Origin of the sequence: Streptomyces sp. NPDC051018, assembly GCF_044456085.1 — a bacterium.
In the GTDB taxonomy this organism is placed as follows: Bacteria; Actinomycetota; Actinomycetes; order Streptomycetales; family Streptomycetaceae; genus Streptomyces.
On sequence record NZ_JBITFN010000001.1, the window covers coordinates 823,193 to 936,751 of the forward strand.

Annotated in this window: 100 protein-coding genes, 2 pseudogenes and 1 riboswitch (1 of these 103 running past the window's edge); of the genes and pseudogenes, 55 read left to right on the top strand and 47 right to left on the bottom strand. The window is 72.0% G+C overall.

Translation table 11 applies throughout. From position 1 onward, the window contains the following. The 9 genes from ACIBCM_RS03330 to ACIBCM_RS03370 all read left to right on the top strand — a co-directional run. On the top strand, window positions 1–1,097 hold the final stretch of the coding sequence (locus ACIBCM_RS03330; protein ID WP_399239580.1) for a M14 family zinc carboxypeptidase. 1,852 nt of this gene lie to the left of the window's left edge; 1,097 of the gene's 2,949 nt are visible here — the last part of the coding sequence; the start codon falls outside the window, past its left edge; it ends in the stop codon at window positions 1,095–1,097. A gap of 208 nt (window positions 1,098–1,305) precedes the next feature. Further along, window positions 1,306–2,316 (top strand): type I glyceraldehyde-3-phosphate dehydrogenase, encoded by a 1,011-nt coding sequence (gene gap, locus ACIBCM_RS03335; protein WP_399239582.1) that lies wholly within the window; start codon window positions 1,306–1,308, stop codon window positions 2,314–2,316. A gap of 154 nt (window positions 2,317–2,470) precedes the next feature. Further along, window positions 2,471–3,682, top strand: coding sequence for a phosphoglycerate kinase (locus tag ACIBCM_RS03340; RefSeq protein ID WP_399239584.1), 1,212 nt, complete (start codon window positions 2,471–2,473; stop codon window positions 3,680–3,682). A 7-nt stretch (window positions 3,683–3,689) separates the two neighbouring features. Then, entirely contained in the window at window positions 3,690–4,466 is a 777-nt protein-coding gene (gene tpiA / locus ACIBCM_RS03345) for a triose-phosphate isomerase (RefSeq protein ID WP_399239586.1), read from the top strand. A gap of 117 nt (window positions 4,467–4,583) precedes the next feature. Continuing rightward, a complete protein-coding gene (secG, locus tag ACIBCM_RS03350; RefSeq protein WP_177148920.1) occupies window positions 4,584–4,814 on the top strand; it encodes a preprotein translocase subunit SecG in 231 nt (76 codons plus the stop codon). A 135-nt stretch (window positions 4,815–4,949) separates the two neighbouring features. Then, window positions 4,950–5,285 carry an RNA polymerase-binding protein RbpA gene (locus tag ACIBCM_RS03355; protein WP_003957010.1) on the top strand — a complete coding sequence of 112 codons (336 nt, stop codon included), beginning with the start codon at window positions 4,950–4,952 and terminating at the stop codon, window positions 5,283–5,285. A 218-nt stretch (window positions 5,286–5,503) separates the two neighbouring features. After that, window positions 5,504–7,156 carry a glucose-6-phosphate isomerase gene (pgi, locus tag ACIBCM_RS03360; protein WP_399239587.1) on the top strand — a complete coding sequence of 551 codons (1,653 nt, stop codon included), beginning with the start codon at window positions 5,504–5,506 and terminating at the stop codon, window positions 7,154–7,156. Between the two features lie 4 nt (window positions 7,157–7,160). Beyond that, on the top strand, window positions 7,161–7,664 hold the full coding sequence (locus tag ACIBCM_RS03365; RefSeq protein WP_399239589.1) for a PH domain-containing protein: 504 nt from the start codon (window positions 7,161–7,163) through the stop codon (window positions 7,662–7,664). A 167-nt stretch (window positions 7,665–7,831) separates the two neighbouring features. Further along, window positions 7,832–9,538: a PH domain-containing protein gene (locus ACIBCM_RS03370; protein ID WP_399239845.1), complete on the top strand. Its 1,707-nt coding sequence runs from the start codon at window positions 7,832–7,834 to the stop codon at window positions 9,536–9,538. 776 nt (window positions 9,539–10,314) lie between these two features. On the opposite strand, the gene ACIBCM_RS03375 is transcribed toward ACIBCM_RS03370, so the two are convergent. The 7 genes from ACIBCM_RS03375 to tkt form a co-directional block, all read right to left on the bottom strand. Further along, on the bottom strand, window positions 10,315–10,932 hold the full coding sequence (locus tag ACIBCM_RS03375) for a class I SAM-dependent methyltransferase (RefSeq protein WP_399239592.1): 618 nt from the start codon (window positions 10,930–10,932) through the stop codon (window positions 10,315–10,317). A gap of 108 nt (window positions 10,933–11,040) precedes the next feature. Continuing rightward, on the bottom strand, window positions 11,041–11,220 hold the full coding sequence (locus ACIBCM_RS03380) for a hypothetical protein (RefSeq protein WP_399239594.1): 180 nt from the start codon (window positions 11,218–11,220) through the stop codon (window positions 11,041–11,043). 309 nt (window positions 11,221–11,529) lie between these two features. Beyond that, complete coding sequence (gene pgl, locus ACIBCM_RS03385) at window positions 11,530–12,312, bottom strand: 6-phosphogluconolactonase (protein ID WP_399239596.1); 783 nt, start codon at window positions 12,310–12,312, stop codon at window positions 11,530–11,532. Then, window positions 12,309–13,469, bottom strand: coding sequence for a glucose-6-phosphate dehydrogenase assembly protein OpcA (opcA, locus tag ACIBCM_RS03390; protein ID WP_399239598.1), 1,161 nt, complete (start codon window positions 13,467–13,469; stop codon window positions 12,309–12,311). The genes pgl and opcA overlap by 4 nt, the downstream gene beginning before the upstream one ends. Continuing rightward, window positions 13,466–14,998, bottom strand: a complete 1,533-nt coding sequence (gene zwf, locus ACIBCM_RS03395) for a glucose-6-phosphate dehydrogenase (RefSeq protein WP_399239600.1) — start codon at window positions 14,996–14,998, stop codon at window positions 13,466–13,468. Before zwf ends, opcA begins: the two co-directional genes overlap by 4 nt. A gap of 6 nt (window positions 14,999–15,004) precedes the next feature. Next, window positions 15,005–16,123 (bottom strand): transaldolase, encoded by a 1,119-nt coding sequence (tal, locus tag ACIBCM_RS03400; RefSeq protein ID WP_399239602.1) that lies wholly within the window; start codon window positions 16,121–16,123, stop codon window positions 15,005–15,007. 34 nt (window positions 16,124–16,157) lie between these two features. Beyond that, entirely contained in the window at window positions 16,158–18,260 is a 2,103-nt protein-coding gene (gene tkt / locus ACIBCM_RS03405; RefSeq protein ID WP_399239604.1) for a transketolase, read from the bottom strand. A gap of 537 nt (window positions 18,261–18,797) precedes the next feature. Here tkt and ACIBCM_RS03410 point away from each other — a divergent pair. From ACIBCM_RS03410 to ACIBCM_RS03420, 3 genes are all read left to right on the top strand, one after another. Continuing rightward, the gene (locus tag ACIBCM_RS03410; RefSeq protein WP_399239606.1) at window positions 18,798–19,772 is read left to right on the top strand and encodes a heme o synthase; all 975 of its coding nucleotides are present in this window, start codon (window positions 18,798–18,800) and stop codon (window positions 19,770–19,772) included. 95 nt (window positions 19,773–19,867) lie between these two features. Continuing rightward, window positions 19,868–20,188 carry a hypothetical protein gene (locus tag ACIBCM_RS03415; protein WP_399239608.1) on the top strand — a complete coding sequence of 107 codons (321 nt, stop codon included), beginning with the start codon at window positions 19,868–19,870 and terminating at the stop codon, window positions 20,186–20,188. Window positions 20,189–20,263: 75 nt separating this feature from the next. Beyond that, on the top strand, window positions 20,264–21,454 hold the full coding sequence (locus ACIBCM_RS03420; protein WP_399239610.1) for an amidohydrolase family protein: 1,191 nt from the start codon (window positions 20,264–20,266) through the stop codon (window positions 21,452–21,454). 82 nt (window positions 21,455–21,536) lie between these two features. Here ACIBCM_RS03420 and ACIBCM_RS03425 read toward each other — a convergent pair whose 3' ends face one another. From ACIBCM_RS03425 to ACIBCM_RS03435, 3 genes are all read right to left on the bottom strand, one after another. After that, entirely contained in the window at window positions 21,537–22,526 is a 990-nt protein-coding gene (locus ACIBCM_RS03425; RefSeq protein WP_399239847.1) for a heme A synthase, read from the bottom strand. Window positions 22,527–22,647: 121 nt separating this feature from the next. Beyond that, complete coding sequence (locus tag ACIBCM_RS03430; protein WP_399239612.1) at window positions 22,648–23,415, bottom strand: ABC transporter permease; 768 nt, start codon at window positions 23,413–23,415, stop codon at window positions 22,648–22,650. Further along, complete coding sequence (locus tag ACIBCM_RS03435; protein ID WP_399239615.1) at window positions 23,412–24,338, bottom strand: ABC transporter ATP-binding protein; 927 nt, start codon at window positions 24,336–24,338, stop codon at window positions 23,412–23,414. Before ACIBCM_RS03435 ends, ACIBCM_RS03430 begins: the two co-directional genes overlap by 4 nt. 781 nt (window positions 24,339–25,119) lie before the next feature. Between ACIBCM_RS03435 and ACIBCM_RS03440 the strand changes: the two genes are divergently transcribed. From ACIBCM_RS03440 to ACIBCM_RS03475, 8 genes are all read left to right on the top strand, one after another. Then, window positions 25,120–25,965, top strand: coding sequence for a helix-turn-helix transcriptional regulator (locus ACIBCM_RS03440; RefSeq protein ID WP_399239617.1), 846 nt, complete (start codon window positions 25,120–25,122; stop codon window positions 25,963–25,965). Then, window positions 25,962–27,383 carry a Fe-S cluster assembly protein SufB gene (gene sufB, locus ACIBCM_RS03445; protein ID WP_399239619.1) on the top strand — a complete coding sequence of 474 codons (1,422 nt, stop codon included), beginning with the start codon at window positions 25,962–25,964 and terminating at the stop codon, window positions 27,381–27,383. Before ACIBCM_RS03440 ends, sufB begins: the two co-directional genes overlap by 4 nt. A gap of 96 nt (window positions 27,384–27,479) precedes the next feature. After that, window positions 27,480–28,661, top strand: coding sequence for a Fe-S cluster assembly protein SufD (sufD, locus tag ACIBCM_RS03450; protein WP_399239621.1), 1,182 nt, complete (start codon window positions 27,480–27,482; stop codon window positions 28,659–28,661). Beyond that, window positions 28,658–28,975 (top strand): non-heme iron oxygenase ferredoxin subunit, encoded by a 318-nt coding sequence (locus ACIBCM_RS03455; protein ID WP_389268501.1) that lies wholly within the window; start codon window positions 28,658–28,660, stop codon window positions 28,973–28,975. The genes sufD and ACIBCM_RS03455 overlap by 4 nt, the downstream gene beginning before the upstream one ends. A gap of 7 nt (window positions 28,976–28,982) precedes the next feature. Then, complete coding sequence (sufC, locus tag ACIBCM_RS03460; protein WP_399239623.1) at window positions 28,983–29,747, top strand: Fe-S cluster assembly ATPase SufC; 765 nt, start codon at window positions 28,983–28,985, stop codon at window positions 29,745–29,747. Beyond that, window positions 29,744–31,000: a cysteine desulfurase gene (locus ACIBCM_RS03465; protein WP_399239625.1), complete on the top strand. Its 1,257-nt coding sequence runs from the start codon at window positions 29,744–29,746 to the stop codon at window positions 30,998–31,000. The genes sufC and ACIBCM_RS03465 overlap by 4 nt, the downstream gene beginning before the upstream one ends. 13 nt (window positions 31,001–31,013) lie before the next feature. After that, entirely contained in the window at window positions 31,014–31,478 is a 465-nt protein-coding gene (sufU, locus tag ACIBCM_RS03470; RefSeq protein ID WP_399239627.1) for a Fe-S cluster assembly sulfur transfer protein SufU, read from the top strand. Further along, entirely contained in the window at window positions 31,475–31,813 is a 339-nt protein-coding gene (locus ACIBCM_RS03475) for a metal-sulfur cluster assembly factor (RefSeq protein ID WP_399239629.1), read from the top strand. Before sufU ends, ACIBCM_RS03475 begins: the two co-directional genes overlap by 4 nt. Window positions 31,814–32,062: 249 nt before the next feature. Here ACIBCM_RS03475 and ACIBCM_RS03480 read toward each other — a convergent pair whose 3' ends face one another. After that, entirely contained in the window at window positions 32,063–33,136 is a 1,074-nt protein-coding gene (locus ACIBCM_RS03480) for a hypothetical protein (protein WP_399239631.1), read from the bottom strand. Window positions 33,137–33,318: 182 nt separating this feature from the next. On the opposite strand from ACIBCM_RS03480, the gene ACIBCM_RS03485 reads away from it, so the two are divergent. From ACIBCM_RS03485 to dapD, 3 genes are all read left to right on the top strand, one after another. Beyond that, on the top strand, window positions 33,319–33,639 hold the full coding sequence (locus ACIBCM_RS03485; RefSeq protein ID WP_399239633.1) for a DMT family transporter: 321 nt from the start codon (window positions 33,319–33,321) through the stop codon (window positions 33,637–33,639). Further along, on the top strand, window positions 33,640–34,179 hold the full coding sequence (locus ACIBCM_RS03490; protein WP_399239635.1) for a TetR/AcrR family transcriptional regulator: 540 nt from the start codon (window positions 33,640–33,642) through the stop codon (window positions 34,177–34,179). Window positions 34,180–34,476: 297 nt separating this feature from the next. Beyond that, window positions 34,477–35,466, top strand: a complete 990-nt coding sequence (dapD, locus tag ACIBCM_RS03495) for a 2,3,4,5-tetrahydropyridine-2,6-dicarboxylate N-succinyltransferase (protein WP_399239637.1) — start codon at window positions 34,477–34,479, stop codon at window positions 35,464–35,466. A 492-nt stretch (window positions 35,467–35,958) separates the two neighbouring features. Here the strand turns inward: dapD and dapA are convergent, their stop codons facing one another. After that, window positions 35,959–36,858, bottom strand: coding sequence for a 4-hydroxy-tetrahydrodipicolinate synthase (dapA, locus tag ACIBCM_RS03500; RefSeq protein WP_399239639.1), 900 nt, complete (start codon window positions 36,856–36,858; stop codon window positions 35,959–35,961). 169 nt (window positions 36,859–37,027) lie between these two features. On the opposite strand from dapA, the pseudogene ACIBCM_RS03505 reads away from it, so the two are divergent. Next, window positions 37,028–37,743, top strand: a pseudogene (locus ACIBCM_RS03505) (antibiotic biosynthesis monooxygenase). A 231-nt stretch (window positions 37,744–37,974) separates the two neighbouring features. Here ACIBCM_RS03505 and ACIBCM_RS03510 read toward each other — a convergent pair. Continuing rightward, a complete protein-coding gene (locus tag ACIBCM_RS03510) occupies window positions 37,975–39,843 on the bottom strand; it encodes an endonuclease/exonuclease/phosphatase family protein (protein WP_399239641.1) in 1,869 nt (622 codons plus the stop codon). Between the two features lie 533 nt (window positions 39,844–40,376). Here ACIBCM_RS03510 and ACIBCM_RS03515 point away from each other — a divergent pair. Together ACIBCM_RS03515 and ACIBCM_RS03520 are read left to right on the top strand one after the other, a co-directional pair. Continuing rightward, a complete protein-coding gene (locus ACIBCM_RS03515) occupies window positions 40,377–41,816 on the top strand; it encodes a hypothetical protein (RefSeq protein ID WP_399239643.1) in 1,440 nt (479 codons plus the stop codon). Window positions 41,817–42,344: 528 nt separating this feature from the next. Next, complete coding sequence (locus ACIBCM_RS03520) at window positions 42,345–42,575, top strand: hypothetical protein (RefSeq protein WP_399239645.1); 231 nt, start codon at window positions 42,345–42,347, stop codon at window positions 42,573–42,575. Window positions 42,576–42,724: 149 nt separating this feature from the next. Here ACIBCM_RS03520 and ACIBCM_RS03525 read toward each other — a convergent pair whose 3' ends face one another. The 3 genes from ACIBCM_RS03525 to ACIBCM_RS03535 all read right to left on the bottom strand — a co-directional run bounded on the left by ACIBCM_RS03525 (window position 42,725) and on the right by ACIBCM_RS03535 (window position 46,441). Next, window positions 42,725–43,987 (bottom strand): TerD family protein, encoded by a 1,263-nt coding sequence (locus ACIBCM_RS03525; RefSeq protein WP_399239647.1) that lies wholly within the window; start codon window positions 43,985–43,987, stop codon window positions 42,725–42,727. A 187-nt stretch (window positions 43,988–44,174) separates the two neighbouring features. Further along, the gene (locus ACIBCM_RS03530; protein WP_399239649.1) at window positions 44,175–44,933 is read right to left on the bottom strand and encodes a TetR/AcrR family transcriptional regulator; all 759 of its coding nucleotides are present in this window, start codon (window positions 44,931–44,933) and stop codon (window positions 44,175–44,177) included. Window positions 44,934–44,992: 59 nt separating this feature from the next. Next, window positions 44,993–46,441: a peptidoglycan D,D-transpeptidase FtsI family protein gene (locus tag ACIBCM_RS03535; protein ID WP_399239651.1), complete on the bottom strand. Its 1,449-nt coding sequence runs from the start codon at window positions 46,439–46,441 to the stop codon at window positions 44,993–44,995. Between the two features lie 204 nt (window positions 46,442–46,645). Between ACIBCM_RS03535 and ACIBCM_RS03540 the strand changes: the two genes are divergently transcribed. From ACIBCM_RS03540 to ACIBCM_RS03550, 3 genes are all read left to right on the top strand, one after another. Continuing rightward, window positions 46,646–47,260, top strand: coding sequence for a DUF1349 domain-containing protein (locus ACIBCM_RS03540; protein WP_399239653.1), 615 nt, complete (start codon window positions 46,646–46,648; stop codon window positions 47,258–47,260). 161 nt (window positions 47,261–47,421) lie between these two features. Further along, on the top strand, window positions 47,422–48,168 hold the full coding sequence (locus tag ACIBCM_RS03545; protein WP_399239655.1) for a DsbA family oxidoreductase: 747 nt from the start codon (window positions 47,422–47,424) through the stop codon (window positions 48,166–48,168). A 71-nt stretch (window positions 48,169–48,239) separates the two neighbouring features. Further along, complete coding sequence (locus tag ACIBCM_RS03550; protein WP_399239657.1) at window positions 48,240–49,280, top strand: aminotransferase class V-fold PLP-dependent enzyme; 1,041 nt, start codon at window positions 48,240–48,242, stop codon at window positions 49,278–49,280. An 88-nt stretch (window positions 49,281–49,368) separates the two neighbouring features. Here the strand turns inward: ACIBCM_RS03550 and ACIBCM_RS03555 are convergent, their stop codons facing one another. Further along, window positions 49,369–49,959 carry a MarR family winged helix-turn-helix transcriptional regulator gene (locus tag ACIBCM_RS03555; RefSeq protein WP_399239659.1) on the bottom strand — a complete coding sequence of 197 codons (591 nt, stop codon included), beginning with the start codon at window positions 49,957–49,959 and terminating at the stop codon, window positions 49,369–49,371. A gap of 194 nt (window positions 49,960–50,153) precedes the next feature. Here ACIBCM_RS03555 and ACIBCM_RS03560 point away from each other — a divergent pair, with 194 nt between their 5' ends. After that, the gene (locus ACIBCM_RS03560; RefSeq protein WP_399239661.1) at window positions 50,154–51,248 is read left to right on the top strand and encodes an alkene reductase; all 1,095 of its coding nucleotides are present in this window, start codon (window positions 50,154–50,156) and stop codon (window positions 51,246–51,248) included. A 220-nt stretch (window positions 51,249–51,468) separates the two neighbouring features. Here ACIBCM_RS03560 and thpD read toward each other — a convergent pair whose 3' ends face one another. The 5 genes and pseudogenes from thpD to ACIBCM_RS03585 all read right to left on the bottom strand — a co-directional run bounded on the left by thpD (window position 51,469) and on the right by ACIBCM_RS03585 (window position 56,529). Continuing rightward, complete coding sequence (gene thpD, locus ACIBCM_RS03565; RefSeq protein ID WP_399239663.1) at window positions 51,469–52,368, bottom strand: ectoine hydroxylase; 900 nt, start codon at window positions 52,366–52,368, stop codon at window positions 51,469–51,471. A 3-nt stretch (window positions 52,369–52,371) separates the two neighbouring features. After that, window positions 52,372–52,770, bottom strand: coding sequence for an ectoine synthase (locus tag ACIBCM_RS03570; protein ID WP_389268452.1), 399 nt, complete (start codon window positions 52,768–52,770; stop codon window positions 52,372–52,374). Window positions 52,771–52,918: 148 nt separating this feature from the next. Next, the gene (gene ectB / locus ACIBCM_RS03575; protein WP_399239666.1) at window positions 52,919–54,196 is read right to left on the bottom strand and encodes a diaminobutyrate--2-oxoglutarate transaminase; all 1,278 of its coding nucleotides are present in this window, start codon (window positions 54,194–54,196) and stop codon (window positions 52,919–52,921) included. Window positions 54,197–54,522: 326 nt separating this feature from the next. Beyond that, window positions 54,523–55,014 (bottom strand): annotated as a pseudogene (gene ectA / locus ACIBCM_RS03580) (diaminobutyrate acetyltransferase); the annotation flags it as partial. A 414-nt stretch (window positions 55,015–55,428) separates the two neighbouring features. Next, window positions 55,429–56,529 carry a pyridoxal-phosphate-dependent aminotransferase family protein gene (locus tag ACIBCM_RS03585; protein ID WP_399239668.1) on the bottom strand — a complete coding sequence of 367 codons (1,101 nt, stop codon included), beginning with the start codon at window positions 56,527–56,529 and terminating at the stop codon, window positions 55,429–55,431. Window positions 56,530–56,728: 199 nt separating this feature from the next. Between ACIBCM_RS03585 and ACIBCM_RS03590 the strand changes: the two genes are divergently transcribed. Together ACIBCM_RS03590 and ACIBCM_RS03595 are read left to right on the top strand one after the other, a co-directional pair. Continuing rightward, complete coding sequence (locus ACIBCM_RS03590; RefSeq protein ID WP_399239670.1) at window positions 56,729–57,820, top strand: amidohydrolase family protein; 1,092 nt, start codon at window positions 56,729–56,731, stop codon at window positions 57,818–57,820. A 325-nt stretch (window positions 57,821–58,145) separates the two neighbouring features. Further along, window positions 58,146–59,105, top strand: a complete 960-nt coding sequence (locus ACIBCM_RS03595) for an SCO1860 family LAETG-anchored protein (RefSeq protein ID WP_399239673.1) — start codon at window positions 58,146–58,148, stop codon at window positions 59,103–59,105. Between the two features lie 769 nt (window positions 59,106–59,874). On the opposite strand, the gene cobC is transcribed toward ACIBCM_RS03595, so the two are convergent. The 6 genes from cobC to cobM all read right to left on the bottom strand — a co-directional run bounded on the left by cobC (window position 59,875) and on the right by cobM (window position 66,944). Beyond that, a complete protein-coding gene (gene cobC / locus ACIBCM_RS03600; RefSeq protein ID WP_399239675.1) occupies window positions 59,875–60,936 on the bottom strand; it encodes an Rv2231c family pyridoxal phosphate-dependent protein CobC in 1,062 nt (353 codons plus the stop codon). Further along, window positions 60,920–61,888, bottom strand: a complete 969-nt coding sequence (locus ACIBCM_RS03605) for a sirohydrochlorin chelatase (RefSeq protein ID WP_399239677.1) — start codon at window positions 61,886–61,888, stop codon at window positions 60,920–60,922. Before ACIBCM_RS03605 ends, cobC begins: the two co-directional genes overlap by 17 nt. Next, window positions 61,885–62,469 carry a precorrin-8X methylmutase gene (locus ACIBCM_RS03610; RefSeq protein WP_399239679.1) on the bottom strand — a complete coding sequence of 195 codons (585 nt, stop codon included), beginning with the start codon at window positions 62,467–62,469 and terminating at the stop codon, window positions 61,885–61,887. The genes ACIBCM_RS03605 and ACIBCM_RS03610 overlap by 4 nt, the downstream gene beginning before the upstream one ends. A gap of 550 nt (window positions 62,470–63,019) precedes the next feature. Then, window positions 63,020–64,708 (bottom strand): precorrin-3B C(17)-methyltransferase, encoded by a 1,689-nt coding sequence (gene cobJ / locus ACIBCM_RS03615; protein WP_399239681.1) that lies wholly within the window; start codon window positions 64,706–64,708, stop codon window positions 63,020–63,022. Then, entirely contained in the window at window positions 64,705–66,120 is a 1,416-nt protein-coding gene (gene cbiE / locus ACIBCM_RS03620) for a precorrin-6y C5,15-methyltransferase (decarboxylating) subunit CbiE (RefSeq protein WP_399239684.1), read from the bottom strand. Before cbiE ends, cobJ begins: the two co-directional genes overlap by 4 nt. Further along, window positions 66,117–66,944 (bottom strand): precorrin-4 C(11)-methyltransferase, encoded by an 828-nt coding sequence (gene cobM, locus ACIBCM_RS03625; protein WP_399239686.1) that lies wholly within the window; start codon window positions 66,942–66,944, stop codon window positions 66,117–66,119. The genes cbiE and cobM overlap by 4 nt, the downstream gene beginning before the upstream one ends. A gap of 303 nt (window positions 66,945–67,247) precedes the next feature. Here cobM and ACIBCM_RS03630 point away from each other — a divergent pair, with 303 nt between their 5' ends. After that, entirely contained in the window at window positions 67,248–67,973 is a 726-nt protein-coding gene (locus ACIBCM_RS03630) for a ZIP family metal transporter (protein WP_399239688.1), read from the top strand. Window positions 67,974–68,077: 104 nt separating this feature from the next. Here ACIBCM_RS03630 and cobI read toward each other — a convergent pair whose 3' ends face one another. From cobI to ACIBCM_RS03675, 9 genes are all read right to left on the bottom strand, one after another. Further along, on the bottom strand, window positions 68,078–68,812 hold the full coding sequence (gene cobI / locus ACIBCM_RS03635; RefSeq protein WP_399239690.1) for a precorrin-2 C(20)-methyltransferase: 735 nt from the start codon (window positions 68,810–68,812) through the stop codon (window positions 68,078–68,080). Further along, a complete protein-coding gene (locus ACIBCM_RS03640) occupies window positions 68,809–70,389 on the bottom strand; it encodes a cobyrinate a,c-diamide synthase (RefSeq protein ID WP_399239692.1) in 1,581 nt (526 codons plus the stop codon). Before ACIBCM_RS03640 ends, cobI begins: the two co-directional genes overlap by 4 nt. Continuing rightward, a complete protein-coding gene (cobO, locus tag ACIBCM_RS03645) occupies window positions 70,383–70,982 on the bottom strand; it encodes a cob(I)yrinic acid a,c-diamide adenosyltransferase (RefSeq protein ID WP_399239694.1) in 600 nt (199 codons plus the stop codon). The genes ACIBCM_RS03640 and cobO overlap by 7 nt, the downstream gene beginning before the upstream one ends. Continuing rightward, the gene (locus ACIBCM_RS03650; protein WP_399239696.1) at window positions 70,982–73,264 is read right to left on the bottom strand and encodes a putative cobaltochelatase; all 2,283 of its coding nucleotides are present in this window, start codon (window positions 73,262–73,264) and stop codon (window positions 70,982–70,984) included. Before ACIBCM_RS03650 ends, cobO begins: the two co-directional genes overlap by 1 nt. After that, window positions 73,261–76,941 (bottom strand): cobaltochelatase subunit CobN, encoded by a 3,681-nt coding sequence (gene cobN / locus ACIBCM_RS03655; protein WP_399239698.1) that lies wholly within the window; start codon window positions 76,939–76,941, stop codon window positions 73,261–73,263. The genes ACIBCM_RS03650 and cobN overlap by 4 nt, the downstream gene beginning before the upstream one ends. Next, a complete protein-coding gene (locus tag ACIBCM_RS03660) occupies window positions 76,938–78,512 on the bottom strand; it encodes a cobyric acid synthase (protein WP_399239700.1) in 1,575 nt (524 codons plus the stop codon). Before ACIBCM_RS03660 ends, cobN begins: the two co-directional genes overlap by 4 nt. Continuing rightward, on the bottom strand, window positions 78,509–79,495 hold the full coding sequence (locus tag ACIBCM_RS03665) for a cobalamin biosynthesis protein (protein WP_399239702.1): 987 nt from the start codon (window positions 79,493–79,495) through the stop codon (window positions 78,509–78,511). Before ACIBCM_RS03665 ends, ACIBCM_RS03660 begins: the two co-directional genes overlap by 4 nt. A 179-nt stretch (window positions 79,496–79,674) precedes the next feature. Beyond that, window positions 79,675–79,814, bottom strand: a riboswitch (cobalamin riboswitch). Window positions 79,815–79,957: 143 nt separating this feature from the next. Next, window positions 79,958–80,182 carry a hypothetical protein gene (locus tag ACIBCM_RS03670; protein ID WP_399239704.1) on the bottom strand — a complete coding sequence of 75 codons (225 nt, stop codon included), beginning with the start codon at window positions 80,180–80,182 and terminating at the stop codon, window positions 79,958–79,960. Window positions 80,183–80,194: 12 nt separating this feature from the next. Then, a complete protein-coding gene (locus ACIBCM_RS03675) occupies window positions 80,195–81,415 on the bottom strand; it encodes an anion permease (RefSeq protein WP_399239706.1) in 1,221 nt (406 codons plus the stop codon). A 498-nt stretch (window positions 81,416–81,913) separates the two neighbouring features. Between ACIBCM_RS03675 and ACIBCM_RS03680 the strand changes: the two genes are divergently transcribed. From ACIBCM_RS03680 to ACIBCM_RS03705, 6 genes are all read left to right on the top strand, one after another. Beyond that, window positions 81,914–83,041 (top strand): alpha/beta hydrolase, encoded by a 1,128-nt coding sequence (locus tag ACIBCM_RS03680; RefSeq protein ID WP_399239708.1) that lies wholly within the window; start codon window positions 81,914–81,916, stop codon window positions 83,039–83,041. A gap of 230 nt (window positions 83,042–83,271) precedes the next feature. After that, window positions 83,272–83,883 carry a dihydrofolate reductase family protein gene (locus ACIBCM_RS03685; protein ID WP_399239711.1) on the top strand — a complete coding sequence of 204 codons (612 nt, stop codon included), beginning with the start codon at window positions 83,272–83,274 and terminating at the stop codon, window positions 83,881–83,883. Between the two features lie 453 nt (window positions 83,884–84,336). After that, window positions 84,337–85,905: a hypothetical protein gene (locus ACIBCM_RS03690; protein WP_399239713.1), complete on the top strand. Its 1,569-nt coding sequence runs from the start codon at window positions 84,337–84,339 to the stop codon at window positions 85,903–85,905. 740 nt (window positions 85,906–86,645) lie between these two features. After that, complete coding sequence (locus ACIBCM_RS03695) at window positions 86,646–88,244, top strand: ABC-F family ATP-binding cassette domain-containing protein (protein ID WP_399239715.1); 1,599 nt, start codon at window positions 86,646–86,648, stop codon at window positions 88,242–88,244. Between the two features lie 492 nt (window positions 88,245–88,736). Further along, on the top strand, window positions 88,737–88,958 hold the full coding sequence (locus ACIBCM_RS03700) for a helix-turn-helix domain-containing protein (protein ID WP_006123601.1): 222 nt from the start codon (window positions 88,737–88,739) through the stop codon (window positions 88,956–88,958). A gap of 167 nt (window positions 88,959–89,125) precedes the next feature. After that, window positions 89,126–89,965: an enoyl-CoA hydratase/isomerase family protein gene (locus tag ACIBCM_RS03705; RefSeq protein WP_399239717.1), complete on the top strand. Its 840-nt coding sequence runs from the start codon at window positions 89,126–89,128 to the stop codon at window positions 89,963–89,965. Between the two features lie 53 nt (window positions 89,966–90,018). Here the strand turns inward: ACIBCM_RS03705 and ACIBCM_RS03710 are convergent, their stop codons facing one another. After that, on the bottom strand, window positions 90,019–90,741 hold the full coding sequence (locus tag ACIBCM_RS03710) for a hypothetical protein (protein ID WP_399239719.1): 723 nt from the start codon (window positions 90,739–90,741) through the stop codon (window positions 90,019–90,021). Between the two features lie 164 nt (window positions 90,742–90,905). On the opposite strand from ACIBCM_RS03710, the gene ACIBCM_RS03715 reads away from it, so the two are divergent. The 5 genes from ACIBCM_RS03715 to amaP all read left to right on the top strand — a co-directional run bounded on the left by ACIBCM_RS03715 (window position 90,906) and on the right by amaP (window position 93,321). Then, window positions 90,906–91,412: an Asp23/Gls24 family envelope stress response protein gene (locus ACIBCM_RS03715; protein ID WP_399239721.1), complete on the top strand. Its 507-nt coding sequence runs from the start codon at window positions 90,906–90,908 to the stop codon at window positions 91,410–91,412. Window positions 91,413–91,533: 121 nt separating this feature from the next. Beyond that, on the top strand, window positions 91,534–91,725 hold the full coding sequence (locus tag ACIBCM_RS03720) for a hypothetical protein (RefSeq protein ID WP_399239849.1): 192 nt from the start codon (window positions 91,534–91,536) through the stop codon (window positions 91,723–91,725). A gap of 6 nt (window positions 91,726–91,731) precedes the next feature. Continuing rightward, on the top strand, window positions 91,732–92,094 hold the full coding sequence (locus ACIBCM_RS03725) for a hypothetical protein (RefSeq protein WP_399239723.1): 363 nt from the start codon (window positions 91,732–91,734) through the stop codon (window positions 92,092–92,094). After that, on the top strand, window positions 92,091–92,735 hold the full coding sequence (locus ACIBCM_RS03730) for a DUF6286 domain-containing protein (protein ID WP_399239725.1): 645 nt from the start codon (window positions 92,091–92,093) through the stop codon (window positions 92,733–92,735). The genes ACIBCM_RS03725 and ACIBCM_RS03730 overlap by 4 nt, the downstream gene beginning before the upstream one ends. A gap of 7 nt (window positions 92,736–92,742) precedes the next feature. Continuing rightward, a complete protein-coding gene (gene amaP / locus ACIBCM_RS03735; protein ID WP_399239727.1) occupies window positions 92,743–93,321 on the top strand; it encodes an alkaline shock response membrane anchor protein AmaP in 579 nt (192 codons plus the stop codon). 188 nt (window positions 93,322–93,509) lie between these two features. Here amaP and ACIBCM_RS03740 read toward each other — a convergent pair whose 3' ends face one another. The 6 genes from ACIBCM_RS03740 to ACIBCM_RS03765 form a co-directional block, all read right to left on the bottom strand. After that, window positions 93,510–94,265 (bottom strand): SDR family oxidoreductase, encoded by a 756-nt coding sequence (locus tag ACIBCM_RS03740; protein WP_399239729.1) that lies wholly within the window; start codon window positions 94,263–94,265, stop codon window positions 93,510–93,512. A gap of 4 nt (window positions 94,266–94,269) precedes the next feature. Beyond that, entirely contained in the window at window positions 94,270–96,057 is a 1,788-nt protein-coding gene (locus tag ACIBCM_RS03745; protein WP_399239731.1) for a glycoside hydrolase family 15 protein, read from the bottom strand. 128 nt (window positions 96,058–96,185) lie between these two features. Further along, window positions 96,186–96,974, bottom strand: a complete 789-nt coding sequence (locus ACIBCM_RS03750) for an SURF1 family protein (RefSeq protein ID WP_399239733.1) — start codon at window positions 96,972–96,974, stop codon at window positions 96,186–96,188. 223 nt (window positions 96,975–97,197) lie between these two features. Beyond that, window positions 97,198–97,431: a hypothetical protein gene (locus ACIBCM_RS03755; protein ID WP_399239851.1), complete on the bottom strand. Its 234-nt coding sequence runs from the start codon at window positions 97,429–97,431 to the stop codon at window positions 97,198–97,200. Between the two features lie 204 nt (window positions 97,432–97,635). Next, a complete protein-coding gene (locus ACIBCM_RS03760) occupies window positions 97,636–98,679 on the bottom strand; it encodes a DEDDh family exonuclease (protein ID WP_399239735.1) in 1,044 nt (347 codons plus the stop codon). 205 nt (window positions 98,680–98,884) lie between these two features. Next, window positions 98,885–99,502, bottom strand: a complete 618-nt coding sequence (locus tag ACIBCM_RS03765; protein ID WP_399239737.1) for a TetR/AcrR family transcriptional regulator — start codon at window positions 99,500–99,502, stop codon at window positions 98,885–98,887. 156 nt (window positions 99,503–99,658) lie between these two features. Here ACIBCM_RS03765 and ACIBCM_RS03770 point away from each other — a divergent pair, with 156 nt between their 5' ends. From ACIBCM_RS03770 to ACIBCM_RS03800, 7 genes are all read left to right on the top strand, one after another. Beyond that, a complete protein-coding gene (locus ACIBCM_RS03770; RefSeq protein ID WP_399239739.1) occupies window positions 99,659–100,456 on the top strand; it encodes an acetoacetate decarboxylase family protein in 798 nt (265 codons plus the stop codon). Then, complete coding sequence (locus ACIBCM_RS03775; protein WP_399239741.1) at window positions 100,456–101,340, top strand: SDR family NAD(P)-dependent oxidoreductase; 885 nt, start codon at window positions 100,456–100,458, stop codon at window positions 101,338–101,340. Before ACIBCM_RS03770 ends, ACIBCM_RS03775 begins: the two co-directional genes overlap by 1 nt. A 46-nt stretch (window positions 101,341–101,386) precedes the next feature. Beyond that, window positions 101,387–102,664 (top strand): amidohydrolase family protein, encoded by a 1,278-nt coding sequence (locus ACIBCM_RS03780; protein ID WP_399239743.1) that lies wholly within the window; start codon window positions 101,387–101,389, stop codon window positions 102,662–102,664. Between the two features lie 86 nt (window positions 102,665–102,750). Next, on the top strand, window positions 102,751–104,016 hold the full coding sequence (locus tag ACIBCM_RS03785) for an amidohydrolase family protein (RefSeq protein ID WP_399239853.1): 1,266 nt from the start codon (window positions 102,751–102,753) through the stop codon (window positions 104,014–104,016). A 267-nt stretch (window positions 104,017–104,283) separates the two neighbouring features. Beyond that, on the top strand, window positions 104,284–104,943 hold the full coding sequence (locus ACIBCM_RS03790; protein WP_399239855.1) for a VIT family protein: 660 nt from the start codon (window positions 104,284–104,286) through the stop codon (window positions 104,941–104,943). Window positions 104,944–105,209: 266 nt separating this feature from the next. Then, entirely contained in the window at window positions 105,210–106,151 is a 942-nt protein-coding gene (locus ACIBCM_RS03795) for a sterol desaturase family protein (protein ID WP_399239745.1), read from the top strand. Then, window positions 106,148–106,804, top strand: a complete 657-nt coding sequence (locus tag ACIBCM_RS03800) for a lysoplasmalogenase (protein WP_399239747.1) — start codon at window positions 106,148–106,150, stop codon at window positions 106,802–106,804. The genes ACIBCM_RS03795 and ACIBCM_RS03800 overlap by 4 nt, the downstream gene beginning before the upstream one ends. Window positions 106,805–106,951: 147 nt before the next feature. Here ACIBCM_RS03800 and ACIBCM_RS03805 read toward each other — a convergent pair whose 3' ends face one another. Then, complete coding sequence (locus tag ACIBCM_RS03805; RefSeq protein ID WP_399239749.1) at window positions 106,952–108,487, bottom strand: S8 family serine peptidase; 1,536 nt, start codon at window positions 108,485–108,487, stop codon at window positions 106,952–106,954. A gap of 272 nt (window positions 108,488–108,759) precedes the next feature. On the opposite strand from ACIBCM_RS03805, the gene ACIBCM_RS03810 reads away from it, so the two are divergent. The 3 genes from ACIBCM_RS03810 (at window position 108,760) to moaA (ending at window position 112,000) form a co-directional block, all read left to right on the top strand. Next, entirely contained in the window at window positions 108,760–109,125 is a 366-nt protein-coding gene (locus tag ACIBCM_RS03810; RefSeq protein WP_399239751.1) for a DUF485 domain-containing protein, read from the top strand. After that, window positions 109,122–110,744 (top strand): cation acetate symporter, encoded by a 1,623-nt coding sequence (locus tag ACIBCM_RS03815; protein WP_399239753.1) that lies wholly within the window; start codon window positions 109,122–109,124, stop codon window positions 110,742–110,744. Before ACIBCM_RS03810 ends, ACIBCM_RS03815 begins: the two co-directional genes overlap by 4 nt. A gap of 266 nt (window positions 110,745–111,010) precedes the next feature. Next, window positions 111,011–112,000 (top strand): GTP 3',8-cyclase MoaA, encoded by a 990-nt coding sequence (moaA, locus tag ACIBCM_RS03820; protein WP_399239755.1) that lies wholly within the window; start codon window positions 111,011–111,013, stop codon window positions 111,998–112,000. Window positions 112,001–112,143: 143 nt separating this feature from the next. Here the strand turns inward: moaA and ACIBCM_RS03825 are convergent, their stop codons facing one another. Beyond that, window positions 112,144–112,380 (bottom strand): hypothetical protein, encoded by a 237-nt coding sequence (locus ACIBCM_RS03825; protein ID WP_399239757.1) that lies wholly within the window; start codon window positions 112,378–112,380, stop codon window positions 112,144–112,146. A 179-nt stretch (window positions 112,381–112,559) separates the two neighbouring features. Next, a complete protein-coding gene (locus tag ACIBCM_RS03830) occupies window positions 112,560–112,964 on the bottom strand; it encodes a DUF3099 domain-containing protein (RefSeq protein ID WP_399239759.1) in 405 nt (134 codons plus the stop codon). A 216-nt stretch (window positions 112,965–113,180) separates the two neighbouring features. On the opposite strand from ACIBCM_RS03830, the gene ACIBCM_RS03835 reads away from it, so the two are divergent. After that, window positions 113,181–113,456 (top strand): GlsB/YeaQ/YmgE family stress response membrane protein, encoded by a 276-nt coding sequence (locus ACIBCM_RS03835; RefSeq protein ID WP_399239761.1) that lies wholly within the window; start codon window positions 113,181–113,183, stop codon window positions 113,454–113,456. Window positions 113,457–113,559: the final 103 nt, after the last annotated feature.

Sequence of the window (113,559 nt, forward strand, 5' to 3'; positions counted from 1 at the left end):
CGGCGGCACCCTCCTGGGCCACCACCCGGTCCGTACGCGCCTATCTCAACGAGGGCGGAAAGCTGATCACCACCGGTGAGCGGGCCGGGGGCAACGCCAACCTCGGCGGCGCGGTGAGCGACGACTTCGCCCAGTACTACCTCGGCGCGTCAGGCCGGGCCTCGCTCACCGGGACCTCGGCCTTCGCGGGTACCGGACGCCTCGCGGGCGCCTCCGCGGCGCTCGGGGACGCACCCGGCAACCCGCTGAACGCCGCGGGCGCCTACACGATCACCTCGGACACCCTTCCGGCGGACGAGTTCCCGCAGTTCCGCAGCGCGGCGGCGGGCGACTACCCGGGCGTGCGGATGCCGTTCTCGCCGTACGAGGGCCAGTGGTACGCGGTGGCCGCCCACCGCAACGCCTCCTGGATGCGGCTCGGCCGCACCCTGGATCTGACCGGCATCACGGCGGCCGACGCCCCGAAGCTGAACCTCCGCCTCAGCTTCAACACCGAGCCCGGCTACGACAACGCGGTCGTCGAGGTCCACACCGTGGGCCAGGACGACTGGACGACGCTCCCCGACGCCAACGGCGGCACCAGGACGACCGTGCCCACCGAGTGCGACGCAGGGTTCTACGTCAACCAGCACCCGTTCCTTCGGCACTACCTCACCGTCGGCGACGACGGCTGCACCGCGACCGGCACCACCGGCACCTGGAACTCCTTCACCGGGGCCTCCGACGGCTGGCGGGCCGCCTCCTTCGATCTGAGCGCCTACGCGGGCAAGCAGATCGAGGTCTCCGTCTCGTACATCACCGACCCCAGCGACGGCGGACGCGGTGTCTTCGTCGACGACACCAAACTGGTGACCGGCGGTGGCGAACAGGGCGCGGAGGGCTTCGAGACCTCCCTCGGTCCCTGGGCGGCGGCGGGTCCCCCCGCGGGCAGCCCCGCGCTGCGCGGAAACTGGCAGCGCAGCCAGGACCTGTACCCGTCGGCGTCGGCGGTCACCACCCGCGACACCGTGCTCATCGGCTTCGGCCTGGAGCACGTGCCCGCGGCCGCCGACCGCAGGCAACTCCTCGGCAAGGCGCTGAGCGCACTCCGGCGCTGACACGCCGTAACGGGGGCTCGGGGGAGCCTCCGGCGCAGGTGGCGGCGGTCCGTACCCCCTACCGGGGGGTATGGATCGCCGCCGTCGTGTACAGGCCGTCCGATGTCACCTCGGGCGGCCCCGCGAGGTAGGGTCGTAAGCGGTCGGGGACATCCCATACAACTCGCCGGGCGTCGAAACCCGGCGTACCTAACGAGGAGATCGGTTCGTGACGATCCGCGTAGGCATCAACGGCTTTGGCCGCATCGGTCGTAACTACTTCCGCGCGCTGCTGGACCAGGGTGCAGACATCGAGATCGTGGCTGTCAACGACCTGGGTGACACCGCGACCACGGCCCACCTGCTGAAGTACGACACCATCCTCGGCCGTCTCAAGGCTGAGGTGTCCCACACCGCCGACACGATCACGGTCGACGGCCACACCATCAAGGTGCTCTCCGAGCGCGACCCCGCCGACATCCCGTGGGGCGAGCTCGGCGTCGACATCGTCATCGAGTCGACCGGCATCTTCACCAAGAAGGCCGACGCAGAGAAGCACCTCGCCGGCGGCGCGAAGAAGGTCCTGATCTCGGCCCCGGCCAAGGACGAGGACGTCACCCTGGTGATGGGTGTCAACCACGACCAGTACGACCCGGCCAACCACCACGTCATCTCGAACGCGTCCTGCACCACGAACTGCGTGGCGCCGATGGCCAAGGTCCTCGACGACAACTTCGGCATCGTCCGGGGTCTGATGACCACCACCCACGCCTACACCAACGACCAGCGCATCCTGGACTTCCCGCACAAGGACCTGCGCCGCGCCCGCGCCGCCGCGGAGAACATCATCCCCACCACGACGGGCGCCGCCAAGGCCACCGCCCTGGTCCTCCCGCAGCTCAAGGGCAAGCTGGACGGCATCTCCATGCGCGTCCCGGTCCCCACCGGCTCGGCCACCGACCTGGTGGTGCAGCTGGCCCGGGAGGTCACCAGGGACGAGGTCAACGCCGCGTTCAAGAAGGCGTCCGAGGACGGCGACCTGAAGGGCGTGCTGGACTACACCGAGGACCCGATCGTCTCCTCGGACATCGTCAGCGACCCGGCCTCCTGCATCTTCGACTCCTCCCTGACCATGGTCCAGGACGGGACCTCGGTGAAGATCCTCGGCTGGTACGACAACGAGTGGGGCTACTCCAACCGCCTTGTGGACCTCACGGTCTTCGTTGGCGGACAGCTCTGAACAGCTCACCACCGATCGGCTTCCGGTCACTATCGATCGGACCGGCCCCGACCGGCGATGAGAGCACCACGATGTGAGCGAAGGGCCCGGGCGGCGCAAGGTGGCGCGGTCCGGGCCCTGTCGCACGTCCGGCCCTCCTGAGGAGTCCTTTTCCATGAAGACGATCGACCAGCTTCTGAAAGAAGGGGTCGCGGGCAAGCGCGTATTCGTCCGTGCCGACCTCAATGTGCCGCTCGACGGCACGACCATCACCGACGACGGCCGGATCCGGGCCGTGGAGCCGACCGTCGCCCGGCTCGCCGAGGCGGGCGCCCGCGTGGTCGTCGCCTCCCATCTGGGCCGTCCCAAGGGCGCCCCGGACCCCGCCTTCTCGCTCGCCCCCGCGGCGGGCCGGCTCGGTGAACTGCTGGGCGCCGGTGTGGCGTTCGCGACCGACACCGTCGGCGACTCGGCGAAGTCGGTCGTCGCGGGTCTCGCGGACGGGCGGGTCGCGGTGATCGAGAACCTCCGCTTCAACCCCGGTGAGACCAGCAAGGACGACGCCGAGCGGGCCGCCTTCGCCGATCAGCTGGCCGCCCTCGCCGATGTGTACGTCGGCGACGGCTTCGGGGCGGTCCACCGCAAGCACGCCTCGGTGTTCGACCTCCCCGCCCGCCTGCCGCACGCGGCCGGCCAGCTCATCGCCACCGAGGTCGGCGTCCTGGAGAAGCTCACCGTGGACGTCAAGCGGCCGTACGCCGTGGTCCTCGGCGGCGCCAAGGTCTCCGACAAACTCGGCGTCATCGACCATCTCCTGGAGAAGGCCGACCGCATCCTGATCGGCGGCGGCATGGCGTACACCTTCCTCAAGGCCCAGGGCCACGAGGTCGGCAGCTCGCTGCTCCAGGAGGACCAGGTCCCGGTCGTGAAGGAGTACCTGGAGCGCGCCGAGGCCAAGGGCGTGGAGTTCGTGCTCCCCGTCGACGTGCTGGTCGCCTCCGGCTTCCCGGACCTGAAGACCAAGGCCCCGGCCCACCCCACCACCGTCGCCGTGGACGCCATCCCGGCGGACCAGCAGGGTCTGGACATCGGTCCCGACACCCGCAAGCTCTACGCATCGAAGCTCGCCGACGCGGCCACCGTCTTCTGGAACGGCCCCATGGGCGTCTTCGAGCACCCCGACTACGCCGAGGGCACCAGGGCCGTCGCCCAGGCGCTCGTCGACTCCCCGGCCTTCACCGTGGTCGGCGGCGGAGACTCCGCCGCCGCGGTGCGGATCCTGGGCTTCGACGAGAACGCATTCGGCCATATTTCGACCGGCGGCGGCGCCAGCCTCGAATATCTCGAGGGCAAGACGCTTCCCGGCCTCGCCGCACTGGAGGACTGACACTCTGATGAGTACGCGCACCCCGCTCATGGCGGGCAACTGGAAGATGAACCTCAACCACCTCGAGGCCATCGCCCATGTCCAGAAACTCGCCTTCGCCCTGGCGGACAAGGACTACGACGCCGTCGATGTGGCGGTTCTGCCGCCCTTCACCGATCTGAGGTCGGTCCAGACCCTGGTCGACGGCGACAAACTCAAGATCAGGTATGGCGCCCAGGACATCTCGGCGCACGATTCCGGGGCCTATACGGGTGAGATCTCGGGCGCCATGCTGTCCAAGCTGAAGTGCTCCTACGTGGCGGTCGGCCACTCCGAGCGACGGCAGTATCACGCCGAGACCGACGAGATCTGCAACGCCAAGGTGAAGGCCGCCTTCCGGCACGGCATCACCCCGATCCTCTGCGTCGGCGAGGGCCTCGACGTGCGGAAGGCCGGCCGGCAGGTCGAGCACACGCTCGCCCAGCTCGACGGCGGCCTCGCGGACGTCCCGGCGGAGCAGGCCGAGACCCTGGTGATCGCGTACGAGCCGGTGTGGGCCATCGGCACCGGCGAGGTCGCCACCCCCGAGGACGCCCAGGAGGTCTGCGGGGCGATCCGCGGGCGGCTCGCCGAGCTGTACTCCCAGGAGGTGGCCGGCAAGGTCCGCATCCAGTACGGAGGCTCGGTCAAGGCCGGAAACGTCGCCGCGATCATGGCCCAGCCCGATGTCGACGGGGCCCTGGTGGGCGGTGCGGCGCTCGACGCCGACGAGTTCGTCAAGATCGTCCGGTTCCGCGACCAGTGAGTATGCGCTAGCGCCGATCCGTCGTACCCTTGCGGGGACCTGTGGCCGTCGGCCGAGGTCCCCGCAGTCCGTAGAAAATCCGAGAGAATTGCCAGGAAGTAGGGTCCAGCCGTGGTTATGGGGTTCTCGATCGCCCTGATCGTCTTCAGCCTGCTGCTGATGCTGCTGGTGCTGATGCACAAGGGGAAGGGCGGCGGCCTCTCCGACATGTTCGGTGGCGGTATGCAGTCGTCCGTCGGCGGCTCCTCCGTCGCCGAGCGCAACCTCGACCGGATCACCGTCGTGGTCGGTCTTCTGTGGTTCGCGTGCATTGTCGTACTCGGCCTGCTGGTGAAGCTGGACAGCTGACCCACAGGTGTTCCCGTCTTGGGGTGGGGTGTAACTCCAATCACTGGACGAGCGTTGGGCCTTACGTAGACTGGGGCACCGCGGCGCAGCCGCTGTGAGACGCTGTACGGCACCATCACGCAGGGAGTTACGACCGTGGCAAGTGGCAACGCGATCCGGGGAAGCCGGGTCGGCGCGGGGCCGATGGGCGAGGCCGAGCGTGGCGAGTCCGCGCCACGCCTGCGCATCTCCTTCTGGTGCTCGAACGGGCACGAGACGCAGCCGAGCTTCGCCAGCGACGCTCAGGTCCCCGACACCTGGGACTGCCCGCGCTGCGGGTTCCCGGCCGGCCAGGACCGGGACAACCCGCCGGACCCGCCGCGTACGGAGCCGTACAAGACGCATCTGGCGTATGTGCGGGAGCGGCGCAGTGACGCGGACGGCGAAGCGATTCTCGCCGAGGCGCTCGCCAAACTGCGGGGCGAGATCTAGGACTTGGGACACGGCCGGGACACCCGATGGGTGCCCGGCCGTCCTTCTGCCCGGCCTCGTTCCGTGGATTGTCAGTGCCGTCCTCTACGGTTTTTGTACGGGTGGACACGGAGCGTGGTCAGAGCGCGTCCGTACCCGCCGCGTGGCCCTCTCTGATCAATTAGGTTGGGGACGGTGGGACAGCAGGCAGGCACGAGACGAAGTGAGCTGATGTCCGAGTGACGACACAAGGCCGTACCAGGCTCAACCAGACACCCGAGTGGACCGCTCTGGGCAAGCACCGCGAGGAGTTGGGGCAGACGCATCTGCGGGAGCTGTTCGCCGCGGACGAGTCCCGCGGCACCTCCTACACCCTGCGCGTCGGCGATCTCCATCTCGACTACGCCAAGAACCTGGTGACCGACGAGACCCTGCGGCTGCTGCGGGACCTGGCCGCGGCGACCGGCGTGGCCGGGCTGCGGGACGCGATGTTCCGTGGAGAGAAGATCAACACCACGGAGGACCGCGCCGTCCTCCACACCGCCCTGCGGGCCCCCCGGGACGCCGTCGTCGAGGTCGACGGGGAGAACGTGGTGCCCGCGGTGCACGCGGTCCTCGACAGGATGGCCGCCTTCTCCCGGGGGATCCGCTCCGGGGAGTGGACCGGCCACACCGGCCGCCCGATCAGGAACATCGTCAACGTCGGCATCGGCGGCTCCGATCTCGGCCCCGCCATGGCGTACGAGGCGCTGCGCTCCTACACCGCGCGCGATCTGACCTTCCGCTTCGTGTCGAACGTCGACGGGGCCGATCTGCACGAGGCCGTCCGGGACCTGGACCCGGCCGAGACCCTGTTCATCATCGCCTCCAAGACCTTCACCACGATCGAGACGATCACCAACGCCACCTCCGCGCGCGAGTGGCTGCTCACCGAGCTGAAAGCCGGTCAGGAGGCCGTCGCCCGGCACTTCGTGGCGCTGTCCACCAACGCGGACAAGGTCGCCGACTTCGGTATCGACACGGCCAATATGTTCGAGTTCTGGGACTGGGTCGGCGGACGCTATTCGTACGACTCGGCCATCGGGCTCTCCCTGATGATCGCGATCGGCCCGGACCGCTTCCGCGAGATGCTCGACGGATTCCATCTGGTCGACGAGCACTTCCGTACGGCCCCGCCCGAGGCCAACGCACCGCTGCTGCTCGGTCTGCTGGGCGTCTGGTACGGCGGGTTCTTCGACGCCCAGTCCCATGCCGTGCTGCCGTACTCCCACTATCTGAGCAAGTTCACCGCCTATCTCCAGCAGTTGGACATGGAGTCCAACGGCAAGTCGGTGGACCGCGAGGGCAACCGTGTTGACTGGAGCACCGGACCGGTCGTCTGGGGCACGCCCGGCACCAACGGGCAGCACGCCTACTACCAGCTGATCCACCAGGGCACCAAGATCATCCCGGCCGACTTCATCGGCTTCGCCGCACCGGTCGCCGCTCTGCCGCCGGGCCCCGCCGCCCAGCACGATCTGCTGATGGCCAACTTCTTCGCCCAGACCCAGGCCCTGGCCTTCGGCAGGACCGCCGAGGAGGTGCGGGCCGAGGGGGTGCCCGAGGCGCTGGTGGCGCACAAGACCTTCCCGGGCAACCACCCCACGACGACGGTCCTCGCCGACGAGCTCACCCCGTCCGTGCTCGGTCAGCTGATCGCCCTGTACGAGCACAAGGTGTTCGTCCAGGGAGCGATCTGGAACATCGACTCCTTCGACCAGTGGGGTGTCGAGCTGGGGAAGGTCCTCGCCAAGAAGATCGAGCCCGTGCTGGTGGAGGGGACCGGGGGAGAGCGGCTCGACAGCTCGACCGCCGCCCTGGTCGCGAAGTACCGCGAGCTGCGGGGGCGTTGAGGCGATGACCAGGGGGGAGGGCGCGGTGCGGCTCAGGCCGCCGAACCAGGCCCTGAACGAGCGGGTCGTGGGCTGGTGGCGGACCCAGTGGCTGATCGGCACGGTCGTGGTCGGGGGGCTCCCGGCCCTGCTGGGCCTGCTCATCACCCCCGCGCGGTCATGGCTGCTGATCAGCGCGGCCGTGCTGGCGGCGCTGATGGTGGTCTGCACCGCGATCTACCCCCTCTGGTGGTTCCGGGTCCACCGCTGGGAGGTCACCGACGACGCGGTGTACGTACGCACCGGCGCGTTCTGGCAGGAGTGGCGGATCGCGCCGATGTCCCGGATCCAGACCGTGGACACGATGCGGGGACCGCTGGAGCGGTCGTTCCGGCTGGCGACGGTCACGGTCACCACCGCCTCCTCCAGGGGCGCCATCAAGATCGCGGGCCTCGACCACGAGGTGGCGGCGGAGCTGGCGGAGCGACTGACGCACATCACCCAGGCGACTCCGGGAGACGCGACATGAGCGCCACGCCCGGCCCGCCCGGGGCATCCGGCCCGGAGCGTGCCGAGGGCGCCCCTTTCACCGGCCGGGGCGGGGCCACCGGTCCGGGTGAGGCGGGCGCGCCCTCCTCCGGGGCCGCCGAGGGCGTTCTCCCCGGGTCGGCCCCCTCTCCGGTGTCTTTGCCGGGGATGCCGGACGGAGCCCCCGGCCAGGAGCCCCCGGCCCGTGTTCCGGGCGGACCGGCTCAGGGCGCTGCCGGAGCCCTGCCGGGGACCGCTCCGACGGCCTCCGGGAGAGGACCGGCCGTGGTCCCGGCGGATGTGCTTCCCGGCACTCCCACGGCCGCTCCGGGGGACGAGTGGCGGCGGCTCGACAAGCGGGCGCTGCTGGCCACCGCGGCCGTCATGACGGGAGTCGCCGGGGGTATCTGCCTCCCGGTCCTGCTGGGCCTCTCCTCCGGAGCCTGGTTCGGCAACGGCCCCCGGCGCGGTGTGGGCCTGGTGCTGCTGCTGACCGGCGCGGTCCTGCTGGTGCTGGCCGGGGTGGCCGCCGAGTACGTCAACCTGCGCAAGACCCGCTACCGCACAGGTCCCGAGCGCGTCGATCTCCACACCGGGCTGCTGCTGGTCAAAAGGCGCTCCCTGGCCCGTGAGCGCATCCGCAGCGTCGATCTGACCGCCAACCCGCTGCTGCGGATCCTGGGCCTCGTGAAGGTGCGTATCGGCACCGGCGAGCACAGCGGGAGCGGCGAGTCCACGCTGGAGCTGAACCCCGTCTCCAGGGCCGAGGGCGAGCGCCTCCGCGGCGAACTGCTGAACCGCCCGGCCACTGCCCCCGGCGTCCACCGGGAGGGCCTGCTCGCCACCGTCGACCCCGCCTGGATCCGCTACGCTCCGGCGTCCTTCGTCGCCCCCCTGCTGGGCGGAGCGGCGGCGGGGGCGGTCATGCAGGGCAGCGACTGGCTCGGAGTGCAGAGCGAGGTCGTCGACTGGATCGGCGATCGCTTCCAGGACACCTCCATCCTTCTGATGGTCGTCGTACTCGTGCTGGCGGCGCTCGTCGCGGGCATCGTCGGCTCGCTCGGCCTGTGGATCGAGATGTGGTGGAACTACCGGCTGGAGCGGGAGCCCGGGGGCACTCTCCGGGTCCGGCGGGGTCTGTTCACCACCCGCTCGATATCGATGGAGGAACGCAGGCTGCGCGGGGTGGAGCTGGTCGAGCCGCTCGGTGTGCGGCTGCTCGGTGCGGCGAGGGTGGACGCGGTCGCCACCGGTATCGCCCAGGACAGCAAGGACAAGCACGCCGACCTCCAGATACTGCTGCCGCCCGCGCCCCGCGCGTTCGCCGACACCGTCGCCGGACAGGTGCTCCGTGAGCCGCACACCCCCACGGGCGCGCCGCTGACACCGCACCCGAAGGCAGCCCGCAACCGCCGGCTGCGGGTGGCGGCGGCTCTGGTGACGGTCCCGCTGCTGGTCCTGAGCGTTCTGGGGTTCTGGCTCACGGACGTGCTGCTGTACATCGCGGCGGGCTGCGCGGTCGTGGGGCTCCCGGTCGCGGTGTTCTTCGCCCTCGACGCCTACCGCAGCCTGGGCCACGGAATCAGCGGCAACTATCTGCTGGCGCGCTCGGGATCGGCCCGCCGCGCCACCGTGGCCCTCCAGCGCAGCGGGGTCGTCGGCTGGACCCTGACGCAGTCCGTCTTCCAGCGCCGGGCGGGGCTGCTGGACCTGACGGCGACGACGGCCGCCGGGTCGGGGGGCTACACCGTGCACGACGCCGGGGAGAGCGAGGGCCTCGCCTTCGCCGCCGAGGCGGTGCCGGGACTGCTGGAGCCGTTCCTCGTACGGGAGGAGGGGCCGACGGGTACGGGCGGCGTGACGGCACCCGGGTGACGGCTTCCGGCCCCTCTGCCACTCCGACGGCCCGGAAGCCGCAGGTCCGATCCGGCCGCTGGTCGTCCCCCCGCCCCGGGCACCGGTTCGTCCCGCACCCGGCGGACCTGCTGCCGGTTCGCTCCGAGCCCCCGGCGGCCCGGCTGGTGTGTGCCCCGGCCCGGCTGGTGGGTGCCCGGCCCCCCGAGATCGTCACCCTCCGCGATCAGTGATCTGATGGGCCGTCTTTTGCGGCTCGTCGTAAAGCCGTTGGGCAATCACGGCCCTGCACCCGGTGAGTTTCGGCCGACGCCCTCCGAGGCGCCCGCAGGCTCACGCTGAGTGCGAGCCGTCGTTCGTCTTCGCCACGATCAGCTCCCGCTGGAGTGCTGCCGGTACGGACAGCGCCCCGAACAGCGCAAACCCCTCCCTAGTGCTGTGGCCGGAAGGGTTTGCCGTGGGCCCGCGGTGTCCGGTGCGGTGCAGCGCAAGGCGGAGGTCCGCAGCTCGTACCCGCCGTACTCGCGCGGTCCGACAACGCAGCTGGGGGTACCTCCGGGCCGCCGGGCCCAGGGGGAGCCGTGCAGGGCGCCGCGGGCCGGTGAACGTTTCCGGTCACAGCACTACCGGCGGTGTCGATGCCCTGCTCGATGACGTACGGGCCGATTCCGCGTTCGCGCGGCTCGGCGCCGAGGGGGACCGGGTGCGGGACCGAGCGGAAATGCCGGTTGAGCCGCGGCACCTTCAACGTGCCGCCCTCGCGCATCAGCCGCATGCCGAACTCCAGGCCCAAGGAATCAGCGCTGAGCCCAGAACAGGGCGTGCCCGCCCTCTCCTTCCGGCACGAACTCCTCCCGCTCGACCGTCAGCCCGGCTCGAGCGATCCATGCCCGGTTCGTGGCCGCGTCCGCGTGGCTCCACCACATGGCGGTACCGCCGCCCAGCCAGTCCTCATCGACACCGGTCCAGGCCCGATGGCCGGTGGTGCCCAGGAACCAGCCGCCGGGCCGCAGCCAGCCGGCGACTTTCCGCAGCAGCGGAAGCTGTTCGTCGAGCGGGATATGGATCAGCGTGTAGAGGGAGACGACCGCGTCGAAGGACGCCGGTGCGAAGTCCACGGCCGTGGCGTCGGCGCGGATGAACTCGGCCCCCGGCACGAGTTCCCGGGCCCTGCGGATCTGCACCTCGCTGATGTCGACGCCGGTGACTCGCCGACCCGCGGTGGCCAAGGCCCGGGCCACGGGAACCCCGCTTCCGCACCCGAGATCCAGCACCGTAGCGCCGGCCGGGAGACGGCCGGACAGTTCGCTGATCCAAGGCCGGTACTTAGTCTCGGTGCCGTACGCCTGGTCGTAGCGGAGGGAGAGCGCGTCGTACCCTCGCCGGACCAGGTCTTTGGGATCTTCGATGTCCACGCCGGTGCACGCTAGCCGCCCGCGATGAGGGCCGCGAACGGTTTTCCCGGGCCCTCAGCACGACGACGAGGCCGTCGTCTCCTGCGCAGTCACCTGCCGGGCGGTAGATCAGCGGACCCTCGTCGGCTCGGCCACCAGCGCCGACAGCAGCCCCCGGCCCCCGGCGGTCCGTGCGCAGAACGCCCTCTCCGCCCGGGCCCGGGCGGCGGTGACGATGCGGCCGAGCCGAGCCGTCCCGGCGGCTCGATCCGGTCCGGCGCGGCACCGCACCGCCAGGGTCTGCGCCACCCGTTCCTCCGCGCCGGCTCGACCGCACACACGTCGGCGGCCGGCCACGAGATCAGCCGTCCGCCCGCGTGGGCGCCGGAATCCCGGGGCTTCGCGGATCCGCCCGCGGCGGTACCCGGCGCCCCGGCCGGTGAACCCGTCCGACGGTCGGTTTGCGGCTGGGGGCCGGAGACGGGAGTCCGGGGCCTGCCTGCCGCATATCCGCCCCGCGCATGTCCTTCCCGCGCACACCCGGCCCGGGGTTCGGGGCAACGCAGCGGGCCCGGTCCGCCGGGTGGGGCGGAACCGGGCCCGGAAACGGGGGCTGGGTCAGGGGGAGGCGGGGGGATACAGATCCCGGGGGAGCTGGGACGCCGCCGGGGCGTCCAGGAGCCACAGCGTCCGGCTGCGGCCCGACGCGCCCGCCGCCGGTGCCTGGATCTCACCCGCGCCCGAGAGGGCGATCGCCACGGCGTTCGCCTTGTCCTCGCCCGCCGCCAGCAGCCACACCTCACGCGCCGCCCGAATCGCCGGAAGCGTCAGGGTGATACGGGTGGGCGGGGGTTTGGGCGCGCCGTGGACCCCGACCACCGTGCGCTCCGCCTCCCGTACCGCCGGCAGCTCGGGAAAGAGCGAGGCGACATGGGTGTCGGGTCCGACGCCCAGCATAAGGACGTCGAAGCCGGGCACCGGGCCGTGGTCCTCGGGTCCGGCCGCCGCCGCGAGGGCGGCCGCGTACGCCGCCGCCGCGGCCTCCACATCACTGCCGTACGGTCCGTCGGAGGCGGGCATGGGGTGCACCCGGGCCGGGTCGACCGGGACGCGGTCGAGCAGGGCCTCACGCGCCTGGGTGGCATTGCGCTCCGGGTCGCCCTCGGGGAGAAACCGCTCGTCACCCCACCACAGGTCGAGACGGCGCCAGTCGACCGCGTCACGCGCGGGGGAGGACCCCAGCGCGGCCAGCAGGGCGTTGCCGTTGCGACCGCCCGTGAGGACGACGGACGCCCGGCCGCGTGCGGCCTGGGCGTCCACGACCTTCGTGATCAGCCGGGCCGCCGCGGCCTGGGCCATCAGCTCCTTGTCGCGGTGGACGACGAGCTGGGGAGCACTCACGTCGAAGCCGCCCTCTTGGTGGGCGTCTTCTTCGCCGCGGCCCGCTTGGCCGGAGCCTTCGCGGTCGTACGGGAGGAGCCGCCTCCGGCGGACTCGGAGCCCGGCGTTTCGGAGCCGGCCGGCCCGGAACTCGACGAACCCGGCGCCCCCGTCGCACCCACCACCTTGGCCGCGTCGGCCGCCCGTGCGGCGGCGGCGATCTCCGAGACGTCCGCCGAGCCGCCCGGCCCGCCGTCGCCCAGTCGGTCGATCCCGTACCGCAGCGCCGAGGCGTAGGTGTCGTCCGGGTCCAGCCGCCGCAGCTCCTCCGCGATCAGTTCCGCGGTGTCCCGGCGCTTCAGCGCGACGGCCCGGTCCGGCTGCCCCTCGATGGACAGCGTGGCCAGCGAGCCGTCCGCCCGGTCCAGGACGATCCGGCCGCAGGTGGACTCCAGCCGCACGGCGGTCAGCCCGGGGCCCGGCGACGAGGTCCGCCGCACGGGGACCTTCAGCCGGTCCGCGAGCCACATGGCGAGCAGTTCGACGCTCGGGTTGAACTCCTCGCCCTCCACCTCGACCGCCGTGACCTCGCAGCTCACCTGGTCCAGCGCGGCGGCCAGCATGGAGCGCCAGGGGGTGATCCGCGTCCAGGACAGATCCGTGTCCCCGGGGGTGTACGACTCGGCACGGGCCGCGAGCTCACGGGTCGGCTGCTCGGCGGCGTACGCGTCCGTCACCCGCCGCTGGGCGAGCGCGCCCAGTGGGTCGGCGGCCGGGTCGAGCGGTGCGTTCACCGGCCACCAGACGACCACGGGGGCGTCCGGCAGCAGCAGCGGCAGCACGACCGACTGGGCGTGGTTGGTGACCTCGCCGTACAGCCGCAGTACGACGGTTTCCCCGGTGCCCGCGTCCGCGCCGACCCGTACCTCGGCGTCCAGGCGCGCCTGCGCCCGGTCGCGCGGGCTGCGCGAGACCCGCTTGATGACCACGAGGGTGCGTGAGGGGTGCTCGCGCGACGCCTCGCTGGCGGCCTTCAGCGCGTCGTAGGCGTTCTCCTCGTCGGTGACGATGACCAGCGTGAGGACCATGCCGACGGCCGGGGTGCCGACCGCCCGGCGCCCCTGCACCAGCGCCTTGTTGATCTTGCTGGACGTGGTGTCCGTAAGGTCGATCTTCATGGCCGGCGCCAGCTCCGTCCGTCTCGTGCGAGCATTTCGTCCGCCTCGACCGGGCCCCAGGACCCGGAGGGGTACTGGGCGGGCTTGCCGTGGCTGTCCCAGTACTCCTCGATCGGGTCGAGGATCTTCCAGGACAGCTCGACCTCCTCGACCCTCGGGAAGAGGTTGGAGTCGCCTAGCAGGACGTCGAGGATGAGCCGTTCGTACGCCTCGGGGCTGGACTCGGTGAAGGACTCGCCGTACGCGAAGTCCATCGACACGTCCCGTACCTCCATGGAGGTCCCCGGCACCTTGGAGCCGAACCGCATGGTCACGCCCTCGTCCGGCTGGACCCGGATCACCAGGGCGTTCTGCCCCAGCTCCTCGGTGGCCGTGTGGTCGAAGGGGGAGTGCGGGGCGCGCTGGAAGACGACCGCGATCTCGGTGACCCGCCTGCCGAGCCGCTTGCCCGTACGGAGGTAGAAGGGCACCCCCGCCCAGCGGCGGTTGTCGATCTCCAGCTTTATGGCCGCGTAGGTGTCGGTCTTCGACCCGGGGTCGATGCCCTCCTCCTCCAGATAGCCGACGGCCTTCTCGCCGCCCTGCCATCCGGCGGCGTACTGCCCGCGCACGGTGTCGGCTCCCAGGTCCTTCGGCAGTTTCACCGCGCCGAGGACCTTCGTCTTCTCCGCCGCGAGCGCGTCCGCGCCGAAGGAGGAGGGCTCCTCCATCGCGGTCAGGGCGAGCAGTTGGAGAAGGTGGTTCTGGATGACGTCACGGGCGGCCCCGATGCCGTCGTAGTACCCGGCACGGCCGCCGATGCCGATGTCCTCGGCCATGGTGATCTGGACATGGTCGACGTACGACCGGTTCCAGATCGGCTCGAAGAGGGTGTTGGCGAACCGCAGCGCCAGAATGTTCTGGACGGTCTCCTTGCCCAGGTAGTGGTCGATCCGGAAGACCTCGTTCGAGGGGAAGACCTCGTGGACCACCTGGTTCAGCTCCATGGCGGAGGCCAGGTCGTGCCCGAACGGCTTCTCGATGACCGCGCGCCGCCAGGAACCTTCCCTCTGCTCCGCCAGACCGTGCTTCTTGAGCTGCTGCACGACCTTGGGGAAGAACTTGGGCGGTACGGACAGATAGAAGGCGAAGTTGCCTCCGGTGCCCTGTGCCTGGTCCAGCTCGGCGATCGTCTTCTTCAGCGTCTCGAAGGCGTTGTCGTCGTCGAAGTCGCCCTGGACGAACCGCATGCCCTGGTTGAGCTGCTGCCAGACCTCCTCGCGGAAGGGCGTGCGGGCATGCGCCTTGACGGCGTCGTGGACCTCCTGCGCGAAGTCCTCGTCCTGCCACTCACGGCGGGCGAAACCGATGAGGGAGAAACCCGGCGGAAGGAGCCCGCGGTTGGCCAGGTCGTACACGGCGGGCATCAGCTTTTTACGTGACAGATCGCCTGTAACGCCAAAGATGACCAGGCCCGACGGCCCCGCGATACGCGGGAGCCGTCGGTCGGCGGCGTCACGAAGCGGATTGGCTTCGCTTGTACCGGACAAGGGCGGTCAGCCTTCCGAAGGGGCGAGGCGCTTCAGCTCGGCCTCGGTCGAGTGGAGCAGGTCGTTCCAGGACGTCGCGAACTTCTCGACGCCCTCGTCCTCAAGGAGCTGCACGACGTCGTCGTAGGCGATGCCGAGCTTCTCCACGGCCGCCAGTTCGGCCCGCGAGCGTTCATAGGTGCCGCGCACCGTGTCACCGGTGATCCGCCCGTGGTCGGCCGTGGCGTCCAGCGTGGCCTCCGGCATGGTGTTCACCGTGCCGGGGGCGACCAGGTCGTCCACGTACAGGGTGTCCTTGTACGCCTTGTCCTTGACGCCGGTCGACGCCCACAGCGGACGCTGGCGGTTGGCGCGCGCCCGGTCCAGGACGTTCCAGCGCTCGGACGAGAACACCTCCTCGTAGGCCTCGTACGCGAGCCGCGCGTTGGCCAGGGCGGCCTTGCCGCGCGCCTCCTTGGCCTCCGGGGTGCCGAGCGCGTCCAGGCGCTTGTCGATCTCCGTGTCCACCCGGGAGACGAAGAACGACGCCACCGAGTGGATCTTCGAGAGGTCGAGGCCCCGCTCATGGGCCTTCTCCAGCCCGGCGAGATACGCGTCCATCACCTCGCGATAGCGCTCCAGCGAGAAGATCAGCGTCACATTGACGCTGATGCCGAGGCCGATGGTCTCGGTGATCGCCGGCAGGCCCGCCTTGGTGGCGGGGATCTTGATCAGCGTATTGGGCCGGTCCACCAGCCAGGCGAGCTGCTTGGCCTCGGCGACCGTCGCCGCCGTGTTGTGGGCCAGACGCGGGTCCACCTCGATGGAGACCCGGCCGTCCTGGCCGTCCGTGGCCTCGAAGACCGGCCGCAGGATGTCGGCGGCGTCACGTACGTCCGCCGTCGTGATCATACGGATGGCTTCCTCGACGGTCACCTTGCGGACGGCCAGCTCCGCGAGCTGCTTCTCATAGCCGTCACCGGAGCTGATCGCCTTCTGGAAGATCGACGGGTTGGTGGTCACGCCCACCACGTGCTGCTGGTCGATCAGCTCGGCCAGATTCCCTGACGTGATCCGCTGCCGGGACAGGTCGTCGAGCCAGATCGCGACGCCTTCGTCGGAGAGGCGCTTGAGTGCGTCTGTCATAAGAGTTGCATCTCCTACTGGTCGTATACCGGGGTCAGCGTGCGGCGGCTTCCAGAGATTCCCGCGCGGCGGCGGCGACGGCTTCCGCGGTGAAGCCGAACTCGCGGAAGAGCACCTTGCCGTCGGCCGAGGCACCGAAGTGCTCCAGCGACACGATCCGGCCCGCGTCACCGACGTAGCGGTGCCAGGTGAGCCCGATCCCGGCCTCGACCGCCACCCGGGCCTTCACGGCCGGCGGCAGCACCGAGTCGCGGTACTCCCGGTCCTGCTCCTCGAACCACTCCACCGACGGCATGGAGACCACCCGCGCCGGCACACCGGCGGCCTGGAGCTGCTCCCGCGCGCCGACGGCGAGCTGCACCTCGGAACCGGTTCCGATCAGCACGACCTGGGGCTCGGCGGGCTGCCCGTCGGCTCCCTCGGCCTCGAAGAGGACATAGCCGCCACGGGCCGCGTCCTCGTTGCGCTCGTAGGTCGGCACACCCTGGCGGGTCAGCGCCAGACCGTGCGGAGCGCCCACACCGAACTTCTTGGTGTAGCGCCTGAAGATCTCGCGCCAGGCGATCACGGTCTCGTTGGCGTCCGCCGGGCGCACGATGTTCAGACCCGGGATGGCCCGCAGCGACGCCAGGTGCTCCACCGGCTGGTGGGTCGGACCGTCCTCGCCGAGACCGATCGAGTCGTGCGTCCAGACGTACGTCACCGGGAGGTGCATCAGCGCCGAGAGCCGCACCGCGTTGCGCATGTAGTCGGAGAACACCAGGAACGTGCCGCCGTAGACACGGGTGTTGCCGTGCAGGGCGATGCCGTTCATCTCCGCCGCCATCGCGTGCTCGCGGATGCCGTAGTGGATCGTGCGGCCGTACGGGTCGGCCTCCGGCAGCGGGTTGTCCGCCGGCAGGAAGGAGGACGTCTTGTCGATCGTGGTGTTGTTCGAGCCCGCGAGGTCGGCGGAGCCGCCCCACAGCTCGGGGACGACCGCGCCCAGGGCCTGGAGGATCTTGCCCGAGGCCGCACGGGTGGCGACGCCCTTGCCGGTCTCGAAGTCCGGCAGCGCGTCCTCCCAGCCCGCCGGCAGCTCACCCGCGCGGATCCGGTCGAACTCCGCGGCGCGCCGGGGGTCGGCCGTACGCCAGGCGGCGAACGCCTTCTCCCACTCGCCGCGCGCCTCACGGCCGCGGTCCAGGGCCTCACGGGTGTGGGCGATGACCTCGCCGGAGACCTCGAAGTGCTTCTCCGGGTCGAAGCCCATGACCCGCTTGGTGGCCGCGACCTCCTCCTCGCCGAGCGCCGAGCCGTGGGCGGCCTCGGTGTTCTGCGCGTGGGGGGCGGGCCAGGCGATGATCGAGCGGGCCGCGATGAAGGACGGGCGCCCGGTCTCGGCCTGTGCCGCCTTCAGCGCCGCGTACAGCGCGGCCGGGTCGAGGTCGCCGTTCTCCTTGGGCTCGACCCGCTGGACGTGCCAGCCGTACGCCTCGTACCGCTTGACGGTGTCCTCGGAGACGGCCGTCTCCGTGTCGCCCTCGATGGAGATGTGGTTGTCGTCCCACAGCAGGACCAGATTGCCCAGCTTCTGGTGCCCGGCGAGCGAGGACGCCTCGGCGGCGATGCCCTCCTGGAGGCAGCCGTCACCGGCGATGGCCCAGATGGTGTGGTCGAACGGGGAGGTGCCCGGGGCGGCGTCCGGGTCGAACAGCCCCCGCTCGTAGCGGGCGGCCATCGCCATGCCGACCGCGTTGGCGACGCCCTGGCCCAGCGGCCCGGTCGTGGTCTCGACCCCGGGGGTGTGCCCGTACTCCGGGTGACCGGGGGTCTTGGAGCCCCAGGTGCGGAACGCCTTGAGATCGTCCAGCTCCAGGCCGTACCCGGCCAGGTACAGCTGGATGTACAGCGTCAGCGAAGAGTGCCCCGCGGACAGGACGAACCGGTCGCGGCCGGTCCAGTCCGGGTCGGCGGGATCGTGCCGCATGAGCTTCTGGAACAGCACATACGCGGCGGGCGCGAGGCTCATGGCCGTACCGGGGTGGCCGTTGCCGACCTTCTGTACGGAATCCATGGCCAGGACGCGGACGGTATCGACGGCCCGCTGGTCCAGATCGGTCCACTCGAGGTCTGTTGTGGTCGGCTTGGTGCTCACCCTGGGTCAGGGCTCCTCTCCACATATCGCCATATGTCATATCCCGGTGACGACGGAAGCACCGGGTGTTGTCGAGCCTACCCTTGGCACAACGCACGGAATTTTCGAGCGCTGTCCCTTTGGCTCCCTTGATTTGGATACGTGTGGGTTCGCTCCATGCGGGCATCCGGTGCGCGGATGCCCGCACGGCGGCCGTCGCATGGCGCCGTACGCACGCCCCTGTGCGTCCCCTTGTGCGACGGTGTACGGCCTTCCCGCGCCGGCGTCATACCGACGCCCGACGCCGGTGTGCCGTACGCGCCGCCACACTCCGGACACAGCCAGGGTCCCGCCAACGGCGGCGATCCGCCTCCCGGGGAGCCCCCCCACCTGGGCCTCGCCGCGCGGTCGCGCCCGTGCCCCAACACGACGCCACCCCCGTGCGGAGCGAGAGATGGGCAGCCTCTACAGTGGCGTGGTACGCGCAAGTCTTTACCGGGCCTTCATCTGTGCTGTCATGCGCCCGGGGCTTGCTGGGAGTCTCTGTCAGGGGTGTGCGTGACGGCCGTCGAATCCCGTCCGGTGGGTGGGGGTACCTCCCAGGCTCCTCGGGCCGTGGGGGAACTCGGGACGAGCCCCGGCAACCGGTCGTTCGGTGCCCGCGTCAAGGCGTTCGTGGCCCTGACCAAGCCCCGGATCATCGAGCTGCTGCTCATCACCACAGTGCCGGTGATGTTCCTCGCCGCGCAAGGGGTGCCCGATCTGACGCTGGTGCTCGTCACCTGTATCGGCGGCTATCTCTCCGCGGGCGGGGCCAACGCGCTCAACATGTACATCGACCGGGACATCGACGCGCTGATGGACCGGACGTCCCAGCGCCCGCTGGTCACCGGCATGGTCTCGCCGCGTGAGGGCCTGGTCTTCGGACTGGCCCTCACGGTCGTCTCCACGCTCTGGTTCGGGCTGCTCGTCAACTGGCTCTCCGCCTGGCTCTCGCTCGGCGCGCTCCTCTTCTACGTCGTCGTCTACACGATGATCCTGAAGCGGCGCACCGCGCAGAACATCGTCTGGGGCGGTATCGCGGGCTGTATGCCCGTACTGATCGGCTGGTCCGCCGTCACCGACTCGATGTCGTGGGCCGCGGTCGTGCTCTTCCTCGTCATCTTCTTCTGGACGCCGCCGCACTACTGGCCGCTGTCGATGAAGGTGAAGGAGGACTACGCGCGCGTCGGCGTCCCGATGCTCCCGGTCATCGCCTCCAACAAGGTGGTGGCCCGGCAGATCGTCGTCTACAGCTGGGTGATGGTCGGCGTCTCACTGCTGCTCACCCCGCTCGGCTACACCGGCTGGTTCTACACGGCGGTCGCCCTGGCGACGGGCGGCTGGTGGCTCTGGGAGGCGCACGCCCTCCAGAACCGCGCCAAGGCGGGGCTCAAGGGCGGCAAGCTCAAGGAGATGCGGCTCTTCCACTGGTCCATCACCTATGTCTCCCTGCTGTTCGTCGCCGTCGCGGTGGATCCCTTCCTCCGTTAGCGCCTCCGCCGGTGGCCGCAGCGCCTCCGCCAGTGGCCGACGCCACGATCGTCCGCCATGGCCGGCGCCGAGTACCCGTACGTACCATCGTGACCATGGCAGACACCAAGCGCACCGCCCGTACGACCGCCCGGCTCACCCGGGAGATCACCGCCTTCTCCAAGGCCCACGGAGGGGCCGAGGGGCAGCTCGCGTACCTCGGGCAGATGGGCACCCGGATCGTGCTCGTAGGCGACGACGGCGCCTGGGGCGATCTCGTCGCCCCCACCCACGAGATCGCCGCCGCCGCGGCCGAGAAGGCCGGACTCGCCCTCCACGAGTCCTTCGACGGCGACCTCGCCGCCAAGGTGCGCACCGGGCCGTACGAGTGGAGCCGTATGGCGGGCATCCAGCTCGGGGGCCCGTCCAACGGCTGAGCGGGCGGGGCAACCTCACCGGGGTGTCACCCGTTAGGACTGTGGAAGCACACGAGTCCACGACCGGGAGCCCGGATGATCGACACCCCGTCCCCCCTCGTGGACCAGTACTGCCACGGAGTGCTCCGTACGGAGCTGGGGCTCGGCACCTTCGAGGCCCGGCTCGGGCGCGCGGACGGGCCGCCCGCGCCCGGTACGACGTTCTTCGACACCCAGACCGGTTTCGCCGTACGCCGCTGGTGTCCGCCGCTGCTCGGTCTGGAACCGCACTGCCCGCCCGCCCGCTATCTGGCCCGGCGGCGTGAGCTGGGGGTGCTGGAGGCGGGCAGACGGCTGCTGCGGGGCAGCGGGATCTCCACCTATCTCATGGACACCGGGCTGCCCGGGGATCTCACCGGACCGTCCGAACTCGCCGCCTCGGCCGACGCGGAGGCGTATGAGATCGTCCGTCTCGAACTCCTCGCCGAACAGGTCGCCGACACCTCCGGGACCGTGGAGGGCTTTCTGGCCAATCTGGCCGAGTCCGTCCACGGAGCCGCCGCCTCCGCCGTGGCCTTCACCTCCGTCGCCGCGGTACGCCGGGGTGTCGCCCTCGCTCCCGGGCCGCCGGGCCCCGGGGAGGTCAGGCGGGCCGCCGGACGCTGGCTCGCCGGGCGGCCGGTCGGCGGTGCGCTCGCCGACCCGGTCCTCGTCCGCCATCTGCTGTGGGTCGCGGTGGCCTCCGGACGGCCCCTCCAGCTCCATACCGGTGGCGGCGATCCGATGCTGCTCGCGGACTTCGCCGGGGCCACCGCGGGGCTCGGCACCGATCTGGTGCTGCTGCACGGGTATCCGTACCACCGGCAGGCCGCCCATCTGGCGAGCGTCTTCCCGCATGTGTACGCCGATTCCGGCCCCGCCCTCGCGCATACGGGTGCCCGGGCCGCGGCCGTGCTCGCCGAGATCCTGGAACTCGTGCCCTTCGGCAAGCTGCTGTTCTCCAGCGGCGCCCACGGGCTGCCCGAGCTGCATGTGGTGGGTGCCCAGGTTTTCCGTGAGGCTCTGGCGCGGGTGCTGGGCGGCTGGGTCCGCGACGGCGCCTGGTCCCGTACGGACGCGGAGCGGGTCGCGAGGATGATCGCGGCGGGCAACGCCTGCCGGGTCTACGGCCTCCCGGTGTCCGGGACGGCGGGGAACGGACGGCGGGGGCCCGCCTGGCCGGCAGGTACACCGTTCCGGCCGGGAGGTACTCCGTTCGCGGTCTCCGGGAGCCCGGGCCACGGCTGAGAGAGGGGCCGCCGGGTGCGGTACCCGGCACCTCGGGTATCCGGAACCTCGTCCCCTCCGGGCCCGGAGGGAGATCGCTCTTTCAGACCCGGGTCAGCGCGGGGTCGGCGCGATCCGGGAGTTCCGGTGCGGCCGCCGGGCGCTCGCGCATGCTCAGGGCCAGCCGGACCACGGCGATCCACATCAGCGCGGAACCGAGCATATGGGCGCCGACCAGGATCTCCGGGACCCCGGTGAAGTACTGGAGATACCCGATGCCGCCCTGGAGCAGCAGGACGACCAGCAGATCCCGGGCGCGGGCCCGGGTGTCGTCCGGGGCGTCCACCACCCGCAGGACGAACCACATCGCGACCCCCAGCGCACAGACCACCCACGCGGAGATCGCGTGGATCTGGGCCGCGGCGACCCAGTCCCACGGCATCCGCGGAACATCGCTGCTGTCGCCCGCGTGCTTGCCGGATCCGGTCACCGCCGTGCCCAGCGTGATGACCAGACCGGCGACGATCACGATCGCCCAGGAGAGCCTGCGGACCGGACGCGGTACCCGGGGGCGCGGGGCGCCGTCGCCCTCGCCCGCCCGGTGCCAGGTGAGCACGGCGACGGTGAGCAGCGCGTTGGCGGCGAGGAAGTGCCCCGCCACGGTCCACGGGTTGAGCCCCGCCCATACGGTGATCCCGCCGAGGACCGCGTTGCTCGCCACGATCCAGAACTGGGCCCAGCCGAGCCGGGTCAGCGAGCGCCGCAGCGGCTTGGTGGAGCGCGCGGCGATGATGGTCCAGCCGACGGCCGCCGACAGGACGTACGTCAGCATCCGGTTGCCGAACTCGATCGCCCCGTGGAGCCCTTGCTCGGGGGTGGCGAAGAGGCTGTCGTCCGTGCACTTGGGCCAGGTGTCGCAGCCGAGGCCGGAGCCGGTCAGCCGGACCGCGCCTCCCGTGACGATGATGATCACGGTCATCACGACGGCCGAGAGGGCGGCGCGCCGGAGAGTTCCCGGGGCGGGCGTCCAGCGCTGGGCGATAAGGGCGAGCGGAGTTTGCACGGGCACAATCGTAGGCCGGGCCTTGTGCATGATTTCACGAGGGGGGTGTGACATCGGGCGCTCCTTCGGGATCGCGGTCCCGTACGAGCGCGGGTCCGGCGCTGAGGTGCCGAGCCGCACCGCCCGGCGCACTCCCGGCGGAAGACCCCGCTCACTCCCAGCGGAAGAAGCGGGCCGCCGCGCCCAGCCCCAGGACCGCCCAGACGGCGAGGATGCCCAGCTCGCCCCACGGCAGCGAGGACCCGTGCTGGAGCACGTCGCGCAGCCCCTCCGAGAGCGCGGAGATCGGCAGCAGGGCGAGCGCTTGCCCGACGCCGTCGGGGAAGCGGTCCAGGGGCACGATCACCCCGCCGCCGACCAGCAGCAGCAGAAACACCAGATTGGCGGCGGCGAGCGTCGCCTCGGCGCGAAGCGTTCCGGCCATCAGCAGTCCGAGCCCGCTGAAGGCCGCGGTCCCGAGGACGAGCAGCAGCAGGACGGAGAACGGGTCACCCTGCGGCGACCAGCCCAGCGCGAACGCGATGGCGGTCAGCAAGGCCACCTGGAGGATCTCGGTGACCAGGACGGAGAGCGACTTGGCGGACATCAGAGCCCAGCGGGGGAGCGGTGAGGCGCCGAGCCGCTTGAGCACCCCGTACCGCCGCTCGAAGCCCGTGGCGATCGCCTGCCCGGTGAACGCGGTGGACATCACGGCCAGCGCGAGCACCCCCGGGGCCAGGAAGTCGACGGCCTCGCCCGGACCGGTGTCGATGATGTCGACGGCCGAGAACAGGACGAGGAGGAGCGAGGGGATGACGACGGTCAGCAGCAGCTGTTCGCCGTTGCGCAGCAGCATCCTCGTCTCGAACGCGGTCTGCGCGGCGATCATGCGGCCCAGGGGGGCGGCGCCCGGCCGGGGCGCGTAGGTTCCGGCACTCATCCGCGCAGCTCCTTGCCGGTCAGCTCCAGGAAGACGTCCTCAAGGGTGTGGCGTTCGACCGAGATACCGTCCGGCATCACTCCGTGCTGTGCGCACCAGGAGGTCACCGTCGCCAGCAGCTGGGGGCCGACCTCGCCCGATATCCGGTACGTCCCCGGGGTCAGCTCGGCCGCCTCCGTACCGTCGGGCAGCGCCTTGAGGAGCGAGCCGACGTCGAGTCCGGGCCGTCCGAGGAAGCGGAGGGTGTTCTCCGCGCCGCCGCGGCAGAGCTGCTCGGGGCTGCCCTGGGCGATGATCCGGCCGGCGTCGAGGATCGCGACATCGTCCGCGAGTTCCTCGGCCTCGTCCATGAAGTGGGTGGTCAGGACGGTCGAGACTCCGTCCGCGCGCAGTTCGCGGACCAGCTCCCAGGTGGAGCGGCGGGCCTGGGGGTCGAGGCCCGCGGTGGGCTCGTCCAGGAAGACCAGTTCGGGGCGGCCCACGACCGCCAGCGCGAGCGCGAGCCGCTGCTGCTGGCCGCCGGAGAGCCGCCGGTAGGGCGTACGGCCGCAGCCGCCCAGGCCCAGGCGCTCGATCAGCGCGTCCACGTCCAGCGGATGGGCGTGCAGCCTGGCGGTATGGCGCAGCATCTCGTCGGCGCGGGCGCCGGAGTGGATTCCGCCGGACTGGAGCATCACCCCGACGCGGGGGCGCAGCCGGGAGGCGTCGGCGACGGGATCGAGCCCGAGAACGCGTACGGTGCCCGCGTCGGCACGGCGGTACCCCTCGCAGATCTCGATGGTGGTGGTCTTGCCCGCTCCATTGGGGCCGAGCACGGCGGTGACCAGGCCCTGGGGTACCCGGAGGTCGAGGCCGTCCACGGCCGTCCTGGATCCGTACCGCTTGACCAGGCCCTGGATCCGGACGGCGGACTCGCTAAGCATGCCGGGAAGTCTAGGCGGGCCCCGCCGGGCCCCGGGGCGCGGGCCCTGTGACCCCCGTGACACCGGGTGCGAGAACGGCCGGAACTGACGCCTGAGGCGTTCTTCCCCGGCCCGTGTCGTCTCGTTCACGGTGCCGGAGTCCCTCCGACACCCCCCAAGCCTGGAGAGTCCGTGGCCGGACGTCCGTCCGGACGGCGGCCCGCACGCGCCGCCCTCACCACCGCGGTCCTGGCGTTCTCACCCGTCGTCGGAGCCGCCCCGGCCCACGGGTTACCGGCCCCGCCGGGCCCTGAGGCCGCCCCGGCGTCCGGGCCCGCCTCCCTGCCGGTGATGCCGGCCGGTGCCTTCGCGCTCACACGGTTCACACGGGGGCGACACGCCGGCGGACTGCCGGCCGGGGTTCGCCGAGCCGGACTCCAAGGGGCCCGGTGACCGGGTCTTCGGTGTGACGGCCCCGGGGCGTCAGGCCGTGCCCGATCCGGATCTCACCCTGGAGGCGGGCACCCGGGCGGCCCACGACCGCGCCTTCACACCGAGGCCACCGGTGAGGGCCGGCCCGACCTGCGGTTTCCGGCGAGATACGGCAAACCTCCGGTCAATTCGGCCAGGGTCGCCGAGCGCCCCGGTCTCCGCGGCTGAACCCGGCGGAAAGCCAGGTCAGGGCCTGTGCGGTCACCCTCGGACGGACCCCGTTCTTAGGTAACCCTAAGTGATGAAGCGCACCGGATGGCGCATCGGACGGCAGTTGTCACGCCCGGAGGAATTACGCAACAATGGCGTTGTGAAAAACGTCGGCGAGGCTCCCCAGGAGGAACTCGCGGCCGGGACGCGGTTCGAGCAGAAGTGGGACCACTCGACGCGCGACCGGGTCGCGCGCTCCATCCTGGACCACGGCCCGTCCACCGTGGCCGACCTCGCGGCCCGTCTCGGCCTCACCCAGGCGGCGGTCCGCCGCCATCTGGACACGCTCGTCTCCGACCGGGTCGTCGAGGCCCGTGAGAAGCGGGTCTACGGGGCACGCACCCGCGGCAGGCCCGCCAAGGTGTTCGCCCTGACCGACTGCGGCCGGGACGCTTTCGACCAGTCGTACGACACGCTCGCCGCCGACGCGCTCCGCTGGATCGAGCGCACCGCGGGCGGCGGTGCGGCGGGGGACGCGGCCGTGGCCGCCTTCGCCCGCGACCGTATGGAGACCCAGGCCGAGCCCTACCGCAGGGCCGTCGACGCGGCCGCTCCCGAGGAGCGCACGGAGGCGCTGGCCAAGGCCCTCAGCGCCGACGGGTACGCTGCTACCGCGCGGAGCGCCCCCGCCCCCCAGCGGGGTGAGCAGCTCTGTCAGCACCACTGCCCGGTCGCTCATGTCGCCGAGCAGTATCCCCAGCTGTGCGAGGCGGAGACCGAGGTCTTCTCCCGTCTGCTCGGGACCCATGTACAGCGTCTGGCCACCATCGCCCACGGCGACGGGGTGTGCACGACGTTCATCCCCCGAAACGACAGCACTCCGGGCGCCACGGCCCGGCACGACGGGCCCGCGCGCGGCCCGGCGCCGGCACCGCCGGCGCACGGCACCACACAGACCACCACACCGACAGCATCAGCGAGCACGGCCGGGAGGAACCCCGCATGACTCTCCCCACGGAGACCGCCCACCCCGAACTGGAGGGGCTGGGTACGTACGAATTCGGCTGGGCCGACTCCGACGCGGCAGGCGCCGCGGCCAAGCGCGGACTCTCCGAGGATGTCGTCCGCGACATCTCGGCGAAGAAGAACGAGCCGGACTGGATGCTGAAGCTGCGGCTGAAGGGCCTGCGGCTGTTCGACAGGAAGCCCATGCCGAGCTGGGGCTCCGACCTCTCCGGCATCGACTTCGACAACATCAAGTACTTCGTGCGCTCCACGGAGAAGCAGGCGGCCTCCTGGGAGGACCTGCCCGAGGACATCAAGAACACCTACGACAAGCTCGGCATCCCGGAGGCGGAGAAGCAGCGCCTCGTCGCCGGTGTCGCCGCGCAGTACGAGTCCGAGGTCGTCTACCACCAGATCCGTGAGGACCTGGAGGAGCAGGGCGTCATCTTCCTGGACACCGACACCGCGCTCAAGGAGCACCCGGAGCTGTTCCAGGAGTACTTCGGCACGGTCATCCCGGTCGGCGACAACAAGTTCGCCTCGCTGAACACCGCGGTGTGGTCCGGCGGATCGTTCATCTATGTGCCCAAGGGCGTCCATGTCGACATCCCGCTCCAGGCGTACTTCCGTATCAACACGGAGAACATGGGCCAGTTCGAGCGGACGCTGATCATCGTCGACGAGGACGCCTACGTCCACTACGTCGAGGGCTGCACCGCCCCGATCTACTCCTCGGACTCCCTGCACAGCGCCGTCGTCGAGATCATCGTCAAGAAGGGCGGCCGCTGCCGCTACACGACGATCCAGAACTGGTCGAACAACGTCTACAACCTGGTCACCAAGCGCGCGGTGGCCTATGAGGGCGCGACCATGGAGTGGGTCGACGGCAACATCGGCTCCAAGGTCACCATGAAGTACCCGGCCGTCTACCTGATGGGCGAGCACGCCAAGGGCGAGACCCTGTCGATCGCCTTCGCGGGCGAGGGCCAGCACCAGGACGCGGGCGCCAAGATGGTCCACATGGCCCCCAACACCTCCTCGAACATCGTCTCCAAGTCGGTGGCGCGGGGCGGCGGCCGGACCTCCTACCGCGGTCTGATCGAGATCGGCGAGGGCGCGCCGGGCGCGAAGTCCAATGTGCTCTGCGACGCGCTGCTGGTCGACACGGTCTCCCGCTCGGACACCTACCCCTATGTCGACGTCCGCGAGGACGATGTCTCCATGGGCCATGAGGCGACCGTCTCCAAGGTCTCCGAGGACCAGCTGTTCTACCTGATGAGCCGCGGTATGACCGAGTTCGAGGCCATGGCGATGATCGTGCGCGGCTTCGTCGAGCCGATCGCCAAGGAACTGCCGATGGAGTACGCCCTGGAGCTCAACCGGCTGATCGAGCTGCAGATGGAGGGCTCGGTCGGCTGACGGCCGGCCTTCCACCGGGGCGGGCACGACGGGTGCCCGCCCCGGCAGCGACCGACTTTTGTGAACCAGAGGCAGAGAGAGAGCACGACGACAGCCATGGCTGAGGCTCAGAACATTCCGGCGGGCTCCACCACCGCCGGCGCGATCGCGGTGGCCGCCGAGTCGACCGTCGCCACTCGTATGAGTGCGCCCCCGTCGTACGACGTGGCGGACTTCCCGGTGCCCCACGGCCGCGAGGAGGAGTGGCGCTTCACCCCGCTCCAGCGGCTCGCCGGTCTCCACGACGGCACCGCGGTCGCGAGCGGCGGCGTCAAGGTCGCCGTCGACGCCCCCGAGGGCGTCACCGTCGAGACCGTCGGCCGTGACGACACCCGGCTCGGCCGGGCAGGCGTCCCCGTGGACCGCGTCGCCGCGCAGGCGTACTCCTCCTTCGAGCAGGCGTCGGTCGTCACCGTGCCCAAGGAGGCCGTCCTCACCGAGCCGATCCGTATCGCCGTGCACGGCGAGGGCGGGGTCGCCTACGGCCACCAGCTCGTCGAGCTGGGCGCGTTCGCAGAGGCCGTCGTGGTCATCGACCACACCGGTGACGCCGTGCTCGCCGCCAATGTCGAATTCGTCCTCGGCGACGGCGCCAGGCTGACCGTGGTCTCCGTCCAGGACTGGGACGACAAGGCCGTCCACGTCGCCCAGCACAACGCGCTGGTCGGCCGGGACGCCTCCTTCAAGTCCGTCGTCGTCACCTTCGGCGGCGATCTCGTACGGCTGCACCCCCGTGTCTCCTACGCGGCGACCGGCGGCGAGGCCGAGCTGTTCGGCCTCTACTTCACGGACCGGGGCCAGCACCAGGAGCACCGTCTGCTCGTCGACCACAACGCGCCCCACAACAAGTCCAACGCCGTCTACAAGGGCGCGCTCCAGGGCGAGGACGCGCACGCGGTCTGGATCGGCGATGTGCTGATCCGCGCCGCCGCCGAGGGCACCGACACCTATGAGATGAACCGGAACCTCGTCCTCACCGACGGCGCCCGGGTCGACTCCGTGCCGAACCTGGAGATCGAGACCGGTGAGATCGTCGGCGCCGGCCACGCCTCCGCCACCGGCCGCTTCGACGACGAACAGCTCTTCTATCTGATGGCCCGGGGTATCCCGGAGCAGGAGGCCCGCCGGCTCGTCGTGCGCGGCTTCTTCGCCGAGCTGGTCCAGCAGATCGGTCTCCCGGACGTCGAGGAGCGCCTGATCGCCAAGATCGAGGAAGAGCTGGAGGCGGCGGTCGCATGAGTTTCGTCCGCGCCTGTGCGCTGAGCGAGCTGGAGGACGACACCCCCCGGCGGGTGGAGCTCGACGGCACGCCGGTCTCGGTCGTCCGTACCGAGGGCGAGGTCTTCGCGATCCACGACATCTGCTCGCACGCGAACGTCTCGCTCTCCGAGGGCGAGGTGGAGGACTGCCAGATCGAGTGCTGGCTGCACGGCTCCAGCTTCGACCTCCGCACCGGCAAGCCGTCCGGACTGCCCGCGACGCGCCCCGTCCCCGTATACCCCGTAAAGATCGAAGGGGACGATGTGCTCGTCTCCCTCACCCAGGAGTCCTGAGCTACCCATGGCAACGCTTGAAATCCGCGACCTGCACGTCTCCGTCGAAGCCGACAACGGCTCCCGGGAGATCCTCAAGGGTGTCGACCTGACCGTGAAGCAGGGCGAGACCCACGCCATCATGGGCCCCAACGGCTCCGGCAAGTCCACCCTCGCCTACTCGCTGGCCGGGCACCCCAAGTACACGATCACCAGCGGCACCGTCACCCTCGACGGCGAGGACGTCCTGGAGATGTCCGTCGACGAGCGCGCCCGCGCCGGTGTCTTCCTCGCCATGCAGTACCCGGTCGAGGTCCCCGGTGTCTCCGTCTCCAACTTCCTGCGCACCTCCGCCACCGCGATCCGCGGCGAGGCGCCCAAGCTGCGCACCTGGGTGAAGGAGGTCAAGGAGACCATGGAGCGCCTCAGCATGGACCCCGCCTTCGCCGAGCGCAATGTCAACGAGGGGTTCTCCGGCGGTGAGAAGAAGCGCCACGAGATCCTTCAGCTGGAGCTCCTCAAGCCGAGGATCGCCATCCTCGACGAGACCGACTCCGGCCTCGACGTCGACGCGCTGCGGGTCGTCTCCGAGGGCGTCAACCGCGTCCGTGAGACCGGTGAGGTCGGCACCCTGCTGATCACGCACTACACGCGCATTCTCCGTTACATCAAGCCCGACTACGTCCATGTCTTCGTGGGCGGCCGGGTCGCCGAGTCCGGCGGTCCCGAGCTGGCCGACAAGCTGGAGGCCGAGGGCTATGAGGCCTATGTGAAGGGTGGCGTATCAGCATGACCCAACTGCCCGGCCTCCTCGACACCGAGGCGATCCGCAAGGACTTCCCGATCCTCGACCGGGTGATCCACGGGGACAAGAAGCTCGTCTATCTGGACAGTGCCGCCAGCTCCCAGAAGCCGCGCCAGGTGCTCGACGCGGTCAACGACTACTACGAGCGGCACCACGCCAACGTCCACCGGGGCATCCACGTCCTCGCCGACGAGGCCACGGCACTGTACGAGGGCGCCCGTGACAAGGTCGCCGCGTTCATCAACGCGCCCAGCCGCGACGAGGTGATCTTCACCAAGAACGCCTCCGAGTCGCTGAACCTGGTCGCCAATATGCTCGGCTGGGCCGATGAGCCCTACCGGGTCGACCGTGACACCGAGATCGTCATCACGGAGATGGAGCACCACTCCAACATCGTGCCGTGGCAGCTGCTGGCGCAGCGCACGGGCGCGCGTCTGAAGTGGTTCGGACTGACCGACGACGGTCATCTCGACCTCTCCAACATCGAGGAGATCATCACCGAGAAGACGAAGATCGTCTCCTTTGTGCTGGTCTCCAACATCCTGGGCACGATCAACCCGGTCGAGGCCATCGTGCGCCGCGCCCAGGAGGTCGGGGCGCTGGTTCTGATCGACGCCTCCCAGGCCGCCCCGCACGCCCCGCTGGACGTGCAGGCGCTCCAGGCGGACTTCGTGGCCTTCACCGGCCACAAGATGTGCGGTCCGACCGGGATCGGGGTGCTGTGGGGCCGGCAGGAGCTGCTGGAGGACCTGCCTCCGTTCCTCGGCGGCGGCGAGATGATCGAAACCGTCTCGATGCACTCCTCGACCTACGCGCCCGCGCCGCACAAGTTCGAGGCGGGTACGCCCCCGATCGCCCAGGCGGTCGGCCTCGGCGCGGCGGTGGACTATCTGAGCTCCATCGGCATGGAGAAGATCGCCGCCCATGAGCACGCGATCACCGAGTACGCGGTCAAGCGTCTGCTGGAGGTTCCCGATCTGCGGATCATCGGCCCGGTCACGGCCGAGGACCGGGGTGCCGCGATCTCCTTCACGCTGGGGGACATCCACCCCCACGATGTCGGTCAGGTGCTGGACGAACAGGGCATCGCGGTCCGGGTCGGCCACCACTGCGCCCGGCCGGTCTGTCTGCGGTACGGAATTCCTGCGACCACGCGGGCGTCGTTCTATCTGTACTCCACGCCCGGAGAGGTCGACGCGCTGATCGACGGGCTGGAGCACGTCCGTAACTTCTTCGGGTAGAAGCGGAGCCCTTGTGAAGCTTGATTCGATGTACCAGGACGTCATCCTCGACCATTACAAGCACCCGCACGGCCGGGGGCTTCGGGACGGCGACGCCGAGGTGCACCACGTCAACCCGACGTGCGGTGACGAGATCACACTGCGGGTGAAGTACGACGGTTCGCGCATCGAGGACGTGTCGTACGAGGGCCAGGGCTGCTCCATCAGCCAGGCCAGCGCCTCCGTGATGAACGAGCTGCTGGTCGGCAGGGAACTGGCCGAGGCGCAGAAGATCCAGGCCACGTTCCTGGAGCTGATGCAGTCCAAGGGCAGGATCGAGCCGGACGACGCGATGGAGGAGGTGCTGGAGGACGCGATCGCGTTCGCCGGTGTCTCCAAGTACCCGGCCCGGGTGAAGTGCGCACTCCTGAGCTGGATGGCGTGGAAGGACGCGACCGCCCAGGCGCTGGGCGAAGGCCCCGAGAGGAAGACGGTATGACGGAGAACGCAGGGGCCGCGCTGAAGCCGGCCTCCGAGGAAGAGGTCCGCGAGGCGCTGTACGACGTGGTCGACCCCGAGCTGGGTATCGACGTCGTCAACCTCGGTCTGATCTACGGCATCCACATCGACGACTCGAATGTGGCCACGCTGGACATGACCCTGACGTCGGCGGCGTGTCCGCTGACGGATGTGATCGAGGACCAGGCCCAGTCGGCGACGGAGGGCCTGGTCAACGAGCTGAAGATCAACTGGGTCTGGATGCCGCCGTGGGGACCGGACAAGATCACGGACGATGGGCGCGAGCAGCTGAGGGCGCTGGGGTTCAACGTCTGAGACGCCCGGACCGCTGTGGTACCCGGAACCCTTGGGGCGGCCGGAACCCGTGGGGCCGCCGGGTGCTCTGAGCCGCCCGGGTGCCCGGGGCGCGGTGCGGGTGCGTGGCCCCCTTCGGGCCGCGTTCCGGCTGAGCACTCCGGTGTCGTACGTCGAGGCCGTGCGCGCCGGTGATCCGGCGGGCACGGCCTTCGCTTGTGCCCCGGCACACCGGGGTCCGGTGCCGGGTGGCCGGGCCGTCGTCGGGCGTCAGGGGCCCGATGGGGCCGGGTGGGCCGGGTCGGGGCCGCTCGCGGCCGCCATGAGGGCGGGGGCCAGATTCTCCCGGCGGATGCGCTGGTCGATATAGAGCACCCCGACGACCAGCTGCGGCAGCACCGTGATCAGGATCTGGCTGATCAGCTGGGCCAGCACCAGGACGACCAGCAGACCGCTCAGCGCGGACACGACCTCCGAGAACGTGGGCTCGGACCCCAGCCCGGAGGTGTCCACCACACCCGGCACCATCGTGATGAAGCCGAGCGGTATCTGGATCGCGTAACTCGCCGCACCCGCGATGACACCCGCGAGCAGAGTGGTGCCCAGCACCCGCCACCAGCTGCCGCTCACCAGCTTCGCGGAGCGCCGCATCGACGCGATGGCGCCCTGGCGCTCGAAGACGGCGACCGCGGGGGAGAGGCTGAACCGGATCCACAGCCAGGTGCACAGCGGAAACGCGATGAGCCCGGCGATCAGGGCCACCGGCAGCAGAACGACCGCCCCCGCGCCGTCGGTGGTGATCGTGACCAGCAGGGACACATAGGCGGTCAGGAACAGCCCGATCGGGATCACATACAGCAGCCCGGTCAGCACCACCGTGCCGGTCACCGCGGGGAGCCGTGCCCAGGCCCGCCCCCAGACGGTGCCGGCAGTGGTCCGTCTGCCGAGCACGGCGTCCTGGAGCACCGACTGGCACACGGCGGAGACCAGAGCGGTCGTGACCAGCATGACGACCGCCGCGACGGCGGCGAAGACGGCCAGCACGATCACCAGGGGCCGGAAGTCGTCCCAGACCGGATCCCGTCCCTCCAGGGCGAACAGCGCGTCGGCGCTCTCCTCGACCAGCTGGTACAGGACCACAGCCACGGCGAAGAGAACGGCGGTCGCCACCAGATACACGGCCGTGACGATGCCGAACAGGGGCTTCCCGTAACGGCCGATCGTGCCGAAGGCCCCGCCGAGCAGCTGGCCGAGATCGAGCGGACGCAGGGGTATCACTCCGGGCTTGAGCGGAGGCGGAGGCGCCCAGCCGCCCCAGCCCGGAGGCATGTTTCCGTATGCCACTGAGGTTGTCTCCCGTTGATGAGGTACCGGCCGCGGACGGGGTGCGGGCCACCGGTGGCCACGTGGCCGGGAAACCGTACTGTGCCCGATCGGACACCGTAGCGGTAGCGCATTTACGGCCCCGTGTCACCCCTCCCAGCTGGTGTGTACTTCCGTACACATCGTTGTGTACAGTCGTACGCATGGGATACGGACTGCTGGCCGGAGCGATCGCGGCCGAGGTGGCGGCGACCACCGCCATGAAGTACAGCGCGGGCTTCACCAAGCTCTGGCCCTCGCTGTTCACGGTCGCGGGCTATCTGATCGCCTTCTCGCTCCTCGCGCAGACCCTCAAGACCCTGTCGGTGGGCACCGCCTACGCCATCTGGGCGGGCGTCGGCACCGCCGCGGTGGCGGCGATCGGGATGCTCTTCCTCGGGGAGACCGCCAGTCTGGCCAAATTCACCGGGATAGCCCTGGTGATCGCCGGAGTGGTGGTGCTCAACACGGGCGGAGCCCACTGAATGGCCCGCCGCTACGACCCCGAGCGGCGTCAGCGCATCATCGACGCGGCCATCCGGGTCGTCGGGCGCGCCGGGATCGCCGGGCTGAGTCATCGCACCGTCGCGGCCGAGGCGGATGTGCCGCTCGGCTCCACGACCTATCACTTCGCCACCCTCGACGAACTGCTGGTCGCCGCGCTCCGGCAGACGAACGAGTGCTTCGCCATTGCGGTCCGCGAGAACCCCGTGCTCGGCGACCCGGAGGTCGATCTCGCCGCGGAACTCGCCCGGTTGATGGAGACCTGGCTGGCGGGCGACCGGCGCGCCTCCGCCGAGCTGGAGTACGAGCTGTATCTGGCCGCCCTGCGCAGGCCCGCGCTGCGGCCGGTCGCCGCGGAGTGGACCGAGGGCGTCGTGGAGGCGCTCGCCCCTCTCACCGATCCGGCGACCGCGCGGGCCCTGGTGGCCATGATGGACGGGATCTGCCTCCAGGTGCTGCTGACCGACGCGGCGTACGACGGGGAGTACGCGCGGGAGATGCTGGCGAGGATTCTGGGCTGAGGCGGCCCGGTCCCGGGCGGCGGGGTCGATGAGCGGGTGGAGGCAATGGAACGCTTGCGGGGGCGGGGCGCCGGGTCCGTGGCGGGTGGCTCCGGGGTCGTGGTGCGTGGGCCCGGGTTCGTGGTGCGTGGGCCGGCCGCGCAGCACCGGCCGGCGGCTTTGCGGCACAGGCGACGGGGGGCGACGGGAGTGCTACGGGGGGTGCGCGCTGACGACGGTGTCCTCCGTGCGGCCGGGCCCGACCCGGGGTGTGAGATGGGTTCGCCCGGGGAGCGCGTCGGCGGTTAGGTTCTCCTCATGACCGATACCACCGCTCCCCGTACCACCGGCGCCGTCGCCGCCGGGCTTGCCACCCTCACCGCCGCCGGTGCCGTCCTCGACACCTGGTTCCCCGCCCCCGAACTCGTCGCCGAGCCCGGACCGTCCGGGACCGAGCGACTCGATGCCGAGCGTGCCGTCGCGCTGCTCGGCGAGGGGGCCGCGAGGGCGATCGGACCCGACGCCCGCCGGGGGGTCGAGGTCGTCGCCGTCCGTACGGTCATCTCCTCGCTCGACGAGAAGCCGCTCGACGCGCACGACGCGTATCTGCGCCTCCATCTGCTCTCCCACCGGCTGGTCAAGCCGCACGGCCAGAGCCTCGACGGGCTGTTCGGGCTCCTCGCCAATGTGGCCTGGACCTCGCTCGGGCCGGTCGCCGTCGACGACATCGAGACGGTCCGCCTCAACGCGCGGGCCGAGGGGCTGCACCTCCAGGTGACGAGCATCGACAAGTTCCCGCGGATGACGGACTACGTCGTGCCCAAGGGCGTACGCATCGCCGACGCGGACCGGGTCCGCCTCGGCGCGCATCTCGCCGAGGGCACCACCGTGATGCACGAGGGCTTCGTCAACTTCAACGCGGGCACGCTCGGCACCTCCATGGTGGAGGGCCGTATCTCCGCGGGAGTCGTCGTGGGCAACGGCTCCGACATCGGCGGCGGCGCGTCCACGATGGGCACCCTGTCCGGTGGCGGGAATGTCATCATCTCCATCGGCGAGCGCTGTCTGGTGGGGGCCGAGTCGGGGGTGGGGATCGCGCTCGGCGACGAGTGTGTGGTCGAGGCGGGGCTGTATGTCACGGCGGGCACACGGATCACGATGCCCGACGGTGAGATCGTCAAGGCGCGGGAGCTGTCCGGCGCGAGCAACATCCTGTTCCGGCGGAACTCGGTGACGGGTGCGGTGGAGGCGCGGCCGAACAATGCGGTGTGGGGTGGGTTGAACGAGGTTCTCCACAGCCACAATTAGGTGGTTGGCGGGGGTGGGGCGCGGGTTCTTGTTCACCGGGGGGCCGCCCCGGGGCCCCGCGCCTCAAACGCCGGCGGGGCTGGTTGTGTGCCCCCGGTTTCGGGGTGTGTCGCGCTCTTGCCGGGGCTCCGCCCCGGGCCCGGCGCCTCAATCGCCGGCGGGGCTGGATCGTGCCCCGGTCTCGGGTGCCGGTGGGGAGCTGAGGTTGTGCCCCGGTTCCGGGTGTGGGCGGGGTTGGTTTGTGGCTCCCGTTCCGGGTGTTGGTGGGGCGGGGTTGGTTTGTGGCTCCCTCGGTCTCGTGGTGAACCGTGTTCGTTCCGGGGCTCCGCCCCGGGCCCGGCGCCTCAAACGCCGGCGGGGCTGGTTGTGTGCCCCCGGTCTCGGGTGCTGGAGGGGCTGGGATTGTGACCCTGTTTCGAGTGTCGGCGGGGCTGGATCGTGCCCCCGGCTCGGGTGCTGGAGGGGCTGGGTTATTGCCCCCGTCTCGGTGTTCTATGGCGGCAGCCCTCCAGGAAGCTGGGCCGCGGTGAGGGTTGCGTGGGCCGACTGGAGGAGGGGGAGGGCGGAAGCGGGGGCGGGCTGGAGAGGTGGGCGGACCGGGCCCGTGTTCAGGAGGGCCTTGGCGGTGACCGTGCCGGGGAGGCCCGAGGACATCATCAGCTCCGTGAGGTGGATCAGGCGCTGGTTGAGGTGGGCGGCGCCGGCCGTGTCGCCGTCGTCGAACGCGTCGAGGACCGCCCGCACCGCACGGGGCGCGACATTCGCGACCGTACTGACACAGCCCGCGCCGCCCACCGCATAGAGCGGAAGGTTGAGTTCCTCGCAGCCGGAGTAGTACGCGAGCGAGGTGCGCGCCATGACCTTGGTCGAGCCCAGCAGGTCGTACGCGCAGTCCTTGACCGCGACGATCCGGGGGTGGTCCGCCAGCCGCAGCAGGGTGTCGGGCTCGATCCGGGTGCCCGTGCGGCCCGGGATGTCGTACAGCATCAGCGGGATCCCGACCGCGTCGGCGACCGCACGGAAGTGCGCCTCGACGGCCGGCTGCGGCGGTCTGCTGTAGTACGGGGCGACGACCAGCAGCCCGTCCGCGCCCGCCCGTTCGGCCGCGCGGGCCAGTTCGGCGGTGTGGCGCGTGTCCGCCGTGCCGACGCCCGCCACGACCGGCACCCCGTGGCCGACCACCTCGCGTACGGCCCGTACCAGCGCCGACTTCTCCGCGTCGGACGTTGTCGGGGACTCGCCGGTGGTGCCGCTGAGAACCAGCCCCTCGCAGCCTTCCGTGATCAGCCCGGAGGCATGGCTCGCGGCCTTCTCCAGATCCAGTTCGCCGGTGGCGGTGAAGGGGGTGACCATCGCGCAGAGCACGCGGCCGAAGGGGCGTGAGGGGGTCATACCGGCAGTCTGCTCCCTCGCATTCGTCAAGGTCCACTTAGATCTTCTTGGGATGAGTCATAAGCATTGCTGATGGGTTGATCGGCTGTTGACCTCAACCGCGCTTGACGTATCACGATGATGATCAGCGGTCCGCCTCAGGGGCGCACCGGATCGAAGGGATGCCGCCATGCCCGTGAACGTCGCCGTCCAGCCCGGCGCCCGGCCCGACCTCGGCCGTCCGGGAGTCGGCGTCGTCAAGGTGTCCACCTGGGACGTCGGCACCCCCGAACGGCAGCGCGCGACCCTCGACGCCATCGCCGACGTCTGGCTGAGCAGATACTGGCCGGACAGCGGTCTGCTCTCGTACACCGTCCACAGGGGCGAGGACGGCCGGACGCTGCTGCACTACAGCCAGTGGGCGAGCGAGGACGCTACCAGGAGTTCTTCCGCTCCCACCGGGACGAGCGCAACGCCGAGATCGATGCCGCCGTGCCCGGAATCGTGCGCCTCGGGCTGGACTCGTACCGGCTCCACCGGTCCGGGGCCGCCCCCGGTGACCGGCGCGTCCCCGGCTGTGTGGTCATCGTGGACGTCCGGTTCGACGGACCGGACGGCGAGAGCCGGCGCGCCTGGGTGGACTCCGTCTTCGCCGCGCTGGAGAGCGGCGACGGCCCGGCCCCCGAAGGGATCTCCGCGTACCTTCACATCAACACCGAGGGGACGCGCGTCCTCAACTACGCGGAGTGGGTGAGCGCGGACAGCCACCGGGCCTCGCTGTCCGCGGCCGGCGAAGGGGGAGATGCCCTCGGGGACGAATGGCGGAAGGTGCGGTCGTACCCGGGAATGACCGGCAGCCGTGTGGACCGCTACACGCCCGGACTGAGCCTTGCTCCGGGCGTGTAGCGGGGGGACGAGGGAGAGTTGCTCGGTGCGGAAGCCCGCTGGTGCTGTGGGTGGAAAGGTTTGCCGTGGGTCCGCGGCGTGCGGTGCGGTGCAGCGCAGGGCGGAGGTCCGCAGCTCGTACTCGCCGTACTCGCGCGGTCCGGCAACGCGGCTGGGGGTACCTCCGGGCCGCCGGGTCCAGGGGGAGCCGTGCAGGGCGTCTCGGGCCGGTGAACCTCTCCGGTCACAGCACTAGGGGCGGAAGCGCAGCACCTGCGGGTCGTGGTCGCTGTTCTGCTCCGCGAACTCCGCGTTGATGTGCACGCTGTCGTAGTCGAAGTCGTCGATGGACGGGCTGGTCAGGATCTGGTCCAGGACCTGGCTGTTGCCCTGGTAGACGTACGAGTACCGCTCCCGGCGCGGGAGGGAGGTGATCGCCGCCCGGAGCGCGCCGCCCTCCGTGAGCGCCTCGGTCGTCGCCGAGAACTCGAAGTCGTTGATGTCGCCCACGACCAGGACGTCCGCGCGCCGGTCGGCCTTGAGGACGTCCTTGACGAAGGCGTTCACCAGCCGCGCCTGCTGAAGGCGCTTGACCTCGGAGGAACGGTTCGGGGGCTGGTGGTGCGAGGTGAGGGCCTCGTCGCCGCCCTTCGAGCCGAAGTGGTTGGCGATCACGAAGACCGTACGGCCGCGGAAGGTGAACTGGCCCGCCAGCGGCTTGCGGCTGGACTCCCACGCGGTGTTCCCCGGGTCGATCCGCCCCGGGGACAGCGTCAGGGCCGCCCTGCCCCGCTCCCGCACGACACCGGTCGGGGTCGTCGCGTCACCGCCCGGCCGGTCGGTGAAGGACACCCGCTCCGGGTTGAAGAGGAAGATCTGGCGGATGTTGCCGCCGGGCTCGCCGCCGTCCCGGTTGTTCTCCGGGTCCACACCGCGCCAGTCGTACGCGGGGCCGCCCGCCGCGACGATCGCGTCCGTGAACCTCTTGACCGTCCGGTCCGCGGCCACCGTGCCATCACTGCGCGCACCCGAGTTGTCCTGGATCTCCTCCAGTGCGACGATGTCGGGCGACGACAGATTCTCCACCACGGCCCTGCCGAGTGCGTCGAACTTCTCCTGGGGGTCGGACGGGTCCAGATTCTCCACGTTGTACGTGGCCACGGCCAGCTCACCGCGGCTCTGAGGCCGGGTCCGCTCCTGGACCAGGCCGCGGTCCACGACCGTGCCGAGGGTCCGCGCGGTCAGCGTGTAGCCGCCGAACTGGTTGAAGTCCAGGGGGCCTTCGGTCCGGCCCCGCAGCACATCACCGACGTTCGCCTTCGGGAACGGCTGCTCGGCGAGCGGCACCAGTGACTGGATCTGGAGACGTCCCGTGTTCTGCGAGGCGTAGGAGCCGTACAGACTGCCGCCGCGGGCGCTCGGGTTCTCGAACGGCTTGACCGTCACCCACAGTTCGGAGAAGGGGTCCGTCGCGCCGACGACACGGGAGGTGCCGACGCGGACGTTGGTCCCCTCCAGGGACTCGTAGTAGTCCAGGGCGTATTTACGGGGGTTCAGCGGCAGCGCGTTGATGCTGCCGCCGGCGGCGGGATCACCGGCGGGGGCGTACACCGACGGGACCGACCGGGCGGAGACGGTGACCGGCGCGGGCAGCGGGTTCCCAGAGGTGAGCACCGTGACCGCCGGCCGGGAGATCTGGGTGAGCGACTGGTTGCCCGAGGAGGCGCCGCCCGGCACGAACTCCGCCACCGTGCCCGAGACCAGCACGTCGTCGCCCGCCTTCACCGGCGGTGTGGAGCCGGGGCCGGTGAAGACGAAGACGCCCTCGCTGGTGGCCGGGTCGCCGTCGCCGTCCGGGTCCTGGATCCAGAAGCCCCTCGACGAACCGTAGGTCCGTACGCCCGTGACGATCCCGGGGACGTCCGTGACGGGCTGCCCGGCCAGGGGCGAGATCCTCGTCGTGCCCTGGATGTCGTGGACACGGACCCCGGAGCCGGCGTCCGCCGTCCTCGCGGACGCGCCGGAGGGGCCGGCGAGGAGGCCCGCGGCCAGTGCGGAGGCGACGACGGCCGCGACGGCGGCGGCTCTCGGAATGGCGCTCGGTATGGCGGAGGAAGGCATCACAACTCCGTGTTCGAGGGTTCGGGACGCGGTCGGGGCCGTACGGCGGTGGTGGTGCGGGCGGTGCGGCGGTGGCGGTGGCGGTGCGGGTGGCGCGGTGGCCGTACGGATGGTGCCGTGGTGGTGCGATGCGCAGGGTGCGGTGACGTGCGCCGCGAGTAGCGAGGTGCGGCACGCGTGGGTGCGCGGGGTGGGGTGCCGTGTTGTGGTGCTGGCCGTGCGGGTCGTATGGCGAGAGCAATGTTCTACGCGCGTCAATCTCTTGGCTGGGCAGGGGAGTTGTCAAGAGTCGACAGATGTACGGACGCGGGCGGGCCGGTGAAGCCTCGGAGGTCCGGGCGCGGGAGGCGGGGCGTCCGGCGCATATCGGGCGCAAAATAGGGTGCGAACCCGGTACGGCACGGGTGGGGTGGGCATCCGGCCACATGACCAAGAACCACCTGCGCGCGGCGAAACCCGGTGAAATGCGTCTACGCTGGGGAGTCGCCCCGGGGCCACGCCCGGAATCCATACCCCCGAGGAGAAGCGTTCAGATGTCCCAGGACCGTCCCACCCTGCCGCCCGTGCGGCTGAACTCCGACGCGGAGCTGGCGCGGGACGCGCTCGCCACACCCCTGCTGAGCAGGGCCGCCGGGCTCGCCCGCTGGGCCGGACCGGACACCCGGGTGGGCGCGGGCGGCGAACTGGCCGACGAGCAGCTGCCCGCCGCGGCGGTGGCGCTCGGCCTCAAGGACGACGACGAGGGGCAGGCGTACGCGAGCGAGGCGTGGCGGGCCGCGGTCGACGCGGGTCTCGTGGTGATCGAGGACCCCGAGCGCGACACCGACGAGCACGGTACGGCCGCTCCGGGCGAAAGCCTCGGCCTCCTCGTCTCCGGCGGCCCCCAGGACGTCCTCGCCATCTGGCTGGAGACGCTGGACGCGGCGCACGCCGACGCCATCGCGCCCCTCCTCGACGATCTCTCGGACGCGATCGGCGACGACGGCGAGATCGACTACGCCATGCTGGACTGGGACCCCGAGGGAGAGGCCGACTTCCTCGACGGCGTCCTCGGCAATCTGTACCTCCTGACCGTGACGGAGGGCGGCTCCGGCGAGGAACCGGTTCCGCTGCCCGCGCTCGCCGCTTCCATGATCGTTCCCGACGACATGGGGGAGCCCACCGACGACGTCCTGGAGCAGGTCTCGGTGGCGATGGTCCGGCTCGACGACCAGTTCCGGCTGCTGGAGCAGACCGGTCTCGTCGAGTACCAGCCGGTGGACGAGGCACTGATGGCGGAGGCGGACGACGACCCCGCGGTGGCCGTCGAGGACGAGGACGTGTCCCGGTACGGGTTGGTGAAGCTGACCCCGCTCGGGCTCTACGGCATCCGGGCGCGGATGCTGGACGCCGGGCTCGACGCCCCGGCGGTGGGGGAGCTGGCGGGCAAGGGCGCGGACGCGCTGCTCGACGGGCTCGCCCGCTACCCCGAGTCCGCGGGGCGTGCGGAGACCGAGCAGTGGCTGGCCCGGCACGAGCCCGAGGCCGCGGCTCGGGAGCTGCTGTCGGCGGCGCGCGGCGCGGACGAGGGCGGGCCGCTGCGGAGGCTGCGGTGCCAGCAGGCGCTGAGCCTCGTCGGCCCCCAGGCCGAGCCGGCCGTCCGCGCGGTCCTCGGCGACCCCGAACTGGGAGGGCTCGCGCGGGTCTGGCTCGCGGAGCGGGGAGCGGCCGATGTGCCGCCGCCGTCCGAGTCGATGATCTTCTGGCTCTCCATCGATACGATCGCCGCGCAGCTCGACGCGGGCGGGGAGCTGGAGGAGCTCCAGGGGCTGGTGGAGGGCCTGACCGGTCAGCACAGCGGATTCTTCGACGTCGCGTGGCGGGTGGACCATCCCGCGACGGCGGATGTGCTGGAGGCGATGGGGCGGCTCCACCCGGACAAGCGGGTGGCCAAGGAGGCGCGGAAGTCGGCGTTCAGGGCGAGGTCGCGGTAGGGGCCGCGCGTCCGTCGCAGGCGGGGGGCAGCGCTCCCGTCGCCGGCGGGACCCGTTCCGGGCCCGCCGGTCTTCTGCGTGATGCCGTGCCGGCCCCGGGGTTCCCCGGGGCCGGCCCACTCCCGGCGGTCTCTCGGAGGCGGCCTGCCGGCGGTTCCGCTCCTGGAACCGGCCCGTGACGCCGGCCGACCCGGACATCCGGCGCTGGGCCGCGCCCGCGGCGGCCCCCGGTGCGGTGACGCCGTTCCCGGACGGGCCCGCCCCCGCCCGTGAGGTCCGGAGCGGTGCGGCGCGCGGCGGAGGTCCGGGTCTCGTCCGCGTACGTACGCGCGTGGTCCGACAACAGGACTCGGCACCTTCCGGGCCTCCGGCCCAGGGGGAGCGCCGTAACCCCGGCCGAGGAGTCCCCGCCGCCCCGGCGGTCCCACCGGTGTGCTGATCGCTTTTGTGTTCTGAACCTGTTTCGATCTGACCACTGTCGGATCGGATCGCTGTCCTGAGGCCTCCGGAGGGACCATACTGGCGGCAATGACCAAGTCAGCCGGATCCCGGCGCCACCTGCCGTCCAGTCCCTTCAACCGCAACGCCCCGGCAGACCCTCCGATCGAGCAGTACACGGTGGGCGACCGGGTCTCGCACGATCAGTTCGGCCTGGGGCGAGTCATCGCCGTCGAGGGCGACAACATCGCCGTCCTCGTCGACTTCGCCGGCCGCAAGGGGCGGATTCCCAGCCCCTACGCCAAACTGGCCAAGCTCTGAGGCCCTGATCGAGTCACCGAGGACCGCTTCGGCCCGGCCCGGCGGCCGGACCGCCCTCACTCTGATCAGAGCTGTGGGGCCCGCCGTCACCTCCGTGACGGCGGGCCCCATGGCTTTTCCACGAGCGGTCCCCCGGGACCCCGCCCGGGTCAGAGCGCCTGAGCGGCGGGCTTCACCATGCCCCGGACGGTCCGGGACTTCACGAAGTCGCCCATGGCGGTCATCTCCCACTCGCCCGAGTACTGCCGGATCAGCTTCGCCATCATCACCCCGGTCTGCGGCTCCGCGCCGGTCAGATCGAAGCGGACCAGCTCCTCGCCGGTCGCCGCGTCCAGGAGCCGGCAGTAGGCCTTGGCGACCTCGGTGAACTTCTGGCCCGAGAACGAGTTCACCGTGAAGACCAGACCGGTCGCGTCGGCGGGGAGCCGGCCCAGATCGACGGTGATCACCTCGTCGTCGCCCGCGCCCTCGCCGGTCAGATTGTCGCCGGAGTGCCTGATCGCGTTGTTCAGGATGTTCAGCTTGCCGAAGTAGCAGCTGTCCAGGTGGTTGCGGCTGGGGCCGTAGGCGATGACGGAGGCGTCGAGGTCGATGTCCTTGCCCCGGAACGCGGGCTCCCAGCCCAGACCCATCTTGACCTGGGACAGCAGCGGGCGACCGCCCTTGACCAGGGAAACCGTCTGGTTCTTCTGGAGGCTGACCCGGCCCTTGTCCAGGTTGATCTTCCCGGCGGGCGGGGCGGGCGCCGGCGGGGCCGGGGGAGCGGCGGGCGGCGCGGGGGCGGCGAGGCGCGGGTCCACGGGCGGAGCCGGAGGCATCGGGGCGGCCGGGGGCACGGGGGCGGGCGGCGCCGCGGGTGCCACGGGCGCGGGCGGGGCGACCGGGGCGGCCGGGGCGGCCGCGGCCGGCTCGTCCTCCACCGAGACGCCGAAGTCCGTGGCGATTCCGGCCAGCCCGTTCGCATAGCCCTGGCCGACCGCGCGGGCCTTCCAGGCGCCGTTGCGCAGATAGATCTCCACGATCACCAGAGCCGTCTCCGAGCCGAGCCGAGGCGGGGTGAAGGTGGCGAGCGGGCTGCCGTCGTCCGCGTTCCGGATCGTGGCCGTGGGCTCGATGCCCTGGAAGGTCTGCCCCGCCGCGTCCGGGCTCGCCGTCACGACGATCTTCTCGATGCCGGGCGGGACGGCGGTGGTGTCCACCACGATCGCGTCCGGCGCTGCCCCGCCGCCGGAGCGATAACTGACTCCGGGGCCGGCCGGCTGGTTGTAGAAGATGAAGTCGTCGTCGGAGCGCACCTTGCCGTCGGCGGTGAGCAGCAGGCCCGAAACGTCGAGCCGCACCGGGGCGGCGACGTCCACCGCGACACGTGCGGCGGGAAGGGGGATGTTCGAGCCGGGGGTCATAGCTGTCATGCCGGGAGAACGAGCGAGGCCGCTTTGCCGTTCCCTTACCGTCGAGGTGAACGGAAGTCCTGATTCCGGCCGCCGGCGGCGGTGAGGCCGTGCCGGGCTCCGGTACGGCCTGCCCGCGACCGGTGGCCGTCGGCTCCCCGGCGTCCGTCCCGGACGGCTCCGCCGCCCGGGACGGACGCCGGCCCCGTCAGCCGGAGGGCGACGGTCCGACCCTCACCTCGATCCCGGGGGCGGGTTCCGCCGACCCTCCGGTCAGATGGGCCCAGAGCTGGTCGACGACCGGGGCGAGCAGGCGCGGGGCGAGTTCGCGCACGATGACCGCGATCGCCTGGGTGTATTCAGGCACGGCACTCGTTCCGATGCCGGCGGCCCGCAGTTCACGGACCTGGCCGAGGGTGAAGTCGGCCACCAGTGCGAGGAGTTCGGTGTCCGGCTGCACGGGGTCCAGCATGCTCCGGTGGATATAGCGCCAGACCGCCGGGTTCTCGTCGAACATGCGCGCCACGACCGCGTCGCGCGCCTTGCGGACGTCCTCCGTCGAGCCTTCGGCGGGCACGGACACCAGTGACTCCCGCAGCCGGTCGAGCACGTACTCGTGCACCGACCGTCGCAGGCCCTCCTTGCTGGAGAAGTGGTGGACCACGAGCCCGTGGGTCACGCCGGCGGCCTTCGCCACCTCCCGCACGGTGGTGTTCGCCTCGCCCTTGGCGGCGTGGAGTTCGAGCGCGGCGTTGCGGATGCGGGCCTTGGCGGTGAGGTCGTCGGCCGAGGCGTGCGGGGGGCGCCTGGTCGGGCGATGGCCGTCGCCGCCGACGACCCCCTGCTCCAGTTCACCGCGACCGTCCCCGCCGCCCGCCGCGCCCTCGAACAGGGCTCTTTCGGCGGAGAACCCGGTTCTCCTCCGGGTTCTTCCGGCGGAGGAGGGCCCCGGCCGGCTCCCTGCCACTCGGCCGGATAGAACGCTCCATCCAATCGACCACCCCCTGTCCGGGCGGGCGCGGAGGCCTACTTCAGCGCCGCCGCCATCATCTTCTGGGCCACCGGCGCCGCCAGGCCGTTGCCGCTGACCTCCGAGCGGGGGCCGCCCGCGTCCTCGATCAGCACCGCCACCGCGACCTGCTTGCCGGAATCGGGATCCTCGGCGAAGGACGTGAACCACGCGTACGGCGTCTTGCTGTTGTTCACACCGCGCTGGGCCGTACCGGTCTTGCCGCCCACCTCGGCTCCGCTCACCCGCGCGTTGGTGCCGGTGCCCTCCTCCACCACGGTCACCATCGCGCTGCGCAGCTGCCCGGCCGTCTCGCCGGAGATGATCCGCTCGCCCTTGCCGCCGTCGTACGAGTCGAGGGTGGTCCCCTCGGAGTCCACCACCTCGGAGACCAGATGCGGTGACTTCAGGACCCCGTCACCGGCGATCACCGCCGACACCATGGCCATCTGGAGCGGGGTGGCGGTCACATCGAACTGGCCGATGCCCGTCAGCGCCGTCTGCGGCACGTCCAGCCCGGTCGGGTAGACGCTGGGGTACGCCCGTACCGGGATGTCCTGCTCCTTGTCGTTGAAGCCGAACTTCTCCGCCATCGCACGGACCTTGTCCTGCCCCAGATCGACGGCCATCTTCCCGAAGACGTTGTTGCACGAGTAGCGCAGAGCCGTCCGGATGGAGGCGTTCTCGCAGGGCGCGTCGGCGATGTCGTTCTCCAGTTCCCGGTTCGTGTGCGGGAGGACGTACGGCATGGGGCTGGTGGTCCTCTCGTCCACCGAGTCGTAGAGCCCGTCCTCCAGCGCCGCCGCCGCCACGACCAGCTTGAAGGTCGAACCGGGGGCCAGCGGCTGCCGCAGCGCCCGGTTGACCATCGGCTTGTCCGGGTCGTTCAGCAGCTTGCGCCAGGTGTCCCCGTCCGCGGTCCCGGCGATCAGCGACGGGTCGTAGGAGGGGGTGCTGACCAGTCCGAGGACGCGGCCGGTGTCCGGGTCCATGGCGACGGCCGCGCCCTTGGTGTCACCCAGGGCCTCGTACCCCGCCTTCTGGACGGCGGGGTCGATGGTGGTCAGCACATCACCGGGCGCCTGCTGCTTGCCGGTGAGGGCGTCGACCGGGCGGGCGAGCCGGGTGTCCGTGCCGTCCAGGACCTCGCTGTAGATGCCCTCCAGCTGGGTCGATCCATACGCCTGGGAGCTGTAGCCCGTCACCGCCGAGTACAGCGCGCCGTCGGTGTAGGTCCGCTTGTACGCGAGATCGCTGCCCGTGGTCGGGGCGGACCCGGTGACGGGCGAGCCGGCCACGACGATGTCGCCCAGCGGCTGCGCGTACTGGTCGATGGTCTGGCGCCGGTTCTTGTCGTTGTCCGCGAGCGCCTTGGCGTCGTACGCCTGGACCCAGGTGGCCCGCACCAGCAGGGCGAGCACCAGCAGCAGACAGAAGACGGCGGCGTGTCTGATCGTCTTGTTCATCCCGCAGTAGGACGAACGGCACCGATCATCGGGTTCCCGGCAGGGCCCTTCTCAGAGATTCCTCACACAGCGGGCATCCGGGCGCGTGGCCGTACCGGCGGCCCGGGGCCCGTCCGGGAACCGGCCGGACCGGGCCGCGCGGTGACCCGCTCGGGCTGCCGCGCCGGGTGGACGGACACCCGGACGGTCCAGCAAGCTGTGCGGGTGAACGACTCGATCGAACTGCCCGAACTCCCCTTCCCCCTGCGTGCGTACGGCCCCGAGGCGGGCTGGACATACGCCGACGGTGTCCTCACCGGCCGGGCGGGTGCCCGTCAGGACCGCTTCGTGCCCCCGTCCGGCGCCTCCCTGGACCCCGCGTCCGACGCGCCACGGCTGCTCGGCGCCCCCGAGGGGGACTTCCAGCTCATCGCCCGCGTCACCGTCGGCTTCGGCGCGGCCTTCGACGCCGGCGTACTCTATCTGCACGTCGGCGAGCGCGAGTGGGCCAAGCTCTGTCTGGAGCTCTCCCCGGACCGGCCCACCGTCTGCACCGTCGTCACCCGCGGCCACTCCGACGACGCCAACTCCTTCGAGGTCGACGGGGACAGCATCTGGCTGCGGATCAGCCGTACCGGCAAGGCGTTCGCCTTCCACACGTCGGCGGACGGCGAGCGGTGGACCTTCGTCAGATTCTTCGCGCTGGGGACGGAGGAGCAGGCCGGGGCCGCCCTGGTCGGCTTTCTCGCGCAGTCGCCGGTGGGGGAGGGGTGCGCGGTCGCTTTCGAGGGGATCGAGTACCGGGCGAGCTGGCCCGAGGGGCTGCGCGACGGAACCTGAACACCGCGTGATCACGGGCCCTCGTCGATCTTGAAACGCGCAATGGATCTTGATCTCCTTGGGGGAATGAGCCGTCGGCTGGGTGCGTTGAAACCAGGTCGGACGAGACATTTCCGTCCCCGCTTCGCCGGAACCCCGCGATCCCCTTGGAGAGAGTCAGCATGCTCGTCGAGATATGGAGCGATATCGCCTGCCCCTGGTGCTACATCGGGAAGGCACGCTTCGAGAAGGGGCTCGCGGAGTTCCCCCACCGCGACCGGGTCCGGGTGGTTCACCGCTCCTTCGAGCTCGACCCGAACCGCCCCAAGGGCGACACCGGGTCCGTCGTCGACATGCTGGCGCAGAAGTACGGGCGTACCCGCGAGCAGGCGCTGGCCATGGAGGAGCACGTCGCCTCCAACGCGCGCGCCGAGGGCCTCGGCTACCGCACCGAGGGCCGTGACCACGGCAGCACCTTCGACATCCACCGGCTGCTGCATCTGGCCCGCGCCAGGGGCCGCCAGGACGAGCTGCTGAACCTCGCCTACCGCACCAACTTCGCCGACGCGCGCTCGGTCTTCGACGACGAGGTGCTGATCTCCATCGCCGTGGAAGCGGGACTGGACGAGGCCGAGGCGCGCGGGGTCCTCGCGGGTGACGCGTACGCGGACGAGGTGCGCGCCGATGAGCGCGAGGCGTCGGAGCTGGGGGCGAGCGGAGTGCCGTTCTTCGTCTTCGACCGGCGTTACGGGGTCTCCGGCGGCCAGCCCGCCGAACTGTTCACCCAGGCCCTGGAACAGGCGTGGAAGGGACGTGAGACCGAGCCGGCCGCCGGTCCCGCCGGCCCGGGCGACTCCGCCCACTCCGCCCTTCAGGGGCAGGGGTGCGACACGGACGGCGCGTGCGGGGTCCCGGGAACGGTACGGTGATCCCGGCCGGAAGGTGATCCCGGCCTCCACGCGCGATTGACCGGCGGTGCGCGGCCCCTCAGGGTGAATGCATGGAGACTCTGGGCGGTGCCGAGTTCGCACTGGACAACACCTATCTGAACACGTCTTCCTGCGGGGTCCTGCCCCGCCGGGCCGCTGCGGCGATGGGCCGGCTGATCGGGGAGCTGGCGTCCGGTCGGCCCGGCGGCTCGGGCGACGCCGGGACGGTGTCCGCCGCGCGGCGGTCGTTCGCCCGGCTGGCGGGGGTGCCGGAGGAACGGGTCTCCGCCGGCAGCTCGCTCTCGGTGCAGGTCGCGCTGATCGCGAACTCCCTGCCGCCGGGTGCGGAAGTCCTCTTCCCCGAGGGGGAGTACACCTCGGTCGTCACCCCTTTCGCCGTACGGGGTGACCTGGTGCTGCGCTACGCGCCCCTGGCCGGTCTCGCGGAGGCGGTACGGCCGGGGACGGCGCTGGTGGCTTTCTCCTCCGTGCAGTCGGCGGACGGCCGGATCGCGGACCTGCCGGCGGTACGGGCCGCGGCGGCGGCGCACGGCGCCCGTACGCTCGTCGACACCAGCCAGTCGGCGGGGTGGCTGCCCCTGGACGCGGGTGACTGGGACTTCACCGTCACGACCGCGTTCAAGTTTCTGCTGTGCCCGCGCGGGGTCTCGTTCCTCACGGTCACCGAGGAGGCCCAGGAGTCACTGGTGCCGCTCCACGCGGGGTGCTTCGCGTCCGACAGCTGGACGATCTACGGGCCCGTCGAGGACCTCGCGTCGACGGCACGCCGTTTCGACGAGTCCCCGGCGTTCGTGGCGTACCACGGGGCGGTGGAGGCACTCGCGCTGGTGGAGGAGATCGGGGTGCCCGCGATCCACGCGTACGACACCGGGCTCGCGAGGTCGTTCCGGGAGGGGCTGGTCGAGCTGGGGCTGTCCCCGCTGCCGGGGGACTCGGCGGTGGTGGCGGTTCCGGGGCTGGGGCACCGGGTGGCGGATCTGGAGAAGGCGGGGGTGACGGCATCGGACCGGGCGGGGAATCTGAGGCTGGCGTTCCACCTCTACAACTCTCCGGCGGACGTCACCCGCGCGCTCTCCCTCCTGGCGGCCTGACCGGCCTGACGGTCCGGCCCCGGTGGCGGAGCCCCGGGGCCGGACCCGGACTCCGGGCTCGTTTCCGGACACCGGAGCGTGCGAGCGGTCAGGGGAGGCCCGGACAGTCGGCGGTCTGGGCGCAGAGGTTGGTCTCCACCTTGGCGAGGAGCCTCAGCAGTTCCTCCCGCTCCCCGTCCTCCAGCCCGGTCAGTGTGTGCTGCTCCAGGCTCGCCAGCGCGTCCTCCACGGCTGAGCGCAGATCGCAGCTCTCCGCCGTCGCCTCGACGAGGACCGCCCGGCGGTCGGCCGGGTCCGGGTGGCGGCGGACATGGCCCGCCTGCTCCAGGCGCTGGAGCATCTTGGTGACCGTGGAGGGGTCCAGCTCCACCGTCTTGATCAGGTCGCTCTGCCGCACCGGGCCGGACCGCCACAGATGGAGCATCACGAACTCCTGCCCCGGGTACAGCCCCAGCTCCCGGAGCGTCTTGCCCGCGGCCATCCGGTGCAGCCGGGAGACACGGGCGATCGAGTAGCCGACGGGTCCGCCCTGCACGCAGGTCGAGGGCCCTTCGAGGCAGACCGCCTCCGGGCCGGCGGACAGCTCCCGGGGCGCGGTGCCGTCGGCGGGCTCCCCGCGGACGGGGTCGTCGTGGACGAGCTCGCTGCGGGCGGGACCGGCCACGGCCTCGGGCTTCATCGGGCCTCCTCGGGAGCGCTGTACGGGATCCGGGTGACGGTGTACTCGTGGCGAGTTCTCTCCGTTCTGTCCAGTGTCTCCCAGAAATTTTACCTTGGTCGGCCAAGAATCATGGGTTGGTCGACCAAGTAAGTGCGCTACAGTGACTCCCGGCGAGATTGCTTGGCCGACCACATATTCTCTGGGAGTCACTCATGACCACCGCTTTCGACCCGATCGACCTGTCGGGCACACCGCTGGCGAACCGCATCGCGATGGCTCCGATGACCCGCAGCCGCGCCTACGGCCCCGGCCTCTCGCCGACCGAGCTGGTCGCCGAGTACTACGCGCAGCGGGCCGGAGCCGGTCTGATCGTGAGCGAGGGCATCCAGCCGTCCGAGACGGGCCGGGGCTACCCGGACACCCCCGGACTGCACAGCGAGGAGCAGGTGGCCGCCTGGCGCAGGGTCACCGACGCCGTGCACGCCCGGGGCGGCAGGATCTTTGCCCAGCTGATGCACTCCGGGCGCATCGGCCACCCCTCGCTCTTCGAGGACGGCCGGGCGAGCGTGGCGCCCTCCGCCGTCGCCGCGGACGGAGAGCTGTACACGGCCGAGGGCCCGAAGCGCTTCGTCCCCCCGCGCGAACTGCCGGGCGAGGAGATCCCCGCCGTCATCGGGGAGTTCGTCCACAGCGCGCGCAACGCCGTCGAGGCCGGTTTCGACGGTGTCGAACTGCATGGAGCCAACGGCTATCTGATCCAGCAGTTCCTGGCCTCGAACACCAATCGCCGCACCGACGAGTGGGGCGGTTCCGTCCAGAACCGCATCCGGTTCGCCGTGGAGACCGCCACGGCCGTCGCGGGGGCCATCGGCGCCGGACGTACCGGGATCCGGCTCTCGCCCGGCAACACCCACAACGACATCGCCGAGTCCGACCCGCACGAGGTGTACCCGGCGCTGGCCGACCGGCTGGAGCCGCTCGGGCTCGCGTATGTGCACATCGCTGAGAACGTTCCCGGGTCCCGCGAGGTGACCGAGGCCGTACGCAGGCGGTACAGCGGGACGCTCATCCTCAACCCGTTCACCGAGGGACCCACCGACCACCGGGCCCTCGGGCTGGTCGAGGAGGGGCTGGCCGACATGGTCGTCTTCGGCACGCTGTTCCTCGCCAACCCGGACCTGCCGGAGCGGCTGAGGACCTCGGGGCCGTACAACGCCCCGGATCCCACCGCGTTCTTCGGCGGCGACAGCAAGGGGTTCACGGACTACCCGGTGCTCGAACGGGCCGGGCAGCTGACGGACGTCTGAGCGGGGGAAGGGAAACCGGCCGGACCGGCGGCCCGGCCCGCGAGAGTGGCCGGCGGGGGAGCGGGAGCCGGGGCGGCCGGGCCGGGGGCGGGCCCGGCCGGTCGCCGTGGGGCGGGGGCGGTCGCCGGTCGCCGCCGGTTCCGGCCGCCGTACCACAGGCGCCTCACAGGCCGGACCCTGACCCGGCCCCGGCCCCACCCCCGCCCGGTCACCGCACGGTCTACCGGACCGGTGTGAAGTCCCGCGCCCCGATGAACTCCGGCCTCGGCACGGGCGCCGCGAACGGCCGTACGGCCGCGTTCTCCACGCTGTTGAACACGATGAACACATTGCTGCGCGGATAGGGAGTGATGTTGTCGCCCGATCCGTGCATGCAGTTGCAGTCGAACCAGGTCGCCGAGCCCGCCCGGCCGGTGAACAGCCGGATGCCGTGCTGACCGGCGAACCGGGTCAGCGCCTCGTCGGACGGAGTTCCGGCGTCCTGCATCTGGAGTGACTTCTTGTAGTTGTCCTCGGGCGTGGCACCGGCGCACCCGAGGAACGTCCGGTGCGAACCGGGCATGATCATCAGTCCGCCGTTGGTGTCACGGTTCTCCGTCAGCGCGATGGAGACCGACACGGCCCGCATGTTCGGCAGCCCGTCCTCCGCGTGCCAGGTCTCGAAGTCCGAGTGCCAGTAGAACCCCGACGCCCCGAAGCCCGGCTTCACATTGATACGGGACTGGTGGACGTACACGTCCGAGCCAAGGATCTGCCGGGCGCGCCCGACCACCCGCTCGTCGCGCACCAGCTCGGCGAAGACCCGGCTGAGCCTGTGCACCTCGAAGACCGAGCGCACGTCCCGGGACTTCGGCTCGATGATCGAGCGCTCGTCGGCCCGTACGGCAGGGTCGGCGATCAGCCGCTCCATCTCGGCGCGGTAGAGCGCCACTTCGTCGTCGGAGATCTGGTCCTCGACGCCGATGAAGCCGTCGCGTTCGAAATGCTCCAGCTCCGAGCGGAGCATCGGCCCGGGCGCGCCCGGCGCGGACCAGACGACCGGATCCTGGCGCGGGGTCTCCACCTCGGCCGTGCCACGGGTCGGATAGAGGTCGTTGCGTACGCCGGTGGCGGTCGCCATGGTTCAGCCCTCCTCGGTGATCAGGGGATAGACGCCGTTCTCGTCGTGGTCCTCGCGCCCGGTGACGGGCGGGTTGAACACACAGACGCAGCGGAAGTCGGTCTTGGGGCGGAGTGTGTGGCGCTCGTGGCCGTCGAGCAGATACATCGTCCCGGGAGCGATCCAGTGGGTCTCACCCGTCTCGTCGTTGGTGAGTTCGGCCTCGCCCTCCACACAGAGCACGGCCTCGATGTGGTTCGCATACCACATGGACGTCTCCGTACCCGCGTACAGCACGGTCTCGTGGAGCGAGAAGCCCACCTTCTCCTTGGCGAGCACGATGCGCTTGCTCTCCCAGGTGCCGGACGCGGATCTCACATGGCGCTCGGTGTTCTCGATGTCCTTGAACGATCGGACGATCACGGTGTGATGCTGCCTTTCCTGCTCGTCGGGATGCGGATGGGGAGGGACGGTCGCGGCACGCGATCCGGCGGTACGGGCGAACCGCCGGCGCGCGGGCCGGCGGTGCACGTGACCCGGTGGCGCACGCGGTGCGCGCGGGCCGGCGGTGTCAGGCCGTTTCGCGGACCGACCGGGCGAGGATACGCAGCCCCTCGTCGAGTTCCTCGGAGGTGACGGTGAGCGCGGGCAGCAGCTTCACCACCTCGCTCTCGGGGCCGGAGGTCTCCAGCAGCAGGCCCAGTTCGAAGGCGCGGGCGCAGACGGCCGGGGCCCGGGACTTGTCCGCGAACTCAAGGCCCCAGACCAGGCCGCGGCCGCGGAAGGAGGGACCGGTCCCGCCGGGCTCGGTGGCCTCGGCGACGATCGCCAGCAGGGCCTGCTCCACCTGCTCGCCGCGGGCCAGTGTCTGCTTCTCCATCTGGCCGTCGGCCCAGTAGGTGTCGAGCGCGGCGGCGGCGGTGACGAAGGCGGGGTTGTTGCCGCGGAACGTGCCGTTGTGCTCACCGGGCTCCCAGAGGTCCAGCTCCGGCTTGAACAGGCACAGTGACATCGGCAGGCCGTAGCCGCTGATGGACTTGGACAGGGTGACGATGTCGGGGGTGATGCCCGCCTCCTCGAAGGAGAAGAAGCCACCCGTGCGCCCGCAGCCCATCTGGATGTCGTCGACGATCAGCAGCATGTCCTGCCGCTCGCACAGCGACCGGAGCGCGCGCAGCCACTCGGGCCGGGCGACATTGATCCCGCCCTCGCCCTGCACGGTCTCGACGATCACCGCGGCGGGCTTGTTGAGGCCGGAGCCCTGGTCCTCCAGCAGCCGCTCGAACCAGAGGAAGTCGGGCACCTGGCCGTCGAAGTAGTTGTCGAACGGCATCGGGGTGCCGTGTACGAGCGGGATTCCGGCACCGGCCCGCTTGAACGCGTTGCCGGTGACGGCGAGTGAGCCGAGCGACATGCCGTGGAAGGCGTTGGTGAACGAGACGACCGACTCGCGGCCCTTCACCTTGCGGGCCAGCTTCAGCGCGGCCTCCACCGCGTTGGTGCCGGTCGGGCCGGGGAACATCACCTTGTACGGCAGATCGCGCGGTCGCAGGACGATGTTCTCGAACGACTCCAGGAAGGCCCGTTTCGCCGTGGTCGCCATGTCCAGGCCGTGGGTGATGCCGTCGCGTTCGATGTAGTCGATGAGCGCGCGTTTGAGTACCGGATTGTTGTGGCCGTAGTTGAGTGATCCGGCCCCGGCGAAGAAGTCGAGATAGGTGTGGCCGTCCTCGTCGGTGAGCCGGCTGCCCTGTGCGCGGTCGAAGACCGCGGGCCAGCCGCGGCAGTAGCTGCGCACCTCCGACTCCAGGGTCTCGAAGACACTCAGGGCGGGCGGGGTGATGGTCACAGCGTTCTCCAGGTGGTGGTCGGTCAGACGGAGATGGGGCTGATGCGGTAGAGGACTTCAGGCTGGTGCGGCGGCCCGGCGGGATGTCCGTGGTCGGCGGACGCTCCCGTCCCCCCGGGCGTGGTCCGCGTACCGGAGGACCCCGGAGTACCGGAGGACCCGGATGTACCTGAGGGGCCGGACGTACCGGAGGACCCCGGTGTACGAGAAGGGCCGGGCGTACGGGGAGGGCCGGGCGCACCTGAGGGGCCGGACGGAGAAGCGGTTCCCGATGCCGACGGAGGACGGGGGCCGGAGGCCGGCCCGCCGGCGGCATCGCCGGCCCCGGACTCCTCGGGGAACAGATGGCCCGCGAAGAGGACCTCGCGTTCGAGCCGTGCCCCGTGGCGCTCGGCATAGGCGGTGAACAGCCGGTCGGAGGCGGTGTTGTCGGGGGTGACGGTGGTCTCCAGCTCCCGGATGCCCCGGTCGGCGGTGACCCTGGCGGTCAGCGCGTCCAGCAGGGTGCCCGCGAGGCCGCGTCCGCGGTGGGACCGGTCGACGGCGATCTGCCAGACGACGAGCGTCTCGGGCCGGTCCGGCCGTGCGTACCCGGTGACGAAGGCGACGGGCTCCCCGTCCGCGTTCCGCGCCACGAGCGAGGTGGCGGCGAAGTCACGGCACCACAGCAGATAGCTGTACGAGGAGTTGAGGTCCAGGACCTCGGAGTCGCGGGCAATGCGCCAGATCGCGGCTCCGTCCTCCACTCGTGGCGCTTCAATGCGGGTGAATTCATGGTGGGGTGCTGCTCGGACAAGGTTGTCTTGCGCGGCGCTCATGCCCAGCTAATTTACCCAGTCAATTCAAGAAATGCATGGTGGGGAAGGGTTGGGAGAAGAAGGCCCGTGTGTTATCACGCGGGCGCGAGTGCCCCGGCGGAGGGCTGGCGTTTTGGTAGACTTTGTGCCGGACATAGGCCCTGAAACGGGTGCCCTGTGGAGTCGGTCACACCACCCGGTCGGTCAGGTGGGCCCTGTCGAAACCTTAGCGTTTAAGGTCGGAGAACCAGGGCAGAAGAAAACGGGAAGCTGCCATGAATAAAGCGGCTTCCCGTTCTTCCGGTACTTTCTGTACTTCTCTTCGGTTATTCGCCCGTCAATTTTTTGTTCCCATGCACCCGGACGGGGTAACCGAGCTCGGTCATTCCCGCTGGATTCCGGCGCCCGATTCCGGGTGCGGGGCCCGGCCGGCTGTCAGGGCCAGACGTCGGACACCGCGCGCCCGGCCGCTTCCGGATCGACCTCGGCACCCGTCTGTGCCAGGGCCGCGCCCAGCGCCGCCAGACAGGAGCGCACCGCGCCCCGCGTGGCGTCCACGCCGTAGTGGTTCACGCGGATCATCTCCTTGGCGAGCGAGCCGCCACCGGCGATCAGCGGCAGAGAGGGGTCCGCGGCGAGCGCGGCGGCGACCAGTCCGGCCGCGTCCACCCCCGCCGGGGCGCGCAGCGTCGTGGCCACCGGTGCCGCGTCCCGCGCCTCGTACACATAGGGCTCCAGGCCGCCGCCGAGCGCCACGGCACCCGCGCGGGTCGCCGCGGCCGCCGACGCGTGGCGCGCCGTCACCGCGTCCAGCCCCTCGGCCTCGATCCGCTCCACACACGCTTCGAGCGCCAGCATCTCCAGTTGCGCGGGCGCGTGCAGCAGCGTCGTACGGCCGCCGTCGATCCAGCGCTCCTTCCAGTCGAGGAGGGAGAGGTACGAGCGCCGGGGCGCGGCCGGGTTCGCGGCGAACCGCTCCCAGGCGCGGTCGCTCACCGAGACCGCGGAGACGCCCGCGGGACCGCCCATGGCCTTCTGCGCGCCGATCACGCACAGGTCCACACCCCAGGCGTCCGGCAGCAGCGGCTCGGCCGCTACGGAGGCCACCGCGTCCAGCATGAAGAGGGCGCCGTGCGCGCGGACGGCCTCGCCGATCTCCGCGACCGGGTTGGTGTTGCCGGTCGCGGCCTCCGCGTGCACCAGCGAGACGAAGTCGATCTCCGGACGGGCCGCCAGCGCCCGCTCGACCTGCCCGGCGGTGACCGCCGTGTGGAAGGGGACCTCCAGATCGACGACCTCCGCCCCGCAGTCCCGCAGCCAGTTCCCGAAGGTCTGGCCGTACGGACCGGTCACCACGTTCAGCGCGGTCGAGCCGGGGCGCGCGCCGGCGCGGATGCAGCCCTCCAGCGGAAGCAGCGCCTCACCCTGGGTGATCACCACGTCCTGTTCGGTGCCGAGCAGGGCGGCGACCCGCCGTTCGATGCCCGCGAAGTGCGCGGCGGTCAGCGGGGGGAGGTCCAGAAACGGATGTGTCACGGTGGTGCGCCTTCTTCGACGGGTTTGACGGGGTACTGCGGGTACGACGGCTACTGCTGGTACTGCGGGTACGGCGGCTTCTTCGCCCGGGAGGTGTCCCCGCCGGGCTCTTCCGGCCGCTCGGTCGAGGGTACCCACGCGTTCGGACCCCGCGGACACACGCTCGTACGGCGCCGGCACGCGCTCGTACAGTGCAGATATGAGCGATCACACGGTGGTGCATGTGAAGGGGCGGGTGCTCGTCGGCCCGGAGGACGTACGCGACGAACTGTGGATCGTTGGGGGGCGTGTCACCTACGACCGTCCGCCGGGCTCCGGCGACGTCCTGACGGTGCAGGGCTGGGCGCTGCCCGGTCTGGTGGACGCCCACTGCCATGTGGGCCTCGACCGGCACGGTCCGGTGGACGACGCGACCAGCGAGAAGCAGGCGCTGGCCGACCGGGACGCGGGAACCCTGCTGATCAGGGACGCGGGATCACCGTCCGACACCCGCTGGATCGACGACCGCGAGGATCTGCCGAAGATCATCCGGGCGGGGCGCCATATCGCCAGGACCCGCCGCTACATCCGCAACTACGCCCATGAGATCGAGCCCGGCGACCTGGTCGCGTATGTGGCGCGGGAGGCCCGGCGCGGCGACGGCTGGGTCAAGCTCGTCGGTGACTGGATCGACCGGGACGCGGGGGACCTCACGGCGTGCTGGCCGCGGGACGCGGTCCGGGCGGCGATCGCCGAGGCGCACCGGCTGGGCGCGCGGGTGACCGCGCACTGCTTCGCCGAGGACTCGCTCCGGGATCTGGTGGAGGCCGGGATCGACTGTATCGAGCACGCCACCGGGCTCACCGAGGAGACGATTCCGCTGTTCGCCGAGCGCGGGGTCGCCATCGTCCCGACGCTGGTCAACATCGCCACGTTCCCGGCGCTCGCGGACGGCGGCGAGGGCAGGTTCCCCGTCTGGTCGGCCCATATGCGGCGGCTGCACGAGCGCCGTTACGACACGGTCCGCTCGGCGTACGACGCGGGCATCCCGGTCTTCGTCGGCACCGACGCGGGCGGCTCGCTGCCCCACGGCCTGGTCGCGGCGGAGGTGGCCGAGCTGGTGAAGGCCGGGATCCCGCCGCTCGAAGCCCTGTCGGCGACGTCCTGGGGCGCACGGGAGTGGCTCGGCCGGCCCGGACTGACGGAGGGCGAGCCCGCGGATCTGGTCGTCTACGGCACGGACCCGCGGGCGGATGTCGGAGTCCTCGCGGAGCCCCTGCGGGTGATCCTCAACGGGCGGATCGTCGGCTGAACCCCCGCCTCGTGCTCGACCGGCGAAGGCGCTGTGTTGACCGAGCGTTACTTTCCCCCCTTCCGGGTCGTTAGATCACTTTTTGTGGGATCCCCTGCATGCGCCCGGCGCACAACCTCCGGGCCGTGACGGAGGTGTTCCAGGGGAACACCCATGCCGTATGAATCGAAAATGGGTGCGGAAACCCCCCTTTGGAGTGAACTCACGTCAGGTGTCCGTCAGTTCACTCTCCGTGCGTAAAGATGATTGGCGTCTCGGTCGCCGCCGTCCGCGTGTCCCCGTGGAAGGCGGACGACGTCATTCCTCTTGTGGGGGTTCCACCATCTTGAACAGCAATGCCTTTCGCCTGCCCGCCCGCCGCTGCGCCGCCGTTACGGCCGCCGTCGCACTGGTCGCGGCGCCCGTCGCGTTCGCCGGCCCGGCGCACGCCACCGGAGGCGACGCGGAGGGACGGGCGAGTGCGGTCGTGCTCCGTGCGGGGCTCGATGTCTCCCTGCTCAACAAGTCCGTCAACATCCCGCTCAGCGCGTCCCTCAACGAGGTCAAGGCACCCGCCAGCGCCGAGAAGACCGCGCTGACCGTGCAGCTCGACGGCGTCGACCAGGGCAAGCCCTTCCAGATGCTGCGCGCGGACGTGGCCACGGCGAAGGCCACGGCGGACAAGAAGAAGTCCGAGGGGTACGCCAACCTCGCGCGGGCCAGGGTCCATGTCCCCGGACTCCCGCTGCTCTCGCTCATCGAGGTCGAGAAGGTCACCTCCAAGGCGGTGTGCGAGGCGGGGAAGAAGCCGATCGCCGAATCGAATGTGCTCGGCCATGTGAAGGTGCTCGGCCAGAAGGTCACCCTCACCGCGGGCGGCCAGACCAAGGTCGAGGTTCCGGGGGTCGGCAAGGTGACCCTCGACCTCTCCAGGACCGAGACCACCAGCCGTACGGCCGCGGCCACCGCGCTCGAACTGAAGGTGGCGGTCAATCCGCTCAATCTGAATGTCGCCGAGGTCGACGGCACCGTCACCCTCATCGAGGCGAAGTGCGAGGCGCCCAAGGCGCCGGAGCGCGAGGAGAAGCCGGAGGAGCCCGAGGGCGAGGAGAAGGAGGAGTCGACGACCGGCGGCTCCACGCCCGACGTCAAGACCCAGGGCGGCGACGACACGCCCACGGAGAACCTCGCCGAGACGGGCGGCAGCTCCACCACGATGTACCTCGCCGGCGGCTCCGCGATCCTGCTGGGCCTCGGCGGCGGGGCGCTCGTGATGGCACGCGCCCGGGCCCGCAGCCGCGCGTGACGCTCCGGAGCTGAGCGCGGTGAGCGCGGTGCGCTCCGAGCACGGGGTAGCACCGTAGGCACGGAGACGGCCGTGAAAGGCATCGAGATGGTGGTGCCGGGACGAGGCTGAGGAGGCGCTGAGAGGCGCTGAGACGGGAAACCACCGCCCCGAGGGGCAGACCAGGGACCTGTGGCCGGGGGCTACAGGTCCCTGACCGTTGCGGGGGCGGCTGCGTCCGGGCGTCCGGGCGGGGCTTCCCCGGCGTCCCGGGCCCGGCTTTTCGGCCGTCCCGTCTCGGCCTTCGCGGGGCCGGTCGGCCGGGCGTCCGGGCGGCCGAATGCCGAGGCGGCCGGAGGGCCCGGAGTCCGGCCGGAGGGCCCTGCCGGTCGGACCGGCGGGCGGCCCCGGACCGGCTCAAGGGCCCTGCCGGCCCGGCCCGAGGGCCTGGCACGGGGCGCCCTCCCGGCCCGACGGCTTGGCCCGGGGCGCCCTCACGGCCGACCCGGGCCCTCCGGGACGTTCTGCCCGGCTTCCTCCGGTCACAAGGTGCCGGCGGCCGGCCCGGCTGCGGGACTCGGCAGTCATCGGCGGGGCGGCGGCCGCACCCTCGTCCAAGAGCAGCCCGTATCCCCGCCCGAGCACGGGCCGTAGCTCCGCCCGGCCACGGTCCGTGGGCCCGCCCGAGCACGGGCCGTGTGCCCGACCGGTACGGGCCCGATCGGGTACCGGCCCCGTCGGGTACGGGACAGAACGCCGGGCACCCGGGGCGGGAGCGGCGGTGGCGGCCCTACCCCCCGACCATCGCCAGAGCCTGGTCCAGTGCCTGGAGAAAACGATTCGTCGTTGTACGGTCGCGGACCGCCAGGCGGATCCAGCCCGGGCCGAGGCCCGGAAAGGTGTCCCCGCGGCGGGTGGCGAAGCCCAGCCGCCGCAGACGTTCGCGGACCTCCGCGCCCCGGCGTACGTGGATGAGCACGAACGGCCCCTCCGCCGCCTCCACCGCCCGGACCTCCTCGAACTCCGCGAGCCCCGCGAGCAGATGCGCCCGGTCCACCGCGATCCGCGCCGCCGCCCGGCCCGCCTCCCGCAGTGCCGCCGGGGCCGTACAGGCCTCCGCGGCCGTCAGCGCGGGGGACGACACGGGCCACAGCGGCTGCGCCCGCTCCAGCGCTGCGATCGTCTCCGGCTCCGCCAGTACGTATCCGATACGCAGCCCCGCGAGCCCCCAGGTCTTGGTGAGACTGCGCAGGACCACCAGCCCCGGCACATCCGTGCGGTCCGCCAGGGTCTCCGACTCGTCCGGGACCGCGTCCATGAACGCCTCGTCCACGACGAGCAGCCGCCCCGGCCGGGCGGCGGCGGTCAGCGCGGAAGCGGGATGCAGCACGGACGTCGGGTTCGTCGGATTGCCGACCATCACCAGATCGGCGTGCCCGGGCACCGCCGACGGATTGAAACGGAAGCCGTCCCTCTCCCGCAGCAGCAGGCGCTCCACCTCATGGCCCGCGTCCCGCAGCGCCGCCTCGGGCTCGGTGAACTGCGGGTGCACGACCAGTGGATGACGTACCGTCAGGGCCCGTGCCAGCAGGACGAACGCCTCGGCCGCCCCCGCAGTGAGCAGCACCCGCTCCACCGGCAGGCCGTGCCGTTCGGCCACCGCGGCCCGTGCGGACCGCCCGTCCGGATAGGCGGCGAGCGATGCCAGGGACCCGGCGATCCGCTCCCGCAGCCAGTCGGGGGGCGTGTCCGCCCGCACATTGACCGCGAGATCGGTCAGTTCCCCGTCCGCGTCCCGCAGCTCCGCGTCTCCGTGGTGGCCGAGATCGTGCGGATCAGTGTGCGTGTGCATGGTTGCCGTGCTGGTGCCCCGGTCCACCGTGATCGCCGTGCCCGTGCCCGGGTCCGTGACCATGTCCGTGTCCGTGTCCGTGGTGGTGACCGTCGTCGTCCGGGTGGAAGTGCGGCTGCTGCGGCATGCCGACCTTCTCCTCGAAGCCGGGCAGGGCGATCCGGTACACGCACGAGTCGCAGTTCATCCGGATGTCCCCGGCCACCGCCTCCCGGTAGCGCTCCATCACCAGATCGAGCAACTCCTCGGTGGGGCCGATCACATCGGCCGACAGGACCTCCGCCTCCGGATGGTCACCGGACCAGCTCCGGGTCTGCGCCCGCACCCGCTCCGGCAGGATGCCGGTGAACAGGAAGTACGGCAGTACGACGATCCGCCGTGCCCCCAGCCGCAGGCACCGGTCCAGCCCGCTCGGCACATCGGGCGCGGCCAGCGACACGAAGGCCGTCTCGACACCCGCGTACTCGCGTCCCTCCCACAGCAACCGGGCCGCCTTCAGCACCTCGGCGTTGGCGTCCGGGTCGGTCGAACCCCGGCCCACCAGCAGTACGGTGACCTCCGAGCGATCGGCGGAGGGGTCGCCCAGAGCCTCGGCTATCCGCCGCTCCAGCACCGCCAGCAGGCCCGGGTGCGGGCCGAGGGGACGGCCGTAGGAGTACGAGATGCCCGGGTGCCGCTCCTTCTCGCGGGCCAGCGCGGCCGGAATGTCCCCCTTGGCGTGCCCGGCCGACACCAGCATCAGCGGCACCGCGGCGAAGCGCCGTACTCCGCGCTCCACCAGTTCGGTGACGGCCTCGCCGAGCGGAGGCGGGGACAGCTCGATAAAGCCCCCGGCGACGGGGAGCGAAGGGTTGCGGCGTCCCAGTTCCCGTACGAAGTCCCGGAAGGCGCCGGCCCCCGCTTCGTCACGGGTGCCGTGGCCGGCGATGAGCAGTGCGGGCGGGGTGGTCACGCTTTCTCCTTGGGGTGAGGGTGGTACAGCAGGGCGTTGAGCGCCGCCGCGGCGACGGCGCTGCCCCCTTTCTCGGACACATTGCTGACGGCCGGGAGCCCGCTCTCGCGCAGGGCGGCCTTGGACTCGACGGCACCGACGAAACCGACGGGCAGCCCGATGACGAGCGCCGGGCCGGCGTTCAGCGCCAGCAGCTCCTCGAGCGCGGTGGGCGCGCAGCCGACGACCCAGATCGCCCCGGGACCCACCTGCTCGTACGCCAGCCGTACGGCGTGGGCGGACCGCGTCAGACCCTCATCCGCCCGGGCGTCCCGCAGCCGGCAGACCGTCTCGCGGCGGGTGATCCCCGCCGCCACCATCTCCACGTCGACGACGACGGGGGCGCCGGAGTGCAGGGCGCCGTGCGCGGCCGTGAGGGACTCCTCGTCGCAGACGAGATCCGCCGCGTAGTCGAGATCGGCGGCGGAGTGCACCACCCGTTCCACGACGGCGCGGGTCAGCGGGGGCAGCCCGGTGGTGTCCAACCGTGCCCGCAGCCTCCGGAACGACTCCTGCTCGATGGGGTGGACGACACGGGTCATACGGCGGCTCCGGAACGGGGATCGGTGCGGTGGGACCCGGCGGATCGCGAGACCTCCGGGATACGGCCGGAACCCGGCGTTCCCGTGCCGGGGACCGGGCGCGAGGGCCGGGGAGTGCGGCTTTGAGGTCCGGGGGGCCGGTGCCCGGTCCGGGAGCTCAGGCGCCCGGGGCACGGAGTCCGGGACGCCGGCCGGGGAGCCTGGCGCTCCGGTCCGGGAATCCCGCACCGCGGCCCGGGAGTCCGGAGCATCGACCGGAGCGTCCGGTGCCTCGGCCCGGACGTCGGTTGCCGCCGTCCGGGGACCCGGTGGTGCTCCGGCGGGGCCGGGTGGGCCCGTGCGCGCTCCAGGCCGACGCATGCCCGGGCCAGGGCTCGGCCCGCTCGGCGGTGGGGCCGTCCGGCCGGGGATTCAGGCGCCCAAGGCGCCGTCGGCAGTCGCCGTGCCGGGTACGGCCCCGCGACCGGCGGCGTACGGATCGCCGATCGTGCGCCGGACCCGCCGGGCACCTTCTCGGCCACCGGTCCGTCGGCCGCGCGGATACCCGGGATCACGACTGCCACCGGTAGCCGCGCGGGGTCACCATGCGGCCCGCGATCTCGCGGGTGGCCGTGTTGCCGACCGTCACGACCGTCATCATGTCCACCGAAGCCGGATCCACTCCGCCGAGGGTGGTCAGTCGGCTGGATTCGTCCGGCCGGGACGCGTTCCGCACCACACCCACCGGCGTATGCGGAAACCGGTGCTCCGCCAGGATCTCCAGGGCCTTCGCGAGCTGCCAGTGGCGGCCCCGGCTGCGCGGGTTGTAGAAGGTCACAATGAGGTCCGCCTCGGCCGCCGCCCGGACCCGGCGCTCGATGACCTCCCACGGTGTGTGCAGATCGGAGAGGCTGATCGACACATGGTCGTGGCCGAGCGGCGCGCCCAGGATCGCCGCCGCCGCGAGGGCCGCCGTCACACCGGGTACGCCCACCACGTCGATGTCGTCCGACGCCTCGGCGAGCGCGGGCGACGCCATCGCGTACACCCCCGCGTCACCGCTGCCGATCAGCGCGACCGCGCGCCCCGCACGCGCCTCGGCCACGGCGGTGCGGGCACGCTCCTCCTCCGCGCCGAGCCCGGACTCCAGCACCCGGGTCCCCGGCCGCAGGAGATCGAGGATCTGATCGACGTACTGGTCGAGCCCGACGAGGACCGAGGCCCGCCGCAGCTCGTCCGTCGCCCGGGGCGTGAGCAGATCACGCGCGCCCGGCCCGAGGCCGACCACGGCGAGCCGCCCGCGCGGCCGTCGGCGCACCACCGCGCAGGTCGCCATCGCGGCCCGCTCCGCGGGGCTCGACTTCCGCTTCGGTACGAGGAGTTCCCCGCCCGCCGCGAGCGCGGCCGCCTCGGCGACCGACGGGGTCCCCACCGCCGCCAGGGGCGCCTCGGACGGATTCGGTACGGGGACACCCGCCAGGCGCTCCGCCGAATGGGTCACCAGGGGCACCCCCAGCGCCCGCGCCGCGCCCACGATGCCCGGCTCACCGGCCTTCGCGTCGACGGTCGCCAACTCGGCGACGCTCAGCGCCGAAAGACCGGCTTCGCGCAGCGTCTCCTCGACGAGTCCGAGGACTTCCTCCAGGGGTGCCCCCAAGGACGCGCCGACCCCGACGACCAGTGAGGGGGGCCGCAGCACCGCCTGGCGGGGCTCCGCCGCGACGAGCCGGTCCGTCACCCGCAGCACCACCGGCGCCGGATCGGGCCCCACATTCGGCGGCAGCGGGGGCAGCGGCCACACCGCGTCCGCCCGCAGTTCCACCGGCTCGCCGTCCAGGACGGCCCGGCTCACGGCCGCGACCGCGCCCTCGACCGGCATCCCCAGGGTGTCCAGACCCGGCACGTCCGCCGCGTCCGTGGCCGTTGTGACCACCGGCTCACAGCCGAGGACGTCCGCGACCCGGCCCGCCAGTTCGTTCGCGCCGCCGCCGTGCCCGCCCAGCAGGGACACCGCGTACCGCTGTCCCTCGTCCACGCACACCACACCGGGATCCGCCGTCTTGCCCTCCAGCAGCGGGGCGATCAGCCGTACGACCGCACCCGTCGCCAGGAAGCAGACCAACTGCTCGCACTCCGCGAACGCGCGCTCCACGGCGGTCCGCACGGGCCCCTCGTACACCCGGGTACGGCCGGGCCAGGCCGCCGCGAGCCGGTCACGGGCGGCGGCACCGGACGCCGTCGCCGAGATCAGGCCGATCACAGGACTCCTCCTTCTCGTTGGACGCCATCTCGTAGGCCGTCCTGGTGGTCGTCGGGCTCTGGTCCTCCGCGCTCCGGATGTCCGCGATCTGGTCGCTCCGGTTCTCCGTCGCGCGCGGGTGCCGACACACCGGGCGGGGAGCGGTCGCCCCACAGCAGGAAGACCGGGTTGACCGCCGCGAGCCGGGTCACGTCCCCGGGCAGCGGGGCGAGCCGGGACGCGTTCAGCAGAACGCCACCGGTGGTGAAGCCCTCCGCGGCGAGCGCGGAACCCACCCCGGGGACCCGGTCCAGCGCCGCCAGTGCGACGACCACCGTGCGCCGGGCCCGCCGCGCGCACGCGCCGACGATCGCGGGCAGATCACCGCCCCCGCCCCCGATGAACACCGCGTCCGGGTCCGGCAGATCCGCCAGCGCGGCGGGTGCCCTCCCGTGCACGGCCAGGACGTCCACACCGTGCGCGACCGCGTTCGACCGGATCCGCCCGACACCGTCCGCGGCCTTCTCCACCGCGACCACGGCGGCGCCGAACCGGGCGCACTCGACGGCCACCGATCCGGAGCCCGCGCCGATGTCCCACACCAGATCGCCCGTACGCGGCCCGAGGCGGGCCAGCGCCAGCGCCCTCACCTCGAACTTGGTGATCATCGAGTCCCGGTGCGCGAACTCGTCCTCGTCCAGCGCCCACCGGGAGGGACGGGACCGGGGCCCGGCCACGGTGAGCGGCTCCGCGGCCAGCGCCCGGGACTCGTCCAGACACAGGACCACGCTCACCGCGTCCCACTCCCGGGCGGCGGCCCGCTCCGGCGACAGCCGCTCGACGCGCTCCCGCCGGGGGTCGCCGAGCGCGGAAGCCACCACCAGCGTCCGGCCCGTGCCGGTGAGCGCGGCACCCAGCTCGGCGGGGCCCGCGCCGGGGCCGGTCAGCACCGCCGTCTTGGGGTGCGCGCGGCACACATGGACCGCGGTGCGCAGATCACGGCCATGGGCGCTGACCACGACCGCGTCGTCCCACGGCAGTCCGACGCGGGCGAACGCGACGGCGACGGACGGGGCTCCGGGCCGTACGTCCAGCGCATCAGGCCCGAAGCGGCCGGCCAGGGCCCGGACGATCCCGAAGAACCCCGGGTCCCCGGAGGCGAGGACCACCACGCCGGGCACCCCGCCGGGCGCCCCCCGGGGACCCGTGCCCGGCCCGCCCCGGCCGAGCACCGACCCGGCGCCGCCGAGCACCGACTCGATACGGTCGAGGGCGGGGTCCAGCGGGCCGAGGACGATCCGCTCGGCCCGGGCGGGCACGCCGGCCGCCGCCAGATGCCGGGCCGCGCCCGCGACCAGCGACGCCGACGCCAGGGCCTCGGCGTCCGGGGCCGGCAGCGGCGCCCCCGTACCCGTACCGATGACGGTGATCACGGCGTCGCACCCTCCGCGCGCAGCGCCCTGCGGGCGGCCGGATCGGCCCTGCGGAAGCCGTGGAAGTGCCCCGGGTGGTAGAGATGCGAGCGCGTGCCGGAAGCCGAGAGCGCCGGACCGACCAGGAACAGCGTGTGCTTCCAGAGCCGGTGCACCTTGACGGTCTCCTCCAGCGTCCCGACCGTGCAGCGCAGGATCAGTTCCTGAGGCCAGGTCGCCTGGTACGCGACGACCACCGGCGTACTCGTCGGATAGCCGCCCTCCAGCAGTTCCTGGGCGAGCTGCCCCGAGCGCGCCGCCGACAGGAAGAGCGCCATCGTCGTCCCGTGCCGTGCGAACTCCCGTACCTCCTCGCCCGGCGGCATCGGCGTCTTCCCGCCGCCCAGCCGGGTCAGGATCACGGACTGCGCGACCTCCGGGATCGTCAGCTCCCGCTGCGCGATGGCGGCGACCGCCGAGAACGACGACACCCCCGGCACGATCTCCACCTCGATGCCCAGCTCCGCGCAGCGGTCGACCTGCTCCTGTGTACCGCCCCAGAGCGCGGGGTCGCCGGAGTGGATACGGGCCACCTTCAGGCCCTCGTCCCGTGCCCGCTCGTAGACGGCGACCACGTCCTCCAGGGACAGGGCGGCCGAGTCGAGGATCTCGGCGCTCTCACGGGCGTGGTCGAGCACCTCGGACTGCACCAGGCTCGCCGCCCAGATGACGACATCGGCGGCGGCGATCGCCCGCGCGGCGCGGAACGTCAGCAGATCGGCGGCACCGGGGCCGGCGCCGACGAACGTCACCTTGCCGGGTACGCCGGATACGGCATCGGCCATGACGGGTCCTCTCGGAACAGCGGAATCGTGGGTCGCACGACTCGGATCGAATGTCTCGGATCGAATGTCTCGGGTGAAATGTTCGGGCTGAGATGTCTTGCGGGGAGGGGCTTGAGTAAGGGGCTTGGGCGGCGGGCGGAAAAACGGTGGCGGGCGGGCGTGGCACGTGTCGGCTGTCAGGGTCGGGCGGACTCGGGTGGCGGGCGGCCGGGGGTGGGCGGGTCCCGGCGGTCTGCGGGCAAACGGGTGAACCGGACGGGTCCGAAGGAGAGAAGACCCGGCTCAATCCGCTAGCAAGGGCGCATGGCGGTGTTCGTCGCGCTCGGCGCGTTCCTGATGACGCTGTTCGGCGGGTGGACGGCCCAGCGCGTCACCGACCGGCGGCACCTCGTGCTCGGGCTGGCCGGCGGGCTGATGCTCGGCGTGGTCGGCCTCGATCTGCTGCCGGAGGCGCTGGAGGCGGCGGGCCGGCCGGTCTTCGGCGTACCGCAGGCGCTGCTGCTCTTCGTCGGCGGCTTTCTCACCGCTCATCTGGTGGAACGGCTGCTGGCCGCGCGCCAGGCGGCACACGGGGCCGGCGAGGAGGAGAAGGTCCCGCAGGTGGGACTGACGGCGGCCGCGGCCATGGTCGGCCACAGCCTGATGGACGGCATCGCCATCGGCGCGGCCTTCCAGGTCGGCGAGGCCATGGGGCTCACGGTGGCGCTCGCGGTCATCGCCCATGACTTCGCGGACGGCTTCAACACCTACACCCTCACCAGCCTCTACGGGAACACCCGGGCCAAGGCGGTCGCCATGCTCGTCGCCGACGCCCTCGCCCCGGTGGTCGGGGCGGCCTCCACCCTGCTGTTCACCATTCCGGTGGAACTGCTCGGCAGCTACCTGGGATTCTTCGGCGGCGCTCTGCTCTATCTCGCCGCCGCCGAGATCCTGCCGGAGGCGCACCACACCCACCCGGGGCGTTCCACCCTGCTGTGCACCGTCGGGGGAGTGGCCTTCATCTGGCTGGCGGTGGGCCTGGCCGCATGAGCCCGCCCGGTGGTGGGGGCCGGGGTGTGCCCCCGCCCCGCCGGCTGAGCCGGCCCGGTGGCGGACCCCGTCGGGTGAGCCCCCGCACGCGCCGCCGCGCCGCCTCACAGCTTGCCCCCTCTGCCGCCGTCGCGCGGCGCGGGCGCGATCAGGGTCGACAGATACGGCAGCGGGCCCGGCGGCCCGTCCATCTCCGACGCCTCGCGGATCGACTCGCCGGGCAGCCCCAGCGCGGAGCCCCACACCGCGCCCCGGGTCCGGCCCGTCTCCCGCAGCGCCGTCGCCACCTCCGCCGCCAGCCGCCCGAACTTGTACGCCACGACCGTCCCCGGCCCCTCCAGCGCCTGCTTCAGCACGGCGGCGCCCGCGGTCACCGGCACCAGGGTCAGCGGCTCGGTGCCCTCGGCCAGCACCGCGCCGCTGCGGGCCGCCAGATCCTGCATCGCGGTGATCCCGGGCACGGTCTCCACGACGGTCCCCGGAACCAGCTCGCCGATCGTCTGCGCGAGATAGGTGAACGTCGAGTACACATGGGGGTCGCCGATGGTCGCGAACGCGACGGTGCCCCGGTCCCGCAGCAGCTGAGCCACCCGTTCGCCCGCCGCGTCCCACGCGGCCTCGCGCCGGGCCCGGTCGGTGCGCTCGTTGAGCGCGAACACCACCCGTACGATCCGGTCCGCGCCCACATGGTGCAGTACCGTCGCCTCGGCGCGCCCCTGCTCGCCCCCCTCCATCACGGGCACGACGACCACATCGGCCTCACGCAGCACGCGTACGCCCTTGACGGTCACCAACTCCGGGTCACCGGGCCCGACTCCGACCCCGATCAGCCTGCTCATGGTGTGCACCTCTCCACAAATCGACGGGCGGCACCGGGCGCCGCGGCCCAGTGCGTATGCAGATAACTCGCGTGCACGCCCTGCTGTACGAAGCCCTCGGTACGGCGCTCCGGGCGGTGCAGACCCCAGGCGGGGGCGGGCCCGGCGCCCGGCTCGACCACGGTCCGGTGGAACTCGTGTCCGCGCAGCCGGGTCCCCGCCGGCGCGAGGCAGCTGTCGGTGACGGCGACCGCCTCCCGGTACCCGAGCGTGAGCCGTTCCCCCATCCGGGCGTCGGCCTCCAGCACCGAGCACATCGGCCGGCCGTCGAGCGAGCGCGCCAGATACAGCAGCCCCGCGCACTCGGCGGCGACGGGCCCGCCCGCGCGCGCGAACCGGGCGACCGCCTTCCGCAGCGGCTCGTTCGCCGACAGCTCCGGCGCGTACACCTCCGGGAACCCGCCCCCGACGACGATCCCGCCCGTGCCCTCGGGCAGTTCCTCGTCCCGCAGGGGGTCGAACCGGACGACCTGCGCGCCCGCCGCGGCAAGGAGTTCCGGCTGCTCGGCGTACGAGAACGTGAACGCCGCTCCCGCCGCGACGGCGATCACCGGGCGCCGTGCCCCGGGACTTCCGGGGCCGGCGAGCCGTTCGGGTCGACGTGCCTCCCGGGCCCGGACGGCGATCGGCTCCGGGGTCCGGGCGGCGGTCGTCCCCCGGACGGCGGCGGGACCGTCCTCCCGGACCGGCGTTCGGGGCGCCGGATCCCGTACGGCACCCGGCGAACGGCTCCCTCCCCGCTCCGACGGCCCCGGCACGGCCCGCGGGACGACCGGCGGTCCGGCGGCACCGGTACCGGCGGCATCCCGGAAGCACTCGTCCGCGCTCCAGGGCTCGACCGCCTCCCGGGGCGCCGACCTCGCCAGCGCCAGGAGTCCTTCCAGATCGCACCCCCGCCGTACCAGCTCGCCCATCGCCCGTACGGAGGCCACCGCGTCCGCCGCCCGTTCCGCCACCGGCACCAGGCCGAGATGCCGGGACGGTGTCGAGACGGCGGCGCCCCGCCGCAGCGCCCCCAGGACCGGTACCCCCACGGATTCCAGTGCCTCCCGCAGCAGTTCCTCGTGCCGGTCGGAGCCGACCTTGTTGAGGATCACCCCGCCGATCCGGACCCCGGGGTCCCAGGTGACGAAGCCGTGCACCAGCGCAGCCACCGAACGCGACTGGGAGGAGGCGTCCACGACCAGCACCACCGGCGCCCGCAGCAGCTTGGCGATCTGCGCGGTCGACGCCAGCTCACCGGAGCCGGCGGCGCCGTCGTACAGCCCCATGACCCCTTCGATCACGGCCACGTCGCACCCCGCCGCACCATGGGCGAACAGCGGGGCCATCAGCTCCGTACCGCACAGAAAGGCGTCCAGATTGCGGCCCGGACGGCCCGTCGCCAGCGCGTGATAGCCCGGATCGATGTAGTCGGGGCCCACCTTGTGCGGGGACACGGCGAGCCCCGACGCGGCGAAGGCCGCCATCAGGCCCGTCGCGACGGTGGTCTTGCCGCTGCCCGAGGAGGGCGCGGCGATCACAAGCCGTGCTACCACTCGATGCCCCGCTGCCCCTTCTGGCCCGCGTCCATCGGGTGCTTCACCTTCGCCATCTCGGTCACCAGATCGGCGAGGCCGAGCAGTTCGGCCGGCGCGTTCCTCCCGGTGATCACCACATGCTGGTTCCCGGGGCGCTCCCGCAGCACCGAGATCACCTCGGCGGTGTCCACCCACCCCCAGTGCAGGGGGTAGGCGAACTCGTCCAGGACGTACAGCCGGTACGACTCCGCCGCCAGATCGCGCTTGACCTGCTCCCAGCCCTCGCGGGCCGCCTCCTCGTTGCTGAGCTGCCGGTCGCGCTGGACCCATGACCAGCCCTCGCCCATCTTGTGCCAGTCCACCGGGCCGCCCTCGCCGGACGCCCCGAGGACCCTCAGGGCGTTCTCCTCGCCGACCTTCCACTTCGCCGACTTCACGAACTGGAACACCCCGATCGGCCACCCCTGATTCCAGGCCCGCAGCGCGAGCCCGAAAGCGGCGGTCGACTTGCCCTTGCCGATGCCCGTATGGACCACGACGAGCGGCCGGTTACGGCGCTGACGTGTGGTGAGCCCGTCGTCCGGAACGACGGACGGCTGTCCCTGTGGCACTACGCGGCCCTCCCGCTGGTACGACTACCCGAACCCGAACCTGAAACGGAACCTGAGTCCGAAACGGAACCCGGACCTGAAACGGCAGCGGAACCCCGCCCCTGGGCGGAACCGGAGCCCCGCAACGGGCCCGGCACGGAACCCGGCCCCCGCCGCACGCCCGGCACGGAACCCGCGCCCGCCGTGCGTACGTCCTTCACCAGCCCGGCTATCGCCTCCGCCCGCAGCTCGCCGAGCGTCACCGCGGTACCCCGCAGCTCACCGGCGAGCGCGCCCGCGAGTCCCAGCCGCACGGCCCCCGACTCGCAGTCCACGACGATCGCCGCCGTCCCCTCGGCGGCGTGCAGCCGCGCCGCCCGGGCCGCCAGCCCCACCGCGTCCCGTCCGCCGGTCGCCCGGCCGTCGGTCACCACCACCAGCAGGGGCCGGCGCGAGGGATCACGCATCCGCTCCACCCGCAGCACATCGTGCGCCGTGAGCAGCCCCGCCGCCAGCGGTGTACGCCCGCCGGTCGGCAGCAGGTCGAGCCGGGCCGCCGCCGCGTCCACGGAGGACGTCGGCGGCAGTACCAGCTCGGCGTCCCGGCCGCGGAAGGTGACCAGTCCGACCTTGTCCCGGCGCTGGTAGGCGTCCAGCAGCAGCGACAGCACCGCGCCCTTGACCGCGCTCATCCGCTGCCGGGCCGCCATCGAACCGGACGCGTCCACCACGAACAGCACCAGATTCGCCTCACGGCCCTCACGCACCGCCTGCCGCAGATCGTCCCGGCGCACCACCAGACCGGCACCCGAGCGCCCCCGCGCCCGCTGGTGCGGGGCCGCCGCCCGTACGGTCGCCGCCAGATGCAGCTTGGTGAGCGCGCCCCGGACCCGGCGCGCCCCCGTCGTCCTCCCGTGCTCGGCGCGGGAACGCGAGCGCCGCCCGGCCGCGCCCTCGCCGATGCCCGGCACGCTCAGCGTCTTCGCCCGGAACGGCTCGCCCGCCCCGACCGCCCGCTGCTCGCCGCCACCGCCCGAGGGCTCCCCGTCCTCGTCGCCCTCCGGCCGCGCGGGAGTCCCGCCCCGCGAGGATCCCTCGGGCCCGCCCTGCGCATCCGGTGTGTCCGGGGCGTCGGGCCCGTCCGAAACGTCCGGCCCTTCGGGTCCTTCCGGTCCGTCCGGCAGGGGCTGCCCACCGCCACCGGGATCCGGCTCGTCGTCGTCACCACCGTCCCCGGACTCCCCGGACCCGCGCCCGTCGCCGGATCCCTCGGGAGCGTCCGGACCGCCGGAGTCCCCGAACTCCTCCAGCGTCTCGTCCAGCCTGTCCTCGTCCAGCCCGGGTGCGTCGAACGGATTGCGCCGCCGCCGGTGGGGCAGCGCCAGCAGCGCCGCCTGCCGTACGTCCTCCGCGAGGACCTCCGTGCGCCCCGCCCACGCGGCCAGCGCGGTGGCCGTCCGGGCCATCACGATGTCCGCCCGCATCCCGTCGACCTCGAACGCCGCGCAGGTGGCCGCGATCTGGCGCAGTGCGCCGTCGCCGAGACGGACCCGGGGCAGCAGCTCCCGGGCCGCGGTGATCCGGGCCCTCAGCGCGTTCTCCTCGCCGGACCAGCGGTCGGCGAAGGCGGCGGGACCGTCGTCGTACGCCAGCCTCCGGCGTACGACCTCCACCCGCTGATCCGGCTCCCGCGAGGCCGTGACCTCCACGGTCAGCCCGAAGCGGTCCAGCAACTGCGGTCGCAGCTCGCCCTCTTCGGGGTTCATCGTCCCCACCAGCAGGAACCGGGCCGCGTGCCGTACGGAGACCCCCTCGCGCTCGACATAGGACGCGCCCATGGCCGCGGCGTCCAGCAGCACATCCACCAGATGGTCGTGGAGGAGGTTCACCTCGTCCACGTACAGGATTCCCCGGTGCGCGTCCGCGAGCAGTCCCGGTTCGAACGCCTTCACCCCCTCCGCGAGGGCCCGCTCGATGTCGAGTGCCCCGACGAGCCGGTCCTCGGACGCGCCGATGGGCAGCTCCACCGTCCGCGCGGGCCGGACCACCCCCGGGCCCGGTTCATGGGGCCCGTCCGGGCACCCCGGATCGGGGGAGCCCGGATCACAGGAGAACCGACACCCCGCGACGACCGCGACCTCGGGCGCCAGCGCCGCCAGCGCACGGACGGCGGTGGACTTCGCGGTCCCCTTCTCGCCCCGCACCAGCACCCCGCCGACCCGGGGCGACACCGCGTTCAGCAGCAGCGCGAGCCTGAGGTCGTCCTGTCCGACGATCGCCGTGAACGGGTAAGGCGTGCTCATGCGTCCCCCTCCAGATCACCTTCGAGTTCGAGATAGGTCTCCCGCAGCCGCTCCAGGGTCGCGGCGTTCGGCTCCGCCCACAGCCCCCGGTCCGCCGCCTCCAGCAGCCTCTCCGTGATGCCCCGCAGCGCCCAGGGGTTGGACCGCTTCATGAAGTCCCGGTTCTCCGGGTCGAAGACGTACTGTGCCGACAACTTCTCGTACATCCAGTCGTCCACGACCCCCGCCGTGGCGTCGTAGCCGAACAGATAGTCCACGGTCGCCGCCATCTCGAAGGCGCCCTTGTAGCCGTGCCTCCTCATGGCGGCCATCCAGCGGGGGTTGACCACCCGGGCGCGGAACACCCGGTGGGTCTCCTCGCCCAGCGTGCGGGTCTTCACCTGGTCGGGGGCCGCGCTGTCGCCGACGTACGCCTGCGGGGACTCGCCCGTCAGATGGCGCACCATCGCCACCATGCCGCCGTGGTACTGGAAGTAGTCGTCGGCGTCGACCAGGTCGTGTTCCCGGGTGTCGACGTTCTTCGCCGCGACCGCGATCCGCCGGAACGCCGTCTCCATGTCCCCGCGGGCCGCCCGGCCGTCCAGCCCGCGCCCGTACGCGTAGCCGCCCCACACCGCGTACACCTCGGCGAGATCCGCGTCGGAGGTCCAGTTCCGCGCGTCGATCAGCGGCAGCAGACCCGCGCCGTACGCCCCCGGCTTGGAACCGAAGATCCGGGACGTGGCCCGGCGGCGGTCGCCGTGCCCGGCGGTGTCCTCGTCGGCGTGCGCCCGTACGTAGTTGACGTCGGCCGGCTCGTCCAGCTCGGCCACGGCCCGTACGGCATCGTCGATCAGCCCGACCACATGCGGGAACGCGTCCCGGAAGAAGCCGGAGATCCGGACCGTCACATCGATACGCGGGCGGCCCAGCTCCCCGGGCGGCACGATCTCGAATCCGGTCACCCGCCGGGACGCGTCGTCCCACACCGGGCGGCAGCCCAGCAGCGCGAGGATCTCGGCGATGTCGTCGCCCTGGGTGCGCATCGCCGAGGTGCCCCAGACGGTCAGGCCCACGGACCGGGGATACGCGCCGGTGTCGGCGAGATAGCGGGCCACCAGGGAGTCGGCCAGCGACTGGCCCACCTCCCACGACAGCCGGGACGGGATCGCCTTGGGGTCGACGGAGTAGAAGTTCCGCCCGGTCGGCAGGACGTTGACCAGGCCGCGGGTCGGCGATCCGGACGGTCCGGCCGGGACGTATCCGCCGTCCAGCGCGTGCAGGACGTTGCCGATCTCGTCCGTCGTCCGGGCCAGCCGGGGTACGACCTCACGGCAGGCGAACTCCAGCACCGCGACCGCGTCCGGCAGTTCGCACTCCAGCACCCGGCGGACCTCGGACGTCACCCGGTCCGGCTCCCAGTCCAGGGACTCCATGCCCTCCGCCAGCCGCCGGCACAGCTGCTCCAGCAGATCGATCGCGTCCGCGCCCGTACGCGCGGGAAGGCCGGGGACCAGCGAGGCCAGCGCGTCCGGAACCTTGACGGGCGCGCCGGGCTCGGCGAGCAGTTCCTTCTCCACCAGTCCGAAGTGATCCGCGACAGCGGCCCGCAGACCGGGCAGCGCGTTCGCCGTGCCGCCCCACACCTGGGAGGCGCGCAGCACCGCCAGCACCAGATTGACCCGGGCCCCGGCCTCGGGCCCGCCGCCGAGGACATGGAGTCCGTCCCTGATCTGGACGTCCTTGATCTCGCACAGATAACCGTCGATGTGCATGACGAACTCGTCGAACTCGTCGTCGTCCGGCTGGTCGTCGACCCGCAGATCGTGATGGAGCTCGGCCGCCTTCACCAGCGTCCAGATCTGCGCCCGCACCGCCGGTGCCTTCGCCGGGTCGAGATCGCTGACCAGCGCGTACTCGTCGAGGAGCTGTTCCAGCTTGGCGAGGTCGCCGTAGGTGTCGGCGCGCGCCATCGGCGGCACCAGATGGTCGACCACGGTGGCGTGCCCCCGGCGCTTGGCCTGGGTGCCCTCACCGGGATCGTTCACGATGAACGGGTAGACGAGCGGCAGTTCGCCGAGGACCGCGTCGGGGCCGCAGCCCGCCGACAGGCCGAGCCCCTTGCCCGGCAGCCACTCCATGGTGCCGTGCTTGCCCATATGGACGACCGCGTCCGCGCCGAACGACTCCTCCAGCCAGCGGTAGGCGGCCAGATAGTGGTGCGAGGGAGGCATGTCCGGGTCGTGGTAGATCGCGATCGGGTTCTCACCGAAACCACGCGGCGGCTGGATCATCACGATGACGTTCCCGAACCGGAGCGAGGCCAGCACGATGTCGTCGCCGTCGACGTAGAGCGAGCCCGGCGGCTCCCCCCAGTGCTCCAGCATTCCGTTCCGCAGCCCCGGCTCCAGCTTGTCGAACCAGGCCCGGTAGTCGGCGAGCGGTACGCGCGCGGGAGCGGCGGCGAGCTGCTCCTCGGTCAGCCACTCCACATCGTGCCCGCCCGCGCCGATGAGCCGGTGGATCAGCTCGTCCCCGCTGTCCGGGTGGCCCTCCACCCGGTATCCGGCGTCCCTGAGCGCGTCGAGCACCCGCACGGCGGAGACGGGAGTGTCGAGCCCCACTGCGTTGCCCACGCGTGAGTGCTTCGTCGGATACGCGGTGAAGACGAGCGCCACCTTCTTCTCCGCGTTCGTCTTGTGCCGCAGCCGGGCGTGGCGCACCGCGATCCCCGCGACGCGCCCGGCCCGCCCGGGATCGGCGGCGTACACCGGGACACCGTCCGGGCCCTCCTCCTTGAACGAGAAGGGGACCGTGACGATCCGCCCGTCGAACTCGGGGATCGCGACCTGCATCGCCGCGTCCATGGGGGTCAGGGCCGCGTCCGACTCCTCCCAGTCGCGGCGGGACGAGGTGAGGCACAGACCCTGGAGGACGGGTACGTCCAGCTCGGCGAGCGCGCCGATGTCCCACGCCTCCTCGTCCCCGCCCGCGCTCGCCCGGGCCGCGGTGGTCCCGCCGGCCGCCAGCACCGTCGCGATCAGGGTGTCCGCCGTCCCCAGCAGCGCGAACAGCCCGGGATCGGCACCCCGCAGCGAACCGACGTACACCGGGAGGGCGTTGGCGCCCCGGGCCTCGATCCGGTCGCACAGCACATCGACGAAGGAGGTGTTCCCCGACAGTTCGTGCGCGCGGTAGAAGAGCACCCCCACGGTGGGCCGCCCCTCCCGCCGCTCACGGGAGCCGTGCACGCCCCAGGCGGGCATCGTCCGCGGCTCGGCGCTCTGCCTCTCCCGGGTCTCCCCGGGCCGTGTGGCGCCCGTCCGCAGGACGTCCTGGTCCAGGAACCGGGCCAGCTCCACCAGATTGTCCGGGCCGCCCTCCACGAGATAGCGCAGCGCCTCGGCCACCGCGCCCGCGTGGACGGTCGACTCGGCCATCAGCTCCGCGTCGGGAACGGCCTCCCCGCCCAGCAGGACGGTCGGGATCCCCGACTCCCGCAGCACGGCCAGCCCGTCCTCCCAGGCGCGCCGGCCGCCCAGCAGCCGTACGACCGCGACGGACGCGCCCTCGATCAGCGCGGGCAGCTCCGCACGGACGTCGACACGGGTCGGGTTGCCGACGCGGTAGGGCGCGCCGGACGAACGGGCCGCCAGCAGATCCGTGTCGGCGGTCGACAACAACAGCACAGTGCTCATACGGGTGCTCCAAGGTCTCCGGGGGCAGGGGGCGCGCCGGGTGGGACGAAGGGAAGATCCGTCGGCGCGCCCCGCTCGATGAGCCGCATGAGCGCGTCCGTGTCCGCGTGTTCCTCGACGAGGTCGCCGAGCCGGTCCAGCTGTTCCTCGCGCAGCGCTCCGAACGACGTGTCCGGAGCGGGTACGAAACGCCTGCCGGTGGCGCTCGCGACCCGTCTCAGGAACTGCCGCCGGAAGCCGTCGCTCTCCAGTGAGCCGTGCCAGTGGGTGCCCCACACCTCGCCGACCCGGCAGCCCTCCGGGCCGCCTCCCGCGACGGCGGTGATGAACGGCTCCCCGCCCAGGACCTCGGCGACGCCGTGGTGGATCTCGTATCCCTCCACGGGCTCACCGAGGGCCGTGCCGGCCGGCCTTGCCAGGGTCTTCCCGGCCGCGAACCGCACGCGTACGGGCAGCAGCCCGAGACCGGTCACGGATCCCGCCCGTGACTCGACCGCGTCCTCGATGTGCTCGCCGAGCATCTGGAACCCGCCGCAGATGCCCAGCACGGGACGCCCCTCGGCCGCCCTGCGCACCAGCTCCGCGGCAAGGCCCCGCTTCCTCAGCCAGTCCAGCGCCCGGACCGTGCCCCGCGTTCCCGGCACGATCACCAGATCCGCGTCGGCCAACTCCTCGGGCCGGTCGGCGAACCGCACCACCACACCCGGTTCGGCGGCCAGCGCGTCCACGTCCGTGAAGTTGGACATCAGCGGCACCGCGCACACCGCGATCCGCAGGACCTCCTCCCCGACGGGCGGCGTCACGGCCGACTCCCGGACCGTTCCGCGCAGGGACACGCGCAGCCCGTCCTCCTCGTCGATGCCGAGCCCGGACGCGTACGGCAGAACCCCGTACGTCCGCCGTCCGGTGAGCCGGCGCAGCATGTCGAGCCCCGGCTCCAGCAGCGAGACGTCCCCGCGGAACTTGTTGACCAGATAGCCCGCGACCAGCCCCTGGTCCTCGGCGCTCAGCAGCGCGGTGGTGCCGAAGAAGGAGGCGAAGACCCCGCCGCGGTCGATGTCCCCGACGACGAGCACCGGCAGCCGGCCCGCCCGGGCGACACCCATGTTGACGATGTCCGTGCGCCGCAGATTGATCTCGGCCGGGCTGCCCGCACCCTCGCAGATCACGGCGTCGTACGTGCTCCGCAGCTCCTCCAGGCACTCCACGACGGTCCCGAGCAGCGCCTCCTGACGGCCGCCGTGGTAGCCGCGCGCGCTCATCTCGCCGACGGGCCTGCCCATCAGGACCACCTGGCTGCTCCGGTCACCGCCGGGCTTGAGGAGGACGGGGTTCATCAGCGCGGTCGGCTCGACGCGGGCGGCCTGCGCCTGCATGGCCTGAGCGCGGCCGATCTCCGCGCCGTCACGGGTCACGAACGAGTTCAGGGACATGTTCTGCCCCTTGAAGGGAGCGGTCCGCACCCCCTGCCGCACGAGCCAGCGGCAGATCCCGGCGGTGACGACACTCTTGCCCGCGTCCGAGGTGGTCCCGGCGACGAGGAGCCCGCCCCCGCGCCTGCGGCCGGTCATCGGGCGCCTCCCCGGCGCAGCCGGTTCGCCGCGGCGCCCGCCGTACCCGCCGCCCGGCGGAACACCGGCCGTGCGGCGACACAGGCGCCGAGCGCGAGCAGCCCGACCCGGCGCGACAGCCGGACGGCCCGTTCGATGTCGCCGATCCCCACCGCGCGTCCCCCGCCGTTGAGCACGGGCCGGTGCTCGACCCGGCCGCCGTACGAGAGGGTGCCGCCGAGCCGTACTCCGAGGGCTCCCGCGAACGCCGCCTCGACGGGGCCCGCGTTGGGGCTCGGATGCCGGTGGGCATCGGACCGCCAGGCCCGTACGGCTCCGGGCGCGCCGCCGCCCGCGAGCACGGCCAGCGCGGCCGTGAGCCGGGCCCCCGGCCAGCCGGCGAGGTCGTCGAGGCGGGCCGAGGCCCAGCCGAACCGCCGGTAGCGGGGGGAGGTGTGACCCACCATCGCGTCCAGGGTGTTGACCGCGCGGAACCCCGCCAGCCCGGGAACTCCGGCCAGCGCGCCCCACACCAGCGCCCCCACGACGGCGTCGGAGGTGTTCTCGGCGACGGACTCGACGACCGCGCGCGCGATCTGCTGCTCGTCCAGGGCGTGCGGATCACGTCCGCACAGATGCGGCAGCCGCTCACGGGCCGCCGCCGTGTCGCCCGCGGCGAGCGCCCGCCCGACGGCACGGGCCTCCCGCCCCAGCGAGGTACCCCCGACGACGGTCCAGGTGGCGGCGGCGGTCAGGGCCAGGGAGGCGGCGGGGCTCCGGCGCGCCCCCCGGGCGAGGAGCGCGGCACCGGAAGCGGCGCCTCCGGCGCACACGGCGGTGTGCAGCGCGCCCCAGCCGCGGTGGTCGCGCCACAGGACACGCTCGACGGCGCCCGCGGCCCGCCCGAACGCGGCGACGGGGTGCCCCCGGCGGGGATCGCCGAGCAGCAGATCGCCGGTGAGGCCGAGAGCGGCGCCGTACGCGAATACTCGGTCGGCACGCATGGGTCAGGCCGTTGCCCCGCCTCGGGGGAACGGTGAACCCGGTGCCGTGCCGGGCGCCTTCAGCCCCTTCGGAGCTCCGGGCGCTCCCAGTGCGTTCGGGGCATTCAGTGCATTCAGGGCAGGAGCTGAACCGCAGCCGCGCATGGCGAAATGTCCTCACTCAGGGTGTCCGCGCCCTGGTTCGACGAGTCCGACGGTGAGAGTTCCTGGCTCCCGGGAGTCATTCCCGGTCACAGTGGCGGGACCGCGCCGGATTCGCACCGGCTTCCTCTGCCTCCGTCGTGATGGCCAAGGAAGTCCACCACGCTCCGAGAACACCCGTCAACCTGCCTTTGACCTGCGGAGGGGCAGTGTGCTGAGCCCCACATCCGGACAGCCGGAGGGCCGGGCACCCCCATCGGGTGCCCGGCCCTTCGACGGAAACGGGTGAGGCGCGGACGTGAGTCCCGACGGCCGCGGCCGTCAGGTGACGATCAGATAGATCCCGTACGCCACGGCCGCCGTGCAGAGCGCGAAGCAGGCGTACGCGCCGGTACGGGCGAGGGCCGCGGAGCCACCGCCTCCGCCTGCCGCCGACTCCTGCTTGCTGAGCGCGACCACGCCGACGGCGAAGAGACCCACCACCACCACGGTCGACACGAGGCTCACGCCGAAGACGGAGCCGAGGGCTTCCCAGTCGATTTTCATGCTGATCTGTCCTTACACCGCGGCCCGGCTCGCCGGACCCGCTTCGGGGGCCGAGGGAGCGGGGGACGGGATGGTGGTCTTGAGGTCGTCCTGGGCGAGGGCGGCGTTGACGGCGCCCACGGGCTCGCCGTGCTCGACGTCGTTCACGTTCGTGTGGTCGACGACCTGGCGGCGCGAGACCAGCCAGATCGCGGCACAGGAGGCGATCAGGAAGACGGCGACGGCCGCCACTCCCCAGTCACCCTGCTTGGTCACGAACTCGGAGCCCGCGGCCACCAGTGCGGCGGCCGGCAGCGTCAGACCCCAGGCCACGAACATCCGGGTGGCGGTGGACCAGCGGACCACCCCGCCCTTGCGGCCGAGGCCGGCACCCATGACGGCACCGGAGCAGGAGTGCGTGGTGGAGAGGGAGAAGCCGAGGTTCGAGGAGGCGAGGATGACACTGGCCGCGCTGGTCTGGGCGGCGAAGCCCTGCTGCGGCTGGAGGTCGGTCAGACCCTTGCCCATGGTGCGGATGATGCGCCAGCCACCGAGGTAGGTGCCGAGCGCGATCGCGACGCCCGCGGAGACGATGACCCACATCGGGGGGTTGGAGCCGGGGGAGAGCACATCGCCGGCGACCAGGGCCAGCGTGATGATTCCCATCGTCTTCTGGGCGTCGTTGGTGCCATGGGCCAGCGAGACCAGACCGGCCGAGGCGATCTGACCCGCCCGGTAGCCCTTCTCCGTGCCCTTGCCGTCCGCCTTGCGTCCGATGCGGTACGTCAGCCTGGCGGCGAAGAACGCGCCGATGCCGGCGACCAGCGGCGCGGCGACGGCGGGAATCAGGACCTTGGTGACGACCGTGCCGCCGTTGACGCCGCTCATGCCGACCGAGGCGATGGTCGCACCGATCAGTCCGCCCATCAGGGCGTGCGAGCTGCTGGACGGCAGGCCTATCAGCCAGGTGGCCAGATTCCAGAGGATGGCGCCGACGAGCGCCGCGAAGATGACTTCGGGGGTGATGCCTGACTCGTTGACGATGCCGCTGGAGATCGTCTTCGCGACCTCCACCGACAGGAACGCGCCGACGAGGTTGAGCACGGCGGACATGGCCACCGCGGTCTTGGGCTTCATTGCGCCGGTCGAGATGGTCGTCGCCATCGCGTTGGCGGTGTCGTGGAAACCGTTCGTGAAATCGAACACGAGAGCTGTCACGATTACGATCGTGAGCAGCAGCGTGATGTGTTCCATTTACCCAGGCAATCTTTGGAGGTCAGTGGCTCGCCGAACGTAGGTAACCTGGGTGAACGGAAGGTGAACTGGGGCCGGACTCGGGGTGTCTCCAACCGGTTCTTATCCTTCCGCTTCCGCTTCCCCCGGGCCGGGATTCCGGTTGCGGCCGTTCGAGGCGGACAGGAAGTGGCTTTCGAGGGATTTTATGGTGATATGCATCACCGCGCTTCCCCGACACGCCATCCGGGTCACCGGGCGGGCCGGAGCGGTCGGTGGAACCCGGGGATCCGGGTTCCCGGGCGTTCGACGGAAACCCGATCCCCGAACATTCGCGCCCCTTGTGCGCCCGGTGATTCCGGACAGTCCTCCGCCCGTCTCCGGCCCGTCCTCCGCCGGTCTCCGGCCTGTCCGCCGCCCGTCTTCTGCCCGCCTTCGGCCCGGTCTTCGGCTTCAGGGGCTACCCCGGCCGGCGCCCGTCCACTGGCAGCGTGCCGCGCCCGTGCCGACACTGAGGGGATGCGTCCGGTAACCGCGACGGCAGCGGCCGTCACCACCCTGATAGGCGTCGGCGCGGCCGCGGCCGTGGCCGGCCGGTACGCGGGCGACGCCACGCTCAAGGCGTCGCCCGGCCGAGCCCTCCCCGGGGACCCCCGGCTCACCGTGCACGCCACCGCGGCCGGCCAGGTGACCCTGACCCGGGCCCTCGCCTCGCGCCGCCCCGGCACGTACGGGATCGAGGGACCGGGCGTCCACGCGATCGTCGGCCCCGTCCTCGAAGGGGTCTCCCACCCCGCCGACACCCTGGTCCGCAGGCTGGAGCAGGTCGGCCACGGAGCCCTGGAGCCCGGTACCCGGGTCCGGATGACCCCCCGGCTCCACACCGGCACCCCCACGGAGGCCCTGGGCATCGACCACGAGGACGTCAGCATCCCCGGCGAACTCGGTCCACTGCCCGCCTGGTTGGTGCCGGGCCCCCGCGACACCTGGGTGATCGCCGTGCACGGGCTCGGGGCCACCCGGGAACACCCCATGAACCTCCTTCCGTTTCTGCACGGCAGACGCATGCCCGTGCTCGGCCTCGGCTACCGGGGCGACCCGGACGCGCCCCGCCCCCCGGGCGGCCTCGGCCACCTCGGCGACTCCGAGTGGCGGGACCTGGACGCGGCCGTCCGCTTCGCCGTGGGCCGCGGCGCCGTGAGCGTCGTGCTGCTCGGCTGGTCCACGGGCGCCGCCATGGCACTGCGCACCGCCGCCAACTCCACGCTGCGCGACCGGATCAGCGGGCTCGTCCTCGACTCCCCGGTGCTCGACCAGGACGCGACCCTGCGGGGTCTGGCCGCCGCCCGCCACACCCCCGGACCCCTGGTGCCGCTCGTCGCCAGAGCGGCCCGCGGCCGGGCGGGGCTGGCCGGGGGCGGGCTGATCACCATGGCCCGCGCACAGGCCGTACGGGTGCCGACCCTGATCCTCCACGGCCCCGACGACACCCTCGCCCCCTGGGGGCCCTCCCGGGCACTGGCCGCGGGCCGTCCCGAACTCGTCACCCTCCACACGGTCCTCGACGCCCCGCACGCGGCCATGTGGAACGCCGACCCGGCCGGGTACGAGGAAGCGCTCCGCCGCTTTCTGACCCCCTTGCTCTAGAGGGCGTAGGAGCGGGCGCCGTACGACGCGGGCGACGGCGCCACCGGGGTCGTGCGGCATCGGTGTGGTCGGCGCGGTCGGCGTCGTCGGTGTGGTCCGGGCCGGGCTCTCCTCGTCGGCCTCTTCGCGACCGGCTCGTGCGCTGCGGGGAGACCGATGACTTTCCCCGGGTGACGAAGTCGGAAGGGCGGGGACGGATGTCTCCCGGGCCGGGAGAGAAGTGGTGTGCGATGAGGCTGGTACTACAGGAGTTCCTGTCGCTGGACGGCGTCTCCCAGGGGCCCGGCTCCCCGGACGAGGACACCAGCGACGGATTCGCCCGGGGCGGCTGGTTCGTGCCGCACCTGGACGAGGCGTTCGAGCGGGTGGCCGCCGGCTGGCTCGGCGCGGCGGACGCATTCCTGTTCGGCCGCCGTACCTACGAGAACTTCGCCCGGGACTGGCCGGAGATGACCGACCACCCGAACGCCCGCATTCTGAACGGTTCGCCGAAGTACGTCGCCTCCCAGACCCTGACCGAGGCCGGGTGGCAGCCGGCCACGATCCTGTCCGGCGACATCCCCGCCCGGGTCGCGGAACTGAAACGGCGGCCCGGCCGCGAGCTCCAGATCCACGGCAGTGCCCGGCTCGGCCAGTCCCTGCCGGCCGCCGGCCTGATCGACGAGCTGCGGCTCGCGATCGCCCCGGTGGTCGTGGGCAGCGGACGACGGCTGTTCCCGGACGGCGGCACCCCCGCCGGCCTGCGGCCGCTGCACAGCGAGACGACGCCGAGCGGTATCGCGGTGCAGATCTTCGAGCCGACGGGCCTTCCGGAGTACGGGACGTACGGGGTCGGCGCGTAAGGGCTGTCCCGGGCTGATCGAGCCGGTCTCCGGGCAGGGGCCGCCGGGCACGGGTTCTCTCCGGGCGTCCACCGGCCCCCGGGAACGGGTGGGACCGGGTGGGACGGCAGCAGCCCGGTGCGGTGGCCCGAAGGGCCGCTCACCCGGCTGATCGGCGGGCCCGCCCGGCCCGGGACGCCCAGTCCGCGACCCCGGCCCGCAACCGCGCCGCGCTGCCGGGATCACCCGGGCGCGTCCCCGTACCAGACCCGCCGCCGGCGCCGCGCCGCACCGGACGCCGGGGACCCGCGCTCCGGGCGGGCGCCGCCGTTGCGGGCAGGCACGGTCGAGCCCGTACGGGCCGGATTCCGGGTGCCCGCGCCGCCCCGCCGCCAGAGGCACTGAATCCGGCCGATCTGCCGCCCGACAGGTTCCGTTTGGGCTTTCGGGCCGTCAACGGGAAGACTGCTCCTTGTGACGTCCCGAAAGCCTGATGAGCAATTGGCGCGCAACTCCAGACTCCGTCTCGTCCGCCCGCGGCCGCTGGCCAGCGCCCGCAGGGCCGTGACGACCCGGCGCACCCGTCCGGCCCCGAGGCCCCCCGAGGGCACTCCTCCGCCCGCCGAGCTGGCCCGCCAGGCGAGAGAGGTCCTCACCGACGCCGTACGGATCGCCCGCTGGGCCGCCGTCGACCGGGACCCCAGCACCGCACCGCTCGCCGACCGCGCGGAGGAACGGGCCGCGGCCGCACTGGAACTGACCCCCGCCCAGGTACGCGCGGGCTGGGACCGGGCCCGCCTCGCCGGACTGGTCGAACTGCACGGCGACACCGCCCGCCCGGGCTGGCGGCTGCGCGCCTGGGACCGCGACGACATGGCCGTACTGCGCGGCTGGGTCGCCCTCTTCGACGCGTGGTCGCTGGCGCACCCCGCCCCCGGCGATGTCGCGCCCACGGCCGTCGCCGAGGTCGTCGAAGCCGTCCCGCAACTGCTCTCCCTCCTCCAGCTCTCGGCCGGGCCGGTACTCGTCCCCGCCCTGCTCGATCTGCTGGAGCAGCGGGTGGCGGAACTCCGCGAGGAACGCTGTGAGGTCCCGTACGGCACCCAGGAGCGGCCCGGACCCCCGGAGCAAACCGCGCCGGGGCCCCTGCCGGACGCCGGCGCCCCCGGCGCGGGGCTGCCCGGGGCGGACACCCCCGCGCCCGGCGCACCCGCGCCCGCCTCCGCCAACCGGTCCGCCACCGGGTACGCCGGCGCGGGCCGTCCGGCCGCGCTGGTGGTGTCCGAGGACGGCGGGGCGGCCGGAGCCGGGCGGGACGTCCCCGTCTCGCGCCTGCTCGGCTGGGCCCTCGACGGACTGGCCACCGTGGGGGCCCTCACCCTCGACAGGGGCCGGTCCGCCACCCTCACCCCGCTCGGCAACTGGGCGGTCTGGGTCAAGCTGGAGCAGATCTGCGTCGCCGCCCAGAGCCCGGCGGGCAATATCGAGCAGTCCGCCGACGACATGCTCCGCGGCTGCGCCCGCCTCACCCCCGGCCCGGCCCGTGCCGAGTACCGCGCCTGGCTGGCCGCCCGTACGGTCTCCAGCGCCGTGAGCGAACTGCTCACCGTCGCCCGGGGCGAGGACGCCCTGCTGCGGGGCCTGGCCTTCGAGGCGCTGCGGGCCGTCGGAGCCCCCGCCGAGGCCGAGGTCCGCGCCGCCGCCGAAGAGCCCACCCTGCGCCCGTACGCCCTGCTCTGGCTCGCCGAGTACGAGGGCGTCGACCCCGATGACGCGTCGGACGTCCTCACCCGTGAGGAGGCCACCTGGCTCTGGGTGGACACCGCGGCGGCCGTCGCCGACCACGGTGAACCCCAACTGCTGCTGCGCCATCTCGACTCGGCGGTCCAGGGCACGGTCCCGGCACTGCTCGAAGAGGTCCGCTCCGGCAGACACCCCCGCACCGTCCAGGTCCTGGTCGCCCTGGCCGCCGCCCACCCCGACCCGGCGCTCGCCAAGGCCGTCCGCCGAGCGGCGTTCCAGGTCCACACCGGCGGCGCGTAGGCCCGACGGCACCGACCGGCTGCCGGGGCCGGCCGGTCCGGTGACGGTGGGCGGGCCCGGCGGGGGAGTGCCCCCGCCGGGCCACCGGCTCCCGGCACCCGTACCCGCGCCCGGACGACGACTCCGGCCCGGGCCCTCCGGGGGCCCGGGCCCGGGGGCCCGCGAGGCGTGCCCCGCTCGGATCCCCCAGGGGAATGTGAGGTGTGTCTCAGTCTGGCGCTGCCCGCCGGCAACGCCCGCCGAGGATCGGCCCGAGGCGTCGCGGCGGGCATGACACCCGTCGGGAATCCCCGGGCGAACCCCCGGCGAACCGCTGACACCGGGCGGCCGGGCCCCGGAACCGCTCCAGCACACGGCAGCCGACGACGACCGCGGGCATCCCGTGGGGAATACCGGCGGTGCCGCCGCAGCCGTCGGCACAGGGCCGGGGCCGTCGTCCACAGTCCACCGCGGCCCCTCGCGGCCGACTTCCCGGCCGGGCGCCGCGTACCCCTGAACTCGGCCCTCCGGAAGCCGCTCTCACGCTCCCGCAGGCGGCAAACCACTTGCACGCCCCCGTTAGACTGGCCGCTATGGCCATTCTCCTCGTGCATTAGACGGCGTCGACGTCTGTCGAGGCGCTTCGGAGTTCTTTGAGGTTCTGTGAGGTTCTTCGGGGTTCTTTGACGTTTCCGACGTTTTCCGACGTTTTTTCGCGCCCTCCCTTCCGCCGTCCGTACCGCTTGCCCTGGAGTCTGTCCGTGATCACCGCTTCCGGCATCGAGTTGCGCGCCGGCGCGCGCGTCCTCATCGAGTCCGCTTCCTTCCGCATCGCCAAGGGCGACCGCATCGGCCTGGTCGGCCGCAACGGCGCCGGCAAGACGACCCTCACCAAGTGCCTCGCGGGCGAGGGCATCCCCGCCGGGGGCGCGATCACCCGCTCCGGCGAGGTCGGCTATCTCCCGCAGGACCCGCGCACCGGCGACCTGGACATGCTCGCGCGCGACCGCATCCTCTCCGCCCGGGAACTCGACACCGTGCTGAAGAAGATGCGCGAGAACGAGGACCGGATGGCGAACGGCAAGGGCGCCACCCGCGAGAAGGCGATGAAGAAGTACGAGCGCCTGGAGACGGAGTTCCTCACCAAGGGCGGTTACGCCGCCGAGGCCGAGGCCGCCACCATCGCCGCCGCGCTCGGACTGCCCGACCGCGTGCTCGGCCAGCCCCTGCACACGCTCTCCGGCGGTCAGCGCCGCCGGGTCGAGCTGGCCCGCATCCTCTTCTCCGACGCCGACACCCTGCTGCTCGACGAGCCCACCAACCACCTCGACGCGGACTCGATCGTCTGGCTCCGCGACTATCTGAAGACCTACCGCGGTGGCTTCATCGTCATCTCCCACGACGTCGACCTCGTCGAGACGGTCGTCAACAAGGTCTTCTACCTCGACGCCAACCGCTCCACCATCGACATCTACAACATGGGCTGGAGGCTCTACCAGCAGCAGCGCGAGGCCGACGAGAAGCGACGCAAGCGCGAGCGCCAGAACGCCGAGAAGAAGGCCGCCGCCCTCAACTCCCAGGCCGACAAGATGCGGGCCAAGGCCACCAAGACGGTCGCCGCCCAGAACATGGCCAAGCGCGCCGAGCGGCTGCTCGCCGGGCTGGAGGAGGTACGGGCCGCCGACAAGGTCGCCAAGCTCCGCTTCCCCGAGCCCGCGCCCTGCGGCAGGACCCCGCTCACGGCCGAGGGCCTGTCCAAGTCGTACGGCTCGCTGGAGATCTTCACCGATGTCGACCTCGCGATCGACAAGGGCTCCCGGGTCGTCATCCTCGGCCTCAACGGCGCGGGCAAGACCACCCTGCTCCGGCTTCTCGCCGGGGTGGAGAAGCCCGACACCGGCACCGTCACCCCGGGCCACGGCCTCAAGCTCGGCTACTACGCCCAGGAGCACGAGACCCTGGACCCGGAGCGTACGGTCCTGGAGAACATGCGCTCCTCCGCACCCGATCTCGATCTGGTCCAGGTGCGCAAGACGCTCGGCTCGTTCCTGTTCTCCGGCGACGACGTCGACAAGCCGGCCGGGGTGCTCTCCGGCGGGGAGAAGACCCGGCTCGCGCTGGCGACCCTGGTCGTCTCCTCGGCCAACGTCCTGCTCCTGGACGAGCCCACCAACAACCTCGACCCGGCCAGCCGTGAGGAGATCCTCGGCGCGCTGCGCACCTACAAGGGCGCGGTCATCCTCGTCACCCACGACGAGGGAGCGGTGGAGGCACTGGAACCGGAGCGGATCATTCTGCTGCCGGACGGGGTCGAGGACCTGTGGGGCGCGGACTACGCGGACCTGGTGGCGCTCGCCTGACGGTCCACGGCCGGGCCGCGCGCCCGGCCGGAGAGGCCCGGGGAGGTTCCGCCGGCGCCCCGTGGACACCGTCCGGTCAGGCATCGGGCGCCCTGGCGGGCCGTTCCGCATCCGCCCCGGCACCCTCCCCGGCAAGGGCTCCGGGGGGCCTCCGGCGGCGGGGAGTGATCCACTCCGTATGGATCATTCGGCCCACGGGTGATCCGTCATCTGAGTGAGAGCGTCTCGTACCCCGGCGTGGCACTCGGTGCAGCGCTCGCGTTTCTGCCCCGTTCCCGGCCGGATTCTCCGTAGGGCCCCTGACCTGCCAACTCTCCGGAGTTCCAGTGTCCGGCGGGTCGGCGGGCGCACTCGGAATCCAGGATTCCGGCCAGCTGGGCCACTCCGTGCACGGCAAAGGTCGTCCCATGGACCTTGCCGAATGGGTGGCCAGGAAGCCCACAAGGGGTGATCATGAGAAGTCCAGAGCGCACTTCCCATGAGGAGGCACGGGTGGCCGAGACTCTGAAGAAGGGCAGCCGGGTTACCGGCGCCGCGCGCGACAAGCTCGCGGCAGACCTGAAGAAGAAGTACGACTCCGGTGCGAGTATCCGGGCGCTGGCCGAGGAGACCGGCCGTTCCTACGGATTCGTCCACCGGATGCTCAGCGAGTCCGGAGTCACGCTGCGGGGACGCGGCGGGGCGACACGGGGCAAGAAGGCCGCATCGGCCTGACGCCGGACGTCTGAAGCCGGACGTCCGACGCGGGCCGGAGTGTCACGGCTCCTTCGGTCCACCGGTTCTCACGGTGGCCACCCGGCCGCTTGTCACGGTCGGCCGGGTGGTTACTGTGCAGTCGCTTAGCTAGTGTGCGGTGACTGCACCCGAACCGGAGGCGCCCCATGACTTCGTCCGACCCCGCGCGGCACAGTGACTCCGTACCGGACCGTGACCCTGTACGTGATCTCGTGCTGGACAAGGACGGCGTACGGCTCACCGTCGAGGACGCGGTGGCCACGGTGACACTGACCAACCCGGCCAGGCGCAACGCCCAGTCCCCCGCTCTGTGGCGGGCGTTGACGGATGCCGGGCGGTCGTTGCCGGGCACGGTGAGGGTCGTGGTGCTGCGCGGTGAGGGCAAGTCCTTCTCCGCCGGACTCGACCGGCAGGCGTTCGCGCCGGAGGGATTCGACGGCGAGCCGTCCTTCCTCGATCTCGCACGGGCTTCCGACGCGGAGCTGGACGCCGTCATCGCCGAGTACCAGGAGGCGTTCACCTGGTGGCGCAGAAGTGACATCATCACGATCGCGGCCGTCCAGGGCCATGCGATCGGTGCCGGATTCCAGCTCGCTCTCGCCTGTGATCTGCGGGTCGTGGCCGAGGACGTCCAGTTCGCCATGCGCGAGACCAGCCTCGGTCTCGTCCCCGATCTCACGGGTACACATCCGCTGGTGTCGCTCGTCGGCCATGCCCGTGCGCTGGAGATCTGCGCCACGGGCCGTTTCGTCCACGCCGAGGAGGCCGAGCGCACGGGGCTTGCCAACCTGGTCGTGCCCGGTGACGAACTCGACGCCGCGGCATGGGACCTGGCCGCCGCACTGCTCGCGGCCCCCCGCGACGCGGTCATCGAGACGAAGGCCCTGCTCCAGGGCGCCCCGGGCCGGACATACGAGGAGCAGCGCACCGCCGAGCGCGCCGCGCAGGCGCGCAGGCTGCGGGATCTGGCCGGTATCGGCGACTGAGCCCGGCCACCACCCGCCGGGGTGCATCCCCGGGGCCCGTCTCTCCGGTGCCTTCAGGACCCCGGTCCGACGGCCGTGACCAGGACCGATACCGGGCGCCCGTCCCCGAGGGCCGCCGAGACCGCCTCGCGGACCGCCCGTACCACCTCCGGGGGACGGTGGCCGTGCGCCACCGCCACCTCGACCCGGACATGGTCCGCCGCGCGATGCACCGGTACACCCAGGACGGCCGTCAGACCGGCGACGCCTGCCGCCCCGGCCGCCGCCACCGCGAGGGGATCGGCGGGGTCGGCGGGCCGAACCCCGGCCGTGCCGGAGGCGACCGGCCAGGCCCGGTCCGGTTCGCCCGGGGGCTCGCCGGGGGCCGTGCTCCCCGGGACCCCGGCGAGCGGGTCGAGCAGCTCCGTCACGCGCAGATCGACCTCGGTGACCACCAGGCCGAGGGTGTCCGCGGCAGCGGTGAAGAGGGTGTCCCGCAGCGCGGACGCCAGCGCGGGCAGCGGTCGCAGCGCCGTGGCCGCGAACTCGGCGTCGATACGCAGCTCACCCGGCGGCAGCGCGCTCGGCGGTGCCGGTACGGCGGGGGAGGGCGCCGACTGCGGGTCGGCGAGCGCCAGCCGCAGCCTGCCCGGCGCCACACCGTCAAGGCCGTCGGCCGCGTGCCGCAGCACCCCGTCGGCGGCCTGTTCGGTCAGCCAGGCACCCTCCCCGGGGCCTCCCAGCGGAAGCAGCCTGCCCGGGCCGAGCCGTCTGCGTACCTCGTCAGCGGTGGTCATTGCTCCAGCCTGCCGCAACTTCGGAGCGGGACGGCGCATCCGCGCTTAATGTGGGCTGAGGGGTGTCCGGTGGAACGCACCGGATTCCGGCGGATCCAGCAGGGCACCCGAGAGGGGACTGAAGCACTGTCCGCAAGGCCGTACAGCCCCGAAAGGACCAGGCGATGAGTGAGACCGCCCCCAGAGGCCGGACCGATCAAGCCGGTGGTGAGTCCGGCTCGGCCGAGGACCCCAGGACCGAACCCCGCAGGACGACGACGAGCAGGCGCGGCGGCGGGGACCCCGGCTCACGCGGCCGGACCACCATCGCAGACGGCGTCGTCGAGAAGATCGCCGGAATGGCCGCACGCGAGGTGGTCGGCGTCCACGCCATGGGCAGCGGGCTGTCCCGTACCTTCGGCGCCGTACGCGACCGGGTGCCGGGAGGCGGCAGGTCCCAGGTCACCCGTGGAGTGAAGGCCGAGGTCGGCGAGGTGCAGACGGCCCTCGACCTGGAGATCGTCGTCGACTACGGCGTGCCGATCACCGATGTCGCCCGCGCGGTGCGGGAGAACGTGATCGCCGCGGTCGAGCGGATGACCGGACTCGAAGTCGTCGAGGTCAATATCGCGGTCAGCGATGTGAAGCTGCCCGAGGAGGAAGAGGAGGAGCCGGAGCCACGGATCCAGTAGACCTCGGGTCCGGCAGCGCGGGCCGCACCGGCCGTCCGGGAAGCAGCGGCCGTACCGGTGGCACGGCCCGTACCGGCAGGCCAGCCCCATGAGGGAGCTGAAGGAGCTGAAGGAGCTCACGATGAATATGTCCGCGGTCGGCCTGCTGGCCGGCATGGCGCTCGGCTTCGCCGGGTACTTCGGCGGCTTCGGCGCGTTCTTGCTGATCGCCGCACTCGGCGCGGTCGGCTTCGTGGTGGGCCGCTTCCTGGAGGGCGACTTCGAAGCCGGGGATTTCTTCCGCGGTCGCGAGCGCGGCGAACGGCGGCGGTGACCCGGCGTGGCCGGTGAGGAGGGCGGATCCGCCGCCGTCGCCGCGGGCGAGCGCGGTGCGACCGTCATCGCCGACCGGGTCGTGGCGAAGATCGCCGCGCAGGCGGCGCGGGAAGCGCTGGAACGGGTGCCCCCGGGCGGCAGCGCACCCCACGCCACCGTCGTGGTGCACCACGATTCCGCCCGGGTACGGATCAGTCTCGAACTCGACTACCCCTCCGACATCGGCCGGCAGTGCGGCGCGGTGCGCCACCGGGTGACCGAACGCGTCGGCGCGCTGGCGGGCATGGACGTGCCCGAGGTGTCGGTGTTCGTCGAACGACTGCACTCGGCCCACTCGCGCGGCGCGGGCGAGGGGAGGACCAGATGACCGGCTCCGAACCGCCGGCACCCGTGCTCGACCCGGACCGGCCCGCCCGGGGAGCCCCGGACGGACCGGTCCCGGCGCGCGGCGACGGCGGCCGCAGGGCGGGGCGCTTCTGGTCCGTACGCCGGGTGCCGGCGGCGCTCCTCGCGCTGGTGGTCCTCGGCGGCGCGGGCATCCTCCTGTACGACATCGCGGCGGTACGGGCGGACCGGCCGGCCATGGAGTGGCGGCGCGCCCTCGCCGGGGATCTCGACCGGTGGCGGGCCGGCGACCCGTGGGTGCTGGTGGTCGCCGCCGCCGTCGCCCTGCTCGGGATCTGTCTGATCGTGACGGCCGCCACCCCCGGGATGCGCTCGGTGCTCCCGATGCGCCGGGACGAGCCGTCCGTACGGGCGGGACTGGCCCGGGATGCGGCGGCGCTGGTGCTGCGCGACCGGGCGATGGAGGTCCCCGGCGTGCAGTCCGCCCGGGTCCGGGTCCGGAGGTCCAAGATCGCGGTACGGGCCCGGTCCCACTTCCGCGCGCTCGACGACGTCCGTGCCGATCTGGACGAGGCCCTGGGCTCGGGCATCGCCGAACTGGGCCTCGCCAGGAGCCCGGCACTGACCGTGCGGGTGACCCGGCCACCGGCGAGGAAGAGGTGAGGAACGGATGCTGCGAGGCGTCAACCGTGTGGTGCTCGGCCTGGCCGGAGTGGTGCTGGTGTGTGTCGGGGGCGCGGTGCTGGCGGCGGGCGCGGGCCTGTCGGTGCCCTCCTGGTGGCCCTGGGACGGGCGTGACGACGTCCTGCTGAGCACCGCCGACCGCGAGCGCTACCGCGACGAGAGCTGGTGGTGGCCCGCCGTCATCGGGGGCCTCGCGATCGTCGTCCTGCTCGCGCTGTGGCTGCTGCTCGCGCAGTTCCGCCGTGCCCGGCTGACCGAAGTCCTCGTCGACAGCGGTGACGGCGAGGGCGCGCTGGTGCGCGGCCGGGCCCTGGAGGGCGTCCTCGCGGGTGAGGCGGAGTCCCTGGAAGGCGTCGACCGGGCCCGGGTCACCCTCAGGGGCCGCCGCGCCGAACCCGAGGTCCGGATCCGGCTGCAACTGGAGCCGTACGCCTCACCCGCGCACACCCTCTCCCGGCTGTCGGACGAGGCGCTGGCCCACGCCCGCGACTCGGCGGGTCTGGCGGTCCTCCCCGCGGAGGCCCGGCTGACGGCATCGAAGCACGGTGCCCGCCGGGTGACCTGACCGCGACCGGCCCTCATGGGTCCCCGCTCCGGGGCGGATCCGTCGTACGGCTCGGCGCGCCGGCTCTTCCGTCCGCACCGGAGTCCGTACGAGGCCCCGGGCCGGGCTGTTTGTCCGGAGAGAGACCCTGTTACGGGCTCCGGTTCCCCATCAGGCCCCACCGGATCCGCCCGGGCGGGGGCGCGCTGCTAGAACCCGTGCCGGACGCCCCCGTCCACCGGCACCATCAGGCCCGTGAGATACGACGCCGCCGGGGAGAGCAGGAAGGCCGCCACCCGGCCGAACTCCTCCGGTGTGCCGTACCTCCGCAGCGGGATGTTCGACTCGTTCGCCGTGCGGGCGGAGTCCGCGTCGCCGGAGAGCGCGTCCAGCTCACGGATCCGGTCGGTGTCGATCCGGGAGGGCAGCAGACCGACCACACGGATCCCCCGCGGGCCGAGTTCGCCGGAGAGCGACTTGGCGAAGCCCGCCAGGCCGGGGCGGAGTCCATTGGAGATGGTGAGCCCGGGAATGGGCTCATGGACGGAGCCCGAGAGGACGAAACCGATCACCCCGCCCTCGCCGAGAGCAGCCGCGGCCGTACGGGCCAGGCGGACCGCCCCGAGGAAGACGGACTCGAAGGCCGCCCGCCACTGCTCGTCCGTATTGTCCGCGGCGAAGCCCGGAGCGGGTCCGCCGACACTGATCAGCACCCCGTCGAAGCGCCCGAAGTGCGCGCGGGCCGCGGCGATCAGACGCTCCGCGCCCTCGGGGTCCGCGTTGTCGACGGCGACACCGACCGCGCCCGGGCCGAGTTCGGCGGCCGCGTCCTCGACCGTCTTCTCGTCACGGCCGGAGACGACCACCTTGGCGCCGTCGGCGATCAGCGCCCGCGCCGCCGCGTTCCCGAGCCCCCGCGAGCCGCCGGTGACGACATAGACGCGGTCCTTCAGTCCAAGATCCATGGACCTATCCTGCATTCTCCTCATGGGCCAGCGCGAGGGCGGTGGTCACCAGGGCGATATGGCTGAACGCCTGCGGGAAGTTGCCGAGCTGTCTTCCGGCCACCGGGTCGTACTCCTCGGCGAGCAGCCCGACGTCGTTGCGGAGGGTCAGCAGCCGCTCGAACAGCTCCCGGGCCTCCTTCACCCGCCCCGTCATCCGCAGCGCGTCGGCCAGCCAGAACGAGCACGCCACAAACGCGCCCTCGTCGCCGGGCAGCCCGTCCACCGACGCACCCTCGGTGCTGTAGCGCCGCACCAGCCCGCCCGCCGTCCCCAGTTCGGCCCGTACCGCGTCCACCGTGCCCACGACCCGGGGGTCGTGGGGCGGCAGAAAACCGACACGGGGGATCAGCAGGGTCGCCGCGTCCAGTTCGGCGGATCCGTAGTACTGGGTGAAGGTGTTCCGCTCGGGGTCGTACCCCTTCTCGCACACCTCCCGGTGCACCTCGTCCCGCATGGCCCGCCACCGCGCCGCGTCCCCGCGCAGCGACGGATCCGCCTCCAGGGTGCGTACGGCGCGGTCGGCGGCCACCCACGCCATCACCTTGGAGTGCACGAAGTGACGGCGGGGTCCGCGCACCTCCCACAGCCCCTCGTCGGGTTCGCGCCACTTCGACTCCAGGAAGCCGAGCAGGCTCAGCTGGAGGTACCAGGCGTGCCGCTGGCCGGGGATGCCCTGCTGCTTGGCCAGGAAGAGGGAGTCCATCACCTCGCCGTAGACGTCCAGCTGCAACTGCTCGACCGCCGCGTTCCCGGTGCGTACGGGAGAGGAGCCGGCGTATCCCGACAGCCAGGGCAGCACCGTCTCGGGCAGCCGGCGCTCCCCGGCCAGCCCGTACATGATCTGCAGATCGGCCGGATCGCCCGCCACCGCCCGCACCAGCCAGTCGCGCCAGGCGGCGGCCTCCTCCTTGTAGCCCGCGCTGAGGAGCGCGCCCAGGGTGAGGGTGGAGTCCCGCAGCCAGCAGAAGCGATAGTCCCAGTTCCGTACGCCGCCGAGTTCCTCGGGCAGCGAGGTGGTGGGCGCGGCGACGATTCCGCCGGTGGGGCCGTAGGTGAGCGCCTTGAGGGTGATGAGGGAGCGGACCACGGGCTCCCGGTAGACCCCCTGGGTCCGGCACCGGGTGGACCAGTCCTCCCAGTCCCGGAGGCTGCTCTCCAGGGCGTCGAACGGATCGATGAGCGACGGGCGCCGATGGTGCGACGGATGCCAGCTGAGCACGAACGCCACCTTCTCGCCCGCACCGACGCTGAACGACGAGATGGTGCTGAACTGCTGGCCCCAGGTCTTGACCGGCGGCTCGCTGCGCAGCCACACCGAGTCCGGCCCGGCGACCGCCACCCGGTGACCGTCCGTCCGCCGCATCCACGGCACGATCGAGCCGTAGTCGAAGCGCAGCCGCAGCACCGCCTCCATCTCGACCGTGCCGCTGACCCCCTCCACGATTCGCATCACATCGGGTGTCTCGTCGCGTTGCGGCATGAAGTCGATGACCTTGACCGTGCCGGTGCGGGTCTCCCACACGGACTCCAGGACGAGCGAGTCCCCGGCATAACCGCGCCGGGTGCAGCGGCCCGCGCCCTTGGGCGCCATCCGCCAGTGCCCGTTCTCCTTGTCGCCGAGGATCGCGGCGAAGCACGCCGCCGAGTCGAAGCGCGGCAGACAGAGCCAGTCGATGGAACCGTCCATGCCGACCAGCGCCGCCGTCTGCAGATCGCCGATGAGCGCGTAGTCCTCGATGCGTAGGGTCACGCTTTGGCGTGTTCCCGTCTTGCGCGCGGACTAAGCAGGCACGAGTGCCGGATCCCCTGGGGCGCCCGGTGCTCCTGAGGTGGTTTCCGCCCGGTACGCCGGGAGTGTGCCCCGTGCGACCGGGAGTGTCAGACGTTCGCGGGCACGGGTCCGGGGGTGTTCCGGGCCTCGGCCGCGCGCCGGTCGCGCAGTTCACGGCGTACGAGAATCACCCAGCCGACGGGCACCCCCGCCGTGAACAGCCACCACTGGATCGCGTACGCCATGTGCGCGCCGATGGAACCGTGGTCGGGCTCGGGGATCGGCTCGGGCTTCCCGCCGGCGGGCCGCGGGTCGCTCAGCTCCAGATAGCCGCCGAGGACCGGCTTGCCCAGCGCCCCGGCCCGCTGCTCGCTGTTGATGAGCATGACCTGGCGCGGCGGCAGGCCGGCGAGGTCCTTGATGCCGCTGCCTCTGGTGGTCTCGTCGGCCTTGAGCCGCCCGGTGACCGTCACCGTTCCGCCGGGCGCGGGCGGTACCGGGGGATAGGCCCTGGGGTCGGTGGCCCCTTCGACCCAGCCCCGGTTGACCAGCACCACCCGGCCGTCGGCGAGGACCAGGGGGGTCAGCACATGGAAGCCGACGCGTTCGTCCGCGTTGGTCCGGCGCCGTACGACGACCTCGCCGGCCGGGTCGTAGGTGCCGGTGGCGGTGACCGTGCGCCAGTAGTCCGCGCGGGGAACGGTGTGTCCGGGGGAGGTCAGCCCGGTCACCGGGACCGGCTTCGCCTCCAGGTTCCGGGCGATCAGCCCGTTCTGCTCGACCCGGCGCTCATGGCGGTGGAACTGCCAGAAGCCCAGCTCGATCATCGTGGGGACGAGGGCGAGCGCGATGAGGGTGAGGATCACCCACTGCCGGGACAACAGGAAGCGGTACACGGCTTCGACCGTACCTTCCGGTGTCCGGGGCGCCGCCGGTGGGTCCCCGGTGCCGTGACCGGAATCGTTCACGGGCCCGCCTTTCCGGCCAGGGCACCGGCAGCGGGGGATCCCGGGGTTCTCCGGGGCGCCTGGGACGGGGGTGTGCGCCGGTCCCGAGCCGGGGGAACGGCCCGCGATCCACCGGGCCGGAACCCTGGGACGCGGGCCGGGCGGCCCCGGCTCAGACCTTGTCGGCGATGCCCACCCGGCCCTCCGCGCGGGCGCGGTGCGCCCCGCAGTACCAGTGGCCCTCGTACTCGGCCCCCTGGCCGATGATCCGGGCCTGGCAGTGCTCACCGATGGGCGCCATACGGTGGATGGCGCAGGAGAAGCAGTCGAAGACATGCACGGTGCCCTGCGCGTGCACCTCGAAGGACATCCCGTAGTCGTTTCCGGGGACCTCACAACGTGCCATGCGCCACGCGAGGGCGCCGATCGGCGGGGCGGCACGCCGTCCGTCACCCATCTGCGCGGATTCACCCGTTCATGAGGACCGGTGGGCGGGCCGTCGGGCCCCGCCGACGACAGGGAGGCCGTCAGGCGATCGGCGGGAGGGGCGCCTCCGGGGCCGGGCCGCCCGGCGGCCTCCCGACGCTGTCCCGCCCGGGGGCAGCCGGTGTCAGCCGTCCCCCTCGCTCCGCCCGGTCCGTACGCTCCGGCCGTCCCCGTCCGCCGGGGCCACGTCCCGCAGCAGCTGGGTGAAGGCGGCCTCGTCGACGACCGGGGTGCCGTACGCCTTCGCCTTGACAGCCTTGGAGGTGGCGGACGCTGGGTCGTTGGTCACCAGCAGGCTGGTCAGCCGGGAGACACTGGTCGCGATGTGCAGACCGGCCTCGACGGCCCGGTCCTCCAGCAGTTCACGGTCGACGGAGGTGTCACCCGAGAACGCCACCCTCATGCCCTGCTTGAGCGGCTTGCCCGTTTCATATCGTCCCGGGTTGGGATACGGGCAGGCGGGCCGCCGGCGCGAGGGCCGCCAGCCGCCGTACGATCCGTACGGAGCACGGCCGCCGGAGCGGTCGTACGACGCCTGCCGGCCGACCCGCGGGGCGGCGGGGGAGTCCGACCACTCGGTGAGCGGCCGGCACTCCAGCAGCGGCAGCCGCACCCCGTCGCGGGCCGCCGTGTGCAGACTCGGGCGGAACGCCTCCGCGAGCACCCGTGCGTCGTCCAGCGCGTGGTGGGCGCGGCGCTGGGTGACCCCGAAGTACGCGGCCAGCGACTCCAGTTTGTGATTGGGCAGCGGCAGGCCCAGCTCCTTGGCCAGGGCGATGGTGCACAGCCGCTGCCGGGTGGGGGCCGTGCGGTCCGCCCGTGCGTACTCCCTGGCGATCATGGACCAGTCGAAGAGGGCGTTGTGGGCGACGAGCACCCGGCCGTCGAGCCGCTCGGAGAACGCGTCCGCGATCTCGCCGAACAGGGGAGCCCCGGCGAGCACATCGGTGGTCAGCCCGTGGATCCACACCGGGCCCGGATCGCGCTCCGGATTGACCAGGGTGTACCAGTGGTCCTCGACGGCGCCCTGGGCGTCGAGGCGGTACACGGCAGCGGAGACTATCCGGTCGTCCCGGGCGAGCCCGGTGGTCTCCACGTCGACGACTGCATACCCCTGGGGGTATGCAGTCGGCCACGCCGCCGCTGCTGTCGTGCTGTCGTCGAGCATGGTCACAGAGAATACGGGCCCGGACTGACATTGCCCGATCCACGTGTACGGTACGTCCCTTACGCACCCTCACCTCCGGGCGGCCGGGCCCCCGGATCCGCCGGCCCGGGCGCGCACTCCGGGATCCGCCGGCTTCCGGGGCGCGCCCCGGCGCCTCCACCCCCCACGCCCGGACCCGCACCCCGTCCTCCCGCGCCCCCGGTTCTCAGGGCGTCAGCAGCCCGCTCACCAGTGCCCGTACGGACGCGATGAACAGCTTCTCCGTGTCCGCGGGCCGGGCGAGCGCCCGCGCGAGCGCCGGATCGTGCTCCGAGGTCACCGAGTCCCACAGCTCGTGCTCTCCCGGCGACTGGACCGGGGACCGCTCGCGGTTGCGTTCGACGAGGACGAAGCCGATCACCTGGAACTGGACCGCGCGCACCGCCTCCGCCGCGCGCGCCCCGCGCAGTCCCGCGGCGTGCACCTCATGGACGAGCGCCTGCTGGGCCGGGAGGAACATGCGCTCCGTGAGTCCGCGTTCGTGCACCATCGCGATCAGTTGGGGGCGGGCGCGCAGCTCCCGGTGGAGCCGGCGCGCGACGGAGACGACGCGCTGCTCGGGCGTGCGCCCGGTGGGCCGGATCGCGCCCATCTCCTCCACCGTCCGCTCGACGAGGGCGTCCAGCAGGGACTCGCGATTGCCCACGTGCCAGTAGATCGAGGTGACGGCCGTACCCAGCTCGGCGGCCAGTTTCCGCATGGTGAGGGCCGCCGGCCCGTGCTCCCGTACGAGGGCGGCTGCGGCGTCGAGGACCTCGTCGCGGGTCAGCGCGGTACGTGTCATGCCCGTCGATTCCCTTCCCCGTATTCCTGATTCCTGATTCCGGCGTGCGCACGGCTCTTTACCCCTCATCCAACCCCGTGTAACAGTGTTACAGATGTGGATCTGACGGATCGACAGATCCGGTTGGGAGAGTTCCATGGACGAAGGGCGGTACGAATGACACGCGTACGGTACGGCGCGCGTTCCGCGGCGGAGATCACCGCGGCCCGCGAAGCCGGATCCAGACTCCCGGACATCTGGTCGACCGGGGTGGTGGCGGTGTGGGAGAGCGACCCGGACGCGGTCGCCGCCGTGCTCCCGCCCCCGCTCGAACCCGCCGGGCGCCCCCTCGTACGGGCGAACATCAGCAGGGTCGAGCTGCCCGGCTACCCCCTCGGCGCGGGCTCCGTCGCCGTCGCGGCGGTGCACGACGGCCGCGAGGGCTGGTATCCGCTCGTCATGCCGATGACCCATGAGCGCGCGCTGATCGGCGGACGTGAGGTCTTCGGTGAGCCGAAGAAGCTCGGCGAGGTCACCGTCGAACGGGACGGAGCGGCCGTCACGGCCGTGCTCGCCCGGCACGGCATCGCCTTCGTCGAGGTTCGCGGCACGGTGGACGGACCCCTTCCACCGCCGGAGCCCGTCGAGAAGCTCGACTTCTACTTCAAGTTCCTGCCCGGGGTCGACGGCCGGGGCTTCGACTCCGACCCGGTCCTCGTGCACTGCGTACGCAATGAGAAGGTCCGCCGGCTGGAGCGGCTCACGGGTGAGGTACTGCTGCGCGACTCGCCGTACGACCCCGTCGCCGACCTCCCCGTACGGCGCCTCGTCGAGCTGACCGTCGGGGAGAAGACCACCGACCAGAAGGGCCGGGTCGCCGGCCGGGTGAGCGCCGAGGACCTCCTCCCGTACATCCACCAGCGCTACGACGACCCGCAGCAGATCCTGGACGGCCCGCCCGAGGGGAGCGTCTGATGCGGCTCACCGAGGGACAGGTCGCCGTCGTCACCGGCGCGGCGAGCGGGATCGGGCTCGCGATGGCCCGCCGGTTCGCGGCGGAGGGGCTGAAGGTCGTCCTCGCGGATGTCGAGGAGGAGGCGCTGGAGCGGGCCGCCGGCGAACTCGCCGACGACGGCGCGCGGGTGCTCGCCCGAACGGTCGACGTCGGCGACCGCGACTCCGTCCTCGCGCTGGCGGACGTGGCGTACGACACCTTCGGCGCGGTCCATGTGCTGTGCAACAACGCGGGTGTCGGCTCGGGAGCCGAGGGCCGGATGTGGGAGCACGATCCCAACGACTGGAAGTGGGCCTTCGCCGTCAACGTCTGGGGCGTCTTCCACGGCATCCAGGCGTTCGTCCCGCGCATGCTCGCGGGCGGCGAGCCGGGCCATGTCGTCAACACCTCCTCCGGCGACGGCGGCATCGCCCCGCTGCCCACCGCGTCCGTGTACGCCGTCACCAAAGCGGCCGTCGTGACCATGACCGAGTCGCTGTACGCGCATCTGAGGGCCGAGCGGGCCGCCGTCGGCGCCTCGGTCCTCTTCCCCGGACCGCACATGCTGCGCACCGGACTGTGGGAGTCGCACCGCAACCGCCCCGAGCGGTACGCCAAGCAGCGCCCGCGCCGGACCCCCTACCGAAGCCTCGGGCAGTGGGAGGCGGCGATGAAGGAGGCCGGGCACGAGGTGACGTTCACCCCGGTCGAGGAGGTCGCGGAGTTCGTCGTCCGGGGCATCACGGCCGATCGGTTCTGGATGCTCCCTGCGAGCGAGCACAGCGACCGGCAGATCAGGGCGCGGTCGGCATCGATGCTGGACCGCGCCGACCCGTCCTACCTGGAGAGTTTCATCCTCGACTGAGGGCTTCGACGAATGACTGAGTGCTTCGACGAATGAGGGGCCAGCGATGACAGACCCGTACCTGATCATCTCCTCCGACTGCCACGCCGGACTGCCCACCGAGCGGTACCGGCCCTATCTGGACTCCCGTTTCCACCGTGACTTCGACGACTTCCTCGCCGGGCGCGAGGCCCGCCGCGAGGAGATGACGCGGCTCGGCGTACGGAACGAGGCGTTCGCCGACAAATGGTTCAACGAGAACGAGGAAGGGCTCAGGGGCGGCTGGGACACCGCCCAGCGGCTCAAGGAACTCGACGGGGACGGGGTCGCCGCCGAGGTCGTCTTCCCGGACGCGGACGCCGTCGACAGCCAGACAGCCGCGCCCTTCGGCGTCGGACTCGGGCTCTCCGGGGACCAGGACCCCCTCCTCGGCATGGCGGGCGCGCAGGCGCACAACCGCTGGCTCGCCGAGTTCGTGTCCCGCAATCCCGAGCGGCACTGCGGAGTCGCGCTGCTGCCCGTCACGGGTGAGGTGGACGCGGTCGTCGCCGAGATCCACCGGGCCAGGGAGTCCGGTCTCGGGGCGCTGATGATCCCCTCCATGTGGGTGGACCGGGCCCCGTACCACGACCGGCGGTACGACCCGGTGTGGGCGGCGGCCGCCGAGACCGGGATGCCCGTCGTCACCCACTCCGGGGCGGCGCCCCGCCATGAGTACGGCGACCACCTGGGCATCTATGTCTCCGAGGTCACCTGGTGGCCGGCCCGTCCGCTCTGGTTCCTGCTCTGGTCCGGGGTGTTCGAGCGCCATCCGGGGCTGCGGTTCGGCGTCGCCGAGTCCGGCTGCTGGTGGCTGCCCAATCTGCTGTGGTTCATGGACCGGCTCTATCTCGGGGCGCACGGCGGGAAGAAGCTGTCCCCGTTCGCCGAGCTGAAGCGCGCGCCGAGCGAGTACCTCGACCGCCAGGTCTTCATCTGCGCCACCAACACCAAACGGCGTGAGCTGGCCCAGCGGTACGAGATCGGTGTCGACAACATCCTGTGGGGCAGCGACTTCCCGCACCCCGAGGGCACCTGGCCCAACACCCGGCAGTGGCTGCGGAACACCTTCCACGACATTCCGGTCGACGAGACCCGCCGGATCCTGGGTCTGGCCGCCGCGGAGGTCTTCGGCTTCGACACCGACAAGCTCGCCCCCCTCGCCCGCAGGATCGGACCGACCCCGGCCGATCTGGGCCAGCCCGGGGACCAGAGCGCCGTGGAGGCGTCCTGGGCGAGGTCGCGGGAGACGGGCCGCCACTGGCTCACCGGCGGCGACTTCCCGGTGCTGGGGATGAACCCGTGAACGGCGGTCCGGTGAAGGGCGACGGGGTGAACGCCGACGCGGTGACGAGCGGTCCGGTGAACGGCGAGGCGGTGACGAGCGGTCCGGTGAGCGGCGAGGGGGCCGGTGCGGGCGGCGGATCCGGTGGGAGCGAGCGCTACACCGTCATCTCCGCCGACTGCCACGCGGGAGCCGACCTCCTCGACTACAGGCCGTATCTGGAGAAGCGGTACCACGACGACTTCGACGCCTGGGCCGCCGGATACGTCAATCCCTACGAGGACCTCCTCGCCGACACCGCCGACCGCAACTGGAACTCCGACCGGCGCCTCGCCGAACTGGAGGCCGACGGCATCGTCGCGGAGGTCGTCTACCCCAACACCATCCCGCCGTTCTTCCCCAGCGCCTCCCTGATGGCCCCCGCGCCGTCCCGGCAGGAGTACGACCGGCGCTGGGCCGGACTGCGCGCCCACAACAGATGGCTCGCCGACTTCTGCGCACTCGCCCCGGGCCGCCGCGCGGGCGTGGCGCAGATCCTGCTCAACGACGTCGACGAGGCCGTGCGGGAGGTCCGGCGCACGAAGGAGGCGGGGCTCACCGGCGGGATCCTGCTGCCCGGTACGCCGCCGGGATCGGGGCTGCCCGAGCTGTACTCGCAGGTGTACGACCCTCTGTGGGCCGTCTGCGCCGAACTGGACGTACCCGTGAACCACCACGGCGGCTCGGCCTCCCCGCCACTCGGCGAGGAGCCCGCCGCACGGGCCGTGTTCATGGTCGAGACGACCTGGTTCTCGCACCGGGCGCTGTGGCACCTGGTCTTCGGCGGGGCCTTCCGCCGCCATCCCGGACTGCGGCTGGTGCTGACCGAGCAGGGCTCCGGGTGGATACCGGGGGTGCTGGAGATGCTGGACTACTACCACGGGCGGCTGGTGGCGGCGGCGACGCGGGCGACCACGGCCGAGTCCCGGTTCGGCGCGGGCCTCGCGGAGTCGATGGGCCGGGGCCCGAGCGAGGTCTGGCGCGACAACTGCTTCGTCGGCGCGAGCTTTATGCGCCCCCACGAGGTGCCGCTGCGGGACCGGATCGGCATCGACAAGATCATGTGGGGCAGCGACTACCCGCACGACGAGGGCACCACCCCCTACTCCCGCGAAGGTCTCCGCATCGCCTACGCGGGCCTGACGCGCGCCGAGACCGCCGCGATGGCCGGAGGGAACGCGGCTCGTGTCTACGGCTTCGACCCCGCTCTCCTCGACCCGATCGCGGCCGTGCACGGTCCGACGGTCGCGGAGATCGCGGAGCCGCTGACCGACGTCCCGCCCGGGGCGACGAGCCCCGCCTTCGCCCCGGGCGGGTCGGTGCGCGTCTGGTGACGGCCGGGGTGGGACCCTCCCGGGATGACGCATGAGGAACCAACGGGCCGACCCGGGCCGGCGGGCCGGCCCGCCGGGGAGTCCGGGGGCGCGGGCCCGGGCGGATCCGGCGGTCCCGGCGCGTCCGGGGAAGCCGGTCCCGGGAGCGGGCACTCCGGCGGTCCCGGAGCCGCCGCCTCCCGGGATCCCGGGCCCTCCCGCGATCCCGGGGGACCCCTCCCGGCGGGGCGCCACCACGAGCCGCACGGCACGGGACTCGGTACGCGGCTGAACTGGCTGCGTGCCGCCGTGCTCGGCGCGAACGACGGCATCGTCTCCACCGCGGGGCTCGTCGTCGGCGTCGCCGGAGCCACCGGGAACCGTACGGCCCTGCTGACCGCGGGCCTGACCGGGCTTCTCGCCGGATCGATGTCCATGGCCGCGGGGGAGTACGTCTCCGTGTCCACCCAGCGCGACTCCGAGAAGGCCGCCCTGGCCGTGGAGAAACGCGAACTCCGCGACGAGCCGGAGGCCGAACTCGACGAGCTGACCGGTCTGCTGACGGACCGCGGTCTCACCCGGGAGGTCGCCCGCGAGGCCGCCGCCCAGCTCACCGAACGCGACGCCCTGCGCGCGCACGCGCGCGTGGAGCTCGGGATCGACCCGGACGCCCTGGCCAATCCCTGGCACGCGGCGGGTGCCAGCTTCCTCGCGTTCACCGCCGGGGCGCTTCTCCCGCTGCTGGCGATGGTCCTGCCGCCCGCGTCCCTGCGGCTGGCCGTCACGATCGGCTCGGTGCTGGCGGCCCTCGCGCTCACGGGCTGGTGGAGCGCCCGGCTGGGTGAGGCGCGGGTCGGCCCGGCGGTCGCGCGGAACGTGGGCGGGGGAGCGCTGGCGATGGCGGTGACCTACGGCGCGGGCTCCCTGCTGGGCGCGGTCACGGGATGACGGCGGTACTCGCGGGAAGCACCCCGGTCACGGAGTGACGGCCGCACCTTCCGGCGAGCGCCCGGCGAGCCGGGCGGGATGATTCCGGTACCCCTGGTCCGAGGGCGGACACCCACCGCGGTCCGGGCCCCGCACCGGCCCGGGACGGCGGGCAGCCGGACACCCGCCGGTTGGTGGAAGCCTCCAAGAGCCGTTGACGATCCATCTCGCATACTTGTCGGTAACAACGTCTGGCCCCGCCCCGCCACGGCCTCTACGGTGCAGACATGCCGAATCTTCCCGATGTCGTGCTCTGGTCAATACCTGCCTTTGTGCTGCTCACCGTTGTGGAGACGGCCGCCTGCCGGTTCCGCCCCGACGAGGACGCGGCCGGTTACGAGACCCGGGACGCGGCCACCAGCGTCGGCATGGGACTCGGCAGCCTCGGCTTCGACTTCCTGTGGAAGATTCCGATCCTGGCCGTCTACACGGCGGTGTACGAACTCACCCCGGCCCGGATCCCCGTCCTGTGGTGGACCCTGCCCCTGATGCTGCTCGCCCAGGACTTCCTCTACTACTGGTCCCACCGGGGCCACCATGTCGTACGGATTCTGTGGGCCTGTCATGTGGTCCATCACTCCAGCCGGAAGTTCAACCTCACCACCGCCCTGCGCCAGCCCTGGACCACCTGGACCGTATGGCCGTTCTATCTCCCGCTGATCGTGTGCGGAGTGCATCCGGCGGCGCTCGCCTTCTGCCAGTCCGTCAATCTCGTCTATCAGTTCTGGATCCACACCGAGCGGATCGGAAAGCTGCCGCGGCCCCTGGAGTACGTACTGAACACGCCCTCCCACCACCGGGTCCACCACGCCTCCCAGGGCGACTACCTGGACCGCAACTTCGGCGGCGTCCTGATCGTCTGGGACCGGCTCTTCGGGTCCTTCGCGCCCGAGACCGAGCGGCCCGTCTTCGGGCTCACCAAGAACATCGACACCTACAACCCGCTGCGGGTCGCCACCCATGAGTACGCCGCCATCGCCCGCGACGTCCGCGCGGCGGCCGGCTGGCGCGAACGGGCCGGCCGGGTGTGGGGAGCCCCGGGCCGGCAGCCGGCCGCCGGAGGCGCCGGGGACGGGAGCCCGCCGCCGGGGAGCCCGCCGTCCGGGCGCTCCGGATACCCGGGCGCCCCCTCCGCCGGGGCCCCGGCGGCCACCGGGCGTACCGCGTGAGCGCGCCCCGGATCCGTACGGCGGACACCGCCGACACCGTCGGACGGGCGCTGCTCACCGCCTTCGCCCTCGCCGTCCTCGTCGACCTCGGCTCGCTCCTCGCCGGAGCGGAGACGGGCCACCGGATCGCCAAGCCGCTGCTGATGCCGTTTCTGGCAGCCTTCGCAGCCGTACGCGGCGGCCCCCGGCTGCTGGTCGCCGCACTGCTCTTCGGCTGGGGCGGGGACGTCTTCCTGCTGTCCGGCGCGGACTGGGCCTTCCTGGTGGGGATGGGCTCCTTCGCCGTGGGCCACCTCTGCTGGCTGGTCCTCTTCGGCCGGGCGCCCGCGCCGAGGTGGGCCGGGCCCGTCTACGGGGTGGCGCTCGTCGCCGCCGTCGCGTTTCTGTGGCCGGATCTGCCCGCCGATCTGCGGGTGCCCGTCGCCGGATACGCGCTGGTGCTGACCGCGATGGCCTGGCGGGCGAGCGCGCTCGGGCCCCTCGCGGGGCTGGGCGGCGCGCTGTTCCTGATCTCGGACATGATCATCGCCACCGGGGTCGCAGAGTGGCCGCAGCCGCCCGTACCCGACTTCTGGATCATGCTCGTCTACAGCAGCGGACAGCTGCTGCTGGCCCTCGGGGTGCTCCCGGCCACCCGGGCGGAACGCCCCTGACGGCACCGGGGCCGGACACACGAGGTGTCCGGCCCCGATGGCCGCCGTGCCGCTCGGTCCGTACCCGGCCCGTACGGACCGCACGGGTCCGGTACGGCTTCCACAGGTCGGGTACGGCTGCCCGCGAAGGACCCGGGCGGATCGGTGTCAGCGGCGTACCGCGTCCAGCGCGTCCGCGACGCCCTCGCCATAGAAGGCGTTCTTCCGCTTGTCGCCCTCACACACCGCGTCCACGACACCGTCGTTGTTGAAGTCGTACGGGTCGGTGCACGCGGTGTCGTCGGCCCCCCGGTACAGCAGCGCCTTCACGGCCGCCGGCGGGGCGTAGGGGTGCTTGGACTTGATGAGCGCGACCACGCCCGCCACATGCGGCGAGGCCATCGACGTACCGGCCTTGTAGCCGTAGCGTCCGTTCGGCAGCGTCGACAGGATGCGCCCGTCCGTCGCCGGGGCGCCCGGCGCCTGGTAGCGGGTGGAGTCGCCGCCGGGGGCCGAGATGTCGACCACGCCGTCTCCGTAGTTCGAGAACGACGACTTCAGACCCTTCGCGCCGAGCGAGGACGTGGTCACGACCCCCGGCAGCTGCGTCGGGATGTCCAGGCACTCGGACGGGTCCACGATCCGGTCGACGGGGGTGGTGTCGTTCGGGCTCGTCGTGTCCGCCAGCCGGTCCGCCGCCAGATCCATCCGCGAGTTGCCGGCCGCGGCGACATTGACCGCGCCCCGGCGCTCCGCGTACCGGGTGGCGCGGGTGACGGCCTCGACCAGGGCCGCCTGGTCGGGGTCGTTCTTGCAGTTGAACAGCCAGGGGTCCACGTAGTAGCTGTTGTTGGTGACCTCGACCCCCCGCTCGGCGGCCCAGACGAAGCCGCAGACGACCGCCTCGGTGTAGAAGAGCCCCTCCGTCGTCGAGACCTTGATGCCGGAGACCTGTACGCCCGGGGCGACACCGGTGACACCGGTACCGTTCCTGGCGGCGGCGATTGTGCCCGCCACATGGGTGCCGTGGTCGCTCTCGTCCGGGCCGGGGCGCCAGGAGCCGGGCGTGGTGTCGGGCTTGCCGCTGACGCAGTTCACCGAGGCGCGCTCGTCGAAGTTGGGCGCGAGATCGGGGTGGGTGTCGTCGACTCCCGTGTCGATGACCGCGACGGTGACGTCCCTGCTGCCGAGCGTACGCTCATGGGCCCGGTCGGCCTTGATCGCGGACAGACTCCACTGGAGCGGTTCGAGCGGGTCCTGGTCCGGTCCGGCCGCCGCCGTCGCCGCCTGCGCCTCCCGGGCGGTCAGCGGACGCTCGGACCCGGTCGAGGTGTCGGTCGCGGCCGCCAGCGGCGCGGTGCGGGTGGCACCGGCCGACTCGACGCCCTCCACCGCGCGGATGGTCCGGGCGAAGTCCGGGTTCTGCGAGTGGACGACGATGACGCCGATCCGGTCATAGGACACCACCACCGAACCGCCCGCGGCGGTTATCGCCCGGCGTACCGCGTCGGCCGTGCGCCGGCCGCCCTCCACATTCACCACGTACGACAGCTTCGGGCCGTCGGTCACCACCGCGGCGGGAGTGTCCCTTGCCGCCGTGCTGGCCGAGGCGGCTCCCGCGGGGAGGAGGCCGAGCGAGGCCGTGAGCGCCAGACCCGCGGGGAGCGCGATCGCGCGTCGCCGTCTGGTTCCCGGATGAGCCATGGGTTCTCCACATCATCGGTACCGGCCGCCCAGACACCCGGTGCGTTTGGGCGGGTACATGACGAGCGAAGCTATCGCCGACCTCCGGTCGTCATCAATCCGTTCGAACGAAGCGACGGGAAAGCGCGAAGAAAAACGGCTGATGTTGAACCGGTCCGGCGTGCTCCACGTGCCGTTGTCAGGGGGTGGAGCAACATCAAACCGCCCCCGACCCCGTGGAACGAAGGTCCGCCTTGTCCATCCCCACCGCACCCGCGTCACGAGGAGATTCCGTGGCTACCGACGCACCCCCGCCCGAGAAGACTCTGGCCGCCGGCCCCGCTCAGCCCACCACCGAGCAGTTCATCGAGGTGCAGGAGAGCGCGGAATTCGGCGAACTGCGCCGCACCTACCGCTCCTTCGCCTTCCCCCTGACGATCGCCTTCATCGCCTGGTACCTGCTCTACGTCCTGCTGTCGAACTACGCGGGCGGCTTCATGGGCACCAAGCTCTTCGGCAACATCAATGTCGCCCTGGTCCTCGGGCTCGCCCAGTTCGCCACCACGTTCCTCATCGCCTGGTCCTACTCCCGCCACGCGGCCGGAAAGCTCGACCCCAAGGCCGAGGCCATCAAGTCCCGGATGGAGGCCGGCGCATGAGCGGCACCCTCCACCTCGCGGCCGAAAGCGCCACCACCGAGCACCGGCCGCTCATCATCACCCTCTTCGCCGCCTTCGTGGTGGCGACCCTGTTCATCACCGTCTGGGCAGGCCGCCAGACCAAGAGCGCCGCCGACTTCTACGCGGGCGGGCGCCAGTTCACCGGCTTCCAGAACGGGCTGGCGATCTCCGGCGACTACATGTCCGCCGCCTCGTTCCTCGGCATCGCCGGGGCGATCGCCCTCTTCGGATACGACGGCTTCCTCTACTCCATCGGCTTCCTGGTGGCCTGGCTCGTCGCCCTGCTGCTGGTCGCGGAGCCGCTGCGCAACTCGGGCCGCTTCACCATGGGCGACGTCCTCGCCTACCGGATGCGCCAGCGCCCCGTCCGTACCGCGGCCGGGACCTCGACCATCGTGGTCTCCATCTTCTATCTGCTCGCCCAGATGGCCGGAGCGGGCGTGCTGGTCTCCCTGCTGCTCGGCATCACCAGCGACGGCGGCAAGGTCCTGATCGTGGGACTGGTCGGCGTTCTGATGATCCTGTACGTCACCATCGGCGGGATGAAGGGCACCACCTGGGTCCAGATGGTCAAGGCCGTCCTGCTCATCGCCGGAACGCTGCTGATCACCTTCCTGGTGCTGCTGAAGTTCAACTTCAACGTCTCCGACCTCCTCGGCACCGCCGCCGAGAAGAGCGGCAAGGGAGCGGCGTTCCTGGAGCCGGGCCTGAAGTACGGCGCGACCGGGACGTCCAAGCTGGACTTCATCTCCCTCGGTATCGCGCTCGTCCTCGGCACCGCCGGACTCCCGCACATCCTGATCCGCTTCTACACGGTCCCCACGGCCAAGGCCGCCCGCAAGTCCGTCAACTGGGCCATCGGCATCATCGGCGCCTTCTATCTGATGACCATCGCCCTCGGCTTCGGCGCGGCGGCGATCGTGGGACCCGCCGACATCACCGCCTCCAACAAGGCGGGCAACACTGCGGCGCCCCTGCTCGCCCTCCATATCGGCGGCACCGACTCCGCGGGCGGCGCGATCCTGCTGGCCGTGATCTCCGCGGTCGCCTTCGCGACGATCCTCGCCGTCGTCGCGGGCCTCACCCTGGCGTCGTCGTCGTCCTTCGCCCATGACATCTACGCCAATGTGATCCGCAGGGGACAGGCCAGCGAGAAGGAGGAGGTCCGCGCGGCCCGCTGGGCGACCGTCGCCATCGGGGTCGTCTCCATCGCGCTCGGCGCGATGGCCCGCGATCTGAACGTGGCGGGCCTGGTCGCCCTCGCCTTCGCGGTCGCCGCCTCGGCGAACCTCCCGACGATCCTCTACAGCCTCTTCTGGAAGAGGTTCACCACCCAGGGCGCGCTCTGGTCCATCTACGGCGGGCTGGTCTCCTCCGTGGTGCTGGTGCTGTTCTCGCCGGTCGTCTCCGGGAAGCCCACGTCGATGTTCAAGAACGCCGACTTCTACTGGTTCCCGCTGGAGAACCCCGGCATCGTCTCCATCCCGCTCGGCTTCCTCCTCGGCTGGCTCGGTTCGGTCCTCACCAAGGAGGAGCCCGACCGGGGCAAGTACGCGGAACTGGAGGTCAAGTCCCTCACCGGGACCGGAGCCCACTGACCCGGGGGCCGGCCCGTTCCCCGAGCCCCCGGCGGGCCCGAGGTGGGCCGGGGGAGTCGCCGCCGGGGCGCACGGCAATCCCCGCCGCCCCACCGCCCCGCCGGACTCCCGGCGCGGCCGAGTCGCAGGAGCCCGCGACTCGGCCGCGCCGTTCCCGTTCGTATCGCCCCCGGCGCCGTCCCCCGCCTGGCGTAGGCTCGTACGGAGAGATCAGCGCGAGTCCCGTCGGGGACCGACTGTCGTCCGACTCACGGGGAGGGGCCGCAGTGCTTGTCGACACCTATGGCCGGGTGGCCACCGACCTGCGGGTTTCACTGACGGACCGATGCAATCTGCGGTGTACGTACTGTATGCCGGAGGAAGGTCTCCAGTGGCTCGCCAAGCCCGATCTCCTCGACGACGACGAGATCGTCCGGCTGATATCGATCGCCGTCACCCGGCTGGGCATCACGGAGGTCCGCTTCACCGGCGGGGAGCCGCTGCTGCGGCCCGGTCTCGTGGGCATCGTGGAGCGCTGCGCCGCCCTGGAGCCCCGGCCCCGGATGTCACTGACGACCAACGGCATCGGTCTGGGGCGTACCGCCACCGCGCTGAAGGCCGCCGGTCTCGACCGGGTCAATGTCTCCCTCGACACCCTCAGGCCCGAGGTCTTCACGGCACTGACCCGCAGAAACCGTCACCACGACGTCCTCGCCGGCCTGGAAGCCGCCCGGGACGCCGGGCTCACCCCCGTCAAGGTCAACACCGTCCTGATGCCGGGGCTGAACGAGGACGAGGCCCCCGAACTGCTCGCCTGGGCCGTCGACCACGAGTACGAGCTGCGCTTCATCGAGCAGATGCCCCTGGACGCCCAGCACGGCTGGAAGCGCGAGGGCATGATCACCGCGGGCGACATCCTCGCCTCGCTGCGTACGCGCTTCGCGCTCACCCCCGAGGAGGCCGGGGACCGGGGCTCCGCGCCCGCCGAGCGCTGGACCGTGGACGGCGGACCCCATCGGGTCGGGGTGATCGCCTCGGTCACCCGCCCCTTCTGCGCCGCCTGCGACCGCACCCGTCTCACCGCCGACGGCCAGGTGCGCACCTGCCTCTTCGCCCGGGAGGAGACCGATCTGCGGGGCGCGCTGCGCTCGGGCGCCCCCGACGAGGAGATCGCCCGTGTCTGGCGACAGGCGATGTGGGGCAAGAAAGCGGGCTCGGGGCTGGACGATCCGGCCTTCCTCCAGCCGGACCGCCCGATGTCGGCGATCGGCGGCTGAGCCGCAGACACGCGCCCCGACAGGCGCCCGGCGATGGACGGGCGCTCCCCGGCGTCGGGCGTGCGGGTCCGGTCGGCGGGCGTGCGGGTCGGGCGGGGGGCGTGCGGGTCCGGTCGGCGGTCGTTCCCCGGCGCGTGGGCCGGTCAGTCCGCGGAGTCCCGCGCCTCCCACTCCTCCAGCGTCACGACATCCTTGAGGAAACCGCGCATGTCGAGGAAGTTCGCGAGATGCCCGCGGTGCTCGTCGCACGCCACCCAGGTCTTGCGGCGCTCCGGTGTGTGCAGCTTCGGGTTGTTCCACGCCAGCACCCAGGCGGCGGCTGCACGGCAGCCCTTGGCCGAACAGATGGGGTTCTCGTCGTTGACCGGGTCGGTACTCACCGGATCATTCTCCACACAAGGCGACGCCGAGCAGCCACGGGGGGAGCTGCCCGGCGTCGGTCCGTCGCTCCGACGGGGGATGCGGAGCGCGTACGCAGTATGTCACGCACAATGGGGTGCGGTGCACCGGAACTTCATGATTGATCTGAGCATTTCTTGAGCCTGGCGGACGCGCCGGATCAGCCCCTCGGGGGTCCGGGATCGCTGCCCGGGCCGTCTCCGTCGCCGGCCGCGCCTTCCGGCCCGGATTCCGTTGCCGGCGTACGGGGCGCCGCCGGAGCCGTCGCCATCGGCGCGAGCATCGGCCGGGCCGGCGGCGTGACGAAGGTCGACGGCAGCGAGGGAGGAGTCTCCCGGCCCGCGTTGGCGATGACGACGGCGATATAGGGGAGGATCATCCCGAGCACCACCGCCACGATCGCCACATGCCGTTCCACATTCCACAGCACGGCCGCGAGCACCACGGACACGGTCCGGACCGACATCGAGATGATATAGCGCCGCTGCCGTGCGCGGACGTCGTCGGCGAGCCCCTGCCGGGCCCCCGTGATCCGGAACACCTCCGCGTCACTGTGCTTCCGCATCACATTCCACCACCTGGATTCCGCAGGACGCTCCCCGGTCCCGGCCGGCTTCCACGGTACGCCGCCCCTGCGCCGCCTACGAGACCGGGGCCGCCTCCGACGGCGGTGGGGGGCCTGGGCCGATCCCCGTATGGAGCAGCCCGACATGCGCCGTATGGAGTACAGGCTCAGAATGACGGCGTAACTGCTCACCAGGAGCCGTACGAGGAGGCAGCCATGGGCTGGTTGTGGGCGATCATCGTGGGATTCGTGCTGGCTCTGATCGCAAAAGCGATCCTGCCCGGCAAGCAGCACCTTCCCCTGTGGCTGGCCACCATCTGCGGTATCGGCGGTGCGGTGCTCGGAAACTGGGCCGCCGGAGGCATGGGCATCCAGGAGACCCCCGGATTCGACTGGGGCCGGCACGCCCTGCAACTCGTCTTCGCGATCGTGCTGGTCTTCCTCGGCGACCGGGCCTGGATGGCGCTGAAGGGCAGCAAACAGAGAGCCTGACCCGGAAGCCGGAAGCCGGAAGCCGGAAGCCGGAAGCCGGAAGCCGGAAGCCGGAAGCCGGAAGCCGGAAGCCGGAAGCCGGAAGCCGGAAGCCGGAAGCCGG

What these genes read in the sequence shown, in the direction of transcription:
- ACIBCM_RS03340 (WP_399239584.1), top strand. Translation starts at nt 2,471, where the DNA reads ATGAAGACGATCGACCAGCTTCTGAAAGAAGGGGTCGCGGGCAAGCGC.
- tpiA (WP_399239586.1), top strand. Translation starts at nt 3,690, where the DNA reads ATGAGTACGCGCACCCCGCTCATGGCGGGCAACTGGAAGATGAACCTC.
- secG (WP_177148920.1), top strand. Translation starts at nt 4,584, where the DNA reads ATGGGGTTCTCGATCGCCCTGATCGTCTTCAGCCTGCTGCTGATGCTG.
- ACIBCM_RS03365 (WP_399239589.1), top strand. Translation starts at nt 7,161, where the DNA reads ATGACCAGGGGGGAGGGCGCGGTGCGGCTCAGGCCGCCGAACCAGGCC.
- ACIBCM_RS03370 (WP_399239845.1), top strand. Translation starts at nt 7,832, where the DNA reads ATGCCGGACGGAGCCCCCGGCCAGGAGCCCCCGGCCCGTGTTCCGGGC.
- opcA (WP_399239598.1), bottom strand. Translation starts at nt 13,469, where the DNA reads ATGAAGATCGACCTTACGGACACCACGTCCAGCAAGATCAACAAGGCG.
- tal (WP_399239602.1), bottom strand. Translation starts at nt 16,123, where the DNA reads ATGACAGACGCACTCAAGCGCCTCTCCGACGAAGGCGTCGCGATCTGG.
- ACIBCM_RS03415 (WP_399239608.1), top strand. Translation starts at nt 19,868, where the DNA reads ATGGCAGACACCAAGCGCACCGCCCGTACGACCGCCCGGCTCACCCGG.
- ACIBCM_RS03420 (WP_399239610.1), top strand. Translation starts at nt 20,264, where the DNA reads ATGATCGACACCCCGTCCCCCCTCGTGGACCAGTACTGCCACGGAGTG.
- ACIBCM_RS03425 (WP_399239847.1), bottom strand. Translation starts at nt 22,526, where the DNA reads ATGCACAAGGCCCGGCCTACGATTGTGCCCGTGCAAACTCCGCTCGCC.
- ACIBCM_RS03430 (WP_399239612.1), bottom strand. Translation starts at nt 23,415, where the DNA reads ATGAGTGCCGGAACCTACGCGCCCCGGCCGGGCGCCGCCCCCCTGGGC.
- ACIBCM_RS03435 (WP_399239615.1), bottom strand. Translation starts at nt 24,338, where the DNA reads ATGCTTAGCGAGTCCGCCGTCCGGATCCAGGGCCTGGTCAAGCGGTAC.
- sufB (WP_399239619.1), top strand. Translation starts at nt 25,962, where the DNA reads ATGACTCTCCCCACGGAGACCGCCCACCCCGAACTGGAGGGGCTGGGT.
- sufD (WP_399239621.1), top strand. Translation starts at nt 27,480, where the DNA reads ATGGCTGAGGCTCAGAACATTCCGGCGGGCTCCACCACCGCCGGCGCG.
- ACIBCM_RS03455 (WP_389268501.1), top strand. Translation starts at nt 28,658, where the DNA reads ATGAGTTTCGTCCGCGCCTGTGCGCTGAGCGAGCTGGAGGACGACACC.
- sufC (WP_399239623.1), top strand. Translation starts at nt 28,983, where the DNA reads ATGGCAACGCTTGAAATCCGCGACCTGCACGTCTCCGTCGAAGCCGAC.
- ACIBCM_RS03465 (WP_399239625.1), top strand. Translation starts at nt 29,744, where the DNA reads ATGACCCAACTGCCCGGCCTCCTCGACACCGAGGCGATCCGCAAGGAC.
- ACIBCM_RS03475 (WP_399239629.1), top strand. Translation starts at nt 31,475, where the DNA reads ATGACGGAGAACGCAGGGGCCGCGCTGAAGCCGGCCTCCGAGGAAGAG.
- ACIBCM_RS03485 (WP_399239633.1), top strand. Translation starts at nt 33,319, where the DNA reads ATGGGATACGGACTGCTGGCCGGAGCGATCGCGGCCGAGGTGGCGGCG.
- ACIBCM_RS03490 (WP_399239635.1), top strand. Translation starts at nt 33,640, where the DNA reads ATGGCCCGCCGCTACGACCCCGAGCGGCGTCAGCGCATCATCGACGCG.
- dapD (WP_399239637.1), top strand. Translation starts at nt 34,477, where the DNA reads ATGACCGATACCACCGCTCCCCGTACCACCGGCGCCGTCGCCGCCGGG.
- dapA (WP_399239639.1), bottom strand. Translation starts at nt 36,858, where the DNA reads ATGACCCCCTCACGCCCCTTCGGCCGCGTGCTCTGCGCGATGGTCACC.
- ACIBCM_RS03510 (WP_399239641.1), bottom strand. Translation starts at nt 39,843, where the DNA reads ATGCCTTCCTCCGCCATACCGAGCGCCATTCCGAGAGCCGCCGCCGTC.
- ACIBCM_RS03515 (WP_399239643.1), top strand. Translation starts at nt 40,377, where the DNA reads ATGTCCCAGGACCGTCCCACCCTGCCGCCCGTGCGGCTGAACTCCGAC.
- ACIBCM_RS03520 (WP_399239645.1), top strand. Translation starts at nt 42,345, where the DNA reads ATGACCAAGTCAGCCGGATCCCGGCGCCACCTGCCGTCCAGTCCCTTC.
- ACIBCM_RS03525 (WP_399239647.1), bottom strand. Translation starts at nt 43,987, where the DNA reads ATGACAGCTATGACCCCCGGCTCGAACATCCCCCTTCCCGCCGCACGT.
- ACIBCM_RS03535 (WP_399239651.1), bottom strand. Translation starts at nt 46,441, where the DNA reads ATGAACAAGACGATCAGACACGCCGCCGTCTTCTGTCTGCTGCTGGTG.
- ACIBCM_RS03545 (WP_399239655.1), top strand. Translation starts at nt 47,422, where the DNA reads ATGCTCGTCGAGATATGGAGCGATATCGCCTGCCCCTGGTGCTACATC.
- ACIBCM_RS03550 (WP_399239657.1), top strand. Translation starts at nt 48,240, where the DNA reads ATGGAGACTCTGGGCGGTGCCGAGTTCGCACTGGACAACACCTATCTG.
- ACIBCM_RS03555 (WP_399239659.1), bottom strand. Translation starts at nt 49,959, where the DNA reads ATGAAGCCCGAGGCCGTGGCCGGTCCCGCCCGCAGCGAGCTCGTCCAC.
- ACIBCM_RS03560 (WP_399239661.1), top strand. Translation starts at nt 50,154, where the DNA reads ATGACCACCGCTTTCGACCCGATCGACCTGTCGGGCACACCGCTGGCG.
- thpD (WP_399239663.1), bottom strand. Translation starts at nt 52,368, where the DNA reads ATGGCGACCGCCACCGGCGTACGCAACGACCTCTATCCGACCCGTGGC.
- ACIBCM_RS03590 (WP_399239670.1), top strand. Translation starts at nt 56,729, where the DNA reads ATGAGCGATCACACGGTGGTGCATGTGAAGGGGCGGGTGCTCGTCGGC.
- cobC (WP_399239675.1), bottom strand. Translation starts at nt 60,936, where the DNA reads ATGCACACGCACACTGATCCGCACGATCTCGGCCACCACGGAGACGCG.
- ACIBCM_RS03610 (WP_399239679.1), bottom strand. Translation starts at nt 62,469, where the DNA reads ATGACCCGTGTCGTCCACCCCATCGAGCAGGAGTCGTTCCGGAGGCTG.
- cobM (WP_399239686.1), bottom strand. Translation starts at nt 66,944, where the DNA reads ATGGCCGATGCCGTATCCGGCGTACCCGGCAAGGTGACGTTCGTCGGC.
- ACIBCM_RS03630 (WP_399239688.1), top strand. Translation starts at nt 67,248, where the DNA reads ATGGCGGTGTTCGTCGCGCTCGGCGCGTTCCTGATGACGCTGTTCGGC.
- cobI (WP_399239690.1), bottom strand. Translation starts at nt 68,812, where the DNA reads ATGAGCAGGCTGATCGGGGTCGGAGTCGGGCCCGGTGACCCGGAGTTG.
- ACIBCM_RS03650 (WP_399239696.1), bottom strand. Translation starts at nt 73,264, where the DNA reads ATGAGCACGCCTTACCCGTTCACGGCGATCGTCGGACAGGACGACCTC.
- cobN (WP_399239698.1), bottom strand. Translation starts at nt 76,941, where the DNA reads ATGAGCACTGTGCTGTTGTTGTCGACCGCCGACACGGATCTGCTGGCG.
- ACIBCM_RS03660 (WP_399239700.1), bottom strand. Translation starts at nt 78,512, where the DNA reads ATGACCGGCCGCAGGCGCGGGGGCGGGCTCCTCGTCGCCGGGACCACC.
- ACIBCM_RS03665 (WP_399239702.1), bottom strand. Translation starts at nt 79,495, where the DNA reads ATGCGTGCCGACCGAGTATTCGCGTACGGCGCCGCTCTCGGCCTCACC.
- ACIBCM_RS03670 (WP_399239704.1), bottom strand. Translation starts at nt 80,182, where the DNA reads ATGAAAATCGACTGGGAAGCCCTCGGCTCCGTCTTCGGCGTGAGCCTC.
- ACIBCM_RS03675 (WP_399239706.1), bottom strand. Translation starts at nt 81,415, where the DNA reads ATGGAACACATCACGCTGCTGCTCACGATCGTAATCGTGACAGCTCTC.
- ACIBCM_RS03680 (WP_399239708.1), top strand. Translation starts at nt 81,914, where the DNA reads ATGCGTCCGGTAACCGCGACGGCAGCGGCCGTCACCACCCTGATAGGC.
- ACIBCM_RS03685 (WP_399239711.1), top strand. Translation starts at nt 83,272, where the DNA reads ATGAGGCTGGTACTACAGGAGTTCCTGTCGCTGGACGGCGTCTCCCAG.
- ACIBCM_RS03705 (WP_399239717.1), top strand. Translation starts at nt 89,126, where the DNA reads ATGACTTCGTCCGACCCCGCGCGGCACAGTGACTCCGTACCGGACCGT.
- ACIBCM_RS03710 (WP_399239719.1), bottom strand. Translation starts at nt 90,741, where the DNA reads ATGACCACCGCTGACGAGGTACGCAGACGGCTCGGCCCGGGCAGGCTG.
- ACIBCM_RS03715 (WP_399239721.1), top strand. Translation starts at nt 90,906, where the DNA reads ATGAGTGAGACCGCCCCCAGAGGCCGGACCGATCAAGCCGGTGGTGAG.
- ACIBCM_RS03720 (WP_399239849.1), top strand. Translation starts at nt 91,534, where the DNA reads ATGAATATGTCCGCGGTCGGCCTGCTGGCCGGCATGGCGCTCGGCTTC.
- ACIBCM_RS03730 (WP_399239725.1), top strand. Translation starts at nt 92,091, where the DNA reads ATGACCGGCTCCGAACCGCCGGCACCCGTGCTCGACCCGGACCGGCCC.
- amaP (WP_399239727.1), top strand. Translation starts at nt 92,743, where the DNA reads ATGCTGCGAGGCGTCAACCGTGTGGTGCTCGGCCTGGCCGGAGTGGTG.
- ACIBCM_RS03740 (WP_399239729.1), bottom strand. Translation starts at nt 94,265, where the DNA reads ATGGATCTTGGACTGAAGGACCGCGTCTATGTCGTCACCGGCGGCTCG.
- ACIBCM_RS03755 (WP_399239851.1), bottom strand. Translation starts at nt 97,431, where the DNA reads ATGGCACGTTGTGAGGTCCCCGGAAACGACTACGGGATGTCCTTCGAG.
- ACIBCM_RS03760 (WP_399239735.1), bottom strand. Translation starts at nt 98,679, where the DNA reads ATGCTCGACGACAGCACGACAGCAGCGGCGGCGTGGCCGACTGCATAC.
- ACIBCM_RS03765 (WP_399239737.1), bottom strand. Translation starts at nt 99,502, where the DNA reads ATGACACGTACCGCGCTGACCCGCGACGAGGTCCTCGACGCCGCAGCC.
- ACIBCM_RS03770 (WP_399239739.1), top strand. Translation starts at nt 99,659, where the DNA reads ATGACACGCGTACGGTACGGCGCGCGTTCCGCGGCGGAGATCACCGCG.
- ACIBCM_RS03775 (WP_399239741.1), top strand. Translation starts at nt 100,456, where the DNA reads ATGCGGCTCACCGAGGGACAGGTCGCCGTCGTCACCGGCGCGGCGAGC.
- ACIBCM_RS03780 (WP_399239743.1), top strand. Translation starts at nt 101,387, where the DNA reads ATGACAGACCCGTACCTGATCATCTCCTCCGACTGCCACGCCGGACTG.
- ACIBCM_RS03795 (WP_399239745.1), top strand. Translation starts at nt 105,210, where the DNA reads ATGCCGAATCTTCCCGATGTCGTGCTCTGGTCAATACCTGCCTTTGTG.
- ACIBCM_RS03805 (WP_399239749.1), bottom strand. Translation starts at nt 108,487, where the DNA reads ATGGCTCATCCGGGAACCAGACGGCGACGCGCGATCGCGCTCCCCGCG.
- ACIBCM_RS03815 (WP_399239753.1), top strand. Translation starts at nt 109,122, where the DNA reads ATGAGCGGCACCCTCCACCTCGCGGCCGAAAGCGCCACCACCGAGCAC.
- ACIBCM_RS03830 (WP_399239759.1), bottom strand. Translation starts at nt 112,964, where the DNA reads ATGCGGAAGCACAGTGACGCGGAGGTGTTCCGGATCACGGGGGCCCGG.
- ACIBCM_RS03835 (WP_399239761.1), top strand. Translation starts at nt 113,181, where the DNA reads ATGGGCTGGTTGTGGGCGATCATCGTGGGATTCGTGCTGGCTCTGATC.